This window comes from Bacteroidales bacterium (assembly GCA_035299085.1).
Taxonomy (GTDB): Bacteria; Bacteroidota; Bacteroidia; order Bacteroidales; family UBA10428; genus UBA5072.
Map to the genome: position 1 here is coordinate 1 of DATGXG010000053.1, position 91,819 is coordinate 91,819.

The 91,819-nt window shown below is 42.6% G+C and carries 80 protein-coding genes and 1 tRNA gene; 35 read left to right on the forward strand and 46 right to left on the reverse strand.

All coding sequences use genetic code 11. The annotated features are described in order from the left end of the window. Both VK179_18075 and VK179_18080 read left to right on the forward strand, forming a co-directional pair. Positions 1 to 1,908, forward strand: a 1,908-nt coding sequence (locus tag VK179_18075; protein ID HLO60664.1) for a DUF5916 domain-containing protein, incomplete at its 5' end; no start/stop codon positions are given. Positions 1,909 to 1,945: 37 nt separating this feature from the next. Beyond that, entirely contained in the window at positions 1,946 to 2,458 is a 513-nt protein-coding gene (locus VK179_18080) for a hypothetical protein (protein ID HLO60665.1), read from the forward strand. Between the two features lie 36 nt (positions 2,459 to 2,494). Here the strand turns inward: VK179_18080 and VK179_18085 are convergent, their stop codons facing one another. From VK179_18085 to VK179_18095, 3 genes are all read right to left on the reverse strand, one after another. Beyond that, positions 2,495 to 2,860 (reverse strand): hypothetical protein, encoded by a 366-nt coding sequence (locus tag VK179_18085; protein ID HLO60666.1) that lies wholly within the window; start codon positions 2,858 to 2,860, stop codon positions 2,495 to 2,497. Between the two features lie 11 nt (positions 2,861 to 2,871). Continuing rightward, positions 2,872 to 3,768, reverse strand: coding sequence for a cation diffusion facilitator family transporter (locus tag VK179_18090; protein ID HLO60667.1), 897 nt, complete (start codon positions 3,766 to 3,768; stop codon positions 2,872 to 2,874). Between the two features lie 70 nt (positions 3,769 to 3,838). Beyond that, the gene (locus VK179_18095; GenBank protein ID HLO60668.1) at positions 3,839 to 4,135 is read right to left on the reverse strand and encodes a hypothetical protein; all 297 of its coding nucleotides are present in this window, start codon (positions 4,133 to 4,135) and stop codon (positions 3,839 to 3,841) included. 83 nt (positions 4,136 to 4,218) lie between these two features. Here VK179_18095 and VK179_18100 point away from each other — a divergent pair. After that, positions 4,219 to 4,292, forward strand: a tRNA-Pro gene (locus tag VK179_18100). A gap of 412 nt (positions 4,293 to 4,704) precedes the next feature. Here VK179_18100 and VK179_18105 read toward each other — a convergent pair. The 8 genes from VK179_18105 to VK179_18140 all read right to left on the reverse strand — a co-directional run bounded on the left by VK179_18105 (position 4,705) and on the right by VK179_18140 (position 10,023). Continuing rightward, the gene (locus tag VK179_18105) at positions 4,705 to 5,166 is read right to left on the reverse strand and encodes a hypothetical protein (GenBank protein HLO60669.1); all 462 of its coding nucleotides are present in this window, start codon (positions 5,164 to 5,166) and stop codon (positions 4,705 to 4,707) included. A 182-nt stretch (positions 5,167 to 5,348) separates the two neighbouring features. After that, on the reverse strand, positions 5,349 to 5,867 hold the full coding sequence (locus VK179_18110) for a hypothetical protein (GenBank protein ID HLO60670.1): 519 nt from the start codon (positions 5,865 to 5,867) through the stop codon (positions 5,349 to 5,351). 90 nt (positions 5,868 to 5,957) lie between these two features. Continuing rightward, positions 5,958 to 6,311 (reverse strand): hypothetical protein, encoded by a 354-nt coding sequence (locus VK179_18115; protein HLO60671.1) that lies wholly within the window; start codon positions 6,309 to 6,311, stop codon positions 5,958 to 5,960. Positions 6,312 to 6,417: 106 nt separating this feature from the next. Then, positions 6,418 to 6,948, reverse strand: coding sequence for a hypothetical protein (locus VK179_18120; protein HLO60672.1), 531 nt, complete (start codon positions 6,946 to 6,948; stop codon positions 6,418 to 6,420). Between the two features lie 38 nt (positions 6,949 to 6,986). Next, positions 6,987 to 7,427: a hypothetical protein gene (locus VK179_18125; protein ID HLO60673.1), complete on the reverse strand. Its 441-nt coding sequence runs from the start codon at positions 7,425 to 7,427 to the stop codon at positions 6,987 to 6,989. Between the two features lie 135 nt (positions 7,428 to 7,562). Next, entirely contained in the window at positions 7,563 to 8,393 is an 831-nt protein-coding gene (locus VK179_18130) for a hypothetical protein (GenBank protein ID HLO60674.1), read from the reverse strand. A 105-nt stretch (positions 8,394 to 8,498) separates the two neighbouring features. Next, on the reverse strand, positions 8,499 to 9,329 hold the full coding sequence (locus VK179_18135; protein HLO60675.1) for a hypothetical protein: 831 nt from the start codon (positions 9,327 to 9,329) through the stop codon (positions 8,499 to 8,501). A 79-nt stretch (positions 9,330 to 9,408) separates the two neighbouring features. After that, positions 9,409 to 10,023 carry a hypothetical protein gene (locus VK179_18140; protein ID HLO60676.1) on the reverse strand — a complete coding sequence of 205 codons (615 nt, stop codon included), beginning with the start codon at positions 10,021 to 10,023 and terminating at the stop codon, positions 9,409 to 9,411. Between the two features lie 160 nt (positions 10,024 to 10,183). Between VK179_18140 and VK179_18145 the strand changes: the two genes are divergently transcribed. Continuing rightward, positions 10,184 to 10,609 carry a DUF2231 domain-containing protein gene (locus VK179_18145; protein ID HLO60677.1) on the forward strand — a complete coding sequence of 142 codons (426 nt, stop codon included), beginning with the start codon at positions 10,184 to 10,186 and terminating at the stop codon, positions 10,607 to 10,609. Positions 10,610 to 10,633: 24 nt separating this feature from the next. After that, positions 10,634 to 11,245, forward strand: a complete 612-nt coding sequence (locus tag VK179_18150) for a ferritin family protein (GenBank protein ID HLO60678.1) — start codon at positions 10,634 to 10,636, stop codon at positions 11,243 to 11,245. A gap of 338 nt (positions 11,246 to 11,583) precedes the next feature. On the opposite strand, the gene VK179_18155 is transcribed toward VK179_18150, so the two are convergent. The 9 genes from VK179_18155 to VK179_18195 form a co-directional block, all read right to left on the reverse strand. Beyond that, on the reverse strand, positions 11,584 to 12,006 hold the full coding sequence (locus VK179_18155; GenBank protein ID HLO60679.1) for a GreA/GreB family elongation factor: 423 nt from the start codon (positions 12,004 to 12,006) through the stop codon (positions 11,584 to 11,586). A 553-nt stretch (positions 12,007 to 12,559) separates the two neighbouring features. Continuing rightward, positions 12,560 to 13,057, reverse strand: a complete 498-nt coding sequence (locus tag VK179_18160; protein ID HLO60680.1) for a ferritin — start codon at positions 13,055 to 13,057, stop codon at positions 12,560 to 12,562. Between the two features lie 23 nt (positions 13,058 to 13,080). Next, on the reverse strand, positions 13,081 to 13,503 hold the full coding sequence (locus VK179_18165; GenBank protein HLO60681.1) for a Fur family transcriptional regulator: 423 nt from the start codon (positions 13,501 to 13,503) through the stop codon (positions 13,081 to 13,083). 675 nt (positions 13,504 to 14,178) lie between these two features. Continuing rightward, positions 14,179 to 16,956: a PAS domain S-box protein gene (locus tag VK179_18170; GenBank protein HLO60682.1), complete on the reverse strand. Its 2,778-nt coding sequence runs from the start codon at positions 16,954 to 16,956 to the stop codon at positions 14,179 to 14,181. Positions 16,957 to 17,047: 91 nt separating this feature from the next. Then, positions 17,048 to 18,076 carry a glycosyl hydrolase 53 family protein gene (locus tag VK179_18175; GenBank protein ID HLO60683.1) on the reverse strand — a complete coding sequence of 343 codons (1,029 nt, stop codon included), beginning with the start codon at positions 18,074 to 18,076 and terminating at the stop codon, positions 17,048 to 17,050. A gap of 62 nt (positions 18,077 to 18,138) precedes the next feature. Next, a complete protein-coding gene (locus tag VK179_18180; protein ID HLO60684.1) occupies positions 18,139 to 20,106 on the reverse strand; it encodes a DUF5114 domain-containing protein in 1,968 nt (655 codons plus the stop codon). 28 nt (positions 20,107 to 20,134) lie between these two features. Continuing rightward, positions 20,135 to 21,721 carry a RagB/SusD family nutrient uptake outer membrane protein gene (locus tag VK179_18185; protein HLO60685.1) on the reverse strand — a complete coding sequence of 529 codons (1,587 nt, stop codon included), beginning with the start codon at positions 21,719 to 21,721 and terminating at the stop codon, positions 20,135 to 20,137. A gap of 17 nt (positions 21,722 to 21,738) precedes the next feature. Continuing rightward, entirely contained in the window at positions 21,739 to 24,702 is a 2,964-nt protein-coding gene (locus VK179_18190) for a TonB-dependent receptor (GenBank protein HLO60686.1), read from the reverse strand. 53 nt (positions 24,703 to 24,755) lie between these two features. Next, on the reverse strand, positions 24,756 to 27,281 hold the full coding sequence (locus VK179_18195; GenBank protein HLO60687.1) for a cellulase family glycosylhydrolase: 2,526 nt from the start codon (positions 27,279 to 27,281) through the stop codon (positions 24,756 to 24,758). A gap of 194 nt (positions 27,282 to 27,475) precedes the next feature. Between VK179_18195 and VK179_18200 the strand changes: the two genes are divergently transcribed. Continuing rightward, a complete protein-coding gene (locus VK179_18200; protein HLO60688.1) occupies positions 27,476 to 31,447 on the forward strand; it encodes a two-component regulator propeller domain-containing protein in 3,972 nt (1,323 codons plus the stop codon). 15 nt (positions 31,448 to 31,462) lie between these two features. On the opposite strand, the gene dnaB is transcribed toward VK179_18200, so the two are convergent. Next, entirely contained in the window at positions 31,463 to 32,995 is a 1,533-nt protein-coding gene (dnaB, locus tag VK179_18205; GenBank protein ID HLO60689.1) for a replicative DNA helicase, read from the reverse strand. A gap of 189 nt (positions 32,996 to 33,184) precedes the next feature. Here dnaB and ispE point away from each other — a divergent pair, with 189 nt between their 5' ends. Further along, positions 33,185 to 34,012 (forward strand): 4-(cytidine 5'-diphospho)-2-C-methyl-D-erythritol kinase, encoded by an 828-nt coding sequence (ispE, locus tag VK179_18210; GenBank protein HLO60690.1) that lies wholly within the window; start codon positions 33,185 to 33,187, stop codon positions 34,010 to 34,012. A gap of 176 nt (positions 34,013 to 34,188) precedes the next feature. On the opposite strand, the gene VK179_18215 is transcribed toward ispE, so the two are convergent. From VK179_18215 to tgt, 4 genes are all read right to left on the reverse strand, one after another. Further along, complete coding sequence (locus VK179_18215) at positions 34,189 to 34,527, reverse strand: acetyl-CoA carboxylase biotin carboxyl carrier protein subunit (protein ID HLO60691.1); 339 nt, start codon at positions 34,525 to 34,527, stop codon at positions 34,189 to 34,191. Between the two features lie 11 nt (positions 34,528 to 34,538). Next, positions 34,539 to 36,083, reverse strand: coding sequence for an acyl-CoA carboxylase subunit beta (locus VK179_18220; protein ID HLO60692.1), 1,545 nt, complete (start codon positions 36,081 to 36,083; stop codon positions 34,539 to 34,541). Between the two features lie 299 nt (positions 36,084 to 36,382). Beyond that, positions 36,383 to 37,477, reverse strand: coding sequence for an LptF/LptG family permease (locus tag VK179_18225; protein ID HLO60693.1), 1,095 nt, complete (start codon positions 37,475 to 37,477; stop codon positions 36,383 to 36,385). Then, complete coding sequence (gene tgt / locus VK179_18230; GenBank protein ID HLO60694.1) at positions 37,474 to 38,604, reverse strand: tRNA guanosine(34) transglycosylase Tgt; 1,131 nt, start codon at positions 38,602 to 38,604, stop codon at positions 37,474 to 37,476. Before tgt ends, VK179_18225 begins: the two co-directional genes overlap by 4 nt. Before the next feature lie 114 nt (positions 38,605 to 38,718). Here tgt and VK179_18235 point away from each other — a divergent pair, with 114 nt between their 5' ends. Genes VK179_18235 through rsmG form a run of 3 tightly spaced genes read left to right on the forward strand, consistent with a single transcriptional unit; the run spans position 38,719 to position 41,076 of the window. Beyond that, positions 38,719 to 39,858, forward strand: coding sequence for a glycosyltransferase (locus VK179_18235; protein HLO60695.1), 1,140 nt, complete (start codon positions 38,719 to 38,721; stop codon positions 39,856 to 39,858). Further along, positions 39,849 to 40,448, forward strand: coding sequence for a sigma-70 family RNA polymerase sigma factor (locus VK179_18240; protein HLO60696.1), 600 nt, complete (start codon positions 39,849 to 39,851; stop codon positions 40,446 to 40,448). The genes VK179_18235 and VK179_18240 overlap by 10 nt, the downstream gene beginning before the upstream one ends. A gap of 7 nt (positions 40,449 to 40,455) precedes the next feature. Next, positions 40,456 to 41,076 (forward strand): 16S rRNA (guanine(527)-N(7))-methyltransferase RsmG, encoded by a 621-nt coding sequence (rsmG, locus tag VK179_18245; protein ID HLO60697.1) that lies wholly within the window; start codon positions 40,456 to 40,458, stop codon positions 41,074 to 41,076. Between the two features lie 8 nt (positions 41,077 to 41,084). Here rsmG and VK179_18250 read toward each other — a convergent pair whose 3' ends face one another. The 3 genes from VK179_18250 to VK179_18260 all read right to left on the reverse strand — a co-directional run bounded on the left by VK179_18250 (position 41,085) and on the right by VK179_18260 (position 43,335). Further along, positions 41,085 to 41,927 carry a hypothetical protein gene (locus VK179_18250; protein HLO60698.1) on the reverse strand — a complete coding sequence of 281 codons (843 nt, stop codon included), beginning with the start codon at positions 41,925 to 41,927 and terminating at the stop codon, positions 41,085 to 41,087. A gap of 81 nt (positions 41,928 to 42,008) precedes the next feature. Further along, on the reverse strand, positions 42,009 to 42,647 hold the full coding sequence (locus VK179_18255; protein ID HLO60699.1) for a fibrobacter succinogenes major paralogous domain-containing protein: 639 nt from the start codon (positions 42,645 to 42,647) through the stop codon (positions 42,009 to 42,011). A gap of 10 nt (positions 42,648 to 42,657) precedes the next feature. Continuing rightward, a complete protein-coding gene (locus VK179_18260; protein HLO60700.1) occupies positions 42,658 to 43,335 on the reverse strand; it encodes a fibrobacter succinogenes major paralogous domain-containing protein in 678 nt (225 codons plus the stop codon). Positions 43,336 to 43,496: 161 nt separating this feature from the next. On the opposite strand from VK179_18260, the gene bcp reads away from it, so the two are divergent. Together bcp and recA are read left to right on the forward strand one after the other, a co-directional pair. After that, positions 43,497 to 43,964 carry a thioredoxin-dependent thiol peroxidase gene (gene bcp, locus VK179_18265; GenBank protein HLO60701.1) on the forward strand — a complete coding sequence of 156 codons (468 nt, stop codon included), beginning with the start codon at positions 43,497 to 43,499 and terminating at the stop codon, positions 43,962 to 43,964. An 11-nt stretch (positions 43,965 to 43,975) separates the two neighbouring features. Next, positions 43,976 to 44,986 (forward strand): recombinase RecA, encoded by a 1,011-nt coding sequence (recA, locus tag VK179_18270; protein HLO60702.1) that lies wholly within the window; start codon positions 43,976 to 43,978, stop codon positions 44,984 to 44,986. Between the two features lie 125 nt (positions 44,987 to 45,111). Here the strand turns inward: recA and VK179_18275 are convergent, their stop codons facing one another. The 5 genes from VK179_18275 to VK179_18295 form a co-directional block, all read right to left on the reverse strand. Beyond that, on the reverse strand, positions 45,112 to 45,858 hold the full coding sequence (locus VK179_18275) for an acyl-ACP thioesterase domain-containing protein (GenBank protein ID HLO60703.1): 747 nt from the start codon (positions 45,856 to 45,858) through the stop codon (positions 45,112 to 45,114). Positions 45,859 to 45,931: 73 nt separating this feature from the next. Then, on the reverse strand, positions 45,932 to 46,099 hold the full coding sequence (locus VK179_18280) for a 4Fe-4S binding protein (protein HLO60704.1): 168 nt from the start codon (positions 46,097 to 46,099) through the stop codon (positions 45,932 to 45,934). 125 nt (positions 46,100 to 46,224) lie between these two features. Continuing rightward, the gene (locus tag VK179_18285) at positions 46,225 to 46,602 is read right to left on the reverse strand and encodes a sulfite exporter TauE/SafE family protein (GenBank protein HLO60705.1); all 378 of its coding nucleotides are present in this window, start codon (positions 46,600 to 46,602) and stop codon (positions 46,225 to 46,227) included. A gap of 12 nt (positions 46,603 to 46,614) precedes the next feature. Further along, positions 46,615 to 49,893 carry a hypothetical protein gene (locus tag VK179_18290; GenBank protein HLO60706.1) on the reverse strand — a complete coding sequence of 1,093 codons (3,279 nt, stop codon included), beginning with the start codon at positions 49,891 to 49,893 and terminating at the stop codon, positions 46,615 to 46,617. A gap of 242 nt (positions 49,894 to 50,135) precedes the next feature. Then, positions 50,136 to 51,107: a class II fructose-bisphosphate aldolase gene (locus VK179_18295; GenBank protein HLO60707.1), complete on the reverse strand. Its 972-nt coding sequence runs from the start codon at positions 51,105 to 51,107 to the stop codon at positions 50,136 to 50,138. A gap of 125 nt (positions 51,108 to 51,232) precedes the next feature. Here VK179_18295 and VK179_18300 point away from each other — a divergent pair, with 125 nt between their 5' ends. Further along, entirely contained in the window at positions 51,233 to 52,660 is a 1,428-nt protein-coding gene (locus tag VK179_18300) for an amino acid permease (protein ID HLO60708.1), read from the forward strand. 255 nt (positions 52,661 to 52,915) lie between these two features. On the opposite strand, the gene VK179_18305 is transcribed toward VK179_18300, so the two are convergent. Next, positions 52,916 to 54,325, reverse strand: a complete 1,410-nt coding sequence (locus tag VK179_18305) for an MATE family efflux transporter (protein HLO60709.1) — start codon at positions 54,323 to 54,325, stop codon at positions 52,916 to 52,918. An 80-nt stretch (positions 54,326 to 54,405) separates the two neighbouring features. Continuing rightward, on the reverse strand, positions 54,406 to 54,936 hold the full coding sequence (locus VK179_18310; protein HLO60710.1) for a lipocalin family protein: 531 nt from the start codon (positions 54,934 to 54,936) through the stop codon (positions 54,406 to 54,408). 90 nt (positions 54,937 to 55,026) lie between these two features. On the opposite strand from VK179_18310, the gene typA reads away from it, so the two are divergent. From typA to VK179_18325, 3 genes are all read left to right on the forward strand, one after another. Further along, complete coding sequence (gene typA, locus VK179_18315; protein ID HLO60711.1) at positions 55,027 to 56,838, forward strand: translational GTPase TypA; 1,812 nt, start codon at positions 55,027 to 55,029, stop codon at positions 56,836 to 56,838. A 383-nt stretch (positions 56,839 to 57,221) separates the two neighbouring features. Then, positions 57,222 to 58,556 (forward strand): ammonium transporter, encoded by a 1,335-nt coding sequence (locus VK179_18320; protein HLO60712.1) that lies wholly within the window; start codon positions 57,222 to 57,224, stop codon positions 58,554 to 58,556. A gap of 29 nt (positions 58,557 to 58,585) precedes the next feature. Beyond that, positions 58,586 to 58,930, forward strand: a complete 345-nt coding sequence (locus tag VK179_18325) for a P-II family nitrogen regulator (GenBank protein HLO60713.1) — start codon at positions 58,586 to 58,588, stop codon at positions 58,928 to 58,930. An 82-nt stretch (positions 58,931 to 59,012) separates the two neighbouring features. Here VK179_18325 and VK179_18330 read toward each other — a convergent pair whose 3' ends face one another. Beyond that, a complete protein-coding gene (locus VK179_18330; GenBank protein ID HLO60714.1) occupies positions 59,013 to 60,290 on the reverse strand; it encodes a mechanosensitive ion channel domain-containing protein in 1,278 nt (425 codons plus the stop codon). 117 nt (positions 60,291 to 60,407) lie between these two features. After that, positions 60,408 to 60,752 (reverse strand): DUF6249 domain-containing protein, encoded by a 345-nt coding sequence (locus tag VK179_18335; protein HLO60715.1) that lies wholly within the window; start codon positions 60,750 to 60,752, stop codon positions 60,408 to 60,410. Between the two features lie 346 nt (positions 60,753 to 61,098). Here VK179_18335 and VK179_18340 point away from each other — a divergent pair, with 346 nt between their 5' ends. Together VK179_18340 and VK179_18345 are read left to right on the forward strand one after the other, a co-directional pair. Further along, positions 61,099 to 61,656, forward strand: a complete 558-nt coding sequence (locus VK179_18340) for an RNA polymerase sigma factor (protein HLO60716.1) — start codon at positions 61,099 to 61,101, stop codon at positions 61,654 to 61,656. A 21-nt stretch (positions 61,657 to 61,677) separates the two neighbouring features. After that, positions 61,678 to 62,076, forward strand: a complete 399-nt coding sequence (locus tag VK179_18345; GenBank protein ID HLO60717.1) for a hypothetical protein — start codon at positions 61,678 to 61,680, stop codon at positions 62,074 to 62,076. A 244-nt stretch (positions 62,077 to 62,320) separates the two neighbouring features. Here VK179_18345 and VK179_18350 read toward each other — a convergent pair whose 3' ends face one another. Continuing rightward, positions 62,321 to 63,055, reverse strand: a complete 735-nt coding sequence (locus VK179_18350; protein ID HLO60718.1) for an FKBP-type peptidyl-prolyl cis-trans isomerase — start codon at positions 63,053 to 63,055, stop codon at positions 62,321 to 62,323. A gap of 130 nt (positions 63,056 to 63,185) precedes the next feature. Between VK179_18350 and VK179_18355 the strand changes: the two genes are divergently transcribed. From VK179_18355 to floA, 4 genes are all read left to right on the forward strand, one after another. Continuing rightward, a complete protein-coding gene (locus tag VK179_18355; protein ID HLO60719.1) occupies positions 63,186 to 65,033 on the forward strand; it encodes a hypothetical protein in 1,848 nt (615 codons plus the stop codon). Between the two features lie 102 nt (positions 65,034 to 65,135). Beyond that, entirely contained in the window at positions 65,136 to 65,420 is a 285-nt protein-coding gene (locus VK179_18360) for an ATP-dependent Clp protease adaptor ClpS (protein HLO60720.1), read from the forward strand. 16 nt (positions 65,421 to 65,436) lie between these two features. After that, the gene (locus tag VK179_18365) at positions 65,437 to 65,904 is read left to right on the forward strand and encodes an NfeD family protein (GenBank protein HLO60721.1); all 468 of its coding nucleotides are present in this window, start codon (positions 65,437 to 65,439) and stop codon (positions 65,902 to 65,904) included. 5 nt (positions 65,905 to 65,909) lie between these two features. Then, positions 65,910 to 66,887, forward strand: a complete 978-nt coding sequence (gene floA, locus VK179_18370; GenBank protein ID HLO60722.1) for a flotillin-like protein FloA — start codon at positions 65,910 to 65,912, stop codon at positions 66,885 to 66,887. A gap of 59 nt (positions 66,888 to 66,946) precedes the next feature. Here floA and VK179_18375 read toward each other — a convergent pair whose 3' ends face one another. Then, entirely contained in the window at positions 66,947 to 67,639 is a 693-nt protein-coding gene (locus VK179_18375) for a YjjG family noncanonical pyrimidine nucleotidase (protein ID HLO60723.1), read from the reverse strand. An 81-nt stretch (positions 67,640 to 67,720) separates the two neighbouring features. On the opposite strand from VK179_18375, the gene VK179_18380 reads away from it, so the two are divergent. The 7 genes from VK179_18380 to VK179_18410 all read left to right on the forward strand — a co-directional run bounded on the left by VK179_18380 (position 67,721) and on the right by VK179_18410 (position 79,446). Beyond that, positions 67,721 to 70,183, forward strand: a complete 2,463-nt coding sequence (locus VK179_18380) for a bifunctional UDP-N-acetylmuramoyl-tripeptide:D-alanyl-D-alanine ligase/alanine racemase (GenBank protein HLO60724.1) — start codon at positions 67,721 to 67,723, stop codon at positions 70,181 to 70,183. Positions 70,184 to 70,200: 17 nt separating this feature from the next. Further along, the gene (locus VK179_18385) at positions 70,201 to 71,292 is read left to right on the forward strand and encodes a glycosyltransferase family 4 protein (protein HLO60725.1); all 1,092 of its coding nucleotides are present in this window, start codon (positions 70,201 to 70,203) and stop codon (positions 71,290 to 71,292) included. Positions 71,293 to 71,305: 13 nt separating this feature from the next. After that, positions 71,306 to 72,604, forward strand: coding sequence for an NCS2 family permease (locus VK179_18390; GenBank protein ID HLO60726.1), 1,299 nt, complete (start codon positions 71,306 to 71,308; stop codon positions 72,602 to 72,604). Between the two features lie 90 nt (positions 72,605 to 72,694). Continuing rightward, the gene (locus VK179_18395) at positions 72,695 to 73,510 is read left to right on the forward strand and encodes a PASTA domain-containing protein (protein HLO60727.1); all 816 of its coding nucleotides are present in this window, start codon (positions 72,695 to 72,697) and stop codon (positions 73,508 to 73,510) included. Next, positions 73,510 to 75,375 (forward strand): T9SS type A sorting domain-containing protein, encoded by a 1,866-nt coding sequence (locus VK179_18400; GenBank protein HLO60728.1) that lies wholly within the window; start codon positions 73,510 to 73,512, stop codon positions 75,373 to 75,375. The genes VK179_18395 and VK179_18400 overlap by 1 nt, the downstream gene beginning before the upstream one ends. Before the next feature lie 10 nt (positions 75,376 to 75,385). Next, complete coding sequence (locus tag VK179_18405; GenBank protein ID HLO60729.1) at positions 75,386 to 76,411, forward strand: RluA family pseudouridine synthase; 1,026 nt, start codon at positions 75,386 to 75,388, stop codon at positions 76,409 to 76,411. 185 nt (positions 76,412 to 76,596) lie between these two features. Then, positions 76,597 to 79,446, forward strand: coding sequence for a CHAT domain-containing protein (locus VK179_18410; GenBank protein ID HLO60730.1), 2,850 nt, complete (start codon positions 76,597 to 76,599; stop codon positions 79,444 to 79,446). Here the strand turns inward: VK179_18410 and VK179_18415 are convergent. The 5 genes from VK179_18415 to VK179_18435 all read right to left on the reverse strand — a co-directional run bounded on the left by VK179_18415 (position 79,427) and on the right by VK179_18435 (position 85,036). Further along, positions 79,427 to 80,161, reverse strand: coding sequence for a tetratricopeptide repeat protein (locus tag VK179_18415; GenBank protein ID HLO60731.1), 735 nt, complete (start codon positions 80,159 to 80,161; stop codon positions 79,427 to 79,429). The genes VK179_18410 and VK179_18415 overlap by 20 nt on opposite strands. Beyond that, on the reverse strand, positions 80,139 to 80,729 hold the full coding sequence (locus tag VK179_18420; protein HLO60732.1) for a sigma-70 family RNA polymerase sigma factor: 591 nt from the start codon (positions 80,727 to 80,729) through the stop codon (positions 80,139 to 80,141). The genes VK179_18415 and VK179_18420 overlap by 23 nt, the downstream gene beginning before the upstream one ends. Before the next feature lie 102 nt (positions 80,730 to 80,831). Continuing rightward, positions 80,832 to 83,684, reverse strand: coding sequence for an aminomethyl-transferring glycine dehydrogenase (gene gcvP / locus VK179_18425; protein ID HLO60733.1), 2,853 nt, complete (start codon positions 83,682 to 83,684; stop codon positions 80,832 to 80,834). A 55-nt stretch (positions 83,685 to 83,739) separates the two neighbouring features. Beyond that, positions 83,740 to 84,378: an MBL fold metallo-hydrolase gene (locus tag VK179_18430; GenBank protein ID HLO60734.1), complete on the reverse strand. Its 639-nt coding sequence runs from the start codon at positions 84,376 to 84,378 to the stop codon at positions 83,740 to 83,742. 16 nt (positions 84,379 to 84,394) lie between these two features. Next, positions 84,395 to 85,036: a protein-L-isoaspartate(D-aspartate) O-methyltransferase gene (locus VK179_18435; GenBank protein ID HLO60735.1), complete on the reverse strand. Its 642-nt coding sequence runs from the start codon at positions 85,034 to 85,036 to the stop codon at positions 84,395 to 84,397. Between the two features lie 109 nt (positions 85,037 to 85,145). On the opposite strand from VK179_18435, the gene VK179_18440 reads away from it, so the two are divergent. The 3 genes from VK179_18440 to thpR are packed head-to-tail and all read left to right on the forward strand — an operon-like array spanning position 85,146 to position 88,101. Continuing rightward, entirely contained in the window at positions 85,146 to 86,042 is an 897-nt protein-coding gene (locus VK179_18440) for a hypothetical protein (protein HLO60736.1), read from the forward strand. Between the two features lie 36 nt (positions 86,043 to 86,078). Next, positions 86,079 to 87,491 carry a sugar transferase gene (locus tag VK179_18445; protein ID HLO60737.1) on the forward strand — a complete coding sequence of 471 codons (1,413 nt, stop codon included), beginning with the start codon at positions 86,079 to 86,081 and terminating at the stop codon, positions 87,489 to 87,491. A 46-nt stretch (positions 87,492 to 87,537) separates the two neighbouring features. After that, positions 87,538 to 88,101, forward strand: a complete 564-nt coding sequence (gene thpR, locus VK179_18450) for an RNA 2',3'-cyclic phosphodiesterase (protein HLO60738.1) — start codon at positions 87,538 to 87,540, stop codon at positions 88,099 to 88,101. A gap of 509 nt (positions 88,102 to 88,610) precedes the next feature. Here the strand turns inward: thpR and VK179_18455 are convergent. After that, complete coding sequence (locus tag VK179_18455; GenBank protein HLO60739.1) at positions 88,611 to 89,219, reverse strand: DUF4294 domain-containing protein; 609 nt, start codon at positions 89,217 to 89,219, stop codon at positions 88,611 to 88,613. 134 nt (positions 89,220 to 89,353) lie between these two features. Between VK179_18455 and VK179_18460 the strand changes: the two genes are divergently transcribed. Continuing rightward, a complete protein-coding gene (locus tag VK179_18460; GenBank protein HLO60740.1) occupies positions 89,354 to 89,803 on the forward strand; it encodes a (4Fe-4S)-binding protein in 450 nt (149 codons plus the stop codon). 2 nt (positions 89,804 to 89,805) lie between these two features. Beyond that, complete coding sequence (locus tag VK179_18465; GenBank protein HLO60741.1) at positions 89,806 to 90,015, forward strand: CDGSH iron-sulfur domain-containing protein; 210 nt, start codon at positions 89,806 to 89,808, stop codon at positions 90,013 to 90,015. Here VK179_18465 and sucC read toward each other — a convergent pair. Further along, positions 90,012 to 91,199, reverse strand: a complete 1,188-nt coding sequence (gene sucC / locus VK179_18470) for an ADP-forming succinate--CoA ligase subunit beta (protein HLO60742.1) — start codon at positions 91,197 to 91,199, stop codon at positions 90,012 to 90,014. The genes VK179_18465 and sucC overlap by 4 nt on opposite strands. A gap of 90 nt (positions 91,200 to 91,289) precedes the next feature. On the opposite strand from sucC, the gene VK179_18475 reads away from it, so the two are divergent. Then, positions 91,290 to 91,819, forward strand: a 530-nt coding sequence (locus tag VK179_18475; GenBank protein HLO60743.1) for an RNA methyltransferase, incomplete at its 3' end; no start/stop codon positions are given.

Below are 91,819 nucleotides of genomic sequence, written 5' to 3' on the forward strand. Positions count from 1 at the left end.
ACTATTATTTTTGATTCTTTCAATGATAAAGAAAATGCCCTTGCCTTTTCAACCACGCCAAGTGGTTTAAGGAGTGATTTTACTGTATTGAATGATGCCATTGCAACGAATCCTCGCAACCCACCCACCAATGAAAGCTGGAATACTTTCTGGGATGTGAAGACTACACGGGATGCCAACGGCTGGTACCTTGAAATGCGAATTCCTTCCTCAAGCATGCGATTCAAAGAGAGCAACGGAAGTGTCATAATGGGCCTGATCTGTTCGAGGCGAATCGCACATAAAAATGAAACCGATGTGTTTCCTGCCATACCGGCCGAATGGGGCGAATTCAGCAATTACAGGCCTTCCAAGGCCAGGGAAATTCTATTTGAAGGACTGGAATCCAAAAAGCCCTTCTACATAACTCCCTATGCAATGGCCGGGTACCAGCAGGATTATGTATTGAATGCCCCGGAAACAGACTATGTAAAAAAGGAAAATCCGAAACTGAATGCTGGTCTTGATCTAAAATACGGTCTCACGAACAACCTCACACTAGACGTAACCATTAATACCGACTTTGCACAGGTGGAAGCCGATGACGAGCAGATCAACCTTACCCGGTTTTCCCTATTCTTCCCGGAAAAAAGAACATTTTTCCAGGAACGTTCCAGTATTTTCAACTTCGGATTCGAAGGACGCTCCAACTTGTTCTACAGCCGCCAGATCGGACTGAACAAAGGCGAACAGGTTCCGATCCTTGGAGGAGCAAGGATTACCGGCATGGCTGGTAAATGGGACATCGGTATTCTCGATATGCAGACGCAATCCTTTGATCCGTCAGATACTACTCAAAGCTCATTGCCTTCGGAGAATTTTGGTGTGATGCGTTTACGTCGTCAGGTGATGAATAAAAACAGTTATGTAGGCGGAATTTTCACATCAAGGCTGGGCATGGATGGCACGTATAATTTTTCTTACGGTGTTGACGGCATCCTTAAACTTTTCAAAAATGACTATTTTAACTTCAAACTGGCCCAGGTAATGACTGAAAACGCAAAGAACAACGCTTTATCACTCGATCCGACCAGGCTGTTCTTCAACTGGAAAAGATACAATGACAAAGGACTGGGGTATGATTTCACCTATACAAGGAGTGGAAAATACTTTTTACCGGAAGTGGGATTCCAGCAGCGGAAAGACTATTCGTTTTATGCCGGCAGTTTGCAGTACGGTTGGATACCGGGAGAAAGTTCATTGCTGATGAACCATAAATTTGAACTGAATGAGGAAGTGTATTCCGACAACGTGAGCGGAGCTATACAATCCGCCGAAACCGAACTGGCATACAAATTCAATTTTAAATCGGGATACAATGGCATGGTGGCTGTAAAGAACGGTTTTGAAAATATTGACAGGAATTTCAGGTTGTCAGATGAGACATTCGTACCTACAGGTAAATACAGTTTTTATTACTTCGAAACACACCTTCATTCACCGCAATCCAATACCCTGGTCTTAAACCTCGATGGTGTGGCGGGAGCTTTTTATGATGGCAACCGTTTTACAATCGGCCTGCAACCTGAATGGAGTATCGGTTCATCTGTACAATTAAGTCTGGCCTATGAATATAACCATGTGAATTTTCCCGGACGGGAACAGCAGTTTACAGCCAATATCGGTCGCTTAAAGGCACTTGTAATGTTCAACACCAGGGTTTCGGTCAGTTCATTTATTCAGTATAACAGTGCAGACAATGCCGTTGCCACCAATCTGAAGCTCAGGTACAATCCTAAAGAAGGAAATGATCTTTACATCGTTTTCAATGAGGGACGAAATACCGATCCTGGTCTTGAAAATCCAAGGTTACCTTCAGTAAATAACCGATCGATCCTGTTCAAGTATACGTATACTTTTGCATGGTAATCACACATTCATACTATGCAATTTAATATTAAGAAAAATGGAAAAAACAAATCTTCACCGGATCATGAGAAACCTTCACAGGGATATCGGGTACCTGATATTAGGCTTTGTAGTTATATTTTCACTGAGCGGGATTGTACTGGTATACCGTAATACCGGTTTTATGAAACATAAAGTTACGGTAGAACGCAACCTGAAATCAAATTTAACCAATGAGGAACTGGGCAGGGAGCTTCGAATGCGTGATTTCAAGGTGGAACGGGAAGAAGGCACAAAAATCATCTTTGATAACGGTTCATACGACAGTAAAACAGGCCTCGCAATTTATGAGGCGGAAGAACTGGTTTTTCCTTTTGAACGATTAACTAAACTACATAAAAAGAACGGCAATGACGGGGCGCATTGGTTTACGGCAGCGTTTGGAATACTGCTGTTTTTCATGGCTGTTTCGTCCTTCTGGATGTTTAAAGCCGGCACGAAGAATTTTAAACGAGGGTTAATTTTGGCCGGGATAGGAATTGTGATTGCGATTTTCGTACTATTTATTTAAACAGGGGATTTTCTCCCCTGTTTATTTAAGGAATGTTTACTTAGTTCCTTTCCATACGGCATCCAACAGTCCCTGGACTCCGTTATCTCCAACAAAATGAATAAATTTCATCAGGAGAGGGAATAGCACAATAATAATGGCCAATACTACAAGCAACACAACAATTCCGCCTGCAATGAGGTAAGTCCTCATCCCGGGGTCCTGCAGTTTACTCAGGATGGTATATTTCAGGTCGTTCTGGTGACCATGAAATGATCCGCGCTGGTGATACTCATCATGAGAATATCCGTCATCATGTTGGTGGTCGTGGTCATGATCATGATTATGATTATGGCCATGATTTGGCCGATGATGATATTTATTACGTTTATGATCTTGTTCAAAAAATTCATTGAAATCCATATAATTCCGTTTTAAAAGTTTTCCTCGTTTTCTTTTTCTTTTGAAATATGACTTGTATCCTGAGGTTCAGCATGTATGTACACCTCACAGCGGGGAATCTTTGTGTTTAATTCCTTTTCAATGTTGTCACACAGTTCGTGTACATGTCGAAGACTTGATTCAGGGTCCATATGAATATTGAGCTTTACAAAAGTATCTGCACCGGCTGTCCTGATTTTTAAACTATGAAAGTGCCTGATTTCAGGATACGATTTTAAAACATTCCTGACCGTATTGATTGTGTCCTGTGGTGCTTTGTCAAGTAAAACATCCACTGCTTTTTTACCGAGACGGTAGGAAACAAACAGAACAATTAATGCAACCACAAGGGCGGCCACTGAATCGGCAAAAAAGAATCCGAAATTGGCACAGATTAATCCGAATAATACTACTGCCGAACTCCAGATGTCTGTTGAAAAATGAAGCGCATCAGCTTCAAGTGCCTGGCTGTTGTGCTTTCTGGCCACTTTGTACAGGGCCCTTGAACGGACGATATCAATGATAATGGAAGTTATAACCACCACGTAACTCCATGCATTTACCTCAATATGGGTTTTGCCTGATACGAGCCGGCCCACTGCTTCATATATAATCCAGGCACAGGTTATGAGCAATAAAATGGTTTCAATAAAGGCTGAAAAGTTCTCAATTTTGCCGTGGCCGTAGTTGTGGTCTCTATCGGCTGGTTTATCGGATATACGTACGGAAAAGTAGGTGATGACCGCTGCAACAAGGTCAAGGCCCGAATGAAGCGCTTCCGATAAGATACCAAGGCTTCCCGTGAGCACACCGACAATCAGTTTAAACCCTGTTAATACTACAGCAGCAAGCACCGACACCAATGCCACTCGTTTCTTCTCTTTTATCATAGTTAAGAGTATTATAATACTAACACACGCAGGGGGTTATCTGCGATCCGAATTATAAAAATCCTTCTAATTAAGAGAACTTTGGCGGTTGCCAGATGGTTGAGAAATAGTTATTCCTTAAATCGGAACAACCCGGCAGTTGAAAATCGCTTATAAAAAAATAGTGAGTTGTTTTTTGCTGAAAACCGAAAGTTGTGATGTGGTCTTCCTGGCCATGGGAATGCGAGCTTTCAAAATGGCCGTATGCATGAGGGCAATCGCAGCATGATGCAACAGGCGTTGAATCGGATATAGATAAACCAGTACAATCGGCATATACCATTGTAAGACTGATAATCAGGAATATAAGCGATAGCGCCTTTTTCATGCGACAAATATAGCAAACTTTGGAGTTAATTATTTATCTTCGCGGCGGTGATGAAATTTAACATCTAAGTTCTTCAGATATTTCGGGGTGTAGCGCAGTTGGTTAGCGTACCTGCTTTGGGAGCAGGTGGTCGTGCGTTCGAGTCGCACCACCCCGACTACGCCCGCCGTAGCTTTAGCGAAGATGGGCTTCCTCCGCCTTCCGCTGAAGCTACGACGGACAAAGCCCGACAAAGCAATTATCTCGCGGGCTTCTGTCGGGCAAAGCCCGATTCGCCTGCCGAAGCTTTAATGTAGGTTATTAGAAATACATCTTACTTGTAATTTACAAAAATTCTTTCTTATGTGGTTTGTACGCCATAAATCAGCTTCAGTCCCGGCCACCCAGGCAAGATTGCCGCTCACTCTTATTTCCTATATCGCATTTAATGATAAATACAGAGCCTTCGAATTTGAAAAGTATCTAAAAAGCGGATCAGGGAGAGCTTTTTTGCATAAGCATTTATTGTAGCCTATTCCGGCTTCGAGAGTCGGGATGGTCGTAGTTGGGTCGCACCACCTAATGCTAAACTATTTTAGCCGTTTGAAATAATTTTCCAGGTTTCCCTTTGAAATCAAATCATTGATAAGACCCGTGTCAACACCATATGCTCCGTATTGACTATAAAAACCACGATCATTGTCTTTATAATAAAACTCAGTATATGGGTTTACATCAATAATAAATTTATATAGTGAATCATTATTCCAATTTGAATTTTGATTGTATTCATCAAAGGTTAAGGAAAGATACCCGGTATTTAGACCTAATGTCCCATTTAAGTAAAAACTATCTTTTAAAATTATTGGCCAAATTCCGGATAATTCTCCTGGCCTACCAATAATTGAACTTTTATCAATGGAAAGTAATACCGGAACATTTTTCGAATAGTCCGCCCTGGTCTTAAAAATGGTTAAAGATGTTCCCTCATCGTCTTGACAAGTCATACTGACCAGAAGGACCAAAAATATCATAAGTACTAAAGTTTTCATTTACTGATTACAATTTTTTAAATGATTGCCCTCAATCTGTGCATTACCAACTATTAATACATGTTTGAAATTTTTGCATTCTTATAATTCTTTAGAATCGGAGCATCTTTGATCATCCGATAACAATCCTCAGGCTTGGTGGCAAATCGCTCGTATTTAAATCTTTGAGAGATATTTCATAATTAATATGTTGTGGTCAGAAACTTTACAACCCATATATTATTCTCCTTGCATAAAATATTAATCGTTCCATAATCATAAGTTGAATCATGAATAAAAGCAACCCTTTTTTTAGAATTTGTAAAAATCGGGAAGGACAACCCATGTATGTCAGTACTGTGTACTCTTTTTATATTTTTATATAATGATACCTGAGGTATAAGGCTGTCTTTTACCCATTTATAATCAGCGTACTGCTTCATTTGCGAGATCATGTACAAGGTATCAATTTCATTAAAAATTGAATCTATAAGTTTTTCTTCTTTTAATGTAAATAAAATAGTTGGTCCGAAGTCACTTCTTTTAAATCCCAAAGAATTTCTTTCCAATATAAATGAGTTACTTGTACAATAATATAAGTTGATTGGCAGTCCGATTCTTGAATTATATTTCAGATAATCATTCACCACTTTATATTCTATATGTTGAGCATTAGACAGAAGGGAAAGCATTAAACCGAAATATATAATCAAATATTTCATAATTACCTGATTGTGCCCAAATAACAAACTATTATTTAATGTATTATCAGCTTTTATTGTCGATTTTTATTAAAGTACTAAATTAAATTGTCAAGGATAATCAATTGTCCAGTTGGTTTGCCTTAAATCATCTAAGCTTAAATCTTTGCGTTTAATTATTTTGTATCCGCGTTTAATTTCATTCCAGGTATTTGCATCTATTGTATCGGCATCAAAAAAATATATACTCAAGGTATCGTATTCCATTCTTAGAATTATTGATTCCCATTCAATTGAACTGCGTAAATTATTGTAATCATGTGGTTCAATATTTAATAAAGAAGGTTCTTTTGAGGGCAGTAAAGTATCAGGATAATCTGGAATTCCATATCTTCCACATCCAGCAGATACATATATTCTTTTATGGGTATTATTGTTGATTTTAATGGCATACCATTTTTCCATCAGATCATCCAGGCAGCTTAACATTAGTAACACATTCATTACCATAAAGGTAATCAAATTTCTCCAACGGAAATTTCGTTTGATCCGATCCCTGTGATAGCAATTATTAGAAATCATTTTTAAACATATTTGAACCATCGTAAAATCTTAATTCGTTTCGAATAACAGTATGATTGCATATTACAAGGTAAAGAAATTTACAGTCCCACATAACAGGAGGTCCCGTAGTAGTTCCATCTTCAATATAATATTTATAATCGTCTTCATTCATAGATTTTAGAGCAGAATCTATACTAACATCGCTTTCAAATGAAAATATTTTGTCTTCAGAAAATACATTATGATTGAGAATCCGGTAAACATATTTGCTATTAATTATAGAATATATATCATGACTTTCATTGCAGTTAATAAGAAAAGAAACGGTATCCCTACTTCTATAGACTTTAATATATACCGCATAGTTAACATCATCTGAAGGTCCTGAATCTAAATAATCATAGTATTTATTAATACCCTGGAATAAAATTGAATCCTGAAAGTTTTGATATACCTGTTGATGGTGAATTCTAAAATTATCGCGATGACAGGCGCTCACTGCCAGTGTCAGCATCAATACAATTATACCATATTTCATAGTCTATCTTGTGTTTGGTCAATGCTGTTAACGGTTGTTTACTTATTATTAAAATCTTGTTCGTTAATATTCAATGTATAAATATTTGTTCCTGTTTTGATTAATCCAAAATAAGCTATGTCATTATCATATACCCAATTTTGCCTGATGGTAATGTCCTTTAGTAATTCGATAGAATCCCGGTTAACAACATAAATTGTATCAAAAACATTCAGAAAATCCACACCCTCATCATGCGGATGGCTTCCCCACATATCAAATTTAACAATCAGACTTTTTGTATTAGGTTTGATTGATACGATACTATCATGCTCCATTCTTTCATATTCCAATCCGGGCGCTGAAAATCCTATTTGAAATTCCCGATTGGAATCGTTCTTAACATAATATTCATACTGAATTGCCGGATCACAACTAAGGATTGAAAATGCAATTAAAACTATTGAAAGTGACTTGTTTTTATATTGATATGCTCTCATATGAAATTTTACAAACAATTTTCGCAGTTCAGATCAAAGGCTGATAATATCAAAGTGAATGCATAGACACCTACATTTAGCATCACCTTTAAAAAGAAGATGCTTAATTCATTAGATTAGTTGCGTTGTGATAATTTAATCTTCATATCTATAAGTATAGATTAATCTTTCACAGATGGGATAACCAGCGTATATCACATCTCCGTAATAATAATGTACAACTTTCTTTTTAACCAGATTCCTATTTGAATCATAATTGTATCTTATATCATAATCGGATTTTATTTCCCTTGTCATCAGTCCATTATTATAGAATGTCGTGTCTTTATCAACTGAATAAACTTCTTTGCCTTTGTATAACTTATCGGTTTTATCTCGTGAGAACACATAGTTGAAGGTTTTCTTAATTTTAAAATCCGGATAATATTCAAAAGAACTTGATAAATAACTATCTGTACTATCATTTCCTAAGCAATAGATTTTACTAAGAGAATCATTTTCATAATAATAATCCCTAATATTAGAATAAACTTTTTCAGACATTCTAACGATATTTTTATACCTGATGAGTCTGTTCTTTGAATCATAATCATAATAACCAATTTGTATTAAATTGTCTGTAATAGTAGAGTCCTTTATTTGCAAACCTTTTGAATTAAAATATCTATAACTTAAAATAAGTCCGGATCCATCTGAATGCATATAAACTGTTTTAACAGATCTGTTTAAAGAATCATAGAAATGCCTCCTGATATCAGATATCAAATCATCCTCATAAGTGACCAATTCTAAAGACCTACCCATGGAATCGAATTTTTCAATACTATATAATCCTGGCAATCCATTATCTTTTTGCAAATAAATAGTGGTTGTTTTGTAGTGAATTTGGCATACTCCAGGCGATTTCTCCTTACAACCAAGGAATGCCAGAGAAATGACTAATAATATGTAATATAGCGTTTTCATAAATTAACACCGCACTCACCGGTATACACTGTCGCCGTTTCAGGGCGCCTGGTGCCTTGCCCGCCGTAACGAAGTGAAGGAGGGCTTGCCGCCTAATTCCTCTCATTAAAGCATAATTCTTAATCCTGCTGAAAGATCAACCCTCAATAAGCTTTCGTAATTTCCTTCTTCCAGTTTTATTGTCTCGATGTAATTGCCATTATCCACTTTAAATTTCTGTATTGAACCTACAAATGCTGAGAGTTGGATTCCTATATCCACATTTTTCGATACTCCAAAATCATAGCCAATATCATAACCAATTCCCATAGTACTTCCTTTAATCTTTAGATACTGGTATGCAACAGCGTTATTTAAATAACCCATATAACCAATTGCAGCATTCATGATCATACAGCTTCTTTTTCGTGCATCGAAGAGTCGGGAACCTAGTGTAACACCAATAAAATTTATCGATATATCATCCTTTATGGCAATATTCATTTCATTTTTACTCCGATAGTTGTAATATTTAAATCCTATGCCCATTGTTTCGGACCAATAGTAAGTAGCGTCCACCCCATAATGATAACCTGATTTTAATTCATTTAAATAGGGGGTAAATTCGGCCGGCAAATCTTCAGGATTTCTTGCAATCCTGTAGCTCCATCCCCCGTTGACAGCAAGTCTGAAATGTGTATAACCATTTTGCCGAATAATTTTATCGATTTCAGAGGTTGCATAATATTTATCCTGATAATATTTCACCCGGTTAAAAGGCAATATGGTATTTCGTACCTGCCCTTTATGAACCAATGCGAAACAGATAAAACCCGGCTTTAAACCGGTTATTTTACAATTAAGCGAATCACCCTCTGTTGTAACAATGAGGTCTTGCGCATTGCCGTAAATTGCAAGGATGAAACCCAGAATTAAGATTAAACTTAACTTTTTCATAATTTTATAGTACTGCTTTTCTGTTAGAGTTTATACGCGCAGCAAATACCATTAGTTCCGGTTAATCCTAATAACTACCTTACCCTATTTTGAATCCGACACCTAATCCAACATTTAATGCCTGAATATGAAAATTTTTTATACCCTTAAAGCTTTGGTTAGAGTACATATACCCACATTGCCCAATTAAAAACCAATGCTTACTTAACTGATAACGCATCAAAGAACGCAAATCTATTCCAAATCCCTTACCATACATAGAATTATCGTTTGTCCCGCTTAATCTGTATAATGAACTGACATAACCAAATTGACACTTTAAATCGGCAGTAAACCTGTTAGAAATTCTAAATGAGTACATAGGGCCAAGTGTAATATTAGAGAAATCCAATCTTGAATTTTCAACATCCCTGTTTACTATATATCCCTCGGATATATACGTTGCAGAGAGACCAAAACGGCTATTTTTAAAAATGAATCCAAAATCCAACAACATATCACTAATTCCATATGAAAAATTACCAAATTCTGCGTTCTTATTATTATCAGAATTATCGGCAAAATTTCCAACTGGAATTGACGGGCACAATGTCAATCCGAAAAAAAATTGCGGTTTCTGCTCTTGAGCGTTTGTAGCTTGATATATTCCTAATATAAAAAACAATATCAAAACAATCTTTATATTGAATTTCATAAACACAGTTATTAAACTTTGTCAAATATAGATTACGTGTTTCGATTATATTTAGTTAACCATGTATTTTATCCAATTTCGTGCTTAAGATGACTTACTTTGCCCAGTACATTGAACGCAATTTTTTTGTACATTCACTTAACTGAAAAAATCACGGATTATGTTCTCAACGAGTCATTTGCATCCCATGCTGGTGCACTTTCCGATTGCCCTTGTTGCAATTGGATTCCTTGCAGAAGTTGTTTCTATCTTTGTAAAAAAAGAAGCTGCCCTTTCTAAAATCAGTTTCTACCTGTTATTAACCGGAACTTTTTTTGCATGCTGTACATGGTTATCAGGCATTTTATTCACATCTGAAATGTCAGGCACCGCAGGTGAGGTTAAACAAACCCATCAATTATTTGCAGGTTTGTCGATGGCACTTTTACTTTTAACCAGCGGTTTACGTTTGCTCCAGGTTCGTTACGCCGATAACCTCATTTTAGCGCGGTTCTCATTATTTACCTATACCCTGGCTTCAATTGGTATAGCCATTACCGGGTTTTACGGAGGAACACTTGTGTATAATTATATGATGCCATTATAGTATTAACTTAAACAAAAACCAGCTATGAAAAAAGTGTTGATTTATGCATTTATCGGTCTTATTGCATTTCAGGGTTGCAAGCAGGCAAAACCGGCAAAAACAATTGAAGATCTGAAAGCCGGCATAAAGGGAGAAACAACAGCGAGTGCAAAGTATGCGGCTTTTGCACAAAAAGCCATGGAAGAAGGCTTGGATACGATTGCCAAACTTTTTGAAGCCGCTTCAAAATCGGAATCCATTCATGCATCAAATCACACGAAAGCCTTAGAGGCTCTGGGAGAAAAGATGGAAGCTTTTACTCCGGAGTTTGAATTAAAAACAACTGCAGAAAACCTCCAGGCCGCCATTGACGGTGAATCGTATGAGGTTTCAACGATGTATCCGAAGTTCCTTGAAGATGCCAAATTGGAAAAGGTTGAAAAAGCAGACAAATCCTTTACCTGGGCTGTAGATACCGAAAAGAAGCACCAGGAATTTTATAAACAAGCCCTGGCTGCACTCAATGCCAATTCTGAAAAAACTCTTTCAGTTGAGTATGTTGTATGTCCCGTTTGCGGCAACACCTATCCCAAAGCAACGGCCGATGCCAAATGCGCTTTCTGCCAGACTTCACAGGATAAATTTCTGAATATATAACTCAAGTTGCTAGTTACATATAGTTTTATTAAAAATATTTCTAAGGTCTAAAACCGAAGATCTGTCGAAGCCTGTTAGCCACGGAGTGGCGATATCTTTGTAGTAATTTCTATGTTTAGGAACCCTGGAGCCACGCTAGTGGCGGAATCTTAAGATGTCGCCACTAGCGTGGCTCTGTTTGATGGAAACACTAGTACTACAAAGATATCGCCACTAACGTGGCTATTGCTTAAACCTTCGGTTTAAGCCTCTTGAAACCAGAATTAAATAACTGGCAACTTGAGTTATATTTGTCTATCCGATAATAATGTGAAAGGGGGGCTTCTGACCCCCCTTTATTATTTTTGATAATTTAAATCTTCACCATTCGCTTCAGGCTGGTAGAGCACTTTATCAATGATTACGGTCTGTGTTCCGCCCGGCGCCTTAAAAGATACAGCTTCACCTTTTCTGTAACCCAGTAAAGCACAACCAAGAGGAGATAAAACAGATATAGCGCCTTCTTTTAAATTTGCATCATTGGGATACGATAACCGGATAGTCCTGGCAATTCCCGATTCTGAAAACACAACCTTGATAACCGAATTCATGGTGATATAATCCGGCTTGATTTTCTTCGGTTCTACCAGTTTAGCCCTCTTTATTTCCATATTCAGACGATTCAGATCGAACAGATTTGAATTTTTGTTATCCAGTAAATTCAGGATCATCGAGTTTAACCTTGAGTAATCCAGTTTTGAAATGACTATTTGATTTTTCATGACTTTAAAAATTAATGTGATATGTTATTAAATGAATAAAAGAATACCCTGTCTTCATGGCACATGAAAACAAAGATTCAAGGAGTTACAAGGGGAAAAATGGGAAGTACTAGATGCGTAGGACGCAGTTCCTGAGCAGAACTGAAACCGTGTTTAGCTGTGAACGATACGGAATATTTTGTTGCTTAAGATCAATTAAAATCCGTGTTATATAAGGATGTTTTACTACACTCTTTTCGAGATGCTGCTTTTTTACTAAAAAATGGAATCCAACGAGTTTAGCGGTCTGAACGCTTTTTTCGCTGTTAATTTTTTCATTTAAACCAACTTCATGGAAATATGGACTTCCCAGTGAAAACACCAGAAATAAAAGTGTTAACACCGATGAAAGAAAAACTCTATTTTTCCTGATCCATTTCATCAAAGCCGGTTTCTTACAAAATTAATGAATTAAAAGGTAATTTACACGAAAGAGGACTAAACTGAACCGAAATACAAAGCCCGCTATCACAAGATTGCGGGCCTCTTTTTATTTTCCTTTTGGAAATTGAAATTATTCCGCCTTACGGGATCCCAACTTTTTATCCAGGTAAAACACACCACCGCTTTTTTCGCCGGTTATTTTAAGAACATCGATAATCTCAAGGGCATTGCTCTCTTCTTCAACCTGCTCATCGATGAACCATTGCAGCATAGTGGATGTGGCATAATCCTTCTCAGCCATGGCCACTTCATAGCATCCATGAATCAATGCCGTAACCTTGCATTCATGCTCATAGGTGTCTTCCATAATATTTAATAAACTATCCCAGGAAGTTTCGACAGCTGCAATAGGTTGCAGTTTCACTTCCCCTGCCCTTTCAAGGATAAAATTGTAAATTTTGAGCGCATGTGTTGTCTCTTCATGGAACTGAACCCGCATCCAATTGGCAAAGCCTTTAAATCCCTTGTTTTCGCACCAGGCTGCCATGGAAAGATAGAGATAAGCTGACCAGAATTCGGCATTCACCTGCTTGTTCAACACTTCTTCAACCTTTTTATTGATTTTCATGATATTTGAATTTAATTGGTTATTTATTTCGTTTTGTCACGCCTTACTACAATTTGCAGTACAAAATCTTCGATCCTGAAATGGGAAAAATTTTTACCGGATAAATACTTTTCCAAAAGCGTGTTCAGTTCCTCATCCACAAAGTCTTCAATCTTATCGGAATCGGCATAATAGATGTGATGATGCTTTTCAACAATGGCATCGTATCGTTTAATATCCCTGTCGGTTTTTACCGTTTTCATCAGCCTGTTTTCAACAAGCGTGTCCAGTACCTTGTAGACGGTAGCCGGTGATATATTGGGATTCTTTTTATGTATGCTTGATAATATCTGTTCGGCAGTGGGATGATTTTTCATCCCGATAACGGCTTCAAGGATTGCCATCCGTTGTGGAGTAACCTTCAGGCCTTTTTCAATTAGCATATTTCGGATGTGTTCAGTTTTCATTAATAATAATTTTTAAATGAGAATTATTATCATTTAATAATTGGTAAAATTAATGCAATATTATATAAAAAGCAAGGATCTGGTTTCAGGTTTTATCAATTACATTTCTTACGCCCTTTCAGGGCTGAAATTAAAACAACCGATCATACACAGGGTTCCACCCTGTGCTGGGTTATGTTGCCCTTTCAGGGCTATTCGTAAAATACAAGTCACTGTTTGTGAGCAATGAATCTACGGTGAAAACTTTTATGGCTTTTGGGCAAGTAAATGAATCAACGGTGAAAACTTTTTATGGCTTCTGTGCAAGTAAATGAATCACCCGCAAAATCTTTCCATGGCTTTTGGGCAAGTTAATGAAGCACCCGCAAAAACTTTCATGGCTTCTGGGCAAGTAAATGAATCACCCGCAAAACTTTCATGGCTTCTGGGCAAGTAATGAAGCCCCCGCAAAAACTTTCATGGCTTTTGGGCATGTTAATGAAGCACCCGCAAAAACTTTCATGGCTTTTGGGCAAGTTAATGAAGCACCCGCAAAAACTTTCATGGTTTTTTGTGCATTGTAACGAATCACCCTGAAAGGGTGTAAGATACCAGCACAGGGTGCAACCCTGTGTTTACGCGTGTTATCGACAATCAGCCCTGAAAGGGCGAAAGAAATGCAATTAATTTGACAAACTAGGCTTCTACCAGCCTCGTTTTTTCAAGTGTAAAGTAAAACGTGGTACCCTTCCCTTTCCCTTCCGAGGTGAACCAGATGGATCCGTTGTGGACTTCCACAATTCGCTTTATCAGGGCCAGACCAATACCGGTACCCTCGGTACTGCTATCGAATTTTTCAAATAATCCGAAAACCTTATGGTGATATTGCGGATCAATGCCCGAACCATTGTCACGCACAAATAAAACAACCCGGTGTTTGTTATCATCCACGTATGACCCGATCTCTATCAATGGATCCGGCTGATCACCCATGAATTTCACTGCATTGTCAAGCAGGTTCTGATACAGTTGAATCAGTCGCTGGCCATAACCATACATTACAACCGGCGGACCGGTTATCCTTGTTTTCACATTTCGCTGGCTAATCCTTCCGGCTACAAGGTCGATGGCTGCCTGTGCAATGGTTTCAAGCGTGACTTCGCTTTTTAATTGTTCCTTCCTTCCGATTCTCGACAGTTCAAGCAATTCATCCAGCAACCTGCCCATTTTGTCAGCCGCATTGGAAATATACCCGAAGTCCTTTCCCTGTGCGACTTTATCCCCGCTTTCAATATCCTCTTCAAGGTATGAAGTAAAAGCCTTAATGGTTACAAGCGGGCTTTTGAGGTCGTGTGAAACGGTATAAATGAACCTTGTGAGTTCTTCATTTTTTTGCTTCAGTTCCAGTTCTGCATGTTTTTGTTCGGTGATATCCTGAACAGCCCCGATAATCTGATTAGGCATACCCACATCATCGTACCTGATTTCAGCATGTTCTACCACTATTCTTTCAATGCCATCCGCTCTTTTTATGCGGTGTTCAATATTATATGCCTTCCTGGAATTGATTGAGTCAGATATAGCTTCTGAAACCTTTTGCCTGTCATCGGGATGCACATGTGAAAAAAACAGGTCGTTAGTGACTTCCACGGCGCCCGGTTCATATCCGAATATCCGGTAAACCTGGTCGGACCATATTAGCGGATTTTTATCGGGATCTTCTGACTGGCTCAGTTCTATTACCCACGCTCCCAGGTTGGCCATGGTTTCAGCCTGTTTAAGAATGGTTTCACTTCTGATTAGGGCTTGCTCCGACTGTTTGCGCTCGCTAACGTCTGCTATGGTTCCGATAGTCTGCCTGAGCTTTCCCTTTTCATCACGAATTGCAGAGACGGTAATATCTACCCATACTCTTGAGCCGTCTTTTCTCAAATATTGCTTTTCATAATTGATCCAGTCGATTTCTCCAGAGTAAATTTTATCATTTATACTTTTACTTACAGGCCGGTCCTCAGGAACCGTAATTTCTGACACATGTTTACCCGGCAATTCTTCGCGGCTGTATCCAAGAATTTCACAGGCACGGGCGTTGGCATTCAACAGGAATCCGTTCTCATCACCCTCAACAATTCCAATGGCCGCATTGGTAAACATGGCCTGCAAACGCTCAAGTGCAGCCAGCCTTTCGAGTTCGGCATTAATCCTGTCAGTGATATTCAGTGTAACCAGTCCGACACCCCTTTTGCCCCCCGGAAGCGGAACCGGAAAACGGAATCCCTGCCAGTGAGACATTGTGGCGTTCTCACTTCGCAAGGGCAGCATGGCATTGTATTCGTTTACAGCCAGCTTGTTTGTTTTCAATACTTCCCGGTTACGTTCCTGTGTTGCTTTTGCCAGGTCAGCCGGAAGTACATCGAAAATAGTTTTTCCGATGGCATCGTGCAAAGGCAGACCATATTGTTCGGCTGCAAGCCTGTTCAACCTTACATACCGGTTATCATCCGTATAAATGATCATTCCCATAGGGGTGTTACTGAAGAAGGTATCCAGGATCATTTCACTTTCCCGTAATCTTTTCTGCGAACGTTTGTCGATGTTTATAACCCTCCGTGCCGCAATCCATAAAAGAACAGTAAAACAGAATGTATAGGTAACCGATATCAGTACCACTTCGGTGTCCATACTGAATAGCCCTGCTTTTTCGGCATTAATCCGGAGCCACCCGATGATGAGTGGCACAATCATAATACCCGGAATTAATCTGCGGGCCATATGACCTCCGGCAAAATCATCGACAAATACTTTCATCAGCCAGGTTTTCGGGTAGAAAAGCAATATGGAAACGCCCACCAGGCAGAAATTAATACCAGAATATAAGGCAACTGAAGTATGCTCTATGGCATAAACGGAAGTAAAACCAAGAAAATAACTGACAATGATAAAATAGCCGGTTATGATAACAGGGATAATGAGAACATGAGAAATACCAAAATTTCCTGAACTTAACGTTATCAAAACTAACCCCGTTATTACAAAAAGAATTGCCGTAATGAACGCCATCCTGTGATCAGGATTCAGGAACATGTTTAACACAGGTAAACGGTTAAATGCAGGTTCACTGCCGGTACGCAATATGACCAGGTAGCTAACAGCAGTAAAAAATCCGATTAATAAGATGAACACACCCACAAACCGGGGAACTGCAATTTTCAGATCCGGGAATTTTTGACTGCGAAGTATTAATAAGGCCAAGCCGGTGAAAATAAAACATACCGAAGTAACCACTTTCATAGTAGCCCAGTTTGGAAGGCTGGTTCCAACGAAGGGTATATTGCCCGTGGAGCCGATAATACTCGCAACACTCACTACAATTATAATGACTACAAGGAGCAGTCCTGTGCTTTCCCTCTTCCTGCGTTGTCTGGTTGCGGCTTCCGGTTGAATCCTACCGGTTTCAGGTTCCTGTTTTTGCATAGTTCAATCGAATAACCTCTGAAGATGCAGAAGCAGGAAATAACCTGCAGCTTAACAGGGATTTCTCTAACAGAATAACAGGTAGTATTGTTCAATTTTTGAAAGCATCCAGCGCCACAGTCGGTTTACCGCTGTTGTCGAAGGCCCCGAGTGTATAATCTTTCCATCCGTTATAGGCTTCGGGTTCCCAGTAAAATACACCCAGGCATTTAACAATTGTCTTCGACTGTGTGATCAGGTCGGTGAGCCATAACTTTGCAGAAGCTGCTTCATCCCAAGGCATTCCGACCTCACAAACCATCACCTCCTTGTTATACCGGAGGATCATGTCGTTCATGTTATTAATGATATTCGTGTTATACTCCTGCCATTTATTTACCTCAGGGTAAAGCGACATCCCAATCACATCCCACTTACCGCCGTTGTTTTTAAGTCCGTCAAACAGCCACCTGAACAGGCTGTTATCCCATCCATTCTGGACGTGGACGATTACTTTGGCATCGGGGAAAACACTTTTTACCGCATCATAACCGGCATTGTTGAGGGTTGCATATTGCGCCATGTTAACAGAGGCTTTGCCGTCTTCCCAAAGCATTCCGTTACCGGTTTCATTTCCCACCTGGACCCATTCGGGCTTGATATTCCAGTTCTTAAGCGCGTTAAGCACATCGGTTGTATGATCGGATACGGCAGTGCAAAGGTCATCAAATGACAGCGACGCCCATGCTGCCGGTTTAGTCTGTTTCCCCGGATCCGCCCAGCTGTCACTGTAATGAAAATCGAGCATGATCCGCATGCCCAGATCATTAGCACGCTTTGCCTTTACAAGAACATCAGTTTTATTGTTCCAGCCATCGGCAGGGTTAACCCAAACCCTCAGCCTGATGGAATTCATGCCGAGGTTTTTCAGCAGGAGCATGCAATCGGTATTGGTTCCGTTTGCATCATAAAACAGGATGTTGTTATCCTCCATTTCGGTAAGCCAGCTAACATCAGCGCCTTTGGCAAAGGAATCGGCCGGGTTTTCATCCGGATCTTTCCGGTCGTTTTCCTTATGACAGGCACAAGCGAATACGCCCATTATGCCAAGAAGAAGTGATAAAAGAAATATCTTTTTCATAACAATCAAAATTATAAAAAAAAGGGGCAGAAAACTGCCCCTTTTTAAACCACGTTTCAATTCTACTGCGCTTCAAAAGTGCAGGTATTATTAATAAAGTCAATGGTTACGTCATATGTTCCTGCTGCCAGACTTTGATCGTCGGTAATGTTATCACCTTTGAAAACCATAGATGTAAATGATCCTCCAAAGTATGCATCCCAGTTGTCCTTATATGGGTAAATTTTGATACCCCATGAAGAGGCTGTGGTTATGGTTGCCGTTCCTTTATATACACCGGCGGATGTTTTATCCAGGACAACCGTGGAAAAGTCCCAGATGTCATTCAGCCCGCCTATGTATATTTTTTCGCCAAGCAATGCATATCTCTGGCCGATAATGTCTGCCACGAGGTCATATGACCCGGCAACAACACCCGCATCATCTGTAATTCCTGATCCGCCGAATATAAGCGTCCCATCAGCGCCACCGTAAAAATCATCCCAGCCTCCATTAAGGTATAATTTGAAGCCCCATTGAGAAGCAGCCCCAATCGTTACCGGTTTGGTGTATACCCCTGTAACATTTGATGCATCCATGGTAGTCATATTCCAGTCATCGTTAAAACCGGCATAACTTAAACTGGTTATAGCAGTGTGACTGTATGTGAGATTTTTAAGATCAGCCTTTATCAGGTAGAAACCGGCTGCAGGTGCTGCAATGTTTGAGCCGCTCTTGAATGAAAGGACTCCATTGCTTGCCATTTTGTAAACATTTTCCCAGTCGCCCGAGATTAAACCCATTTGGTAACCCCATAGTGAATTAACCTGCACGGCTCCCGCGAAAGTTGAATCATCTTCGCTCAACAGTGTGAGATAATTATCAAAGGTCCAGCTGCCTGAGATTCCATCGTCAATACCGGGTAAATACAGGTATTTGCTGATAGGTTCAACAACAACCGTTTTTCCCGGTTTGAGTTGGAATTTCAATTGCCGGGGATCTGCCAGGAAGAAAGTAAGTGTATAGTCACCCGCTTCAGGTACCGTAATATTTCCGGCAGACGAACTGTTCCATTCAAACGTAAGCGAGCTGTCGGTTTGAGGAACAAAGCCAATGCTCTTTGTTATGGCAGCTGCATCGTCTGTACTTGTGGATGCATTGTAAAGTTTAGCATCGATTCCTGAAACTTTAATGGTTGCATTATTCCCTGTAGTGGTAAATGAGGCATACCATTTAACAGCCTGCCTGTCAAAGGTCATTGCCATGGTTATATCACCGGTAATTTCTAATGATGGAATGTAAGTTGCAGTCCATTGTTCATCCGTAATACTCAAAGTTGTATAGTAACAGCCTCCAAGTCCCGGATACCAGAAGTTCCATTTTGATTCATCGTTCGCAATTCTGAAAGCATTACCATCAATACCCAGGTTGCCCCATTCGGTGCCGTCTCCTTCAAGCAGGTACCAGTTAAACCATGATGTAACACCTGTGAATCCGCTATATTCACCGTTGCTTTCAGGTGAATATAGTCTGAAGCCCGTATCCTCATGATCGGCATTCAGAATAAATCCCAGGCTCATGTCAATTGAAAAGCAGGTAACATCCACCATCACAGTATTGCTGTATTTGGGCTCCGTATTGGTTCCCAAAGCGGTATTTATCCTGAAATACATGGGAGAACTCACCCCGGCTGTAAATCCAAGATTTTTCGCCAGAGTATTCAATGAAGCCCCGGTAAAAGCATACGTGTTACCCTGTGGTGAAAGGGTGATGGAGTTTTCGAAATCATTTGCGGCTGATACTTCAATAATTTCATAAGGTACTGATGCCGGAATGCCGATGTTTTCATCACTGACACTGAGATCAGACTTACTCCAGCTAAGAGCCAGTACCTGTGAGCCGTTATTGTCCTTTGTCAATATTACTTCGCTTTCGCTTGCCTGAAGGTCAGATGAATCAAGTCCGAATACTTTCAGGAACAGGCCATCCTTTTCACAGGCAGTGAAAATGGCGAGACTGCAAATGGCTATTATAAAGATTTTTGTTTTCATAAATCTGTTTTTTTAAGCATGGCGATTTTTAATAGTTCTCATTTGAAAGATTCGGATTCGCCGATATTTCAGTGGCCGGAATGGGATAAATATTGTATTTGGCGTTAACGGCTATACCGTCTTTTGCGCCGCCCTTCCATTGCCACAAGTAATTATCACCGGTAAAGCAGCCGAACCGGATAAGGTCGGTACGGCGAACGCATTCCCAGTAAAGTTCTCGTCCTCTTTCATCCAGGAAAAATTTGAAAGGGATATTATCAGCTGTTGCAGTCAGATCAGCCTCACTCACTGCTGCGGCATTTCTGTGATCACGAACCGAATTCACATAATCTACGGCCGTTGACAGGTTAGTATTGGAACGTACGGCAGCCTCAGCATACATTAGATATGCATCTGCCAGCCGGAACATAGGAAAGTCTGTATCCACGCCATTGGAAGAAGTGTTGGAAGCTACTTGTCCGTTATCATTACGGTTGCTCCATTTTACTGTAAAATAGCCCCCCGAACGGTCTGTAACGCCATTATCCATGTATTGTGACTGACCATCGGTGTAAAACATGGCACGGTCGTCATTATTCATATCGAAAAGGGCAGTGAGTTCACCGCGAACACGGAACATACTCCATGCACTCGCACAACCTACTGAATCCGGTGCCGGTCCGTTGTCGGTATCTACCTCGCCGCATACAAGATAAGTTGTTGCACCCCATGTTACAACATTTGTACTGCTCACCACCAGCGGGAAGATGATCTCATGACCGGTTCCAACCCTCAGGTGGTTATCGGCATTGAACATCGAGGCATAGTCATCTTCAAGAACGTATCCTTCATCAATTACCTTCTGGCTGTATGTCATACAATCGGTATAATGATCACCGGCTTCATATGTCACAGCATTCAGGTACAGCCGGGCAAGCAGCATCCAGGCAGCCGCACGCGGAGCCCTTCCGTAAATACTGCTGGCGCCGTCGAGCATATCATTGCTGCAATCCAGAAGCTCAGATTCAATGAAACCAAAAATCCGGTCTGATGTCCATTCCTCCGGAAGTATTGAACTGCCAATGATCTTTTCATCTGCATACGGAATATCATGGAACAGATCAAGTGCATGGTAATAAGCCAGGGCACGCAGAAAGCGGGCTTCTGCCCTGAACACTTTTATTTCAGTCTGCTGTTCTGCTGTAAAGCCAGAGATGGCCTGATCGCTGCAATGTTTTAAAAATTCGTTGCAAAGCGAAATCGTATAATAACAACGGTAATACATATCTGCTACCCATGGATCATTTGCGTCCCAGGTAAGATAGGTCAGGTTGGCAATATTATCGCCTTCTATCCAGGTGGATCCAATTTCTTCGGTGCCTGCTTCCTGCATATTGAAATAACATCGCATGTAATCATAACCATTGTTACTGCTTAGATCGGGGTCGCCACCTCCTTCGGCCTGGCCGGCTGTTACAAGTGAAGCATAACATTTGGCAAGTGCTTTTACATAATTACCCGGATCGGAATAAACCGACACTGAAGTCTCTTCAATGGCCGGATACTGGTTGAGGTCATCTGTGCATGACAGCATCAGGAGAGGCAAAAATATGGCTGTATATATTAGCTTTTTCATCTTGTACATTTTAATAATTAGAATTCCAAACCTATACTGAGCGAAAAAATGCGAGGCCTGGGATAAAAGGAATTATCCATACCCACTGGAAGTTCCGGATCTACACCTTTGTATTTTGTGATTGTAAATACATTATGTATCATACCGGTGAGGTTCAGGTTGAAATTTTTAGCGATTTTTCCCACGTTATAACCAATAGTCAGATTGTCCATCTTCATGAACGAAGCGTTTTCCACATAGTAGTCCGAAAGATATTGCCTGCTCCGGAAACCGGTTTTAAGGTAACTTTTGTTCAGATTGTTAAGCTGGTACGAATTGTACGACATGGTGCCCAGCGCTCCTGTGTTCATCGACATACCATTGTATACATAGTTGCCGATATTTGCCCTGAAATTGGCACCGGCATTCCATTTTTTATACCTTATCGAAGTGCTGAAACCAAGAATGTAATCGGGGGCTGGTGAATGATAACGGTATAAATCCTCCGAGTTAATTTCACCGTCGTTGCTGATATCGGCATAGGCACCTTCAACAGGTTTGCCGGATTCATCATACAACTGGTGATATACGTAAAACATATAGGGAGCGTATCCTTCGGTAAGAACCTGGAAATAATAGCTGTCGATAGTAGGTCCTACCGAGGTATTCGTGATTTCAGCCCCTTTTATAATGGACAGGTTTTTAATTGTCTGTTTCTGCCAGGATGCGTTGAATGTAAGATTCCATGTCCAATCCCCATTGTCCACCGGCGTGGCGTTCAGCGTGACTTCAACACCTTTACTGTCGACATTGCCGACGTTGGTGAGGATATTCTTTTCGAAATTTGTGCCTGCGGGAGAAGGCACGGTGGCAAGCAGATCCTCGGTTTTGCGTGTGTAATATTCAACCGAACCGGAAATCCTGTCCTTAAAAATTCCGAAATCGACACCGTAATTGAATGCTTTGGTAGTTTCCCATTTAAGATCCGCCACATATTCTTCGGGCCTGTAAGTATTAATTATATCATTGCCGAAAATGTACTGAGCGCCTGTCTGGCTTAGCGTATATATCGGAAGATAGTTGTAGTTCCCGATTCCTTCCTGCTGACCGGTAACACCATAGCTTGCACGCAACTTAAGATTGCTGAGCCAGTCAAAATTATCAAGGAAGCTTTCCTCTGAAATTCTCCATGCCAGGGCCACTGATGGGAATGTACCCCAACGTTCATCCGGGCTGAATCGGGAAGTACCATCACGCCTTATAGTGGCAGTCAGCATATATTTTGAAGCCAGGCTGTAATTCAGGCGGCCGTAATAAGAAATCAGCACATGCCGCTGATCGGTGGGAGCAGACGTATTCTGTATCTCTCCAGCCAGGTTTGACTCTTCAAAAAACGGGGTTGTGCTCTTCCAGTATTGGTAATCGTAACCCAATGTTGCATCCACTGTGCTGTTAATTGCGGATATACTTTTATTATAATTGAAGTATGCGGTCAGAAGCTTGTTTTCTTTCTTCTGGGGGCCATAACTGTAGTCGCGTCCGCCTGAAAGATAATACTGTGCAGCCGTTGCCGGGACATAAACATTGCCGCTTCCTTCGGCATAATCATATCCCAGAGCACCATGGAATTTTAGCTCAGGCAGAAAATTCACTTTGTAATCCACATCAACGTTGCTGACTATCCTGTTGACGTCACTTTCAGATTTATATTGTTTTATCAGGCCAAGTGGATTGAGCACAGCGGAAGTGACAGGAATTCCGGTTCCGTCAATAGCTTCGGTATAACCTCCGAATTCTGTATTTCCCGAATAAACCGGCAGGGTCGGATTAAATGTAGTTGCCGCCCACATGGCACCACCGTTGGCAAACTGGTTTTTATTGAGTGAACCTTTGACACCTGCCGTAATTTTGAGCATATCTTTAAAGAAGGAAGGAGACAGCGAAAGATTTCCGGTTAACCTTTTCGAATCGTCGGTTTTTACAATCCCATCCTGCTGGTAATATCCCAAAGAAATCCTGTAAGGAATTTTCTTTAATGAACCGGAAAAGCTCAGATTATTATCGGTACCGAAAGCCAGTCGATAAACTTCATCATTCCAGTTTGTACTGGCATCTGCAAGCAGGCCTTTTTGTGCTTCAGTCCCTTCGGATTCAACTACATTCCTGAACTCACTAATGCTGAGCATATCGGCCAGCTTTGTTTTAGTCTGCAAAGAATTAGTCGTGCTGAACGAGATCTTCATTTTACCGGCTGCTGCCTTTTTGGTGGTAATAATGATAACGCCGTTTGATGCCCTCGATCCATATATAGCGGTTGATGATGCATCTTTTAATACCGTTATGCTTTCGATATCATTCGGATTGATAAGACTGAGGAAATTGTTGCTGTTACCGCTTATTCCTCCCGGCTCAAGGGGAATGCCGTCCAGAACTATTAAGGGATCGTTGGTGGCATTCAGCGAAGCCCCGCCGCGGATGCGGATAGTACTTCCCGAATTGGGTGAACCGCTGTTCGACATGATCTGCACCCCGGAGATCTTTCCATTGATCAGCTGTTCCGGTGAACTGATAATTCCTTTATTAAAATCCTTCGTAGTCACATTCGAAACCGATCCTGTAAGATCACCTTTGCGTTGCGTGCCATAACCAATCACAACCACTTCATCGAGCTCCTCTACTTTGGATTTCATCTGGAATGTAATGCTGTTACCGGCAGGAATGGGAATAACCGCAGTTTCATAACCGATAAATGAAACCCTCAGGTTGTTTTTATCTTCCGGCACCTTTAACAGGAACTTCCCGCTTATATCGGTTGTTGTGGCAACCGAAGATTCAAGCACAAGAACACTTACACCAACCATGGGCTCATTGTTCTCATCGGTTATTGTTCCGGTAACAGTCCGCTCTTTTATTTGCTGGGCCGGTACCGGGACTGTCGGAATTAACAGCAGGCACAATATGAGTGATATTGTGACATACCGAAGGTTAAGTTTAAATTTCATAGTTTTCATAATTAGTAAGTAGTACTAAGTTTTTATTTCAGAGATTATTGCGATCATTCAAGCCAGATCTTTTCAATCAACAGATCAGCCCTGTTTTGTTGTCCTTGTCTGAGCGTAATTTGAAGCATTTCAACCATCCGCCTGTCAAATGGTGAATCACTGTATTTTATTCTTAAGGGTAAGAAATCGGGATACGGTCGCGGTAATATCAAACAGGATCCTTCAGTTAAGGATTCTATTGGTAGCCGGCAAACCGTATCCCCGGGTTCTATTGTTAATGCTGCGGTCACAACAGACCCGTTCTTGTCAATTAACCCCAACTCAACCGGTTGTTTAGTATTCAAATGGTTGGTTACTTTAAGTGCAAGTGATTTTATATTTAGTAATTCAAGCATTCTTCCTTTGATTTTATCCCCAAAGTAATACTTGAACGACCAGGATTGCTCTGTGCTATCGAGTGGATTTTGATGAGGAAAAGCAGCGAAATTCACTTTCAATACAGTTCCGGAACCGTCAGGCACCAGGTTGACATTATTGTCCCATATTTTCCACGAATAGTCCCAGTCGCGATCCGCATTCCAAAGCATTAAAGGCGAGCCGGCCGGGATGAATCCGATTCGCCAGGTACCTGAATTCCTGTTTTCCCAGTTAAAGGGTGAACCCTTAACTGGTCCGGGAAAGACAGTAGTATCCTTCTCATCATAAATAACTATCCGGTAATCCAGAAAACCCTGATCGGTAAATTCTGCAGGTAATTCAACACGGAACCTGCCATTGCCTTCACATGCAGCTGTAAGTGTTTTCCAGTGCCGGTTACCCGTAATCAGAACTTCTGCCTTTTCAATGTTTGACGTAGATACCGCATTAAATTCAAGTACAAATGGTTTTCCTGCGGATGCTTCAGCAGGAGCATGGTTCCAAATCACCTTCCTGTCAAGGTTTGTGGCCGGAGCAATATATTCAGAAATATCTATATTCTTATATTTGGTATTGGGAGTAATAGCATTTGAATTTCCGGATTTTAAAATGTAGACGCCCGGTACTGCATCAAATTTACCTTTGCTGACCGGGGATGTAAAGGTATTTCCCTGATTCAATGGTTCCATTTTAAATTCGCTTCCAAGATCAGGCAAATCTATCACCATGGTTTGCCTGGAATGGATAACCGCCGCTTTCTGAATCTTCGGGCTAACAGGGCTATAAGGATCATTGATCCAAAAGGCATCGGGCATGATTTCAAGTCTCCATACCCCTTCATCCAGCTTATCAAGAAAGTATGCACCTGTACCTGTATATCTTACCAGCGGTGAAGAACCCCATCCTGCAATCTCTTTCAGTTCTTTTGGTTCAGGCGGAGCTAAAGTTGTATTGTTTGAGTAGAAAAACTTTTCGTTTGATATCCAAAGGGCAAGATCGTCAGTGTAACTCACTTTCAGTGATGCAGAAGCCTCCTGGTAGAGAGCCTGACTGTGAAAAACAGCGGAAGCAATTTTCAGGCTGATTGCTTTTTGCGGTGTATAGGCAAGATTCATAAAGTGAGTGCCGTAATTGGTGTTCCACGGGGCCCAGCACATGGCATCATAGGCAAACTGGGCTGCCAGCTGCATACCGGTTTTCCGGAATGTGGATGCCATTGCCGGATACATGTAATTTCCTGCCGCATCCGCTGCGTCAAATTCATATACAATTTTTGCCATCTTCCTGAATTTCGGATCGCCTGCAAAAGGGATCGGATAAGAAGCCACATTTGGAAGAAAATTACCGTCAATCTGATGATTGGCAACAAGGTTAGTTGGATACCATTGAAAAGTTCCTCCCTGGATATCGGCATTTAAATATGCATCTGCCAGATGAACACTATGGCTCATATTATAAAACACCGGTTTTGAGCAACCTGAATTACGGATTGCTGATACCATAGTATTAATAAAGCCGGTTACGTTTTGAGACAAGCCATTGTGATGTGGTTCATTGCATACCTCAAATCCTATCACACTGGGATCGTCCTTATAGTTTTTGCCGGTATAGCGGTTAACATGGCTGATAAACTGATTCAGATAATTGGCCTGGGCACGTATTGCATCAGGATTGGTCAGGCACGCATTTTTTCCGTATTTTGCTGAAAAGCCTTGTGTTTTTTCGTCATTTTCAGGCCAGCCGTTACCCCACCAGGCAATGGGTGTAATAATGAAATGCATGCCACGGCGCTCCATTTCATTAATCATGTAATCGAATAATCTCAGATGCTCATTGTTGATCAGGTTACCCAATGAGTCACTGATCTCCGTATCAAACACATGAACCCTATAAAAATCAAGATCCAGCCGGGCCATGTGATATATATCCTGCCTGATTGCTTCCTCCGGTGAAGTTGCCGAACGAAGAGCCATTCTGTATTCATGTGCAAAAGGAAGGGTATAATTCACGCCAAAGCCATGCAGTTCTGAATGATCTTTTGTCCATCGCATAACTCCATACCGGTCCACATAGACCTGGTCGGTTGTTTTCTGTGCCTTCAACACGACCGGTGCCGTAAAGATAAAGGCAATCAATATTAAAAAAATAATCGCACGCATCATGTTTTAATTACTATATGAAATTGGAAGAATTCCAAAATCCGGAGCGGTTTAAATTTGACGTTGCATGGCACAAAATGGACAACTTTAACAGGTTCTGGACAAAATTCAAAACAAAATGGACAACCACTGCTAAAGACTGCCAAAAAAGTAGGTATACCCGCTAAAACGTATAAATTTGCTTGCTTACACGGGTTATGTCATCTATATTTCATATCAGGATAAGGCATTTTGTTTCCTTCCTTTTAATGTGCTTGTTGGTAGTCAATCAAGCCAAGGGGCATGGACTGACTTTCCATGAATTCAAATCGCTGGATCACCGTATTGGAATGAATGCCGGGGCGGTTTATTGTTTTATCCAGGATAACCAGGGACTGATCTGGCTTGGAACAGACAGGGGATTATTCAGCTTTGACGGTTATTCAGCCCGAAAACATATTGCTTCATCATCTATTGCGAAAGATAACGGAGGCGTGATCTACTGCGCTGAAAAGGTCGACTCTGCGCATATATGGCTGGGTGCGGATAACGGACTTCTTGTTTTTAACACATATACCGACCAGTTTGAAAAAGCGCCTGCCGGATTGCCAATGAATATAAGAGCTATTGAACGCATTGACGACCGGTCGTTCTGGATTGGCAGTATAAACGGTTTATACAGGTATGATGTCAGGTCGAATCGCTGTGAAAAAATAACCGACAGGCTTCCGCACCAAGCTGTCTATTCTATTCTGAGATATGATGAGAATACATTTTATTTTGGAACCTATAATGGTTTATGCAAATATGATAACCGTACATCCAGGTTTACCACTATACCGATTGGAGATCCAGGGAGATCGTCTAATCAGCTCATACTATCTATGTTACCCGACTATAAAAGAAATTGCCTGTGGATTGGAGTTGAAGGAGGGTTATATTCTTTTGATCCTTCCGGTATTAAACCCCGGAAGGTTTTATTTCATGGTAATTCGGTTAAATCGCTTATGCTTGACAATATGGATTGCCTGTGGGCCGGAACTGACAACGGGCTTTTCATTTATGAACCATCTACGGGCAAACACCGGCTTATCCGGCATGACGCCTCAAACGACAAATCGCTTATAAACAATGTGATATGGACCGTTTTTACCGACAGGGAACAAAACATCTGGATAGGTACGGATGCAGGTGCCTCCTTATTCATGTATAATGATCAATTCAGAATAAACCCTGTAAGTGAATTAACAGGTTCAAACGAGGGTGATTATATCATTTCACTCCTTCAGGATTCAAAAGGCAATTTATGGCTTGGCGGCACTAACGGCTTGATCCATGTTGATAAACAGAAAAACAGAACTGCATGGTACCAGCAGAATAGTAAAAAATACGCAATACCTCATAATAAAGTACGCCATATATTCGAAGATGCCGATGGAGATATATGGATTGCTACAGACGGAAGTGTTTGCAGGTTTGATGAAAAAACAGCGCAGTTTGTCAGGTACCAGATTGAGGATTCAACAGGCTCAAGGAATGCAAACTGGTCATACGCCATTGCCCAGGATGAAACCAGGAAGTTATGGATTGCCACCTGCCTGGGTGGAATTTTTGTGGTTGATAAGCAGAGCTTACTGGCTTCTTCAGGCAAAAGATATATTGCAGAACGCAATTATTATTCAGGTAACCAGGAAAAGGGATTGTCAGGAAACATGATTCAGTTCCTTTCTTTTGACAGGGACCTTAACATATGGGCCGGGACATACAGGGCAGGAATTAACAAGATTAACAGGCTAAGCCAGCAAATAACATGGTTTACGGCCCAACCCGGCGAATATCATTTACCTTCTGATGATGTGACAGCGATGCTAACCGACAGAGATAAGTACCTGTGGATTGCCCTGCGTGATCAGGTTATCAGGCTTGACCCCCACAATAACAGCAGAAGAATAATTACCGATCCCCGTCTCAATGATGCTTATATTCATGCTATGGCTGATGACGGCCAACGAATCTGGCTCGGACTTTCATCCGGGTTATTCTTTATTGACAAGCGGACTTTGCATATCGGCCAGCTTGATCTGGCAGGCAATTACTATTCCTCATTGTATTATGACAAGGCCAACAATATCATTATTGCAGGAGGTATTAATGAATATGCAGAATTTAACCCTGAAACAATATTAAATAATAACCGCGAAAACAACCTGTATATTACGTCGATGTGGATCAATGACAGGCTGGTTCAGAATAATTCCGGTAATGATTTTCCCCGTTTGACGAATAGTATCCGTTTTACCCGGCAGGTGAGGCTTCTCCATCAAATGAACAATCTGTCATTCGAAGTATCGGAGTTAAGCTACAACCGGCAACAGAATGTTCAGTATGCATACAGGTTAAGCGAATCAGAGTCGGAATGGCACTATACCCCCAGAGGAAGCAACCGCATTACATATAATAACCTGGTTCCGGGTGAATACATGCTGGAGGTTTCAGGGATCGGAAGTGACGGAAATCCTCTACCCGACCCTCCTTTTATGGCAATAACTATTCTTCAGCCCTGGTTTCTTACCTGGCCCCTTAAAACGGTTTATGTTTTAGTGATAATTATTCTCATCGCAGCGTCAATTAATTATTACAGGGTCTTAAGCCGCCTGAGATATGAGCGGATTGAGAAATCAAAGACAATGGAACTTACTGCTCATAAGATTGATTTTTTAACCAATATATCCCACGAACTCAAAACGCCTTTAAGTCTCATCATCGGTCCCCTTGAAAATATTATTGACCAGGTAAAGCAGGTTACAATAAAGGAACAGCTCAGCGATGTAAGACATAATGCAATAAAAATGGGTACTCTTATTCATCAGCTGATGGAAGCAAGCAGGCAGGAATTTGACGGATTTGGCCTTATTGTTTCAAGGACTGACCTGATTCCGTTCATTGAAAGTGTCATATCCGTTTACAAAAAAACGCTTGAGGATCGGTCGGTTAGAATACAGCTGGTAACCGACCTTCCATCTGTATATATTGAAGTAGATGTTATGAAGCTGGAAGTAATCCTCAATAACATCCTGTCGAATGCCGTAAAATTTGCCCCGGATAATTCCGATATCACTGTAAATATGGTGAACAATGGCGAAAAGATTATCATATCCGTTGAAGATAAAGGGCCGGGTATTGAAGCCAGGGACCTTCCGCATATATTCGAAAGATTCTACAAATCGCATAATCACCATCACCGGAATATCGACGGTTCCGGTGTGGGATTATCTATTGTAAAAGAATATGTTCAATTACACAGGGGAACGGTAACTGTTTTTTCTGATGGAATGTCAGGCACCCGGGTGGACGTTGAACTTCCGGTAAGGCAGATGGTTGGCGATTCAGCAGCCAGGGAAACTTTAATGCGTGCCGTACCGGATAAACCGGGTTTTCTTCCTCAGTTGCTGATTGTAGAGGATAATGCCGAAATACTTTCTTTTATTTCAAAAAGCCTCTCAAACCAATTCAGATGCATTACGGCACAGAATGGTAAGCAGGGACTGGAGGCTGCTCAAACGAATCTGCCAGATATAATAGTTACCGATATCATGATGCCGGTAATGGATGGCATTGAAATGTGCCGGAGGCTCAGGGAAAATGTTGTCACATCAATGATTCCTGTTGTAATGCTTACTGCAAGAGATGATAAAAACACTGAAATAATGGGATACCGTACCGGCGTGGATGCTTTTATTGCAAAGCCATTTGAGATCGGTTACCTGAGTGACAGGCTTCATCATCTGCTCATGGGACGCAACCACCTGGTGAAGAAAGCAAGACAGGAAGCTATTCTTAAGCCAAAGGAACAGGATGTAATATCAACAGATGAAAAATTGCTTTCTGTCATTACCCAGATCATTGAAAAAGAGATCACTAATCCGGATCTGAACGTTCAGGTCCTTGCTGAAAAATCAGGATACAGTTCAAAGCACCTGTACAGAAGAATCAAATTACTGACGGGTCAGACAGTGGTTGATTACATACGCAGCGTAAGGTTGAAAACAGCAGCGATGCTTCTTTCACAGAAGCGATTCACTGTTGCTGAAGTGATGTATATGGTAGGATTCACAAACCACTCTTATTTTTCAAAGCGCTTCCAGGAAAAATTCGGAAAATCGCCGAGGGAGTATGTTGAAAACTGTTGAAACGGGTTTCAATTCTCAGAACGGCACTTCGTCGGAATAATCCGGAGCACCGATGTCATTTTTACTGAAACCGTCGCCGATAATATTTTTATTCATTTTTGAACCCCTTGTGACTGCAACCGGCGCACCGGCATCCACTTCCTCAAGCGGTGAAAGGTATGTTTCCTCAAGTTCAACAAACTTGGCAAATTCATCCTTGAATTTCAGGTAAACATCACCTATGGGACCATTCCTGTGTTTTGCAAGAATTATTTCGGCAATACCGCGAAGTGAATTGCCGTTTTCGTCCTCCATCAGCCCGTATTTTTCAGGACGGTGAATGAACATTACCATATCGGCATCCTGCTCGATAGCACCCGACTCACGAAGGTCAGACAGCTGGGGCCTTTTTGAACCGGAACGGATTTCAACAGAACGGTTAAGCTGAGACAGGGCAATTACAGGTATATTGAGTTCCTTGGCAATACCTTTAAGCGAACGGGAAATAGTACTTACCTCCTGCTCGCGGTTTCCCCTTGTATCGGGTGTTCCGGTCATCAGCTGAAGATAATCTATGATAAGGATATCCACATTGTGTTGCCGTTTCAACCGCCGGGCTTTGGCCCTGAGCTCGAAGACGGATATGGCGGGAGTGTCGTCGATAAAAATCGGCGCATCTACAAGCTTCTTGATCTTATAATCGAGCTGCTCCCATTCGAAGTCGGCCAGCTTCCCGTTCCTGATTCTGTTTGAAGGAAGCTCTGTTTCGGCCACGATGAGACGGTTGACAAGCTGTAAAGAAGCCATTTCAAGAGAAAAAATGGCAACTGCACGATTATGCTCAACAGCCATATTGCGTGCCATCGAAAGAACGAAAGCCGTTTTACCCATTGAAGGACGGGCGGCTACAATCACCAGGTCGGAATTCTGCCATCCGTTTGTCATCCTGTCGAGTTTGGTGAACCCCGAAGGAATGCCGATGAGGCTGTCTGCTCTTTTGCTGGCCTCTTCAATCTGCAGAATGGCTTCCTTTATAAGTACACTTACCTTTTGCGATTCCTTCTTTATGTTACCCTGGGCGATATTAAAAAGCTCGGCTTCCGAAAAGTCAAGCAAATCATCCACATCGGTGCTTTCATCAAACGCCCTGCCCTGAATTTCAGATGAAACGCGGATAAGCTCCCGCTGAATATGCTTCTGGGCAACGATCCTCGCGTGGAATTCAACATGTGCAGCTGACGCCACACGGCTTGTAAGCTGGGTAATATATACAGGCCCTCCTACTTCATCAAGTTGTTTCTTTTTCCGGAGTTCTTCAGTAACCGTGAGAAGGTCGATTGCCCTGTTGCTTGAAGTCAGGTCAACTATAGCCTGGAATATTTTCTGATGTTCCTCTTTATAGAAACTTTCCGGTTTCAGAATATCGATAATCTGAAGGATAGCATCTTTCTCAAGCATTACGGCTCCGAGAACGGCTTCTTCAAGATCAGGCGCCTGCGGTGGAATTTTTCCGAGTTCCATTGCAACGGGATTCACTGACGGAGTGTGCGTTGGTCTTTTCTGTGCCATCATTCCTTACTTTAATTCTTCTCTTCCTTCAATATTCCGCCAAAATTAGGGAAGTGGCGCATGATAAACCGTTCCCTACGGCTGACTTTTTAAACAGGTTACAAACCTTGATTTGTTGATAAAATAATAAACGAAAAAACAGGTTAAGTTTGCTTTATTTGGTTATATTTTTAAAGTAAATCTGACCGTATGCTTTTCTTTCCAAATGCTAAAATCAACCTGGGCCTCAACATTGTCTCAAAAAGGCCTGATGGCTTTCATAATATAGAAACCATTTTCTGCCCTGTTGAGCTTTCAGATATCCTCGAATTCGTGCCATTAGCAGGGATACCATCAGGACATACAGGTTTTTCAGTTTCAGGAATCGATGTGGATTGTGAACCCGAAAAGAATCTTTGTGTAAAAGCCTACCAGTTGCTGAACAAAGAGTTTACACTTCCGGCAATCGACATTCACCTGCATAAGATCATTCCCCCGGGGGCAGGACTTGGCGGCGGTTCGTCCGACGCGGCTTTTATGCTCAAGAATCTGAATATTTTTTTTGAACTGGGATTAAATGACGATGAACTTTGCCGGTATGCATCCATACTGGGAAGCGACTGTGCCTTCTTCATAAAAAATAAAACGATGCTGGGTTATGAAAGGGGAAATGTTTTCAGCGACATCGGGTATTTTCCCGGAGACCTGAAAATACTTGTCGTTAACCCGGGAATTCATGTCAGCACAGCGGAAGCCTATGCCGGGGTGACTCCACGGAAACCTGAAAAGCCATTAAGCGAATTGATTCAATTGCCGCCTGATGTGTGGAAACGGTATATTAAAAATGATTTCGAAGAATCGATATTTAATAAGCACCCTGAAATAGCCCAACTGAAGCAGAATTTATACGATGCCGGTGCCCTGTATGCTTCCATGTCCGGTTCCGGGTCCTCGGTTTACGGGTTATTCAATGAGTTGCCGGACTTGAAAGGAAGATTTGAGGGGTATTTTGTGTGGGAGGGGAAGTTAGGCTGTTAGGCTATTAGGCTGTTAGGCTATTAGGCTATTAGGCTATTAGGCTATTAGGCTATTAGCGGGACCCTTGGGACTTATGAATTTGACCAAAATATAAAACGCCGTCAGAAATTGACGGCGTTTTTTTTCTTCGATGGTTAATCTGACTAATAGCCTAATAGCCTAAACATGCTAATAGCCTATTCAAATTCTATCATCACCGTTCCCTTGGGAATGCAATCGCCAATTGCGATATTTACGGCCTTGATTTTGCCGGCAAAGGGAGCATAAATCGTATTCATCATTTTCATGGCTTCCAATACCAGCATTTTCTGGTTGGCAGCAACAGAATCACCAGGTTTCACGGTTAATTCGCGAACGGTTCCCGGTATGAATGACTTCACTTTCTTCACGTCAGGCTTAGCCCACGGAGTACGTTTTTCATATTTCCGCGTATAACGGGTCTGATATAAATCACCCATTACGTTAAGCGGCTTCAGCGGAGTTTGTTCCTCCTGTTTCTTTTGTTCTTCTTTCATTGTGCAATCTGTTAAAATGGAGGAATACCATGTTTTTTACGGGGCAGGCTGACATCTTTTTCAACGGAAACCTCAATGGCATGCATTAAAATATTTCTCGTTTCCGACGGTTCAATAACTGAATCAATATAGCCCCTTGAAGCAGCCACATAAGGATTGGCAAATTTATCCTTGTATTCCTGAACCTTTACCTTACGCATTTCATCGGGATTTGGTGCTTCAGTGATTTCTTTTCTGAAGATAATATTGGCAGCACCCTCGGGACCCATTACGGCAATTTCGGCAGTCGGCCATGCAAATACAAAATCAGCACGCAAATGCCTTGAACCCATGGCAATATAACCGCCGCCATATGCTTTCCTGAGAATTACAGTAATTTTCGGAACGGTAGCTTCGCTGTATGCATACAGGATTTTGGCACCGTGGCGGATTACGCCGGCATGCTCCTGGTCGACGCCCGGCAAATAACCCGGCAGGTCAACAAAGGTTATAATGGGAATATTGAATGCATCGCAATAGCGGATGAAGCGTGCAGCCTTGTCTGAAGAGTCCACGTCAAGCACGCCGGCCATAACCAGCGGCTGGTTGCATACAAATCCGCAGGTTTCACCGTTGATCCGGCCGAAACCGATAACCATATTGGCAGCCCAGTTTTCCTGGATTTCAAAGAAATCGGAATTATCAGTGATGGCACGAACCACGTTCCTTACGTCATAAGGAAGTGAGGCGTCATCGGGTACGATCTCCTCAATGCGGAATGTGGATTTCGGAGACTGGGCGTTTAATTTCTGTGCCTTACGATCATTATTTGCCGGAATCAGTGAAAGCAGCTTTTTGATCTGTTCAAAACACTGCTGTTCGGTTTCTGCAAAGAAATGGGCGTTTCCTGTAATTTCGCTGTGAACCCTGGCGCCGCCGAGATCTTCCATCGAAATTTCCTCGCCCAGGACGGTTTTGATAACCTCAGGACCTGTGATAAACATCTTTGAGATATTTTCAACCACAAAAACGTAATCGGTAAGAGCCGGTGAATACACGGCACCGCCTGCACAAGGGCCAAGAATTACAGATATCTGGGGAATAACACCCGAGGACAGCGTGTTCCTGAAAAAGATCTCGCCATAACCGGCAAGTGAATTCACACCTTCCTGGATCCTTGCTCCACCTGAATCATTGATTCCAATGAGAGGTACCTTCATTTTCAAGGCGTGATCCATGATCTTCACAATTTTACGCGAATGCATAAGTCCGAGAGAACCACCGGCAACTGTGAAATCCTGTGCGAATATACAAACCGGTTGACCCGAAATGGTTCCGGTACCAATAACTACGCCATCGCCGTGCAGTACCTTTTTGGCCATGTCAAAGTCCCTGGCTTCGTGCTGCACAAACATATCGTACTCCTGGAAGGAGTCCTTATCAAGCAGGGCATTTATGCGTTCACGGGCAGTCATCTTACCCATGGCCTGCTGCTTTTCAATGGCCTTTTCGCCACCTCCAAGCTGGACCTCTTCACGCTTCTTTTTGAGTTCCTGAATTTGATTTTTAAGTGCCATGATATTTTCTTAGTTAGAAGGGAGCAAATATACTAAGTTGTTTCAAAGTTGTTTCATGTTGTTTCATGTTGTTTCAAAGTTGTTTGAAATCGTTTGAATTGAAATCGTTTGAATTGAAATCGTTTGAATGAAACCGTTAGAATTGAAATCGTTTTCAAACTTCTTTCAAACTCTTTTTCAAACTTCTTTCAAACTCTTTTTCAAACTTCTTTCAAACTCTTTTTCAAACTCTTCTTTCAAACTCTTCTTTCAAACTCTATTCAAACTTCTTTCAAACAGCGAAGCGTGAAACGGCGCAACTACCTCGGTGCGAGCCTGTATAGGAACGCAGCTACGATGGCGAAGACCACATTGGGGATCCATACGGCGATAAACGGGCTTAATGACCCGCCGATGGCAAACTGCGAGGAGAATTGCATGAAGACAATATACGAGAAGCTGATCAGCAGTCCTATTCCTAATTGCATGCCTATTCCTCCCTTAACCTTCTTTGAAGAAACAGAAACGCCTATCAGGGTGAGGATAAACGCGGAGAACGGAAACGAAAATCTCCTGTGCTTTTCAATCAGGTAGGCATCTATATTTTCAGTGCCCTGCATTTTCTGATCCTTGATAAAATGGTTCAACTCACCCAGGTTCATGGCTTCAACCGCGTTGTCGCGCCTACTGAACTCTTTGGGATCAAGGGCGATCGTGGTATCCAGGTATCTTCCCTGGGTGATCTTCTGCGATTCCCCTTCAAATTCGCGATTGTAGTAATTGATGAGACTCCACTTATTTTTGAGGGAATCCCACCTGATTTGATCCGCAAAAAGCTTCGACTGAAGTATCCCGTCCTTGAATTTTTCAATCGTAAACATCTGCCCCTTGTTTTCCTGGTTATCGAACCGTTCCATATAAATAAAAATGCCCGGTTGGATTTGCTTATGGATATCCTTCTCCCTGTAAACCCTTGGCTCACTGTGATAGTAAATGTCCTCGAAAGCCAGCTTCCGGGCATTGGCATGAGGAATCACAAAATTGTTAAGGGCAAAGGCGAATACCATCAGGGCAAAGGCGGAATAGAAATATGGACGCAGCAACCGGTTAAAACTGACCCCACTGCTTAATATGGCGATGATTTCGGTACTATAGGCCATTCTTGAGGTGAAGTAAATCACAGAAACAAAGGTGAATAGTGGGGAAAACAGTACTGCAAAATAAGGTATGAAATTCAGGTAATAGTCGAAAATGATCTTATGCAGGGGAGCTTCTTTATCAAGAAAGTCATCCAGTTTTTCAGACAGGTCGAATATCACGGCAATCAACACGATCAGCCCGATTGTGAAAAAGAAGGTTCCCAGGAATTTTTTTATAATATAGCGGTCTAATATCAGCAGTTGAGGTTTTTTCATAACCGGGTTGTGATTTTTTTTATCATCTCACTTTTCCATGGAGTGAATGTACCTTCTTTTATTTGTTTCCGTGCCTCTTCCATAAGCCAAAGATAGAAACTTAAATTATGAAGGGTAGCAATTTGCGCGCCAAGAATTTCTCCCGAGATGATAAGGTGGCGGAGATAGGCCCTTGAATACTGCTGATCGGCAAAACAGGTACTTTCAGGGTCTATCGGACTGAAATCATCTTTCCACTTGTTGTTGCGCATATTCATCACCCCGTTCCGGGTGAACAGCATGCCATTGCGGGCGTTCCGAGTTGGCATAACACAGTCGAACATATCGATACCCAGCGATATCGATTCAAGAAGGTTAACCGGTGTGCCGACGCCCATTAGGTAGCGAGGCTTATCCTGGGGAAGAATGGCCGTGACAACGGCTGTCATCTCATACATGGTTTGTTCAGGCTCGCCTACTGAAAGTCCCCCAATGGCATACCCGTCAGCCGGATAAGAGGCAATTTCCCGGGCCGAAGCCTCTCGAAGATCTTTGTAAGTGCTTCCCTGCAATATGGGAAAGAACGACTGCGGGTGACCATAAAGCGGCTGTGTTTTGTTGAAATGCTCAAATCCCCGGGCCAGCCATTCGTGTGTGAGGTTAAGCGATTTAAGAGCATCCTTGTGCTCACAGGGATAAGGAGTGCATTCGTCGAGCGCCATCATGATATCGGCACCGATGATCCGCTGGATATCCACTGTTTTTTCAGGTGTGAAAAGGTGGCGTGAGCCGTCAATGTGCGAACTGAAAGTGACTCCGTCATGATTAAGTTTCCGGATCGCTGACAGGGAATAAACCTGGTATCCGCCGCTATCGGTGAGGATGGGCCTGTCCCAGTTCATGAACTTGTGGAGCCCGCCTGCCCGGCTTAAAATTTCAAGTCCCGGCCTTAAATATAAATGGTATGTGTTCCCAAGTATGATCTGTGCTTTCAGATCTTCTGCCAACTCTCGCTGATGAACGGCTTTAACAGTTCCTGCGGTTCCCACCGGCATAAAAACAGGGGTTTCGATTTCACCGTGACCTGTAACGAGCTTACCTGTGCGGGCTCCCGATGCTAAGTCTTTCTGTATTAATTTAAATTCCATGAAATCGCCTGTTTGGCCGCAAATATATAATTTCTTAAAAAGAAAATTATTGGCAAACCGGGTATAAAACCATAAAAACTTTATTACTTTGCCGAAGCAGATTTTTATAAACCGATGTTGGCATTTTCTGATTTATTTTCTGATAACCAAGCCGTTATTGCACTGATAATACTGTTGGTTTCTTTTCTGATTCAACTTTTCTACTACCTTGGGTTCTACCTGAAATTCGTTTTATACACAAAAAATGAAGTTCCGGTTTCCAAAGAACCGGTATCCGTCATTATTTGTGCGCGCAATGAAGCGGATAACCTTGAAACTTACCTTCCGCTGATCCTGGAGCAGGATTATCCGGATTTTGAAGTAATTGTCGTGAACGACTGTTCTACAGATAATACGGAAGATGTGCTGAAGAACCTGGCAAAAAAATATTCCCGTCTCAGAACAACCACAATAAGGGAAGATAAAAAGTTTTCACATGGCAAAAAAATAGCAGTGACGCTTGGTATCAAGGCTGCCAAAAACGACAGGCTTGTTTTTATTGATGGCGACTGCAAACCTGAAAGCAACAAGTGGCTTAGTTCAATGGCCTCACATTTTTCAGAGACTACATCCATCGTTTTGGGTTATGGCGGCTACTTTACTCAGCCCGGGTTTCTGAACCGGTATATACGGTACGACACGATGATGATCGCTCTGCAATACATGAGTTTTGCATTATGGAAGATTCCTTATATGGGTGTGGGACGAAATCTTGCCTATAAGAAATCACTCTTTTATGCCGGAAACGGTTTTTCAAGGCACTTCCACCTGGCATCGGGCGATGATGATCTTTTTGTAAACGAGAATGCCACTGCCATAAACACCGAGATTGAATTTTCACCTGAAAGCCATACCCGCACCGCACCAAAGGAATCTTTTGACAAATGGTTTTTCCAGAAGAAAAGGCATTTCACAACAAACCGCATGTATAAGGCAACGCATAAACTGTTGCTCGGTCTTGAACCTGTCAGCCGGTTACTTTTCTACGCCGGGTTAATTTACCTGTTAATAGTTCCGGGTTATTGGCTCTGGGTTCTTATGCTGTTCGTACTGCGGTTGGCGATTCAGTTGATTGTTATTAAAAAAACTATGGCCAGGTTAAATGAGAAAAATTTATTATTAATTTCGTTGCTGTTTGACCTGATGTCCCTGTTCATTAATTTCGGCCTTCTGGTCACAAGCCGAACGAGACCGTCAAATTATCAATGGAAATAAACCAAAATCTATCGGAAAAAGCTCAGCGCGATTACATGCTTGTTCAGCGCGCAACTGAAGGTGATCAGCGTGCATATGCTGAACTGATGGGCCGATACAGAGATGCTATTTATTATATGCTGCTGAAGATGGTAAACAATGCCAGCGATGCGGAAGATCTTACCATTGAAGCATTCGGAAAGGCCTTCAAGAACATCACACAATACGCGCCTAATTATGCCTTTAGCACATGGCTTTTCAAAATAGCCACAAATAATTGCATCGACTTCATCCGTAAGAAAAAGGCAAGCCATGTATCTCTTGATCACAGCAACGAGGAACATGAAAAAGCCACCAAGGATATACAGGCACCCGTTATGGACCCTGAGGAAAAGCTCATCAACGAGCAAAAGATACACCTCATGCGGTCATTGGTGTCGAAGCTTAAACCGCGGTACAGGAAACTCATTGAATTAAGGTATTTCAATGAACTTTCATATGAAGAAATTGCCGAGGAACTTGAATTACCCATTGGAACCGTAAAAGCCCAGCTTTTCAGGGCAAGGGAACTTCTCTTCAATATTCTCAAGAATACAACCGGTAAAATGTAACAGGTTCATGGAGATCATCGGGAAATACTTCTCGTTATCACCTGAACAGGCCGTTATATTCGAAAAACTCGGTCCGCTTTACACCTTCTGGAATGAACGGATCAATGTAATATCACGTAAGGATATTGAAAATCTTTATGAGCATCATATTCTTCATTCTCTTTCGATAGCGAAAATCATACCGTTCAAACCAGGAACGACCATCCTTGATGCGGGTACAGGAGGCGGTTTTCCGGGAATTCCACTGGCCATACTATTTCCTGGCTGCCGTTTTGTCCTTGCTGATTCAATTAAGAAAAAGATAACCGTAGTAAATGAAATCATCAGGGAAACTGGCATAAAGAACTGTGAAACCCGGAATATGAGGCTCGAAGAAGTGAAGGATAAGGTTGATTTTGTAGTTTGCCGGGCGGTTACAGCACTGCCTGAATTATTGAAACTGGTCAGAAAAAATATTACTGCAGGCGGACAAAATATTTTAAAGAACGGCTTGCTGGCTTTAAAAGGTGGAGAACTCGAAGAAGAACTCAGGCCGGTTAAAGAAAGATCGGTGGTATATAAGTTGAGTGACTATTTTGAAGAGCCGTTCTTTGAGACCAAAAGGATGGTTTATATCCCGTCACGCTGAGCGGTTTACTAGGAGATAATCGTCGGCACTGCCATCACAATCTCCCCGGTCATAACATCCACATATATTTTGTAATAAACCGGACCGGGAATATTGATCTCCCACGTTACCCTTAACATAATGCTTCTTTCGTCCTTAACCGGTACTATCACATTTGTGACTGCACTGCTCTCAAGATCGGATGTTTGAATTGTAACATAGAACGGTTCCCCGGCAATGCTGTAATGGACCACTGTACGGCCATTGAGTAATTCCTTTGCCTTTCCGGCAGGGACAGTGAATGCTTCGGGTATGTTTATAACGGGATACCAGTTCCCAGTGCAACTAAACATCTGCCCGTTGAAAAGATGCATGACAATCCTTGAATGAAGCACTTCCATATCGCCAACAAACTGGTTGACTGATTCAAATGACCAGCCCATGCATGTATCGGATTGCAGGCAATCTGAATTCACATTCCCGGGCAAGTTTTGTAAAGAATCAGAAAGCCCTAAAAGAGCGAAATTTTCCTTTATGAAAATATTGAAAATACGGCTTGCCTTATCTTCATCAATCGCCAGCCGCTTGTCAGGAAACGGGACACTGCGGTTTAAATCGGTTTCTTCGTAACCGCAGAAGCCGAAACTGGTTATACCGGTATACATATAGGGATTGCGTTTGGCATATGCTTCCTGGATTGGTTTAAGCTGAGTTTTATCAATAACCGGGTAAATGGAAGGATAGTCGCCAATTTTTTGCAGCGTATTATCTGCCTTTACAACATTTTTTATCTCCTCAGCAGGATCAGGAATATCTTTCTGGCAAGCAATAATTATAGCAAGAAAAGGGAATATAAGGGCAAAAAGTTTCATTTCAGGTTTATCTATATGATGTATATATAACGATCGGGGTTGCGCACAATTACCTGTTTGTTGAAATAAATCTGAAATTAATTAATCCTTGAGACATCTCACTGATAACCCATAACCATAAGTATACTTGTATATTGTGCTTTCCGATGTGATTATACACATGCTGGTAACCGATTCTGTTGATGACTTACTCCAAAAGAATCCTGCAAAAGTAAGATTATAAAAGTCCACCCACCGGTAACCGCCTGGTAATGCCTTAAATCCGCTTTCATTTGTGCCAGTATTAAAACGCCAGTGTGAAGTTCCTGTTTCCTTTAATTTTGCAGCAGAAATGCTGTCTCCACCAAGAAATTCAATGAGTTCTCGCCATTCCGAATCATTCGGAACATGCCAGCCTTTTGGGCAAAACCTTTCATCAGAAATTGCTTTGTAATTATACAAAGCTCCGTAAGGGATTTTGTTGGTGGATTCATCATTGTTATACCAACAATATCCTCCGGTAGAATCATTATTTATCCAATCATTTACATTTTTTAGATTTTCAATCGGTGTACCGTCATTATAATGAGTTACGCTGAGATTTTCAACCATCCAGGTTTGTGATCCAATTTTAACAGTGTGGTATTCATTACCATCATAATCTGTAATCAAAGAATCGTCTTCTTTACTGCACGACAAAAATGTAAACAAAAAAGACAGAAGTATAAGTATAGTTTTCATTTGTAATTAATTAATTTTTAACACATCGTACTGATAGTCCTATCTCACCGATATGAGCGCCCCAATAAATCTCTCCGCAGTCATAACTCATGCAAACTGTTGATGAGTGGTCGGATGTTCCAAACGGAGCAGCCCACCAATATCCAAAAAATCTGAGACTTCCAAAATTACCTTCATATCCCCGATATCCGCCGGGTAGTGCTGTAAATCCAGTTTCGTTTGTAACATCACTGCTTACACTTAACCAATGCGCATTGCCTGGTTCCTTTAGTTTGTTGGAAGCAATTTTTTCACCCCCTAAATACGTAAATAACTCCTTCCATTCGTTTTCTGTAGGAATATGCCAGCCTTTAGGACATAGTTTCGGGCTGCTTACTGCATAAAGATTATATAGTAAACCATAGACTTCATTGCCAACAGAATCATTGTTATACCAGCAGCAGGCTGGACCATTTACGTTATACCAATCTTCATTTTGCTTTAAAACAGGAATAGGCGTGCCGTCATTGTACCGGGTTGTTTTAAGATTTTCTGTTAACCATTCCTGGTTGCCGATTTTTACACTTGAGTATACATTGCCATCTCCATCTATAATTACATTGGAATCATCTTCTTTTTTACATGTGATGAGAAAAACAATTACGGAGAATGCCAAAAAAAAGTGTTGAAAAGTTTTTTGCTTTTTCATATAAGGTTTTAAGTTTTGTGTGATTTTAAAAATACATAAATTTTCAATCTGTCTAGCTTTGGTTTGACATGTATTAAGTGTTGAAATAAATCTGAAATTAATTTTTCAAATTTCAATACCGAAAGGAAGCGAATTTGTATTTTTACTCAAACCACAATCCTATGGAACAACTTAAGGAAGGCGACAAAGCGCCATTATTCAGAGGCAGGGATCAGGACGAAAAATGGATTGGTCTTGAAGATTTTAAGGGCAAAAAAGTAATCCTTTATTTTTATCCGAAAGATGATACTCCCGGTTGTACTGCTGAAGCCTGCAATCTGCGCGATAATTATGAATACCTTTTAGAGAAAGGATTTGCCATTATCGGTGTAAGTCCCGACAATGAAAAATCGCACGCCAAATTCAAGAGCAAATTTTATCTGCCCTTCAGCCTGATTGCTGATCCCGAAGCCAAAATCATCCAGATGTACAACGCCTGGGGTGAAAAGAACATGTATGGTAAAAAATATATGGGTGTATTGCGGTCAACCTTCGTCATTGATGAGAACGGTAAAATTCTTAAGATCTTTAAAAAAGTAGACACACATAATCACACTCAACAAATAGTTGACGAATTGGCAATTAAATAATCAATCACATTATGGCAAAAGAACAAACCATCGACGACGTTAGGAAAGAAAAACTTAAATCGCTCGAAACAACCCTCGGTAAAATTGAAAAAGATTTTGGCAAGGGTGCAATAATGAAATTGGGCGATCAGGCAGTAGTTACCGTTGGCTCAATACCCTCCGGTTCACTGGCACTTGATGTGGCCCTTGGCGTTGGCGGATATCCCCGTGGCAGGGTCGTTGAAATATTCGGTCCCGAATCATCCGGAAAAACGACACTGGCGATTCATGCCATTGCGCAGGCACAGAAGTTAGGCGGAATTGCTGCTTTCATAGATGCGGAGCATGCGTTCGACAGCACCTATGCCCTGAAACTGGGTGTTGACATTCAAAACCTGCTGATATCACAGCCCGACAACGGAGAACAGGCTCTTGAAATAGCCGATCACCTGATCCGTTCGGGTGCCATTGATATAATCGTAATCGATTCCGTTGCCGCACTTACTCCCAAAGCTGAAATCGAAGGTGAAATGGGCGATTCGAAGCTCGGTCTCCAGGCCCGTCTTATGTCACAGGCTCTCAGAAAGCTTACAGCAACCATCAGCAAAACCAATACCTGCTGTATTTTTATCAACCAGCTGCGTGAGAAAATCGGCGTCATGTTCGGCAATCCCGAAACGACGACCGGTGGTAATGCTTTGAAATTTTATGCATCGGTACGCCTGGATATCCGTAAGGTAAACCAGATAAAAGAAGGTGAAGAAGTATTCGGAAACCGCACCAAGGTAAAAGTTGTAAAGAATAAGCTGGCTCCTCCTTTCCGCAAAGCCGAATTCGATATTCTTTATGGTGAAGGCATTTCACGCACAGGTGAAATTATTGACCTTGCCACCGAACTTGAAATCGTAAAGAAAAGCGGTTCATGGTTCAGCTACGGTGAAACCAGGCTCGGCCAGGGTCGTGATGCGGTAAAACAGCTGATAGCCGACAATCCGGAATTATCAGAAGAGATTGAAAAGAAGATTGTTGAGAAATTGAAGTAGCAATCAAGGCGCGTCATTGCGAGGAGGTTCTTTGCAGCGCAGTACCTGTGCGGGCAGATTGCTTTGTCACATTGCACCCTGCTATAATCAATTATGATTCATGTTCCTCGCAATGACGGGGGCAACTAAAACCCTACCCTCGCCCTTACACAAACCTGGCCGGTACCGGCGAGTTTGCCTTCTACATCATATATAATGCCATCGGTATCGTTGCGTTGCGTTCGCAATTCAACGCTATCGCCGGCTTTTACTTCATGTTTATATTCAATAGCAAAAGAGACAGGGGGTTTCTGATCAAGCACATCTTCATCCAGCACATCAAAGATCCACTCGGCATACCGGGCATTGTTCACATGCCGGTTCTGATCAAGATCGCTGAAAACAGCCTGTCTCAACTTAAATGATTCGGATTCAACACCCGAAAAACCGTCAGCCGGCATTACCATGGAATGCCTTCCCTGGTTCTGGTTTAACACCTCCTCATTCAGATGAAACACTGTCGGCCGCCTTGTATTCAAATCCAGTAAAATCCACCATGAAGTTGCCGTGACAAGTGTATTTTCCCCATCATCCATCCTGTAATCCCTGCGGAAGAAGATCCTTTCAAGTCCGAGCGGCCAGGTTTCGGCAAAAAATTCGGTTCCCCATGCCGGAGTTTTGTGAATTGTCATGAATAACTTTGAAAGTACCCACACTCTTCCTGTTTCATGCATAAAATGGTAGCCTGCATCCAGGTGGGTGGCGTGTTTATTCGCAATTTCCTGGAAATAGCTGCAAATACTGCTTATGCGCATCCGGGCATTCAGCCCGATATCATAAGAGCGGACAGTGAATTTTTCCCGCCAGACCGGCAGGTAGGTTTTCGTTTGCATGGGTGCCAAAAAACACTACCCTTCAGGAGCCGTGGCTGCCTGAAGGGTAGAATTACATATAAACAGGTATATGTTATGCAGGATGAATGGACTCGGTGGGGCAAACATCAGCACATGCACCGCAATCGATGCATTTATCAGGATCAATTTTATAGATGTCGCCTTCACTTATTGCTTCCGAAGGGCATTCAGCAATGCAAGTGCCACATGCACTGCAATCATTACTAATTACATAAGCCATAAAGAGATAATTTATTCGTTTATGGGGCCAAATTTAATTCTTTAATTTAAATCGACAATAAAAAAGCGGTTAGGTTTTTTAACGGCGTAGATTCATCACGTCTCTGAAGAATGTTGTCTTGAATGTCAGGCCCTTATGGTTTTCCAGATCATCCTGGCTCCCAGGAAAATAATTAGCAGACCAAACATAATCTTTAACGGTCGCTCAGGGAGCCTTAATGCCAACAACGAACCAAAATAACTTCCGGCAAAAAAAGCAAGTATAATGATTATCCCAAGCTTGAAATTAACATAACCTTGCCGGTAATAATTGATTACGGCGAATAAGCCAACGGGAAACAGTAATACGAGTAAGCTTGTTCCCTGCGCTTCATGTTGCGATAATCCCAAAAAGAATACAAGGGCAGGTATCATAATTATCGCGCCACCCACTCCCATCAAACCTGAAATAACCCCTGCCGTTAGTCCGATCAGTACCAGGGTAATGATTTCAGAAGCAGTCATAATTCCGGATGATTAGAAATCAAGACTTGTTGAAAAGTAGAATACATAAGGCAGTATTGTCCTGTTTTCGATTCCCCATGCCCAGTCGAATCTCACAAAATATCCCAGCAACTGGGTGTGGATTCCGAAACCGTAGCCTGCAACAATCGGCGGCCTGTTGGCATCGATTGTGATTGTAATCGGTCCCTGCTCAACAATATCGTGATCGTATGCATTCCGGCTCGACCAGGGAGTTGCACCCGACCATGCCGATCCTACGTCAAAGAAACCTACAATCTGGAAATTTTCAAAGAAGCTTTTGCTCAGCGGGTAGTTGGCCAGGTATTTAAATACAGGGAAACGGATTTCACTGTTGAAAACAGCAAAACTGTTACCATTCCTTATATTCTGCGAAAATCCACGCATGTTGGTTCCGACAGCCTGAAAGGCGTAATTCTGCTTTTTATCAATGGGGATTTCGCTGAAAGGCTTGAACGTAGGAGTGCGACCCGAAAGATTGATCCAGTTGTCAACTCCTCCAAGGTAATAAATAATACGGCTATTGCCTTGAGAGGTGCTCCATGCAAAGCGGTTAGCCCAGATAAGGGTACGGTGCAACCGGGTGTAATTCCGGATATCCGCTCCCAGCACAACCAGTTCATACATGTTTTTATATACCTGTTCCTGCACTTCAGCGAAAAGTTTATAGCGTGTGCCTGAATAAAGGTTCATTCCGAGCGAACGGGTATCATCATGAATAAACTCAAATTTTAATCCAACCCAGTGCTTGTAAATATTAGGCTCTTCAAGATACGTGTCATTGGTTGAAAGGAATACCGTCCGGTCATTCCTGTATGAAACGGTGGTGGCAAATGACTTCACCTGTGTAAGCGGATATCTTAATATTAAGGATAACTGGTGCGAATGGGTTTTGATCTCGAAATCGCCTTTGTCACCGGTTCCGGCATTCCGGAATGCTTCACGGTGGAAGACCAGTTGTTTGTCAAGCCTTTTCTTCAGGTTTTCAACACTTAAAAGGTATTCATTGGCATCCAGGTCGGGTGACATCCTCACTCCTCCTGTAAGTTTATAGTCCTCGAAAAGATCATTGGCACCGATTTTCATCAGCACGTTAAGTCCGGGATTAAAGTAAAAAGCACCACCAGTAAAGGCCTGGTAGGATGCATTCAGAAAATTGAAATCGACCTGTGTAACCAGACTGTTTTGGTAAAAAACAGGGCGGTAAAGTCTTATCTTGGGACGCTTTTCGGAAGTTGTATCCACGGCAACCTCCATCTGTTTTTCAGCCAGTTTTTCGTTGTAGGCATTTATTTTTTCTACCTCGAAAACATACTTGTTCACATCAATTACATTGGTTCCAAGCTTGATTGTATCATCGTCAGTGATGATCGTATTATCGGAAAGATCAGCTATAGGGATCACTTCTTTCTTTATATTGCTGATACTGTCTTTTGCCTCAAGCATTTTGATCCTGTTCTTATGCGACTGTGTAACCTCAACGTTTCCGGTAACAGGCTGTTCATCATTCAACGGGTAATGATAAATGTTGTACCGGCCCTTGTTGTAAATGATATCGGCCACATTTCCTGAAGCCAGCATGTAATCCTGTTCAATAATATTTCTTGAATACTGCGTGAGTGGTGCTGTTTCAGCAAAGTAGCGATAATGAACGGCGGTGTCAACGGCACTCACCGTACTGTCAAATTTGGACACATAGCGGTTCATGATTCCCGAATTATCAGAAAGCTGGATAAACCGGTTATGCTTCACCTCAGCAGGGTACGATTTATTTGAAAAATCCTTGTTGCTGACCCTCATGAGCACATCACCTCCGCTTTTCAGATCGTAGATAAAAAGGTCCATCACCGGGGCGCGCTCACTGCGGCCAATAGCGGCGCTCAGTGTGTCGGAAAGACGGTTGGAGCTGAAGATGATCTTGCTGTCATTATCAATGTAACGCGGTTCCAAATCGTCGGCAATATCATCTGATATCTGCCGGTGAGTGGAAGAAGCCAGGTCATACGTGTAAATATCGGTCCTGCCGTTCCGTGTTCCTGAAAAAACGAAGGCAGTCCCTTCCTGATTAAATGAAAAATCGAGCACCTTGTCGAAATACAGGAAATTACGTACCGTAAGCTTTTTCTCGCCCAGATTATAGTAATACAATTTAAGTCCGCCCTTTTCCTCCGTTATAAAAGCGATATAGCGGGCCGAGGGATGCCATGCCAGTACCGGGTAGCTGTAATCGGTAATCTGGTCAAGGCGGTATTCATGCCTGAATATGCGTTTTCTTTTGCCATTCTTCAGGTTCATGAGCCAAATTTTGTAAAGGCCACGGTCATTTGTAACATAGGTAAGATAGTTTCCGGTTGGACTGATCCTCACATGTTCGTACACCACATCCTTTTTGGTACGTTTCAGCAATTTGCCCTGGGCCGGAACTGGCTGTTGGTCCTTGTCGCCCGTGAACATGCTCATATAGTACCCTGTCCAGTCGAATGTAAGTTCCTTGAGTTTTAAGCCCAGCACATTGGAAAAGCCTGTTTTGATTGACTTGCTTACACTGGTTAGGTATATTATGCTTGGTATAACCGATTCACCGTAGGTGTCGGAAATATACTTCCAGAATGAATGACCGGCATAAACGGCGTCATTGCCTGTAAGCCGGTTAAATTTGTCCCATTTGCCGTTAACAATCCCGTCCTTTACGCGGTTCTCCGTTTCAATGTCCCACTGCCTTGAAAGGTAAGCCACAAGACCCTCACTGTACCAGGCTGGAATATTGGATAGTGTGGCATTGGCCACATTGTCGATCAGGTCCGTGCCATTGATCATTTCATTAATAACAATCCGTGTAACGGCAGCGGTTATCTGGATATCCAGGTCGTCATAATTGCCTTCGAAATACAGAAAAACCTTGTTGCGGTTTACATTGGTTGTCCCGCCTATATTATAGTCGTCTTTGCCTGTAACCAGCCCGATATTGCTCTGTCTGAAATCGCTGAGCTTATTGTATACAATAAAAAGAATTCTTTTTTCAAGTGTATAATCGAAGAAAGCTTCAACCCTGGGGATAATCTGGGCGGCGTAATCCGAAGTGTAATCGGCCAGGTTCTTTCCGTCTTCGTTGAAATACACATCATATTTCTCATACCGGTAGAACGACCAAACGAACTCATTATACTGAACCCGGTTCTTCCCAAAGCTCATCTGATGGCCGTTGTAAAACTGGGAGAAACAGGCGGCAGAAATAGTCGCAAAAAATAACAGCAAAAAATGCTTTCTTACCATATCCGTTAAATAGCTGAACCAGTTATCTGATCAAACCAGGTTATAAAATTAGTCTATTTCCTGAAAAAATTAAATGACAGGGACATCAGGAATTAAAAAACAACGAAATAAGCAAAAGGGCAAAAAAAAATCAGGAATAAGTCATTCCTGATTTATAATTTAGTAAGACCTGTCAGAGTCGAAGACCTGTCAGAGTCTGGTCCTTTAATCAAGACCTGACAGAGTCTTGATCACTTTATTCCTTAAGCTTTATCATTACTACCCAGTACATTCAGAATCTTGTGTTTGTAAAGATCTTTCAGTTTATCGCGAGCCGGGCCGAGGTAGTTACGGGGGTCGAATTCACCCGGTTTTTCTGCAAAAACCTTACGGATAGCAGCTGTCATGGCTAAACGACCGTCGCTGTCGATGTTAATTTTGCAAACAGCCGATTTTGCAGCCCTGCGGAGCTGGTCTTCTGAAATACCTGCCGTATTTTCCATTTTACCGCCGTATTTATTGATTTCGGCAACGATATCCTGGGGAACTGAGGATGCACCGTGTAACACGATCGGGAATCCGGGGATGCGTTGTTCACAACCTTCGAGAATGTCGAAACGCAAAGGAGGAGGAAGTTCACCCGGTTTTACCTTGAATTTGAAAGCACCATGTGAAGTACCAATTGAAATGGCCAGTGAATCAACACCGGTTTTCTTAACGAAATCTTCAACTTCTTCGGGACGGGTATAGGAAGAATGTTCTGCTGAAACTTCATCTTCGATTCCTGCAAGCACTCCTAATTCGCCTTCTACAGTAACATTATGCTGATGGGCAAACTCAACAACCTGTTTGGTAAGCCTTACATTTTCTTCATAGGGGAAATGAGATCCGTCGATCATAACAGATGAGAAACCGGATTCAATACATGACTTGCAGGTTTCAAATGAATCACCATGGTCAAGGTGGAGCACAATAGGAATAGCATAGCCAAGTTCTTTGGCGTATTCTACAGCGCCTTTTGCAAGGTACTGAAGAAGTGTCTGGTTGGCATATTTCCGAGCACCTTTTGAAACCTGGAGAATAACAGGTGATTTGGTTTCAACACAGGCACTGATGATTGCCTGAAGCTGCTCAAGATTGTTAAAGTTAAAAGCCGGGATGGCATAACCGCCTTTTACGGCTTTCGCGAACAGTTCTTTTGAGTTTACTAAACCTAATTCTTTATAGTGTAACATAATGTGTTATTTTAATTTATTGGCTGCGCAATTTAGTTCATTTCGACTTAGCTGCAAAATATTTTGGGAAATTTTGGGCTATTGAAGGACGATTCTTTATTTTTATAAGAAATCTGAGAATATATATGAAAGGCACTAATACAGGTACGTTCCAGAAAAGGTTAAAGCTGTTTGATTCAACAGCAATTGTTACGGGATCTATGATAGGATCAGGCATTTATATTGTGAGTGCCGACATTGCCCGGAACGTGGGAGCCCCTGGCTGGCTTTTGCTTGTGTGGCTGGTTACCGGAGTTCTTACAATAATTGCAGCAATGACTTATGGTGAACTATCATCGCTTATGCCTCATGCGGGAGGGCAGTATGTTTTCCTTAAAGATGCCTACAATCCGCTTACGGGATTTCTGTACGGATGGGCAGCATTTCTGGTAATACAGGGTGGAACCATTGCCGCAGTGGCCATGGGATTCGCAAAATTCACCGGGGTTCTTTTCCCCTGGGTTGCCGAAAAGCATATCTGGTTTTCATGGCATTCGCTGAGTTTTTCAACGGTTCATATTGTGGCTATTGGTTCGATCATTCTCCTTACATTCATAAATACACGGGGAATTCAATTCGGAAAAATAATTCAGAATATGTTTACCTCCACAAAGGTCGGTATCCTGCTGATCTTTATTCTCCTGGGCTTATTTGTGGCACGCAGCAACCAGGCAGTGGAGCTCAACGGCAGGATATTCTGGACAGGCATGACATACGAAGGCAATCTTCTGACTGGGATCAGTCTGATTATAGCTATAACAACGGCCATGGTAGGTTCCCTGTTTTCTTCCGATGCGTGGAACAATATTACATTTGCCTCGGATGAAGTGGTCAATCCCCGCCGCAACCTGCCGCTGAGTCTTGTTTATGGCACCATTACAGTAAGCCTGATTTATTTTCTCGTCAACATTGCTTACCTGCAGGCGCTTCCTTTGAGAGGGGACATCCACGGAGCCGATGCGCTGAACAGGGGAATCCAGTTCGCAACCGAGGACCGTGTAGCCACAGCCGCAATGGAAGGCATATTGGGTGAAAATGCGGCTATTGTGATGGCGATCCTGGTGATGATCTCGACTTTCGGATGCAACAACGGGATCATCCTGGCAAGTGCCCGTGTGTATTATGCCATGGCGGTTGACGGACTCTTTTTCAAAGGAGCGGGCCACCTGAATTCGAAAGGTGTACCGGCCAGGGCGCTGGTGATACAGGCTATATGGACTTCCCTTCTCTGCCTCTCGGGAACATACAGTGATTTGCTCGATTATGTGGTATTTACAGTCCTTATATTTTATATACTCACCATTCTTACCGTATTCATTTTCCGAAAGAGATACCCTGACAGGGAAAGAGCATACAAAGCACCCGGGTACCCGGTTTTGCCTGTTATTTACATTATTCTCGTCCTGTTTATCATGGCGGTTGTCGGGTATACAAAACCTGTTTTCACCTTGCGTGGATTGGCCATTGTACTGATTGGTGTACCGGTGTATTTTGTGTGGCGGAGGAGAAGATAGCGCGTCATTGCGAGGAGCAAGACAAATCATTGATTATAGCAGGAGCGTTTGTCGACGAAGCAATCTGCGCGAACAGGCAGGGCATAGCCAAGAGATGAATTTAACTGAATTCTATTTTACGCAGTACTATTGGCTAAGTTCTTCCTGTGCCGGCAGATTGCTTCGTCGCAATACATACTTCTATAATCAATATAAAATCAAGCTTCTCGCAATGACGAAACTCCTAAACTCCTAAACTCCTAAACTTCTAAACTACTACAGGCTGCTCATCAGCGGTTCATCCACCGGTTGCTCCACAACACGGATATTTTTCCACTTACCGCTGTGATACCTTAATATAAGGAACACGCAGAAAACGAGGAAGAAGATGATCAGCCCAAGCCAACCTGCCACTGCAGAACCGTTGAAGACTTTCAGGATGAGGAAAACAACCGGCAACATGGTCCAGTGAGCACATACCGAGATCAGCATAGTGAAATGGGTGTCCCCGGCACCCCTTAACGCACCCACAATGGCAACCATGATGGCTTCTGCAAGCACATATAATGAAGCCAACCGGATCATTGATGCCGCAATCGGAACAGCCTGGTTAAATACGTCAACCGGAACTTCAGGCCTGAAAACAAGAACAAGGGCATTCGGGATTGTAAGGAACAGCGCAAGAATGACAACCGAATAGAATATGCCGGTTTTTATACCCGACATGGCTGCACGGTGGGCAGTGTCAGGATCTCCGGCACCCATATAACGGCCGACAAGGCTCGTAACGCCAATTTCGATTCCTAGCAGAGGAATAAAAGACACTAGGTCCCAATTGAACATTATGGTACTTGCCGTTGCCACCACATTGCCCTCGGAATCAAAAACAAAGATCAGGGCTGTAAATGCGAGGAAATTCATGAAGAACTCAAGCCCGGCAGGGTAGCCGAAATGTAATAATTTCCGCATCACACCCCAGTTAAAACGGAATGAACCGGATATGCCGAATTCCCTGTTATTCTTCCTGCCAAGATAAACGACAGCAAGTACGAAAACTCCGCAGAATCCTCCGATCACTGTGGCCAGCGCAGCACCGCTGACTCCCATCTGCGGGAAACCGCCTTTCCCGAAAATCATTAAGTAATCCAGCACCACATTAACAACCATAGCAGTGAGATTGGCAACCATAACGATTTTTGTGCGACCGATTCCCGAGAAGTAGCAACTGAGGCAGTTTCTTAGAATTCCGGCGATGGATCCGAAAATAACAATGTTAAAATACTGAACCTGGAAGCCAAGTTGGGCAGCCGGCAGCTTTGAAAATGCAAAAAAATGATACATCAATGGCTTAGCCAGCAGAATAATCGGGTAAGCCAGCAGGGCAATAATGAAGGCCTGGGTGGCGGCAACCGGACCCATTTTTTTCTGTCCCGCCCCGTAATACTGTGCAACAAGCGCCGTGGTGTAACCGGTAAGGCCAATAAAAAAGAAGGTCATGAGTTGCATGGCAATTCCTCCTCCCATGGCGGCGTTCATTTGCTCGGGACCCAGCTTTGAAAGGAAAAGCCTGTCGGTGAAAGTCATTACCCCGTCACAGGCTGTAGAGATAATCATGGGAAAGGCGATGGCCAGTAATTCGGCCGTCCCGCCCTTTGTTTTGTCGGTAAAGAAATTTTTGAATGTCATGGGTTTTAGTAACGTAATCGCAGCAACTTTGGGTGATTGATGCAACAAATTTGTGCAAAAATAAAGAGTTTATGCGGTTTTCAAAAACGCTCGCCCACTAAATCACAATTCTGGGAAGTCTTTTGAATGGATTCAACCGAATAACCTTTTGTTTTAAGCTCCTTCAGAATCTCTTTGTAGAGAGTCGACGGCATATAGGCATCCCTGTAGAGGATTCTGATCTTACCCTGCTTCTGCTTGCTCACAACGGCCCAGGTATAGTCCTTGTCGACCATTATAATATAATAAGAAGATGAGAATGGGCTTATCTTCAGTTGTAAATTGCGTGAACCGTCAACCGGGTATCCCCTGCTTCCGGATTCAATCATTTTCGATTTTCCGTTTTTGAAAACGATGCAACGGTCAATCATTTCCAAACGACCATTTAAATACTCGTAATCAGCAGTTGTACAATGACAGTCTTTTGAATTCCCGTTACTTACAGTGGCAATTTCGTACCACTTACCCGAATATTTTTCCATATCAACACTGTCTGAAGTGAAAAGCGCCTGGCTATTGGCTTCAGCAGCTGACCACATGAAAATACATGCCAGAATGAATCGGCTATCCATTTTCAGGTTTTGGCGGGATGGAATTCAGGGTCTAATTTATTAAATACCTTCGACTTTTTTTTTACCTTTGCAGCCCAATTTTACTTCTGAATGAGAGATATCCGAAATGTGGCTATAATTGCGCACGTTGATCATGGAAAGACAACGCTTGTAGACAAGATCCTGGTTCAAACCCGGTTTTTTAAGGAATATGAGAACCCGGGAGAACTGGTGATGGACAGTAATGAACTGGAGCGCGAACGAGGGATTACGATTTTAGCCAAGAATGTATCCGTTATATATAATGACGTAAAGATCAATATTATTGACACACCCGGTCACTCCGATTTCGGTGGTGAGGTGGAACGTGTTCTGAATATGGCCGACGGGGTGCTGCTGCTTGTGGATGCTTTTGAAGGCACCATGCCTCAAACCCGTTTTGTTTTACAGAAAGCGCTCATCCTGGGTCTAAAGCCGATCGTGGTGATCAATAAAGTAGACAAACCCAATTGCCGGCCCGAAGAAGTGCAGGAACAGGTGTTTGAGCTGATGTTCAACCTGAACGCCAATGAAGACCAGTTAAACTTTCCGACCATTTACGGTTCTGCCAAACAGGGATGGATGTCGGCCGACTGGAAAAACCCCACTTCCGATATTACGGCCCTGCTGGATGCCATTCTGCAGCATATTCCGGCACCGAAGAAAATTAAGGGAAGTCCCCAGATGCTGATTTCGAACCTCGACTACTCAAATTACCTTGGTAGGATAGCCATCGGCCGTTTACACAGGGGCGAGCTCAACGAGAACATGAACGTTTCGCTTGTAAAGAGGGACGGCAGTGTGATCCGCACAAGGATCAAAGAATTGTCGGTTTATGAAGGGCTTACTTACAAGAATGTTCCGAAAGTTGAATGCGGTGATATCTGTGCTCTGGTGGGAATTGAAGGTTTCAACATCGGTGATACCATAACGGAAGTTGAAAACCCGGAAGCCCTTGAATCTATCAGTGTGGATGAGCCTACAATGAGTATGCTTTTCACAATCAATGATTCGCCGTTTTACGGGAAAGAAGGAAAATATGTCACATCAAGGCATTTAAAGGACAGGCTGGAAAAAGAACTTGAAAAAAATCTGGCACTACGAATAGAGCCATCGGGATCAGCCGATTCATTCATTGTTTACGGAAGAGGTGTGCTGCACCTGTCGATCCTGATAGAAACCATGCGACGTGAAGGATATGAATTACAGGTAGGCCAGCCGAAAGTTATTATTAAAAGCATTGCCGGCGAGCCGTGTGAGCCGGTTGAGGTGCTGTATATCGATTTGCCCGAGGAATATGCAGGCAAGGCTATTGAAATGGTATCATCCCGCAGGGGCCAGATGCTGACAATGGAAAGAAGGGGCGACAGGGTGCATCTCGAATTTGACATTCCTTCGAGGGGAATTATCGGCCTCAGGAGTAATTTACTCACAGCCACAGCAGGTGAGGCAGTAATGTCGCACCGGTTCAAGGATTTTGAACCGCTCAAGGGCGATATTGAAAGGCGTATCAATGGTTCGCTGATAGCCATGGAAACCGGTATTGCTTACGCGTATGCCATCGATAAATTAAGAGATCGCGGAGTATTCTTTGTGGATTCACAGGAAAATGTGTATGCCGGCCAGGTAGTCGGAGAACATTGCCGGGGCGGCGATCTGACAGTGAATGTAACGAAATCGAAGAAACTTACCAATATGAGGGCTTCAGGAAGCGACGAAAAGGTTAAGCTTATACCTCCCGTGCGCTTTAGTCTTGAAGAAGCTCTCGAATACATACAGGAAGACGAATATGTTGAAATCACTCCTCAATCCATTCGTCTCCGTAAAATCCTCCTCAGCGAACATGACCGCAAAAGAGCAGGGAAAGCGGTTTTAGGGGTATAGAGGTTTAGGGGCGCCTGCCCGGACGTCTTTGCGAGGAGCGATCCTGATCAATGATAACCCCGGGATCACGCTTTGCAACGTCTTTCCTGTGCGGGCAGATTGCTTCGTCGACATTTAATTCTGCAATAATCAAAGATTTGCCATGCTCCTCGCAATGACGTGCTTTTTGCATCCAGCATCCAGCATCCAGTATCCAGTATCCAGCATCCAGTATCTTTTACTTCAACCCCCTTTTTATTACCCAATAATCCATATTTTACTTATTTTTATATCTTCTACCCATATTTTTTAGGGGTATTCTTTATTTTTTTATCCTTTTTTATTTGCATATCCCATTTTTTTCATACATTTGTCCCAGGAAAAATATTTAACCATCTGCTACTATGAAAGGATTATTTAAACGATGTATGATTAGTGCCGGCGTTTTGCTGTTTTTCGCCACCGGCTCTATTTTTGCTGCGGACGCTGTACCTATTGATACAGGAGTCACAGCATGGATGCTTACTTCAACAGCATTAGTTCTGTTAATGGTTCCCGGACTAGCCCTTTTTTACGGCGGTTTGGTGAGAACCAAGAATGTACTGGGAACCATGATGCACAGCTTTGTTGCCATGGGAATTATGGCTATTCTATGGGTATTGGTGGGTTATTCCATGAGTTTCGGATCTAATGTGCTGGGCGGATGGTTTGGATGGAACAAGGACTATTTCATGCTCAAGGGTATTGATGAAACCATTACATCGGCCGGAATTCCCGAATATGTGTTCACTATGTTCCAGGGTAAATTTGCCATTATCACTCCTGCTCTTATAGCAGGCGCATTTGCAGAACGTGTTTCCTTTAAAGGTTATGTTGTTTTTATCGCCCTGTGGGGATTGCTTGTATATAATCCTTTATGTCACTGGGTATGGGCCAGCGATGGTTTCCTATTCAACATGGGTGCCAAGGGAGCCATAGACTTCGCCGGAGGTACCGTTGTTCATATTGCATCAGGCGTCAGCGGTCTTGTAGCAGCTTTATACCTGGGATCCAGGAGAGGCCATCCCAAAACGGCTTTTGCACCCAGCAACCTGGTGATTACAATGCTCGGAGCAGGATTGTTGTGGGTAGGCTGGTTTGGATTCAACGCTGGAAGCAGCGTGGGAAGCGGACTTTTAACGGCACAGGCTTTGACAGCCACCCAGGTCGCTGCTGCATCCGGTGCAATGGCATGGATCGTTATTGAAGCACTCCACCAGGGAAAATCAACCGCTCTTGGGTTTGCATCAGGTATACTGGCAGGACTTGTAGCTGTTACGCCTGCAGCAGGCGTGGTTCAGCCGGCCGGAGCCATGGCACTCGGAGTTGCCGCCGCCGGTGTATGTTACGGAACCATTCTTCTTAAAAACAGGCTTGGTTACGACGATAGCCTTGATGCCTTTGGAATTCACGGAATAGGTGGTATTGTAGGTTCTCTTTTACTTGTGTTCTTTATTCGCAACAGTTGGATGAAAGATGCAGCAACAGCGGCAGGCGGTTCATGGTCGGTTTGGCAGCAGCTCGGTGTTCAGGCAGCAGCCGTTGGAATTGCCGTGGCATATGCAGCCATATGTACCTATGTGCTTATCATTCTCGTGAATAAACTGGTCGGCTTCCGTGCTTCAACCGAAGCTGAAATGCAGGGACTCGATTACTCCTATCATGGTGAGCAGGGTTATGGCATGTTGAATCCCCGCTAATATTTAACAGTAAATAAAAATATACAGTCATGAAACTGATAACAGCAATTATACGGGAAAACAAGCTCGACCAGGTACGAGAGGCCCTTATTGAAGCAGAAATTACACGAATTACGGTAAGCAGGGTTTCCGGTCACGGTCAGCAGCTTAAGGAGGAGATATACAGAGGTTCAAAAGTTATCCCTAATCTGATCCCGAAAACAAGAATCGATATAGCCGTAAATGATAGTTTTGTCGATATTACTGTCGACACCATTATAAAAGCAGCACGATCGAACCATGAAGGAGAAGTGGGAGACGGTAAGATTTTTATCACTCCGCTTGAAGAATGTATAAGGATCCGGACAGGTGAAAGGGGAGGTAAAGCAATATAAAAGTTTCTGTAGTAGTTCTAGTTTTAAGGGGTAAGTTTAATTTGAGGACCGGGCGGGCATTTAAAACCCGCCCGTTTTCTTTTTAGTTTCTCATTTCACTTACCGGTCTTATTTTTTCAAGGGTTCTTACATTGGTTGAAGGATTCTGAAATACTTCCAGTTCAAATTCAGGCAGAATAGCCAGCAAATGATCAAACAAATCCGATTGCACTTCCTCATAAACAAGAGCTTCAGTGCCTTTAACAAAAGCAATGATTTCAAGGGGAATTCCTAATTCGGTCGGTTGCAGCTGTCGCACCAGCATAGGCAGTTTATGGTTCAGTTGCGGATGGTTCCGTAATATTCCCACGATGTATTTCCTGAAAAGAGTGATATTGGTAAGTTCACTTTCATGCAACAGGGAAACATTTTCCTGTTTTTTCTTTTTATCCTGGTGTTCAAGAAATTCACCCAGTGTTTTAATGCCTCCTACCCTGGCCAGCAATCCCGGAGTGCAGAAAGTAACAGTTTTCATGTCAATATTCAGGTATTTTTTGAACCTTCGTGCTGATTCTTCCTCTGTTCCCCTCCAGTTGATAAACGAATCCGATACCATGGTGTAAGTGGGTATAGTTGTTATGGTTTTGTCGAAATTCCTTACTTTGACCGTGTTCAGTGTAACCTCAATTACATTCCCATCGGCGCCATATTTCTGCATGGTAATCCAGTCACCTATCCTGAGCATATCATTGGCTGACAGCTGAACGCTGGCAACAAAGCCAAGTATTGTATCCTTAAAAACCAGCATGAGTACTGCCGCTGCGGCACCCAGACCGGTAATCAGCTTATGCGACGGGGTGTTGGTAAGAATCGATATGATTGAAATGGCTGCAATAAAGTAAGCCACAATCTGTACAATCTGTGTAAAGCCTTTTATTGATTTTCCCTGGGCAGCCGGCAGAGTGCGATATATTTCATTCACCCCTTTAAGGAAGGCGTTTATGGCCATAATGGTAATAACAATCATGTAAATGCTGAGCGCTTTCTGGGTTAAACCCATAATGACCTTATACTGGAATAAAACATGGCCTACGCTGAACCATAGAACCAGTGCAGGAGCCAGGTGGGCAAGCTTGTTTAATACGTTTTTTTCAAGGAGAATATCATCCCATACCGTCTTGGTTTTGGCTACCATACGCGATATCACCACAATAATGATGCGTTTTGTAACAATATCAGCCAACCAGGCAAGAATAAGAATATTCAGGATACCAAAAACTATATTGATCGCGTTAGCCTGGGATTGTGAAAATCCCCAACCCTGGAGGAGTTCCTGTAAATCGAAAAGAAACCTGAGACGGGTGTTTACCGAAAGATTCATATGTTTAAATTTTGCCGCAAATATAATATATCCTGTACCAGCCGAAGCCTATGCAAAAAAATAAATCCGGTCGCGGAAACGACCGGATTTAACTGTGATGTCAGATAACCCGTATTTTTAGTCTTTTACTTTCCTGGCCACAAAATAGGAGGAAACCAAACCGGCACCGGCAAAAAGGAAAATCATTGACATATAGGCAACCGGCTCCTCAAGCCTTGTTGAAACGGTAAGAATATTTCCTACCAACACGCCAATGCCGCCGCCCATAAATAACATACCGAGCTTGATTGAAAATTTCTTAAATACGTTAACCGGTTCTATTTTAAAAATAGAAGCATCGGCATTTTTCTCGATGAGGGCCAACCTTTCACGGTTCCGGGTAGTGAAATAGAAATATGCAACTCCAAAAATGGATCCGAAAAATGTCAGGAAAAACATCACTGCTGTAAATCCTTCGTTCATAGCTTTAAATTTTAAGTGTGAGTGATTTTATTTGTCTGAACTTTTGACGCCTGCATGGTTGAGGTGGTTACAAATATTTGAAAAAAATTTAAAAGAGACCGTCATTTAACTAGCCCTGGCCTTCAGGCCGGGGTAAGGGTTACACTACCCACCATGTCAAGGGCTTGAGCTTTATCCGGTATAATGACGCTAAAGACGGGTGCATTTTTTATCTGATGTCCCCGGCCTGAAGGCCGGGGCTACTCCCCTTTCCAATTCCGCAATTCACCGATAATCCGGCGGAAAATACCGAAATATTTGAAGTACCTTTGTAACCAAACGGTACCTTTGAGCGTCAATACTACAAATGATTTATTTGGAAGACACACAGGTAATCAATCGCATCCTTGCCGGAAATACAAGGGAATACGAGGTGCTGGTTAACAGGTATAAAGACCTGGCATTCACAATAGCATTCCGCATTCTGAATAACCGCGAGGACGCCGAAGAAGCTGCACAGGACTCATTTATTAAGGCATTCCGCGGACTGAGCAGTTTCAGGAAGGATTCAGGATTTTCAACCTGGCTATACAGGATCGTATACAATACGGCTGTATCAAAGAAACGTCTGAAAAAACAGATATTTCAGAATATTGATGAGTTGCCGTTATCCGACCTGACCGATGCACCCAAATATGACTTCGATGCTATGGCCGAAAGAGGCATGATACTTGAAAAGGCTATGCAACGCTTACCCGAAGAAGACAGGGTGCTTATTACACTGTTCTATGTGAATGAGTCTTCGGTTGAAGAAATACAGCAAATAACAGGCATGTCGAAGTCGAATATTAAAGTAAGGCTCTTCCGGTCGCGAAAGAAACTGCAGGAGCTGGTGAGTAAAATGACTGAAAAGATTTATTTTTAACCCTGATAAATTATAGTACACATGTTCAGCACAGATGATGAAATTCTGGGACTAATGCGAAAAGAAGGCGTGCTCAAGCCTTCCGACGGATTTTCCGCCCGGGTTATGCAAGCCATCGCAGAAAAGAAAGTTGTAACGGAATATAAACCCCTTCTAAGCCGCAGGGCCTGGTCATTGGTTATCTCTTCTTTTATACTTCTGACAGTACTTTGCTGGCAGTTTTTTGCACGGAATCCCGAACAGCCGACCACTTTCTCCAACATGCTTGAAAAAGCCGGATCATATATCAGCAATATCCATTTGTCTTTTGAAATAAATTCAAATGCTCTGCTCATCATCACTCTTGCCATGATCTGCATGGGGATGCTGTTACTGATCGATTTCTGGTTCTCCAATAACAGCAAAAGATCGACCATTTAAAAAAATTGTAATTCTTAATCGTAATCGTAAATCGTAAATAACTAAGACTCTGACAGGTCCTGCCGGACTCTGTCAGGCCATAATCGTAAATCGTAAATCGATCAATCGTAAATAATAAAAAAGGGTGCTCATTGAACACCCTTTTTTATTTACAATTTACGATTTACGATTACCGATTACCGATTACCGATTACCTTGTTACCGAATACCTTATTACCTTATTACTAAATACCTTAATACCTAATTACTTGCCCATCTGTGCGTTATCCGGAGCAGGCATAACCTCGAGAAGCTCAACGTCGAAAATCAGCGTTGAAAAGGGCTTGATGTTTGAACCGCGTGGAGGCTGAGCACCGTATGCAAGGCCTTCAGGAATGAAAATTCTCCACTTGGCACCTTCCGACATAAGCTGTAATGCTTCAACCCAGCCCGGGATAACCTGTCCCACAATAAATTCAGCAGGTTCCTTACGATTGTATGAACTGTCGAAAATAGTACCGTCAATCAGTTTGCCGGTATAATGTACCTTAATTTTGTCATTCATTGTAGGCTTCTTGCCCTTGCCTTCCTTCAGAACAATATACTGTAAACCGCTGGGAAGCGTAACAACACTGTCCTTCTTTGAATTGGCCTCAAGAAATGCCTTATTGGCGTCAAGGTTTCCCTGGTATTCTTTTTTCACCTGTTCAGCCTGGAGATCGCTGAAGAATTTATTTAAAAATGACTGTATTTCCATTTGTGAAACCGGCAGAGAATCTTTATCAACGGCTTCATTAACTCCCTTCATAAAGGCATCGTAATTGAAAAGACTATCGATTTTTGCCTGTTTTATTCCTGAACCATAGGTTAATCCAAGAAAATAGCTGACTGAATCGTTCTTTGTTTTAATTTTTGCAGAGCTGTAATTTGTTTTGCCGCACGATGAAATTATAAGCAAGCTGAAAACCGATATAGCAACGATACCGAAGACCTTTTTCATTGTAATAAATTTTAAATTTTAAGCTGCGAAGATATATTAAATAAAATACACTGTGAGTAAATTGTTAAAAATCTTTTGTTTTGTTCCTTGCGTTATTTGTAATTTTCCGGACTCTTATGAAAGCGAATACATGAAGAATATTGGGGCAGCGATTATCTGGATTTTACTCTTTTGTAACGGCATAATACAGGCTCAGGACAGCATACCTGTTTCAATGAAGGAACAGGCCCGTAAACACTTTGCGGCTAAAGAATACAAAGAGGCATTGCCTGTGTATCGTAAACTGCTCAACCGTTATCCAAAGGAACCCGAATACCTTTACGGTACCGGAGTTTGCCTTGTAAACCTCAACTCAGGCCTTGAAGAAGCGATTCTTTTTCTGAAACCTTCTACAGTTGCTGAATACAACTCCCTTTCTCTTTTCTATCTCGGACGGGCGTACCATCTTTCGTATGCATTTGAAGATGCCATTAAAGCTTACTCCAAATTCATGCTTAAAGCCGGAAAAACCGATATTAAGCGCTATGATGTTGAAAGGCAGATTGAGATGGCCCGCAATGGTATAGAGTTTACAAAAACCAGCCGCACTCTTACTGTTCAAAATACCGAGGAAATTTCACCGGCACAGGCACAGAAAATAACCATGATCAACGGCTCCGGAAAACTGATACGTAAACCTGTTGAATTCTGTACCAAAACCGACCTCAGAAACGGCTACCGGTCATGGATGTTTTTGCCATCATACACCGAAGTGAATGATTATATCTATGTTTCAGGCTATGACCGCTACAAAAAGAATAACCTGCAAATTTTCAGGGTACGGAATGTAAACCATGAAACATGGGGATTTCCTGAATTAGTAGGTGATGTAATCAACACGCCTTATGATGAGGAATTTCCCTATTTCGATACAAAAACTTCAACCCTGTATTTTTGTTCAAAAGGCCATTCAAGTATGGGTGGTTATGATATTTTCAAATCGGTTTATGACTGGAATACAAAGACCTGGTCAAAGCCTGAAAACGCGGGCTTCCCGATAAATTCACCGTTTGATGACTATATCTACCTGGTGGATGAGTTCAGTCATACGGCTTCGTTCATTTCCAACCGTGATTCAAAGCCCGGATTTCTGAAAATTTACCGGGTTAAAACGGATGAAGAAGGACCTGCGGCCCGGTTAGCATCCATTGAGGATATCCGTAAAGCTTCAATTCTTGAGCCTTCTGAAATATCAAAGCCTGTTGCCGAAGTAGTGGCTGATACTTTTGCAGTCGCCGACGCACCAAGGATTACCAAGAATGATTACAATAAAGTGCTGGCTGAAGCCCTTTTGCTGCAGGTTAAAGCGGATTCGTGTGCACGGATTACACGTGATCTCAGGATCCTGGCAAAAGAAACCCCTGATGATTCATTGAAAAAGCAACTGGTTAAGGATATTCTCCGCAACGACAGGATGGCCAAAACCACCCAGAGGGAAGCCGATCTGAAATTCGCTGAAGCCAGGAATCTGAAAGGCATTTCAGATCAAAGCCCGGAGAAAGAACCCGAACAGCAGGCAGAACAGCCTGCAGCTGTTGAACAACCGGTGGCTATAGAACAGCCGCTTCCTGCAGCGAATATTAGAACTGATGTCTTTTCAATAGAAAATGTATCTCCCTATTCAGATAAAAATCCGATTCCTCCGGCAAAGATCCCCGGATCAGGGCTTGTCTACCGTATCCAACTGGGTGCGTTCAGCAAGGCAAAACCCAATAATGCATTCGGCGGAGTTCAGCCGGTTACATTTGAACAAATACCGGGCAGTTCAATAATAAAATACTATGCCGGATTTTTTTACTCCCTCAACGGGGTCACAAAAGCACTTGAAACATTGAGATCACAAGGATTCCGGGATGCCTTTATAGTGGCTTTCTATGAAGGAAAACTAATAACGACCGAGAAGGCAAGAGAGATCGAATTTTCCGGATATAAACTTTAAATTCAACCTGAAACAGTTATATTCTATTTTTTATTGATTTATACACAGCAAGCATAAATTATGTAATTTTGAGGTTGTAATTACAGGGAAAGGCACCTTTTTATGAACGCGGAAAAATATAAAAGCAGACCGGAATTTGATGAGTCGGTGGATGTTGGAAAATCTGAAGGCCGCTTTCTTATCCTGCACAACGATGATGTCCATACGTTTGATTACGTGATCAATTCGCTTATAGAGGTATGCAATATGGAAGCAACCCAGGCTGAACAATGCACCTATCTGGTCCATTACAAAGGCAAATGTGACGTTAAGAAAGGCGATTATGAAATGCTTCAGCCGTTTCGCGAAGGATTGATTCAAAGGGAACTTAACGCCACTATCGACTGAATTTTACACAACATACATGTCATTATTCGCCATTGCCATTATCATCATCCTGGGGATTTTCCTGCTCCTTGTAGAATTTCTGATAATACCCGGCTTCACGGTTTTTGGCGCAGCCGGATTTGTTTTCATACTGCTCGGAATCGGTTCTTCCTATTACTTTCATAATGTGGTGACCGGCAATATTACCCTGGCGGGCACTGTACTTTTGTCTTTCGGAACCATGTATTACATTTTCAAAAGAAAGACATGGAGGAATATGGGATTGAAAGCCAATATTAACAGCAGGCACGAGCCATTCAAAGCCGGAAGCATACAGGAAGGCGATTTTGGCAGGACTATCACCAGGCTGGCTCCTGTCGGCAAGGCTCAGATTAATGATGTAATCTGCGAAGCCAAATCCACGGGCGGTTTCATAAATGAAAATACCGAAGTGGAAGTAATCAAAGTGTTGAATACTCAAATTATTGTTAAACCTAAAAATTAAAATCCATGGGCGAAACAGGCATTTATCTTGTAGTTGCTGCAGGCGTACTTTTACTGATCTGGCTGTTCTTTTATTTTGTTCCTCTGGGACTTTGGTTCAGTGCCGTATTTGCGCGCGTTTATGTTCCGATCTGGCAGCTGGTGGGAATGAGGATCAGGAAAGTTCCCCCATCCATCATTCTGAATAACCTTGTGAGCGCAACAAAGGCCGGTTTGAATCTTAATGCCGATGAACTTGAAGCCCATTACCTTGCGGGGGGAAATGTGAAGCAGGTAGTGAATGCCCTGATTTCAGCCGATAAAGCTAATATTCCTCTCGACTTTAAGGCAGGCACAGCTATTGACCTCGCTGGCCGTAATGTATTCGAAGCCGTACAGATGTCGGTTAATCCTAAAGTGATCAATACACCGCCGGTAACAGCTGTTGCAAAAGACGGCATCCAGCTGATCTGCAAGGCCAGGGTAACTGTAAGGGCAAATATCAGGCAACTCGTGGGAGGTGCCGGTGAAGAAACCGTACTGGCCAGGGTGGGCGAAGGAATTGTATCCTCGATCGGTTCGGCCGTTTCACATAAGGAAGTTCTTGAAAACCCTGACAATATTTCAAAAGTGGTTTTGAATAAAGGACTTGATGCAGGTACAGCCTTTGAAATCCTTTCAATCGATATAGCCGATATCGACATTGGAAAAAACATTGGCGCCGTACTGCAAATGGACCAGGCCAATGCCGACAAGAACATTGCACAGGCAAAGGCAGAGGAAAAAAGAGCTATGGCAGTCGCCATTGAACAGGAAATGAAGGCTAAGGCACAGGAAGCCCGTGCAAAGGTTATCGAAGCCGAAGTGCAGATTCCGCTTGCCATGGCAGAAGCTTTCCGCTCAGGTAATCTCGGAATTATGGATTACTACAAACTGAAAAATATCGACGCCGATACGCAGATGAGGGATTCCATTGCGAAATCGGAAGGACCGCAGAAGAAGTAAGGAGTAAGGAGTAAGGAGTAGGGAGGGACTCCCTGCTCCCTACTCCCTACTCCCTACTCTCATAATATCCCCATCAATTCCCTTATCTCAGCTATCTCCCACGTAGGTACCACATTACAGGGTTTTTTACCCGTATTGAAGTAAACCTGGTCGATTCCCGCGTTCCAGGCTCCCCGTATATCCGCGTCCGGATCATCACCGATCATCAGGCATTCGCTTTTATGGGCATGAACCGACTTGATGGCATATTCAAAAAACCTCCTGTCAGGTTTTTGATTTCCTACCATTTCGGCCATGAACAGCTTTGTAAAATATTCACTCAGCCCGCTGTTGGTCACTTTCTTTATCTGTATTTCAGAAAACCCGTTCGTGAGAATATAGAGTTTATATTTGCCTGAGAGGTATTGAAGTGTCTCATGCACCCCGGGGAAGAGTGCTGTTTTATACGGGGCTGTCTTTAAATACAGGTCTCCTACCCGCTCTGATAACTCATCATCATGAATATTCAGCTCATTAAATGTGAGCACGAGCCTCTCAATCCGCATCTGATCCTTTTTTACCTTGCCCTTCCTGTACTCGATCCACAGATGCTCATTATATTTTTCATAAAGGCTTATGAACTGCTCAAAATCAGGAATTCGTGCGAGTAAATCGAGTTGTTTAAGCACATCGTAAAAGGCCTGTCGTGCATTGGCTTTGAAATCCCACAACGTATTGTCCAGATCAAAGAAAAGGTGTTTATATGTCTTCAAGATAATTATGAATTATTGCATTTATATTTGCAGAGTTTATCTTTCTACAAAGGTAAAATACTGCCGCAAATCATTAAAATTATGGCTTTGTATTCACTCAGTACGATAGCAGATATAACAAAAGGAACGGTTATTGGAAAAAATGATCTGATTATTGAATCTCCTGTGACCGACAGCAGGGCCGCTTCGGTATCTATTACTTCGCTTTTTATTGCCATTAAGGGAGAGCAGCATAATGGACACAGGTATATTCGTGATCTTTATAGTCGTGGTGTAAGAGCCTTCATGGTCTCCGATAATTGCCCGCCGGAAGACTTTCCCGGGGCGGGATTTGTTAAGGTACCTGACACCATGAAAGCTTTGCAGGACCTTGCCCGTCATCACCGCAATTCCTTTAACTGCCAGGTTACTGCCATTACCGGAAGCAACGGTAAAACCATTATCAAGGAATGGCTTTTTCACTGCCTTTCCGGTATATACAATATAACAAGGAGTCCCCGCAGCTACAATTCACAGCTTGGAGTGCCGCTTTCGCTATGGCTGCTGGATGAGAATACAGAGCTTGCGATTATTGAAGCCGGTATTTCAAAACCCGGGGAAATGGAGAAACTTGAACGGATGATTTCACCGGACACCGGCATTTTCTCCAATATTGGTGAAGCTCACAGCGAGAATTTCAAAAACAGTGATGAAAAAATCACTGAAAAGCTTAAGCTATTTGCCAGCTGCAAAGAACTAGTCTGCTGCGCCGACAATGAACCGGTAATAAAAGGAATCCTCAATAATCCGGGGCTTTCGCATATCAGGCTTTTTTCATGGTCACTGAAGGGGAAAGGAGATGTAAATGTTACCCATACCCGAACAGAGTCAGGAAAGAGCTTACTTGCGGCTGAATGGAAAGATACACATCTTGATATTACCATTCCCTTTACCGATCACGCATCGGTTGAAAACGCCATGCATTGCATTGCATACATGATACTGAAGGGCATCCCAGGAGATACTATCGTTTCAAGGATGGCTGAATTACCGGTTGTTGCCATGCGACTTGAACAGAAAAGCGCCATAAATAACTGCACTCTCATAAACGACAGCTATAATTCCGACCTGAGCTCGCTTGCCATTGCCCTTGATGTGTTAAGCCACCAGATACAGCACAGGAACAGAACACTGATCCTCTCCGATATATTGCAAAGCGGAAGAAAACACACCGACCTGTATAAAAAGGTGGCCCGGATGGTAAGTGACGAGGGTATAACCCGCCTGGCAGGCATCGGTCCTATGATCTCAAAAAGTGCGGCATTTTTCCGCGTTCCGGCAACATTTTATGAAACCACAGATCAATTCATTGAGGGTTTCAATGCTGATGATTTCAACAATGAAGCCATTTTGCTGAAGGGTTCAAGGAGTTTTGAATTTGAAAGGATAGCCGCGCTGTTTGAACAGAAGAAACATACAACCCGCATTGAAATCAACCTCAATGCAATGATCCATAACCTGAATTATTTCAGATCACTGCTGAAACCGGGAACCAAAACTATGGTTATGGTTAAAGCGCTGTCCTATGGAAGCGGCAGGCATGAAATTGCCGGAATCCTGCAGTTCCAGAGGGTCGATTACCTTGGCGTGGCCATTGCCGATGAAGGGGTAAGCCTGCGAAAAGCAGGAATCAATCTTCCCATTATGGTTATGAATCCTGAAGCCGAATCTTTTGATATCATGATTCGGAACCGGCTTGAACCCGAGATCTACAGTTCCGGCATACTAAGCCTTTTTGAAAAAGCCGTAATACGCAACCAGGAAACCAATTATCCTGTGCATATCAAGATCGACAGCGGTATGCACCGCCTGGGATTCCTGTCAACTCAAACCGATCAGCTTTGTGGGGAACTGGCTCAGCATAAAAACATCCGGGTGTGTTCGATCTTTTCACACCTGGCAGGAAGCGATGAAAATCAGTTTGATTCCTTCACCCATGAACAGATCAGCACATTCAAAACCATGTCGGACAGAATCATTGAAAAACTGGGTTATCCTGTTATCCGGCATATCCTGAACACTTCGGGTATCGAGCGTTTTCCTGAAGCGCAATTTGATATGGTCAGATTGGGGATCGGACTTTATGGCGTCAGTAGCACAAACCAGGAAAAATTACGGAATGTAAGCACACTTAAAACTACCATTCTTCAGATAAAACCGGTGAATCCGGGCGAAACGGTCGGTTACGGGCGAAAGGGTAAACCAACATCACCGTCACTCATTGCCATTATACCGGTTGGATATGCAGACGGTCTGAACCGTCATTCCGGAAACGGTAAGCTTTCATTCAGAGTGAATGGAAAATTCGCTCCGACAATCGGAAATATTTGCATGGACATGACAATGCTTGATGTAACAGGCCTTGGAGCAAAAGAAGGCGATGAAGTGATCATTTTCGGCGAAGGAAACTCAATTACCGATATGGCTCAGAAGCTTGACACCATCCCGTATGAAATTCTCACTGGTGTATCCGAAAGGGTGAAGAGAATTTATATTTACGAATAACCGCATCATTCAGTTCCATGAAAATCATATTCGTAAATACAAATAAACAATGGGGAGGCGGGGAAAAATGGCATTTTGACGCGGCAAAGATGCTGAAAAACAAGGGACATACCGTTTATATAATGACAGGCACTACCACCGGGTTATATAAAAAGGCTGTGGATGCAGGTATTAAAGTAATTCCGGCCTACATCACCAACCTAAGTTTCCTCAATCCTTTTGCCTTACAAAAACTGATTTCCGTTTTCAGGCAGGTCAACCCCGACCGCGTCGTGCTTAATTTTTCGGCCGATGTGAAATCGGCAGGTTTAGCCGCCCGAATGGCCGGCATTTCATCGGTAATATACCGCAGAGGGAATGCAAAACCTGTTAAAAACAGCGTTCTGAACAGGTTCCTGTTTAAATATGTGATTACCGGCATGATTGCGAATTCAGAGGAAACAAAACATTCCATTCTGAAAAACAATAAAAAGCTGTTCCCGCCTGAAAAAATTAAGATTCTATACAATGGCATTCACCTGGGGGATTATGATAAGGATTCAGCAAAAAAACTTTACGAGCGAAAAGGAAATGAAATTATCCTCGGTACCGCCGGCAGGTTATCGGCTGAAAAAGGGCATGCCCTGTTGATCGAAGCCATGTCTGTTCTGAAAAAGAACGGAAAGGATTTTACGCTGTTAGTTGCCGGTGAGGGCCCCGAGCTTGAGAATCTTAAAAATGCAGCCAGGATACAGGGGATTGAAGAACAGGTAAATTTCATGGGATTTGTTTCATCCATCAGGCCTTTCATGAATTCAACCGATATATTCATTTTGCCTTCTCTGTGGGAAGGATTCGGCTATGTTACAATTGAAGCGATGGCTGCGGGAAAACCTGTGATCGCATTCAATACAGGCAGCAATCCCGAGATCATCGAAGACACTAAAACCGGCTTGCTTGTTAGTCCGATTGATGCAGCGTCCCTGGCTGAAAAAATAATATGGCTACTGTCTCACCCTACAGAGAGGGAAGCAATGGGAAAGAACGGGAGAATGCGTGTTGAACAATTATTTGAGTGTGCAATAACAGATGACCGGGTTGAAAAATATCTGACCGACATAACGATTTAAACAGAATACACCCATGAACACTATCGAGAAGTTTTTCCGTCTGAAAGAGCATGGCACCAATGTAAGAACCGAGGTTATAGCCGGTATAACCACATTCATGACAATGGCCTATATCCTGGCTGTTAATCCGTATATTCTCAGCCAGACCGGAATGGACCGGAGCGCTGTTTTTACAGCCACCGCCATATCATCCTTTATTGCCATTGCTGTAATGGCTTTTTATGCCAATCTTCCGATCGCACTCGCTCCGGGTATGGGTCTGAATGCTTTTTTTGCTTTCACTGTAGTAAGCCAGCTTGGCTATAGCTGGGAAATGGCTTTAACTGCCGTATTTATTGAAGGTATTATATTTATTCTGCTTACATTCTTTAAGGTAAGGGAGGCCATTATTGACAGCATACCGATGAACCTGAAACATGCCATTTCAGTGGGTATCGGTTTTTTTATTGCCATGATCGGTCTGAGCAATGCAGGCATTATTGTGAAAAATGATGCCACGCTGGTATCACTTGGCAGTGTAACCAATACAAATACATTACTGGCCCTTGGCGGAATACTTGTTACAAGTGTTCTGCTCGTGTTCAGGGTGAAAGGGGCACTTGTTATTGGAATAATCATCACAGCCATTGCCGGCATACCTCTTGGCATAACCAAAATTCCGGAAGGCGGCCTTGTAAGCCTGCCCCCTTCACCGGGGCCCGTTTTTTTCAAATTCGATTTCAGCAAAGTGTTCACATGGGAAATGCTGCTTGTGATATTCACTTTTCTGTTTGTGGATGTTTTTGATACAGTCGGAACACTGGTGGGTGTATGCTCCCAGGCTGATTTACTGGATGAAAAAGGCCGTGTACCAAGAGCTACACAGGCTCTTTTCGCTGATGCTGTCGGTACAACAGCCGGGGCCATCCTGGGTACCAGCACTGTCACTTCTTATATCGAAAGCGCATCAGGTGTACAGGCAGGCGGCAAGACGGGTCTGACGGCACTTACAACCGGAGTGCTGTTTTTGCTGGCCTTGTTTCTTGCTCCGCTTTTTTCAATGATTCCCGGAGTTGCAACGGCACCCGCGCTAATTATCGTCGGTTCATTTATGATAGCGCCTATTCAGAAAATTGATTTCGGCGACTATGCAGAGTCAATACCCGTATTTCTTACTATTCTCTTAATGCCACTTGCATACAGCATTTCAGAAGGAATTGCCTTCGGGATGATCAGTTATGTTATGATCCGGCTTTTTACTGGCCGGTGGAAAGAAGTTTCACTTGTAATGTTCGTCCTTGCTGTCTTTTTCATCCTGAAGCACCTGTTTTAAATAGTTTTATTCAGAGGCATATTACGGATAATTTTATCTTTGTCTGTCCGTTAATACATATCACACTTCTATATGAACCATAATAAGGAAATGAAGAATATTATTCAGTACATCAATGAAAGAATAATATTGAAAAACATACTGCTGGCGTTACTGATCCTTTTCGTGGGCACATTTTTCATCATGCAGACACTGAAAATTGTAACAAGGCACAACCATAATTTAAGTGTCCCTGATTTCTCAGGTCTCACGCTACAGGAAGCTATTGATGCGGCTGAAAAGAGGGATTTCCGGATTGAAGTCTTCGATTCCGTTTTTCTCAGCGACAAAGAAAGGGGAACCGTGGTTGAACAGCATCCTCGTGCCGGTTTTATGGTTAAGAAGAACAGGAAGATATTCCTCACAATGAATGCCATGAACCCGGAAAGGGTTGCCATGCCTGATCTTGTTGACCTTACATTTATCCAGGCCCGTGCCAAGCTTGAATCTTTCGGGCTTAAAATCGGCAGAATTTCCTATGAGCCGGATATAGCCCAGAATCTTGTACTAGCCCAGCGGATGAACGGACATAATCTTGTACCGGGCGACTCAGTTGTGAAAGGGGCAAAAGTTGATCTTGTTCTGGGTAAAGGGCTGAGTGACGAGGAAGCAGGAGTTCCGAACCTAGTCGGATTATCGCTTGAGGAAGCCAATATCCTGGCGTCTGAGCGTTTCCTGAGCATCGGCGCCGCCGTGCATGACCAGTCGGTTGTAAGCAATGACGACGAGCAAAAAGCAAAAGTGTTCAGGCAGAAGCCCGAACCGGGCATGAGCCTTCCGATGGGATCGGCGATTGATGTATGGCTTACGCTCGACAGTACGAAAGTGCCTTCTCATATTAGTTTGCCTGATTCAGTAGAAAATTAATGAGAAAAAGCCTCTTTATAGCAGTTCTTTCACTGATTTTCTGCCCGGGTATCCGGGCGCAAAGTCTCCGGGGACTTTATGAAAATCCGGTTATTAAAAAAAACCTGCATAAACTTCCGGTTGCCCTGAAATCGACACAGGGTGTGTTGTTAAGCCTTCCTTTCTTCGATGATTTTTCAACGTCAGATGTATTTCCCGATCCTGCTAAATGGTCGGATCGCTACGCTTTTATCAATAATTCTTTTGCCATTGATCCCATCTCAGTAGGTGTGGCAACACTTGACGCTATTGATGAAAACGGCGATGTATATGCCCTCACAAACAGGGCAGCCTCATCGGATCAGCTTACTTCACAGTCACTGGATCTTTCACCCTACAAAAATACGGGTAAGAAAGTTCGTCTCAGCTTCTTTTACCAGTGTGGCGGGAAAGGTGAAGTTCCTGAAAGAAATGATTCGCTGCTTGTTGAATATTATCAGCCTTCGAAAGATCGATGGCTAAACGCATGGTATGCCAATATGGATGAACCCAGTGAGTTTCTGCAGGAAATACTTGAAGTACCCGACTCGTTGTATGTTGCCGGTTTCAGGTTCCGGTTCAGAAACTATACAAGCATTTCAATAAACGATGTAAGCGGCGGCGAAGGGGCATTAAGCAATGCCGATTGCTGGAACATAGATTATGTCAAACTTGACACGAATTCTCTGCAATCACATCAGATCATTAATGATGTGGCGATAACTGATATCCCAAGGAAGATGCTCGACCTGTATGAGGCAATTCCCTGGTCACACCTTAACCTGGCATCTCCTATTATCGGCCGTAATTCCATGAATTACGACATGCGGGTTATGATGGCGCCAGGCGATTTTTCAAACATCGGCAGAAGTTACTACACAAGGGATCTGAACACGGGATACCGCGAAAATTATGAGTTGTTTTATGAGGAGTTTCCTACGGATTCACTGGTTTTCAGGAGTGATCCGTTTTTCGCTCCATTTATTCAGCGCGATAATTCAAAATCGGGAGCCATCCGTGTGTACGCATTTCTTGATACTCCTGCAGAACAGTATAAAGCAAATGATACATCAAAGGTTACAATTGAGTTCAAAGATGCCTATGTGTATGACGACGGCAGTCCCGAATACGGATTCGGCATTGAAGGACCCTCAATGAACGGCGCTCTGCTTGCGGTTAAATTCAGGTTGTTCACTCCCGATACCCTCCAGGCAGTCGATATGTTTTTCAATAAGGCAAGAAATAATTTCAATGCCTATCTGAAATTCAGATTGTGTGTATGGAAAGATGCAGGCGATAAGCCTGGTGATCTGTTATACATGTCGGACCAGGAATTTTCCCCTGTCTTCGGTACCCAAATGCCGGAGTTCAGAAGGTATGTGATTGACTCTGCATTGTATATCGCCGATTCAATTATTTACGTAGGCTGGAAGCAGCTTACCGATGAATTTCTGAATATCGGGTATGATGTTAACCGGAATAACCTGAACCGGACATTTGTAAACCTGGCCGGCGACTGGATTAACCCGGGAGGAAGCCTGCTACCGGGAACTGTTATGATGAGGGCAGTTGTAGGAAGCAGGGACGTTATCACAGGTTTACCCGAAAATCAGGATATTTCAGATGTAAGCGTTTATCCCAATCCTGCATCGGAATACATCAGCATATCATCCGGAGAAACCGTAACAGGAATAATACTTACCGATATAACCGGCAGAACCGTTTTAAAACAAACAGGAAATATTGAGCAGATTGACGTATCTTCTTTTGCATCAGGCCTGTATGTTTTAACTGTAAACACAGGGAAAACTGTCCCTTACGTTCAAAAAATAATAATCCGCCATTAATTTTCCCGGGATGCAGGAGGAAATTCTCGATCAATCCGAATTGTATGAGCACCACCGGATCACGGTGGATAAAAAACAGGGACTGCTCCGGATTGATAAATTCCTTTTCAATCGTCTCGAAAAAGTTTCGCGCAACAAAATTCAGATTGCCGTAAGGGCCGGAAATGTCCTTGTCAATAATACAACCGTAAAACCTAATTACAGGGTAAAGCCTGAAGATGTGATCAGCATTGTGCTACCCTACCCCAACGAAGAATTTGAGGTTTTACCGGAGAATATTCCGATTAATATTTTGTATGAGGATGACCATATCATTGTTGTAAATAAGGAGCCCGGAATGGTTGTGCACCCCGGCCATGGCAACTATACAGGAACACTTGTCAATGCATTGGCCTGGCACCTGAAGGATCTGCCGCTTTTTCAAACCGGAGAAATCAGGCCCGGCTTAGTTCATCGTATTGATAAAGATACTTCAGGAATCCTTGTCATTGCCAAAACAGAGATTGCATTGAGTAAACTGGCCCGCCAGTTTTTTGATCATACTACAAAAAGAACTTACCATGCGATTGTTTGGGGAATTCCCGATCCTACCGAAGGAACGATTACAGGGAATATCGGAAGAAATATAAGAGATCGCCTCAAGATGCAGGTGTTTCCTGAAGGTGATAACGGAAAGCAGGCCATTACCCACTATAAAGTTCTTGAAGAACTGGGTCATGTAAGTGTTGTTGAGTGCAGGCTTGAAACAGGGCGGACACACCAGATCAGGGTGCATATGGAATACATAAAGCATCCCGTATTCAATGATGAACGGTACGGAGGAGATAAAATTCTTCGGGGAACGGTATTTTCAAAATATCGTCAGTTCGTGGAAAATTGTTTTGAGATCATGCCACGACATGCCCTTCATGCAAAAACGCTGGGTTTCAAACATCCCGAAACCGGAAAAGAAATGATTTTTAACACGGACCTGCCTGACGATATGAACCAGGTAATTCAGCGGTGGCAAAATTACCTGGCTAACAGGGAAGTTTAAGGTTTCGGCGGATTTGGCGGGTCTGGTGGATCCGGGGGAGGATCAGGAACCATTCCCTCCAACTCTTTTTCTTCAACTTCCTTCAATACTTCTTCTTCCATAGTCTTATTTATTTTAAAACAAGATATCACATTTAATATGCAAAGTCAAGTTCTATCCTTTATATTTAGGGTGATATTTCTCATATGCTAAATTCTGCAAAATACCTGGTTATCTGTTTGGCCCTTTTATATTCGGAATTTACAGTATCCGCTGAAACAGACAGTCATCTCAGGTATTTCTCCATTCTGAATAATGATCTGCGCCCGGCGGAGGCTCGGGATCAGTTTCAAAAAGCATTAAACCAGGCAATTCATTCAAATGCCACTCCGGAAGAAATTCTTTTCCTTAAGTCATGTTTTACATTTTCATGTTATAATAACCGCGAGTTCACCTATGAACCTTTACTGAACGAATGCATCAAAGCCCTGGAAGGCGCTACGAATCCGTTAAAAAAGGATTTGGCTGATGTATATCTTGTAATAGCCCAGTACAATTTGTTTACTGATGGCGATTTGGACCAATCATTGAAATGGCTCAACAATGCCACCCGGATTCTGAAAAGGGATTATGCGATTAATAACTATCGTTTTGGAATCCTGTCGTATCTTAAAGGATATCTGAACAACAAACGCTATAACAGTTTTGCTGCCTCGCAATTCTGCAGACAGGCTCAAAAAATACTCAAAGAGCATTCTTCATTATCGTCCTGGTATTATATGACCAGTGATTTGCTCATCGAGGCTCTTTATTACTACCAGATTGAAAATAACCGGATAATTATTGAGGATCACCGCGATATTGTCACCCTGATTGATGTGTTGTTACCGGAATACGAACGGAATAACCAATCTCCCTCCGCTCTTTATTATTACAAAGCACGAATGATTGAAGATCCGGATCAAAAAAGAGAAATAATCGACAAGTGCATCAGGAAAGCCGAAGAAGGTTCATCAGCCCGGTTAAGCAAAATACTGGTTATGGCAAACCTCGACAAAGTAATTTATTATGGATATAAGGATCAAGTAGAAAAATGCCAGCAATCGCTCAACATTACTAAAACATTTAATAAAAGTAGTTTAACTACAGAATATACCTATTGTATCCTTGCATTGAAAGGATATACAACAAAAAAGTACAGAAGAAGCCTGGAATATTGTCAGAAGGCACTTATAGCAGGCTCTGAAGGTTTCAATGATACATCCATCTATGTAAATCCTGAACCGAATCAGATAAAGCCGTTTTACACGATGATTGACGTACTTACCTCAAAGGCATTTTTTCTCACCCGGTTTAATACAGATGATCTCACAAACGATATTTACGCCGTTGAGGCTAATGAGCTTGCATTAAAACTTATGGACCGGTTTGCAGTTGACATGGAACATGAATATGAGGGGTTATCAATGGTGGATGACAGGAAAAAAACACTTAATAATACGGTGATATATGCAAAATACCTGTTCGATTACTTACGTAAACAGGAGTATCTTGAAAGAGCATTCTATGCATCTGAAAAAAGCAAAATGAGAATCCTGCTGGCCGGAACAGTGCGTGATCAAAACATGAAAGAAGCAGGTATCCCTGACTCCCTATTGATCAAATATACAAAGCTGAAAAATAATATAAGTCAGGCTGAACATGAAATAAGCCTGCTTCAGAAAGAGAATAAGAAAATACCCTATATTTTAACAGAACGATTGACAGGATACTATAATCTTCGTGACGATCTCAATTATACTTTAAAAGCAAATTATCCTCGTTATGAGAAATTAAGGTATAATGACGGGTCTGTAAAAATAAAAGATATAGTAAAATATCTTGCCCCTGACGAAGCGTTCATTGAATATCACCTGGCCTATACGGGACTTTATACATTTCTAATTACAAAGGATACGTTTCTTGTGCACCATGACGTTATTGATAACACTTTTATTAAACAGCTTAATAGTCTTAGAAAATACATAATCACGAATCCTTTGAATCAAAAAGGAGATGATCTCAGGGACTTTATTAAAACCTCATCCTGGCTTTACAGCTATCTTATAGCACCTATTTATAAAGACATTTCCGGTAAACGGCTCATTATAGTTCCCGGAGATAATCTGACCCAGATTCCGTTCGAAGTACTTTTATCAAAGCCCGATACTTCAATCAGAAATTACAGGGATTTACCTTACCTGGTAAAGGAATTTCCGATCTCATACGCCTATTCATCCGCTTTTCTGATAAATGATAATTCCGGGGATAAACACGGAAAAGGAATGGGTATATTTATACCCGACTATAGTAAATTACATAATGACAGCCTTTTCGCCGATCTGGCCGGAGCTCGGTTTGAAGCCTCTTTTTTAAAGAAATACAAAGGATCACGACTTTTCAAAAACAGGAATGCTACAGAAACCGCATTTAAGAAAAAGGCTCCCGGCTTCAATATACTGCATATTGCCGCCCATACGGATATAGACAGCATTCAGTCAGGTCTGTCATGCTTTATACTGGATGGAGCAACAGACACCACGGATGACGGGAGGTTATATTCTTATGAAATCAATGAGTCGCAACTGAATGCCCACCTGGTGGTTCTTAGCGGATGCAGCACCGGTTATGGGAGGCTTATGTTTAGTGAAGGACTTGTAAGCCTGGCCCGTAGTTTCTTTTATACTGGTGTTCGAACCGTAGTGTTTACCTTATGGAATATAGCCGATGATGCAGGTTCAAAAATTTCAACAGGATTTTATGGACAGATGTCTGAACATCAATCCCTTGATATAGCCATGCGGAATGCCAAACTGGAATACCTTGAGAACGCCGATCCTTTAAAGTCGCACCCTTACTACTGGGCCGGGTATATAGTATTGGGCAGGACTCAGTCGATTGAACTGCATAAATCCAGGCACATCGGATGGATTGCAGGAATTGCCGGAGCTTCGCTCCTTATTTCACTAGTTATAATAATGAGAAGAAAACGGAAGATCAGTCTGAAAGCTTCGTGAGAATTTCCTTTGCCTTGCCTGAATAATACCCGTTGTTCTGTTCAATTTGTTTAAAGACAGTTTCCGCTTCAGGCAGTCTGTCGTTTTTAAGCAATGCCAGGGCAAGGTACCAGTCGCGTTGTTCGCTTAACAGATTATCCCACTGTGCCGGTATTTGCCTGAATGAGACCACTGCCTCGTTCATCGAATTTTGAGCCATCAATGTAAGGCCCTTATAAAACAGGGCTACATAATTGTCGGGCTGTGCGGCAATAACCTGGTCGAGGTTTGTAAGCGCCTCCTGAAAATTACCTTTTGCATATTGAGTCACAGATTGGTCCAAGCGCGTCTGAATGTCCTGGGCCGAACGGGTAGCTACATCTGCATTGTACTGTGTGTAATACAGCTTATAAATACGGTCATTTTCAGCAACAAAAACGGTGAATTTTAATACTACTGCTAATGCAACTACAAAAACAGAAGCAGCGGCAATTCTGAAAACCGGAGAAGAAAAGAATGTTTTTCGACCGTCTTTGGTGTATTGCCGGCCGATTTTTTGTACCAGGCCGTTAAAGTTTGCCAGTTTCCTGTCAGCAATGGCTTCATTCACTTCTTTGTGTAACTCGATAAGATCTTTAAACGAACTGTCGGTGGAAGCCATTCTTTCAACCTCTTCACATTCACCAGGGGTAAGTGAATGTTCAAGGTACTCTTCAATCAGTTTGGTGGTTTGCATGGTTGATTAAATGATGATCATACGCTGATCGTATACTGTTTATAAGTGTGAGTTTACAACGGTATCTCCTGTTTTTTGTATGTTGTTCGGTTTTATAACCCATCTGATTCGTTATTTGAGCAATTGACAAGCCCTGTGAGAAAAGATCAAGGACTTTCCTGCAATCGGAAGATAATTTTTCGAAACAATTTTGGTAGAATAAAAGCCGCTCATTTTTTTCATGAATTGTACTAATATCGCCATCAAGGTCAATAATATCCTCATTTTCTGTTACCCTCACAACCCACTTTCGCCTGTTCAGTTCTTTAAGCCACAGGTACCTCGAAACCGAATATAGGTATGTTCCTACAGAACAGGTCAACACCAGTTTGTTTTGCCTGCTTTTCTGAAACATAACCAGCAAGGCGTCCTGAAAGAGGTCCTGTGCATCCGCTTCACTGCCGCTGTTAGAAATTACAAGCCTTCGGATTCCCTGGAAAAACAGCCGGTAAAATTCTTTCAGGATTTTCTCATCCTGTTGGATCAGTCCGTTAATTAAATCATTATCTGAAAAACTACCTGACCTCATTCAATGTTTAATACCTTGAGATGTGAAAAAGTAACCCTTGATTACAAAAAAAATTTTTGTTGCTTCATGTAAATATAATCAAAGATTCCGTATAAAAAATCACTACCTGTAAGCATCAATAGGCTGGCATGAACAAACAAGGTTACGATCACCAAAGGCATCATCCACACGGCTTACTGAAGGCCAGAATTTATTGCGCTCCGACCATGCATCCGGGAAGGCGGCCTGTTTTCTCGTATAGGAATGTTCCCATGTATCGGCAATTACCCTGAGCTGGGTATGAGGTGCGTTCTTAAGCATATTGTCTGCTTTGTTGCCGGATTGTATGATCCACTGTATTTCATTAAAAATTGAAACCAGGGCATTGGCAAACCGGTCAAGTTCATAAAGCGATTCGCTTTCGGTGGGTTCAACCATCAGCGTTCCGTGTACCGGGAAAGAAAGCGTGGGTGCATGGAATCCATAATCCATCAGGCGCTTTGCAATATCAGTTTCCGTAACATCCGAAAGAGGTTTGAATCCGCGGCAATCCAGGATCATTTCATGTCCTACAAAACCGTTCGCACCGGTATAAAGTACTTTATAAAAGTCTTTAAGGCATGCAGCCAGGTAGTTAGCATTCAGTATGGCAATTTTGGTTGACATAGTAAGTCCTTCTCTTCCCAGGAGCGTGCAGTAAGCATGAGAAATCACAAGGATTCCTGCACTTCCCCAGGGTGCGGATGCAACGGTTATGCCATCGGTGCCATCCAGGTGAACCACCGGGTGACCGGGCAGGAATTCAACAAGGTGAGGTGCAACGGCGATGGGGCCTTCACCGGGACCACCCCCTCCGTGAGGAATGGCAAAGGTTTTATGAAGGTTCAGGTGACACACGTCGGCGCCGATGGCAACCGGGTTGGTGAGCCCAACCTGTGCGTTCATATTGGCTCCGTCCATATACACCTGTCCGCCGAATTCATGGATCAGCGATGCCATTTCGCGGATAGCGCTTTCGAAAACACCATGTGTGGAAGGGTAGGTGACCATGAATGCAGCAAGGTTGTCCTTATGCTGTTCGGCTTTTGCTCTAAGGTCAGCCACATCAATATTTCCCCTGTCATCACAATTCACAACAACTACTTTAAAGCCTGCCATGGCAGCACTGGCAGGGTTGGTACCATGCGCCGATGAAGGAATGAGAACAATATCCCTGTGTTTCTGGTTGCGGCTTTCATGATATTGCTTTATTACAAGCAACCCGCTGTATTCGCCGGCAGCTCCTGAATTGGGCTGGAACGATACCCCGGCAAATCCGGTTATCTTTTTAAGGAAATCACCAAGTTCCGAGAAAATAGTATGATAGCCTTTTGCCTGGTCAACCGGCACGAAAGGATGCATATTACCCAACTCAGGCCAGCTTAGCGGAAGCATTTCAATGGCAGCATTAAGCTTCATGGTGCATGAACCCAGTGGGATCATTCCATGAACCAGGGAATAATCTTTTGTTTCGAGGTGTTTGATATACCTCATCATTTCGGTTTCGCTTGAATAGCGGCTGAACAGGGTAAGATTCATGTATGAATCGCTCCGGAGGAAGCTGTCAGCGAGTGCTTTTCCTTTTAATATAACGGTTACAGGTGATTTTGAAAGCGCTGAAGCGAAAATATCAGCCACAGTCTGAACCTGTTTTTCCGATACGGTTTCATCCATACTGATGCCAAGGGTTCCATCTTCAAAATACCTGAAATTGAATTCGCGTTCAAGGGCTATTTTCCTGATAGTATCTGTGGTAACACCCGACGGTAATTGTACATGCAGTGTGTCAAAGAATTCGCCGTTCAGTTCCTTGCAGCCCAGGGTGGTTAGCGCATCCCTTAAAGCGGCCGCTTTGCTGTGGATCGAGGAGGCAATTGTATACAGACCTTCACGGCCATGATACACGGCATACATTCCGGCCATTGTAGCCAGGAGGGCCTGTGCCGTACAAATATTTGAAGTGGCTCTTTCCCGCTTGATATGCTGTTCGCGGGTTTGCAGTGCCATACGTAATGCAGGCTTTTTATCCACATCAACCGTTACACCGATTATTCTTCCGGGCATATACCTCTTATAAGCTTCCTTTGTGGCAAAATAGGCCGCATGAGGCCCCCCGTAATTTACAGGCACTCCGAAACGCTGGCTTGAACCGATAACGATATCGGCACCCCACTGGCCCGGAGGAACGAGCATTACAAGACTCATAATATCGGCTGCAACCGCTACAGGAACATTTACAGCATGAGCTTTTTCAACTATGCTGCGATAATCGGTAACCTTACCATCCCCGGCAGGATACTGAATCAGTATCCCAAACACCTGTGCCGGGTCAAGATCCATGACATTTCCGATGATTACATCAATTCCGAGAGCAGTTGCCCTTGTTTTTACAACACTTAAGGTTTGCGGAAAGATATTTTTGTCGACAAAAAATGTATTCACCCCATTGCATGCCTGTTCTTTGGGCCGTGAATTATAAAGCATGATCATGGCTTCGGCAGCTGCAGTTCCTTCATCAAGCAATGATGCGTTGGCAATCTCCATGCCGGTAAGCTCAAGAACAACAGTCTGAAAATTCAGCAGTGCCTCAAGTCTTCCCTGTGAAATTTCCGCCTGGTAAGGAGTATAGGAGGTATACCATGCAGGGTTTTCGAGAATATTTCTTTGAATTACAGCGGGCAATACAGTTCCATAGTAACCCATACCGATAAGCGATGTAAACAGCTTATTTTCAGAGGCAATCTTTTTGATTTTGCTGTAATATTCCTGTTCACTGATGCCTTCGGGAACATCCGGTTCATTTTTAAGCCTGATGTCGGCCGGAATGGTTTTATCGATCAGTTCATCAAGAGATGACACACCGATTTTTTTCAGCATAACATCCATATCAGCCTTTCGGGGGCCTATATGTCTGAAAACAAAATGATTGTTATTCATTGATTTATTTATCATTGATTGGTAAAGAATTCGGGATTAAAATTGATTGCAAAGTTCAGTTTAAAAAAGGATTTGTATCATGTTCCCTTCCAATTGTTGTATAGGGGCCGTGGCCGGGCCATACTACGGTCTCGTGCGGAAGGATCAATAATTTTTCGCGGATACCTTTTATTAGCAATTCGTGATTTCCGCCGGGAAGATCGGTTCTGCCCACACTTCCATTGAAGAGCACATCACCGCAGATGGCAAAATGATCAGAACCCGAATAAAAACAGATACTGCCCGGGGAATGGCCGGGGACATGGATAATTTGAAGGGATGAATTTCCGAAACGTACAGTGTCATTTTCATCGATAAACCGGTCGGGTTTGGGTGTTCTCCCCACCGTGAAACCAAAAATACCGGCATACTGGGAGACATTTTCAACAAGGGGCAGATCGTTTTTATGCATTGCCAGGTCACACGAATAGGCCGTCTTAATGGCGGTTAAGCCAAAAATATGATCAAAATGACCATGGGTAAGAAGAATGGCCACCGGTTTCAATTTGTTGCCATCGATAAACCCCGTAAGTTGTTTCTCCTGCTGGGGTGTATTACAGCCCGGATCGATAATCACACATTCTGAAGTTTCATCATACAATACGAAAGAATTTACGCCTAACTCATTAAATGCGAAATTTTTTAATTTAATCATGTTATCAAAAGTATTACTATTGTTTGCCTCCGAGCATAGGAACAAAAACAAATGAGCCGTGTTCCGTCTTTCTATACTCCGATTCCCCTGTTTTTTCAATAAGTGTCATTACCTGTGAATTACCGGTGCCGACAGGAACAACGAGACGGCCTCCCGTCTTCAGCTGATCCAGAAGGACAGTTGGAATATCAGGTGCTGCCGCTGTTATTAATATGCGGTCAAACGGCCCGTAGGTAGGCAACCCCTGGTAGCCATCCCCGTAAAAGAAATTCACCCTGTAATTAAGGGAGTTCAGGAGCATCTGCGATTTAAGATAAAGCTCCCTGTGTCTTTCTATTGTAAACACCTTAACGCCGAGTTCCGCCAGCACGGCAGCCTGGTAACCAGAGCCTGTGCCCACTTCAAGAATTTTCTGCCCCGGCTCAGTTTTCAAAAGTTCACTCTGAAAAGCGACCGTGAAAGGTTGTGAGATCGATTGTCCTGCATCAATAGGAAACGCCTGGTCGCGATAGGCAAACTTAATGAATCCGCTGTCCATGAACAGGTGCCTTGCAACTTTTCCGATTGCATTTAAAACTCTTTCATCCTTGATTCCTTTAAGTCTGATTTCCTCAACCAACTTCTTTCGCAGGCCTTTGTGCTGAAAACTGTCCTCCATATACCTTGTAATCCGTGCTGTTTTATAAACAAAATTAGTTGATAAGTTCGATCTAAAAAAAATATCATCTATTTCTAAATGATCTATGTTTGCCTCAAAAGCCGGATGAATGATAAATGTAGGAATTGCAGGCTCGTTATCAGCTGTCAACAGGCACAGTTATGCTCTTAATGCAATCCAGAACGTCCAACTTACAGGCACGCTGGATCCTTTGGAAAACAAGCACAACGAAAAAATAATCGAACAATCGGATGCGCTGATCATTACCGATCAGGGTGACCACTTTTTTGAACTGGCAGTGCGTGCCCTGAGGAGTGCAAAACATGTATACCTTTATCCATCGGTAGTTCAGTCGATGAACAATGTGAGCCAGCTTATCAAACTGGCCAGCGAAGCCAATGTAATTCTTAAATGCGGCCGTACATCGCAATCGGGTCTGAACAATCTTCTGAATAAATTACCCGATCTGAAAGATATGAGCATGATCGACCTGCAGCATGAAATCAGGATGGAAGAAAACAACCGGACGATGCAGGAAATTGTGCTTGGCGATATGGAACTGGTGGCTGACCTGATAAGGGCACGGAACACCTACATAAGGGCAAAAGGACTGAATATAGTTTCAGTAAGGCCTGAAATCATAAATGCCAGGCTTGAATTTGACAATGGCAGTGCGGTAAATTATTATTGTAACATCCTTGGCACCCAGAATTTGCATCACTTTACACTGGCATGTAAAGATAACATACTGAAGTACAATATACTGACAAAAGAACTTACTGGCTGGACACTTAAACGTACAGGTAATCTAAACGAAAATCCTATCTTTATCGGGAATTTTCAGGTAGAGCAAGCAGATTATCTGGCTGACGATTTACGACGTTTTTTCAATTTAATCCATTCGGGTCCGGCATTCCCGTCCATCTATGACAATGGGTTTGAATCTTTTTTGCTGGCAGACCGGATTCTCGAAAAGGTGTCAAAAACCCTTGTTCAATTCGCCTGATATTCCTATTTTCAAAATTATGGTTTACGGGATGTTATGAACAGAAGACTTCAGTTACTAGCTTATTTAGCTTCTGACATTGTTAGCGGTATTGTTGGATGGTGTTTATTTTATTTCTACTGGAAACATATCTTGACCCAGGCAGATCCAGCTTACCTCAGCTCTCTCACACAGAAATTTATTATCGGCCTGTTTACAGTTCCTTTTATCTGGCTATTAATTTATTTCCTGTCCGGATATTACAATGATGTTATCCGGAAATCACGACTTCTTGAATTATGGCAGACTGCAGGCAACGTTTTTACCGGTTCTGTCATCATATATATAATCTTTGGTATACATAAGTCGTATCTTATTGATTTCAGAGGGACGTTTTCACCATTTTTTACCCTGTTTTTGTTTGAGTTCATGACAACGTATATTCCGAGGCTGATTATTACGACAATCACTTCACACAAGGTTCATAGCGGGAAGATCGGGTTTAACACCCTTCTCATCGGGAGCAGTGCCAAAGCACTTGAAACCTGGAAGGAGGTGACTGGTCAGAAAAGAAGCAATGGAAATAAATTTATTGGTTTTGTGAGTGTTAATAACGGAACCAATATTGATCTCGAAAAAAAATTGCCTTATTTGGGAAAAATTGACGACATCCACAATATTATATATGAAAACAACGTTGAGGAAGTAATCATTGCCATCGAGTACTCGGAACATGATATGATTAACCTCATCATTAATAAACTGGTGAACGTGGATGTAGAAATTAAGGCAATACCCAGCTTGTACGATATCCTGACAGGCCGCGTGAGAATGAGTTCAATCCTGGGAACTCCGCTGATATCCGTTTCACACAATCCGATGCCCGCATGGCAACAGAACATTAAAACGTTCCTCGACAGGTTAATTGCAGCTTTCGCCCTCATCATCAGCTTTCCGCTTTGTCTGTTTCTTGCAATAGGAATAAAGCTTACATCCAAAGGCCCTGTTTTTTATAGCCACGAAAGAGTGGGTAAATACGGCAAGCCTTTTAAAATCTACAAGTTTAGATCGATGTATGTGGATGCAGAAAAAGACGGCCCGGAACTTTCTTCAAAATCGGATGACCGAATAACCAGTTTTGGCAGGTTTATGCGGAGATCCAGGTTTGATGAAATACCCAATTTTTTAAATGTCCTTAAAGGTGATATGGCGCTTGTAGGCCCGCGTCCTGAAAGGAAACACTACATTGAACAGATTATCCGCACAGCACCTCACTATCTTCATTTGCTGAAAGTAAAGCCCGGCATCACCTCTTGGGGCCAGGTAAAATTCGGTTATGCTGAAAATGTGGACCAAATGATACAGCGCCTTAAATATGATCTGATATACCTCGATAACATGTCGCTTTTCGTGGATTTCAAGATCATTATTTATACTGTACTCATCATCATAAAAAGAAAAGGAATATAAAACAAAGTCATCCCGGGCGTTTGGAGTCTCAGGGTGACTATTCACTATGAAAAGGACTTTTATTGCCTTTGATATCACTCCCGAAAATGAGACGCGCGCCGCGTATGAAATTATCCGCCAGAAACTCCGGTCAGAAAATATAAGCTGGATAACCGACAGGAATTTTCACATGACACTAAAGTTCCTGGGCGACACTCCTGAAGATCATATTCCTGGCATTTGCAAAACAATCAGAAACAGCCTGGCAGAATTCAGTACTTTCCCGGTTATCCTGGCTGGGGTTGGACTGTTTAAGAACATACACGATCCAAAAGTACTTTGGATGGGATGCAGGGCTGATACAACACTTGAAAATTTAAAAGCCCGGCTGGAAAAGGAAATGACTGTCTTCGGTTATGAACTTGAGCAACGCAGGTTTTCACCGCATCTGACACTGGGCAGGATAAAACAGGTAAGGCAGGTAAATCAGCTCACCGAAGTAATTTCAATGTTCAGGGATAAAGTATTCCAGGTGCAGGAGGTTAAAGAAATCATTTATTACGAAAGTACGCTGAAACCATCAGGGGCTGTATATACGCCGATAGAGGTATTCAGGTTGGGGAGCCAGTAAATCAATAAAAAGAGCGCGTCATTGCGAGTAAGAACACCTTTTTAAGGATCACCCAATGATATGACAACCATGGGCTTTCACGAATAGCTACGAAGTAGCGAGATCTGAATAACCGCGGGTGAAACCCGTGGATTTGATGCCAGCAGATAAGAACCCTGAAAGGGTTCAATTTCAATTGTGCATTATTCAACTCTTTCAGAGTTGTGTTTGTCATCGTAGCACCGTACCACGGGTTTCACCCGCGGTTATTCAAATTGAACCCTTTCAGGGTTATTCATTAGCATACAACGAATTACGAAAAGTCGTCATTGCGAGCCTCCGATTCCTGCGGAGGCGAAGCAATCTGCCCGAGCAGGCAGGGCTTTGCCAAGAGATGTTCCTGAATAATTTTATATCAATTTTTGCAGTGCTAATGGCTTTATTCTTCCTGTGCCGGAAGATTGCTTCGTCGCATGAGATTTTGGTATATTCAATGATTGTTCCGGCTCCTCGCAATGACGGCTTTCTGATTAAAGCTCCCCCTTCTCAATCATGATCATAATCTCATTCAGAGCTTTGTCTTCTCCTTCAGGGTCAAAGCGGGTTTTAAGGTTTGAGCCGAAAAGCCTTGCAATGGTCTGCCAGAAGGTTGCTTCAAAGCCACCCCTGAGCTCTTTTACCACATCATAGGATGTATACCGTGTTTCACGGTCAATTAGCTTGATCAGGATGCGGCCCTGGGTGATTGTCAGCTCCTTGAGCTCCGCTTCATATTTCTGAAGGATTTCATCCTCGACCTGTTTGATATATTCGCGCTGGTCGCGCTTTCTGTCAAGCGAATCGCGGTGGGCGATCACTTCCGCGTAACGGGCTCCGGCCAGCTTGGCATATGGATAAACCTTCTTAACATTGTAAATAAGCCGGCGATACTGCCTCAGATCCTTGGTTTCAGCTTTTCTTTTTCCGGCGGGTGAAATAACGGCAGGCTCCAGGGGAAGATCGGATGTAAAAATAGTATCACCGTTGTTCACAATGGCAATAACCGGGTTACCGCCCATTTCCATGTGCAGCGTGTCCTGTGCCCCCGCCAGGGCATTGATCAGAAAGCACAAACCGGATATGAGCAATATTCTTGGCATGCTGAAGATAAAATAACAAAATATTTGCCAGAAAAAGACAATAAGTTTAACGGAGAAACGATATCAATGTTTTGCCGGGTTATTTGAATAGGTCATAAAATTGCTAATTTTACATAAAACCGCAATAAACCGTAATGGACAAGACGGACAGGAAATATACGAACGGTGAGATAACAGTTTTCTGGCAGCCGAAAAAATGCATTCATGCTACAACCTGTTACAGGGAACTAATTGAAGTTTTCAATCCACGTAAGCGACCGTGGGTAAATATGGATGGCGCTCCCACCGACGAAATAATCAGGGTGGTAAAACTATGTCCTACCCAGGCGCTGACTTTTGAATACAACAAGGTAATTGAAAAGGAAAAAGAACAGGAAGCTCAGGCTGCTGTTACAGAGATTGATGCCGAAGTTCGTGTTATGGAAGATGGTCCCATTGTATTGCGGGGTAATTTCAGGATTGTAGATACTTCGGGAAATGAACTGAAGCACATGAAGATTGTATCACTTTGCCGATGCGGGGCATCAAACGATATGCCCTTCTGCGACGGCACTCACCGGAAGATCGGTTTTACAGGTAAATAATTATGGAAGAAGAAAAATCAACAGGCAACAAGCCTACCGAAGTCAATATACAACGAAACGGACCCATACTTATAAAAGGCATATTCCGTTTCCGTGATTCATCAGGTAAAATAACCGAAGGCGAACAGGAATTATACCTGTGCCGCTGCGGTGGTTCGGCATCAAAGCCTTTCTGCGACGGAACTCACAAAAGAATCGGCGTACCGAATTAAACGCATTTCTTTACCAGGTCAGCTGCATCCTGCAGGGAAATGGCCGAGAAAACTTTCAATCCTGAATTATCGATCAGCACTTTGGCTTCAGCCGCATTGGTACCCTGTAATCTCACGATTACCGGAACTTTAATTGTGCCAAGCGATTTATAGGCATCCACAATACCCTGTGCCACACGGTCACAGCGAACGATACCTCCGAATATATTGATCAGGATGGCTTTCACACCCGGATCGCTGAGAATAATCCGAAAACCGGCCTCAACAGTCTGCGCATTGGCAGTACCTCCCACATCGAGGAAGTTGGCCGGGCCTCCGCCTGAAAGCTTTATAATGTCCATGGTGGCCATGGCGAGGCCGGCGCCATTAACCATGCAGCCTACATTGCCATTCAGCTTGATGAAATTCAGGTTATGCTTTGAAGCTTCGGTTTCGGCCGGGTCTTCTTCATTTATATCACGGAGCGCTTCATAATCGGGATGCCTGTATAACGCATTATCATCGAGGTTAACCTTGGCATCAGCCGCAAAAATAAGGTCGTCTGAAGCTTTCAACAGCGGATTGATTTCAATCAGCGAAGCATCACTGGCTGTATAGGCATTGTAAAGCAGGGTGACAAACTTTGTCATTTCCTTCAAAGCATTTCCTTCCAATCCCAGGTTGAAAGCAATTTTTCTAGCCTGGAAAGGCTGAATGCCTACCGCAGGATTGATCTCTTCCTTAAAAATCAGGTGGGGAGTTTTTTCAGCCACAGCTTCGATATCCATACCTCCTTCAGTGGAGTACATAATGATGGTCCGACCGGTTGCCCTGTTGAGCAACACACTCATATAAAATTCATGGATCTTGCTTTCACCCGGGTAATAAATATCCTGCTGGATCAGCACCTTTCTTACCTTTTTTCCTTCGGGTCCTGTTTGAGGAGTCACCAGCTGCATTCCCAGTATCTTTCCCGCTTTTTCCTTCACCTCATCCAGATTCTGAGCCAGTTTAACTCCGCCTCCTTTACCGCGTCCGCCGGCATGTATCTGGGCTTTTACAACCCAGCTGGTTGCACCATTCTTTTTCTGCAGTTCTGTAGCCGCATTAACCGCTTCATTCGCATCATCTATAACAATTCCTGCGGGAACAGGAACACCGAACTTACCGAGTATGGCCTTTGCCTGGTATTCATGAATATTCATCCGACGATCTTTTCAAGTTTTCAGGTTACGAAAATATCTATTTTTTCTTATCTATTTGTAACATTGCAGTGATTTCATTAATCGGACTTCATGAAGAAATTACTCAATGAAGAACTCAACCGGAAAACAGTTGAGGAGTTCAAAAATGCGGCAAAACACCCTGTGGTCGTGGTTCTTGATAATGTAAGGAGCCTGAATAATATTGGCTCTGTTTTCAGAACCTGTGATGCTTTTCTGATGCAGGAAATTATTCTTTGCGGAATCACAGCCACTCCCCCTCACAGGGAGATCAGCAAAACCGCCCTGGGTGCCACCGAATCAGTAGAATGGAAATATATGGAAAGTACGGTTGAAGCAGTAAATGAACTGCGAAATAACGGGTATAAAGTGTTCGCCATTGAGCAGGCTCGGGGGGCCTGTATGCTGCATGATCTGTCAATCTCTCAAAATGAGAAATACGCTGTCATTTTTGGACACGAAATAAATGGCGTATCCCAGGAAGTGGTTGACCTGTGTGACGGTGTAATTGAAATACCGCAACACGGAACCAAACATTCGATCAACGTCGCAGTCAGCACGGGAATTGTTTTATGGGAATTTTTCAGGTTCTACCTGAAATA

Coding starts and splice junctions, on each gene's coding strand:
- VK179_18435 (HLO60735.1), bottom strand. CDS start 85,036: ATGGAGGACAGTTTTCAGCACAAAGGCCTGCGAAAGAAGTTGGTTGAG.
- VK179_18235 (HLO60695.1), top strand. CDS start 38,719: ATGTTGGCATTTTCTGATTTATTTTCTGATAACCAAGCCGTTATTGCA.
- VK179_18120 (HLO60672.1), bottom strand. CDS start 6,948: ATGAAATATGGTATAATTGTATTGATGCTGACACTGGCAGTGAGCGCC.
- VK179_18175 (HLO60683.1), bottom strand. CDS start 18,076: ATGAAAAAGATATTTCTTTTATCACTTCTTCTTGGCATAATGGGCGTA.
- VK179_18365 (HLO60721.1), top strand. CDS start 65,437: ATGTCATTATTCGCCATTGCCATTATCATCATCCTGGGGATTTTCCTG.
- VK179_18310 (HLO60710.1), bottom strand. CDS start 54,936: ATGGATAGCCGATTCATTCTGGCATGTATTTTCATGTGGTCAGCTGCT.
- VK179_18390 (HLO60726.1), top strand. CDS start 71,306: ATGAACACTATCGAGAAGTTTTTCCGTCTGAAAGAGCATGGCACCAAT.
- VK179_18395 (HLO60727.1), top strand. CDS start 72,695: ATGAAGAATATTATTCAGTACATCAATGAAAGAATAATATTGAAAAAC.
- thpR (HLO60738.1), top strand. CDS start 87,538: ATGAAAAGGACTTTTATTGCCTTTGATATCACTCCCGAAAATGAGACG.
- bcp (HLO60701.1), top strand. CDS start 43,497: ATGGAACAACTTAAGGAAGGCGACAAAGCGCCATTATTCAGAGGCAGG.
- VK179_18340 (HLO60716.1), top strand. CDS start 61,099: ATGATTTATTTGGAAGACACACAGGTAATCAATCGCATCCTTGCCGGA.
- VK179_18325 (HLO60713.1), top strand. CDS start 58,586: ATGAAACTGATAACAGCAATTATACGGGAAAACAAGCTCGACCAGGTA.
- VK179_18400 (HLO60728.1), top strand. CDS start 73,510: ATGAGAAAAAGCCTCTTTATAGCAGTTCTTTCACTGATTTTCTGCCCG.
- VK179_18085 (HLO60666.1), bottom strand. CDS start 2,860: ATGGATTTCAATGAATTTTTTGAACAAGATCATAAACGTAATAAATAT.
- VK179_18145 (HLO60677.1), top strand. CDS start 10,184: ATGTTCTCAACGAGTCATTTGCATCCCATGCTGGTGCACTTTCCGATT.
- VK179_18355 (HLO60719.1), top strand. CDS start 63,186: ATGAAGAATATTGGGGCAGCGATTATCTGGATTTTACTCTTTTGTAAC.
- recA (HLO60702.1), top strand. CDS start 43,976: ATGGCAAAAGAACAAACCATCGACGACGTTAGGAAAGAAAAACTTAAA.
- VK179_18465 (HLO60741.1), top strand. CDS start 89,806: ATGGAAGAAGAAAAATCAACAGGCAACAAGCCTACCGAAGTCAATATA.
- VK179_18255 (HLO60699.1), bottom strand. CDS start 42,647: ATGAAAACTATACTTATACTTCTGTCTTTTTTGTTTACATTTTTGTCG.
- VK179_18200 (HLO60688.1), top strand. CDS start 27,476: ATGTCATCTATATTTCATATCAGGATAAGGCATTTTGTTTCCTTCCTT.
- VK179_18130 (HLO60674.1), bottom strand. CDS start 8,393: ATGAAAACGCTATATTACATATTATTAGTCATTTCTCTGGCATTCCTT.
- VK179_18095 (HLO60668.1), bottom strand. CDS start 4,135: ATGAAAAAGGCGCTATCGCTTATATTCCTGATTATCAGTCTTACAATG.
- VK179_18165 (HLO60681.1), bottom strand. CDS start 13,503: ATGAAAACTGAACACATCCGAAATATGCTAATTGAAAAAGGCCTGAAG.
- VK179_18385 (HLO60725.1), top strand. CDS start 70,201: ATGAAAATCATATTCGTAAATACAAATAAACAATGGGGAGGCGGGGAA.
- VK179_18440 (HLO60736.1), top strand. CDS start 85,146: ATGATAAATGTAGGAATTGCAGGCTCGTTATCAGCTGTCAACAGGCAC.
- VK179_18110 (HLO60670.1), bottom strand. CDS start 5,867: ATGAAATATTTGATTATATATTTCGGTTTAATGCTTTCCCTTCTGTCT.
- VK179_18220 (HLO60692.1), bottom strand. CDS start 36,083: ATGGCACTTAAAAATCAAATTCAGGAACTCAAAAAGAAGCGTGAAGAG.
- typA (HLO60711.1), top strand. CDS start 55,027: ATGAGAGATATCCGAAATGTGGCTATAATTGCGCACGTTGATCATGGA.
- VK179_18215 (HLO60691.1), bottom strand. CDS start 34,527: ATGAAAGAAGAACAAAAGAAACAGGAGGAACAAACTCCGCTGAAGCCG.
- VK179_18380 (HLO60724.1), top strand. CDS start 67,721: ATGGCTTTGTATTCACTCAGTACGATAGCAGATATAACAAAAGGAACG.
- VK179_18445 (HLO60737.1), top strand. CDS start 86,079: ATGAACAGAAGACTTCAGTTACTAGCTTATTTAGCTTCTGACATTGTT.
- VK179_18195 (HLO60687.1), bottom strand. CDS start 27,281: ATGATGCGTGCGATTATTTTTTTAATATTGATTGCCTTTATCTTTACG.
- VK179_18135 (HLO60675.1), bottom strand. CDS start 9,329: ATGAAAAAGTTAAGTTTAATCTTAATTCTGGGTTTCATCCTTGCAATT.
- VK179_18320 (HLO60712.1), top strand. CDS start 57,222: ATGAAAGGATTATTTAAACGATGTATGATTAGTGCCGGCGTTTTGCTG.
- VK179_18280 (HLO60704.1), bottom strand. CDS start 46,099: ATGGCTTATGTAATTAGTAATGATTGCAGTGCATGTGGCACTTGCATT.
- VK179_18190 (HLO60686.1), bottom strand. CDS start 24,702: ATGAAATTTAAACTTAACCTTCGGTATGTCACAATATCACTCATATTG.
- VK179_18250 (HLO60698.1), bottom strand. CDS start 41,927: ATGAAACTTTTTGCCCTTATATTCCCTTTTCTTGCTATAATTATTGCT.
- VK179_18115 (HLO60671.1), bottom strand. CDS start 6,311: ATGGAAAAATGGTATGCCATTAAAATCAACAATAATACCCATAAAAGA.
- VK179_18240 (HLO60696.1), top strand. CDS start 39,849: ATGGAAATAAACCAAAATCTATCGGAAAAAGCTCAGCGCGATTACATG.
- VK179_18300 (HLO60708.1), top strand. CDS start 51,233: ATGAAAGGCACTAATACAGGTACGTTCCAGAAAAGGTTAAAGCTGTTT.
- VK179_18460 (HLO60740.1), top strand. CDS start 89,354: ATGGACAAGACGGACAGGAAATATACGAACGGTGAGATAACAGTTTTC.
- VK179_18285 (HLO60705.1), bottom strand. CDS start 46,602: ATGACTGCTTCTGAAATCATTACCCTGGTACTGATCGGACTAACGGCA.
- sucC (HLO60742.1), bottom strand. CDS start 91,199: ATGAATATTCATGAATACCAGGCAAAGGCCATACTCGGTAAGTTCGGT.
- VK179_18275 (HLO60703.1), bottom strand. CDS start 45,858: ATGCAAACGAAAACCTACCTGCCGGTCTGGCGGGAAAAATTCACTGTC.
- VK179_18105 (HLO60669.1), bottom strand. CDS start 5,166: ATGAAAACTTTAGTACTTATGATATTTTTGGTCCTTCTGGTCAGTATG.
- VK179_18330 (HLO60714.1), bottom strand. CDS start 60,290: ATGAATCTTTCGGTAAACACCCGTCTCAGGTTTCTTTTCGATTTACAG.
- VK179_18225 (HLO60693.1), bottom strand. CDS start 37,477: ATGAAAAAACCTCAACTGCTGATATTAGACCGCTATATTATAAAAAAA.
- rsmG (HLO60697.1), top strand. CDS start 40,456: ATGGAGATCATCGGGAAATACTTCTCGTTATCACCTGAACAGGCCGTT.
- VK179_18410 (HLO60730.1), top strand. CDS start 76,597: ATGCTAAATTCTGCAAAATACCTGGTTATCTGTTTGGCCCTTTTATAT.
- VK179_18420 (HLO60732.1), bottom strand. CDS start 80,729: ATGAGGTCAGGTAGTTTTTCAGATAATGATTTAATTAACGGACTGATC.
- tgt (HLO60694.1), bottom strand. CDS start 38,604: ATGGAATTTAAATTAATACAGAAAGACTTAGCATCGGGAGCCCGCACA.
- VK179_18305 (HLO60709.1), bottom strand. CDS start 54,325: ATGACATTCAAAAATTTCTTTACCGACAAAACAAAGGGCGGGACGGCC.
- VK179_18080 (HLO60665.1), top strand. CDS start 1,946: ATGGAAAAAACAAATCTTCACCGGATCATGAGAAACCTTCACAGGGAT.
- VK179_18345 (HLO60717.1), top strand. CDS start 61,678: ATGTTCAGCACAGATGATGAAATTCTGGGACTAATGCGAAAAGAAGGC.
- VK179_18185 (HLO60685.1), bottom strand. CDS start 21,721: ATGAAAAAGCTAATATATACAGCCATATTTTTGCCTCTCCTGATGCTG.
- VK179_18430 (HLO60734.1), bottom strand. CDS start 84,378: ATGATTAAATTAAAAAATTTCGCATTTAATGAGTTAGGCGTAAATTCT.
- VK179_18160 (HLO60680.1), bottom strand. CDS start 13,057: ATGAAAATCAATAAAAAGGTTGAAGAAGTGTTGAACAAGCAGGTGAAT.
- gcvP (HLO60733.1), bottom strand. CDS start 83,684: ATGAATAACAATCATTTTGTTTTCAGACATATAGGCCCCCGAAAGGCT.
- VK179_18455 (HLO60739.1), bottom strand. CDS start 89,219: ATGCCAAGAATATTGCTCATATCCGGTTTGTGCTTTCTGATCAATGCC.
- VK179_18140 (HLO60676.1), bottom strand. CDS start 10,023: ATGAAATTCAATATAAAGATTGTTTTGATATTGTTTTTTATATTAGGA.
- VK179_18360 (HLO60720.1), top strand. CDS start 65,136: ATGAACGCGGAAAAATATAAAAGCAGACCGGAATTTGATGAGTCGGTG.
- VK179_18180 (HLO60684.1), bottom strand. CDS start 20,106: ATGAAAACAAAAATCTTTATAATAGCCATTTGCAGTCTCGCCATTTTC.
- VK179_18170 (HLO60682.1), bottom strand. CDS start 16,956: ATGCAAAAACAGGAACCTGAAACCGGTAGGATTCAACCGGAAGCCGCA.
- VK179_18335 (HLO60715.1), bottom strand. CDS start 60,752: ATGAACGAAGGATTTACAGCAGTGATGTTTTTCCTGACATTTTTCGGA.
- VK179_18260 (HLO60700.1), bottom strand. CDS start 43,335: ATGAAAAAGCAAAAAACTTTTCAACACTTTTTTTTGGCATTCTCCGTA.
- floA (HLO60722.1), top strand. CDS start 65,910: ATGGGCGAAACAGGCATTTATCTTGTAGTTGCTGCAGGCGTACTTTTA.
- VK179_18405 (HLO60729.1), top strand. CDS start 75,386: ATGCAGGAGGAAATTCTCGATCAATCCGAATTGTATGAGCACCACCGG.
- VK179_18150 (HLO60678.1), top strand. CDS start 10,634: ATGAAAAAAGTGTTGATTTATGCATTTATCGGTCTTATTGCATTTCAG.
- VK179_18290 (HLO60706.1), bottom strand. CDS start 49,893: ATGGTAAGAAAGCATTTTTTGCTGTTATTTTTTGCGACTATTTCTGCC.
- ispE (HLO60690.1), top strand. CDS start 33,185: ATGCTTTTCTTTCCAAATGCTAAAATCAACCTGGGCCTCAACATTGTC.
- VK179_18295 (HLO60707.1), bottom strand. CDS start 51,107: ATGTTACACTATAAAGAATTAGGTTTAGTAAACTCAAAAGAACTGTTC.
- dnaB (HLO60689.1), bottom strand. CDS start 32,995: ATGGCACAGAAAAGACCAACGCACACTCCGTCAGTGAATCCCGTTGCA.
- VK179_18155 (HLO60679.1), bottom strand. CDS start 12,006: ATGAAAAATCAAATAGTCATTTCAAAACTGGATTACTCAAGGTTAAAC.
- VK179_18415 (HLO60731.1), bottom strand. CDS start 80,161: ATGCAAACCACCAAACTGATTGAAGAGTACCTTGAACATTCACTTACC.
- VK179_18350 (HLO60718.1), bottom strand. CDS start 63,055: ATGAAAAAGGTCTTCGGTATCGTTGCTATATCGGTTTTCAGCTTGCTT.
- VK179_18090 (HLO60667.1), bottom strand. CDS start 3,768: ATGATAAAAGAGAAGAAACGAGTGGCATTGGTGTCGGTGCTTGCTGCT.
- VK179_18125 (HLO60673.1), bottom strand. CDS start 7,427: ATGAGAGCATATCAATATAAAAACAAGTCACTTTCAATAGTTTTAATT.